Source organism: Alteromonas sp. ABM1_013 (assembly GCF_056160505.1).
Map to the genome: position 1 here is coordinate 461,371 of NZ_JBSWXH010000001.1, position 115,343 is coordinate 576,713.

General features: G+C 44.2%; 89 protein-coding genes, 1 tRNA gene, 1 other RNA gene and 1 pseudogene (2 of these 92 only partly in view). 62 read left to right on the top strand and 30 right to left on the bottom strand.

The window, feature by feature from the left end; all coding sequences use genetic code 11:
* On the bottom strand, positions 1-334 hold the 5' portion of the coding sequence (locus ACXAGK_RS02005) for a putative bifunctional diguanylate cyclase/phosphodiesterase (RefSeq protein WP_474853748.1). It extends 1,601 nt beyond the left edge of the window; the window shows 334 of its 1,935 coding nt (coding positions 1-334); it begins with the start codon at positions 332-334; its stop codon lies beyond the left edge, outside the window.
* Between the two features lie 337 nt (positions 335-671).
* Here ACXAGK_RS02005 and ACXAGK_RS02010 point away from each other — a divergent pair, with 337 nt between their 5' ends.
* The 5 genes from ACXAGK_RS02010 to rnpB all read left to right on the top strand — a co-directional run bounded on the left by ACXAGK_RS02010 (position 672) and on the right by rnpB (position 6,549).
* Positions 672-1,328: an NAD(P)H-dependent oxidoreductase gene (locus tag ACXAGK_RS02010; RefSeq protein ID WP_474853750.1), complete on the top strand. Its 657-nt coding sequence runs from the start codon at positions 672-674 to the stop codon at positions 1,326-1,328.
* A gap of 235 nt (positions 1,329-1,563) precedes the next feature.
* Positions 1,564-1,878 (top strand): hypothetical protein, encoded by a 315-nt coding sequence (locus ACXAGK_RS02015; RefSeq protein WP_474853751.1) that lies wholly within the window; start codon positions 1,564-1,566, stop codon positions 1,876-1,878.
* Positions 1,879-1,961: 83 nt separating this feature from the next.
* Positions 1,962-4,526 (top strand): protein translocase subunit SecD, encoded by a 2,565-nt coding sequence (gene secD / locus ACXAGK_RS02020; RefSeq protein ID WP_474853752.1) that lies wholly within the window; start codon positions 1,962-1,964, stop codon positions 4,524-4,526.
* Positions 4,527-4,697: 171 nt separating this feature from the next.
* Complete coding sequence (locus ACXAGK_RS02025) at positions 4,698-6,161, top strand: potassium/proton antiporter (RefSeq protein ID WP_474853754.1); 1,464 nt, start codon at positions 4,698-4,700, stop codon at positions 6,159-6,161.
* Between the two features lie 37 nt (positions 6,162-6,198).
* Positions 6,199-6,549, top strand: an RNA gene (gene rnpB, locus ACXAGK_RS02030) — RNase P RNA component class A.
* Between the two features lie 164 nt (positions 6,550-6,713).
* Here rnpB and ACXAGK_RS02035 read toward each other — a convergent pair.
* Positions 6,714-9,110, bottom strand: coding sequence for a TonB-dependent receptor (locus ACXAGK_RS02035; RefSeq protein WP_474853756.1), 2,397 nt, complete (start codon positions 9,108-9,110; stop codon positions 6,714-6,716).
* A 369-nt stretch (positions 9,111-9,479) separates the two neighbouring features.
* Here ACXAGK_RS02035 and ACXAGK_RS02040 point away from each other — a divergent pair, with 369 nt between their 5' ends.
* Positions 9,480-10,424, top strand: coding sequence for a DMT family transporter (locus ACXAGK_RS02040; protein WP_474853758.1), 945 nt, complete (start codon positions 9,480-9,482; stop codon positions 10,422-10,424).
* Positions 10,425-10,443: 19 nt separating this feature from the next.
* Here the strand turns inward: ACXAGK_RS02040 and ACXAGK_RS02045 are convergent, their stop codons facing one another.
* From ACXAGK_RS02045 to ACXAGK_RS02055, 3 genes are read right to left on the bottom strand one after another with little or no spacing between them, the layout of a single operon-like run.
* On the bottom strand, positions 10,444-11,208 hold the full coding sequence (locus tag ACXAGK_RS02045) for a substrate-binding periplasmic protein (protein WP_474853760.1): 765 nt from the start codon (positions 11,206-11,208) through the stop codon (positions 10,444-10,446).
* A gap of 23 nt (positions 11,209-11,231) precedes the next feature.
* Complete coding sequence (locus ACXAGK_RS02050; RefSeq protein WP_474853762.1) at positions 11,232-14,111, bottom strand: ATP-binding protein; 2,880 nt, start codon at positions 14,109-14,111, stop codon at positions 11,232-11,234.
* On the bottom strand, positions 14,111-15,286 hold the full coding sequence (locus ACXAGK_RS02055; RefSeq protein ID WP_474853764.1) for an ABC transporter substrate-binding protein: 1,176 nt from the start codon (positions 15,284-15,286) through the stop codon (positions 14,111-14,113). The genes ACXAGK_RS02050 and ACXAGK_RS02055 overlap by 1 nt, the downstream gene beginning before the upstream one ends.
* A gap of 317 nt (positions 15,287-15,603) precedes the next feature.
* On the opposite strand from ACXAGK_RS02055, the gene ACXAGK_RS02060 reads away from it, so the two are divergent.
* Positions 15,604-16,107, top strand: coding sequence for a 3'-5' exonuclease (locus tag ACXAGK_RS02060; RefSeq protein ID WP_474808547.1), 504 nt, complete (start codon positions 15,604-15,606; stop codon positions 16,105-16,107).
* 76 nt (positions 16,108-16,183) lie between these two features.
* Here ACXAGK_RS02060 and ACXAGK_RS02065 read toward each other — a convergent pair whose 3' ends face one another.
* The gene (locus tag ACXAGK_RS02065) at positions 16,184-16,654 is read right to left on the bottom strand and encodes a hypothetical protein (RefSeq protein WP_474853766.1); all 471 of its coding nucleotides are present in this window, start codon (positions 16,652-16,654) and stop codon (positions 16,184-16,186) included.
* Positions 16,655-16,897: 243 nt separating this feature from the next.
* A complete protein-coding gene (metK, locus tag ACXAGK_RS02070; RefSeq protein ID WP_014948382.1) occupies positions 16,898-18,043 on the bottom strand; it encodes a methionine adenosyltransferase in 1,146 nt (381 codons plus the stop codon).
* A gap of 396 nt (positions 18,044-18,439) precedes the next feature.
* Here metK and tkt point away from each other — a divergent pair, with 396 nt between their 5' ends.
* The 4 genes from tkt to ACXAGK_RS02090 all read left to right on the top strand — a co-directional run bounded on the left by tkt (position 18,440) and on the right by ACXAGK_RS02090 (position 23,974).
* Entirely contained in the window at positions 18,440-20,431 is a 1,992-nt protein-coding gene (tkt, locus tag ACXAGK_RS02075) for a transketolase (RefSeq protein ID WP_474853768.1), read from the top strand.
* An 18-nt stretch (positions 20,432-20,449) separates the two neighbouring features.
* Positions 20,450-21,460: an erythrose-4-phosphate dehydrogenase gene (epd, locus tag ACXAGK_RS02080; RefSeq protein ID WP_014948384.1), complete on the top strand. Its 1,011-nt coding sequence runs from the start codon at positions 20,450-20,452 to the stop codon at positions 21,458-21,460.
* Between the two features lie 117 nt (positions 21,461-21,577).
* Positions 21,578-22,753, top strand: coding sequence for a phosphoglycerate kinase (locus ACXAGK_RS02085; RefSeq protein WP_474853770.1), 1,176 nt, complete (start codon positions 21,578-21,580; stop codon positions 22,751-22,753).
* A 321-nt stretch (positions 22,754-23,074) separates the two neighbouring features.
* Entirely contained in the window at positions 23,075-23,974 is a 900-nt protein-coding gene (locus tag ACXAGK_RS02090; RefSeq protein ID WP_474808541.1) for a fructose bisphosphate aldolase, read from the top strand.
* An 85-nt stretch (positions 23,975-24,059) separates the two neighbouring features.
* Here the strand turns inward: ACXAGK_RS02090 and ACXAGK_RS02095 are convergent, their stop codons facing one another.
* A complete protein-coding gene (locus ACXAGK_RS02095; RefSeq protein ID WP_474808539.1) occupies positions 24,060-24,509 on the bottom strand; it encodes a hypothetical protein in 450 nt (149 codons plus the stop codon).
* A gap of 299 nt (positions 24,510-24,808) precedes the next feature.
* Here ACXAGK_RS02095 and ACXAGK_RS02100 point away from each other — a divergent pair, with 299 nt between their 5' ends.
* Entirely contained in the window at positions 24,809-26,950 is a 2,142-nt protein-coding gene (locus ACXAGK_RS02100; RefSeq protein ID WP_474853772.1) for a S9 family peptidase, read from the top strand.
* A 112-nt stretch (positions 26,951-27,062) separates the two neighbouring features.
* Here the strand turns inward: ACXAGK_RS02100 and ppx are convergent, their stop codons facing one another.
* The 3 genes from ppx to ACXAGK_RS02115 form a co-directional block, all read right to left on the bottom strand.
* Positions 27,063-28,625 carry an exopolyphosphatase gene (ppx, locus tag ACXAGK_RS02105; RefSeq protein ID WP_474853774.1) on the bottom strand — a complete coding sequence of 521 codons (1,563 nt, stop codon included), beginning with the start codon at positions 28,623-28,625 and terminating at the stop codon, positions 27,063-27,065.
* Positions 28,626-28,641: 16 nt separating this feature from the next.
* On the bottom strand, positions 28,642-30,714 hold the full coding sequence (gene ppk1, locus ACXAGK_RS02110) for a polyphosphate kinase 1 (RefSeq protein WP_474853776.1): 2,073 nt from the start codon (positions 30,712-30,714) through the stop codon (positions 28,642-28,644).
* 175 nt (positions 30,715-30,889) lie between these two features.
* Positions 30,890-31,396: a glycine cleavage system transcriptional repressor gene (locus ACXAGK_RS02115; protein WP_474808532.1), complete on the bottom strand. Its 507-nt coding sequence runs from the start codon at positions 31,394-31,396 to the stop codon at positions 30,890-30,892.
* A 209-nt stretch (positions 31,397-31,605) separates the two neighbouring features.
* On the opposite strand from ACXAGK_RS02115, the gene ACXAGK_RS02120 reads away from it, so the two are divergent.
* The 5 genes from ACXAGK_RS02120 (at position 31,606) to ACXAGK_RS02140 (ending at position 38,540) form a co-directional block, all read left to right on the top strand.
* Positions 31,606-33,783, top strand: a complete 2,178-nt coding sequence (locus tag ACXAGK_RS02120) for an ABC transporter permease subunit (RefSeq protein WP_474853779.1) — start codon at positions 31,606-31,608, stop codon at positions 33,781-33,783.
* On the top strand, positions 33,776-35,335 hold the full coding sequence (pstA, locus tag ACXAGK_RS02125) for a phosphate ABC transporter permease PstA (RefSeq protein ID WP_474808528.1): 1,560 nt from the start codon (positions 33,776-33,778) through the stop codon (positions 35,333-35,335). Before ACXAGK_RS02120 ends, pstA begins: the two co-directional genes overlap by 8 nt.
* A gap of 15 nt (positions 35,336-35,350) precedes the next feature.
* Entirely contained in the window at positions 35,351-36,157 is an 807-nt protein-coding gene (gene pstB, locus ACXAGK_RS02130; RefSeq protein WP_179982483.1) for a phosphate ABC transporter ATP-binding protein PstB, read from the top strand.
* 54 nt (positions 36,158-36,211) lie between these two features.
* Complete coding sequence (gene phoU, locus ACXAGK_RS02135) at positions 36,212-36,928, top strand: phosphate signaling complex protein PhoU (RefSeq protein ID WP_014948403.1); 717 nt, start codon at positions 36,212-36,214, stop codon at positions 36,926-36,928.
* A 340-nt stretch (positions 36,929-37,268) separates the two neighbouring features.
* Positions 37,269-38,540 carry an inorganic phosphate transporter gene (locus tag ACXAGK_RS02140; protein ID WP_474853781.1) on the top strand — a complete coding sequence of 424 codons (1,272 nt, stop codon included), beginning with the start codon at positions 37,269-37,271 and terminating at the stop codon, positions 38,538-38,540.
* A gap of 86 nt (positions 38,541-38,626) precedes the next feature.
* Here the strand turns inward: ACXAGK_RS02140 and ACXAGK_RS02145 are convergent, their stop codons facing one another.
* On the bottom strand, positions 38,627-39,604 hold the full coding sequence (locus ACXAGK_RS02145; protein ID WP_474853783.1) for a universal stress protein: 978 nt from the start codon (positions 39,602-39,604) through the stop codon (positions 38,627-38,629).
* A gap of 311 nt (positions 39,605-39,915) precedes the next feature.
* On the opposite strand from ACXAGK_RS02145, the gene ACXAGK_RS02150 reads away from it, so the two are divergent.
* Positions 39,916-40,824, top strand: a complete 909-nt coding sequence (locus tag ACXAGK_RS02150) for a LysR substrate-binding domain-containing protein (protein WP_474853785.1) — start codon at positions 39,916-39,918, stop codon at positions 40,822-40,824.
* Positions 40,825-40,882: 58 nt separating this feature from the next.
* On the opposite strand, the gene ACXAGK_RS02155 is transcribed toward ACXAGK_RS02150, so the two are convergent.
* The 3 genes from ACXAGK_RS02155 to ACXAGK_RS02165 form a co-directional block, all read right to left on the bottom strand.
* On the bottom strand, positions 40,883-41,398 hold the full coding sequence (locus tag ACXAGK_RS02155) for a protein-tyrosine phosphatase family protein (RefSeq protein WP_474853787.1): 516 nt from the start codon (positions 41,396-41,398) through the stop codon (positions 40,883-40,885).
* 24 nt (positions 41,399-41,422) lie between these two features.
* A complete protein-coding gene (gene trhA / locus ACXAGK_RS02160; RefSeq protein ID WP_474853789.1) occupies positions 41,423-42,079 on the bottom strand; it encodes a PAQR family membrane homeostasis protein TrhA in 657 nt (218 codons plus the stop codon).
* 153 nt (positions 42,080-42,232) lie between these two features.
* Complete coding sequence (locus ACXAGK_RS02165; RefSeq protein ID WP_474853791.1) at positions 42,233-42,673, bottom strand: MarR family winged helix-turn-helix transcriptional regulator; 441 nt, start codon at positions 42,671-42,673, stop codon at positions 42,233-42,235.
* A gap of 139 nt (positions 42,674-42,812) precedes the next feature.
* Between ACXAGK_RS02165 and ACXAGK_RS02170 the strand changes: the two genes are divergently transcribed.
* The 3 genes from ACXAGK_RS02170 (at position 42,813) to ACXAGK_RS02180 (ending at position 46,126) form a co-directional block, all read left to right on the top strand.
* Positions 42,813-43,241, top strand: coding sequence for an organic hydroperoxide resistance protein (locus ACXAGK_RS02170; RefSeq protein ID WP_474853793.1), 429 nt, complete (start codon positions 42,813-42,815; stop codon positions 43,239-43,241).
* Positions 43,242-43,396: 155 nt separating this feature from the next.
* Positions 43,397-45,343 (top strand): M1 family metallopeptidase, encoded by a 1,947-nt coding sequence (locus tag ACXAGK_RS02175; protein WP_474853795.1) that lies wholly within the window; start codon positions 43,397-43,399, stop codon positions 45,341-45,343.
* A 246-nt stretch (positions 45,344-45,589) separates the two neighbouring features.
* Complete coding sequence (locus ACXAGK_RS02180; RefSeq protein WP_474853797.1) at positions 45,590-46,126, top strand: peroxiredoxin-like family protein; 537 nt, start codon at positions 45,590-45,592, stop codon at positions 46,124-46,126.
* Positions 46,127-46,275: 149 nt separating this feature from the next.
* Here ACXAGK_RS02180 and ACXAGK_RS02185 read toward each other — a convergent pair whose 3' ends face one another.
* From ACXAGK_RS02185 to ACXAGK_RS02195, 3 genes and pseudogenes are all read right to left on the bottom strand, one after another.
* The gene (locus tag ACXAGK_RS02185) at positions 46,276-46,878 is read right to left on the bottom strand and encodes a YigZ family protein (protein ID WP_474853799.1); all 603 of its coding nucleotides are present in this window, start codon (positions 46,876-46,878) and stop codon (positions 46,276-46,278) included.
* Between the two features lie 105 nt (positions 46,879-46,983).
* Entirely contained in the window at positions 46,984-47,517 is a 534-nt protein-coding gene (locus ACXAGK_RS02190; RefSeq protein ID WP_474854467.1) for a methyl-accepting chemotaxis protein, read from the bottom strand.
* Positions 47,518-48,282, bottom strand: a pseudogene (locus ACXAGK_RS02195) (PAS domain-containing protein); the annotation flags it as partial. It abuts the gene before it with no gap.
* Between the two features lie 208 nt (positions 48,283-48,490).
* Here ACXAGK_RS02195 and ACXAGK_RS02200 point away from each other — a divergent pair.
* From ACXAGK_RS02200 to sstT, 5 genes are all read left to right on the top strand, one after another.
* On the top strand, positions 48,491-49,783 hold the full coding sequence (locus ACXAGK_RS02200; protein ID WP_474853801.1) for a TMEM143 family protein: 1,293 nt from the start codon (positions 48,491-48,493) through the stop codon (positions 49,781-49,783).
* A gap of 261 nt (positions 49,784-50,044) precedes the next feature.
* A complete protein-coding gene (sbcD, locus tag ACXAGK_RS02205) occupies positions 50,045-51,556 on the top strand; it encodes an exonuclease subunit SbcD (RefSeq protein WP_474853802.1) in 1,512 nt (503 codons plus the stop codon).
* A 4-nt stretch (positions 51,557-51,560) separates the two neighbouring features.
* Positions 51,561-55,298, top strand: coding sequence for an AAA family ATPase (locus ACXAGK_RS02210; RefSeq protein WP_474853804.1), 3,738 nt, complete (start codon positions 51,561-51,563; stop codon positions 55,296-55,298).
* A 124-nt stretch (positions 55,299-55,422) separates the two neighbouring features.
* Complete coding sequence (locus ACXAGK_RS02215; protein ID WP_474853806.1) at positions 55,423-56,844, top strand: S41 family peptidase; 1,422 nt, start codon at positions 55,423-55,425, stop codon at positions 56,842-56,844.
* A gap of 115 nt (positions 56,845-56,959) precedes the next feature.
* Positions 56,960-58,180, top strand: a complete 1,221-nt coding sequence (gene sstT / locus ACXAGK_RS02220) for a serine/threonine transporter SstT (protein WP_474853807.1) — start codon at positions 56,960-56,962, stop codon at positions 58,178-58,180.
* An 18-nt stretch (positions 58,181-58,198) separates the two neighbouring features.
* Here sstT and hutG read toward each other — a convergent pair whose 3' ends face one another.
* Complete coding sequence (hutG, locus tag ACXAGK_RS02225; protein ID WP_474853809.1) at positions 58,199-59,167, bottom strand: formimidoylglutamase; 969 nt, start codon at positions 59,165-59,167, stop codon at positions 58,199-58,201.
* Entirely contained in the window at positions 59,160-60,419 is a 1,260-nt protein-coding gene (gene hutI / locus ACXAGK_RS02230; protein WP_474853811.1) for an imidazolonepropionase, read from the bottom strand. Before hutI ends, hutG begins: the two co-directional genes overlap by 8 nt.
* A 166-nt stretch (positions 60,420-60,585) precedes the next feature.
* Here hutI and hutC point away from each other — a divergent pair, with 166 nt between their 5' ends.
* From hutC to ACXAGK_RS02250, 4 genes are all read left to right on the top strand, one after another.
* A complete protein-coding gene (hutC, locus tag ACXAGK_RS02235) occupies positions 60,586-61,308 on the top strand; it encodes a histidine utilization repressor (RefSeq protein WP_474853813.1) in 723 nt (240 codons plus the stop codon).
* A gap of 106 nt (positions 61,309-61,414) precedes the next feature.
* The gene (gene hutU, locus ACXAGK_RS02240; RefSeq protein WP_474853815.1) at positions 61,415-63,169 is read left to right on the top strand and encodes a urocanate hydratase; all 1,755 of its coding nucleotides are present in this window, start codon (positions 61,415-61,417) and stop codon (positions 63,167-63,169) included.
* A gap of 2 nt (positions 63,170-63,171) precedes the next feature.
* The gene (gene hutH, locus ACXAGK_RS02245; RefSeq protein WP_474853817.1) at positions 63,172-64,764 is read left to right on the top strand and encodes a histidine ammonia-lyase; all 1,593 of its coding nucleotides are present in this window, start codon (positions 63,172-63,174) and stop codon (positions 64,762-64,764) included.
* A gap of 90 nt (positions 64,765-64,854) precedes the next feature.
* Positions 64,855-65,376, top strand: coding sequence for a CreA family protein (locus ACXAGK_RS02250; protein WP_474854468.1), 522 nt, complete (start codon positions 64,855-64,857; stop codon positions 65,374-65,376).
* A 154-nt stretch (positions 65,377-65,530) separates the two neighbouring features.
* Here the strand turns inward: ACXAGK_RS02250 and ACXAGK_RS02255 are convergent, their stop codons facing one another.
* Complete coding sequence (locus tag ACXAGK_RS02255; protein ID WP_474853819.1) at positions 65,531-66,298, bottom strand: MipA/OmpV family protein; 768 nt, start codon at positions 66,296-66,298, stop codon at positions 65,531-65,533.
* Between the two features lie 410 nt (positions 66,299-66,708).
* Here ACXAGK_RS02255 and ACXAGK_RS02260 point away from each other — a divergent pair, with 410 nt between their 5' ends.
* Complete coding sequence (locus ACXAGK_RS02260) at positions 66,709-67,605, top strand: hypothetical protein (protein WP_474853821.1); 897 nt, start codon at positions 66,709-66,711, stop codon at positions 67,603-67,605.
* Positions 67,606-67,712: 107 nt separating this feature from the next.
* Here the strand turns inward: ACXAGK_RS02260 and ACXAGK_RS02265 are convergent, their stop codons facing one another.
* Positions 67,713-69,305: an ABC-F family ATPase gene (locus tag ACXAGK_RS02265; RefSeq protein ID WP_474853822.1), complete on the bottom strand. Its 1,593-nt coding sequence runs from the start codon at positions 69,303-69,305 to the stop codon at positions 67,713-67,715.
* 288 nt (positions 69,306-69,593) lie between these two features.
* On the opposite strand from ACXAGK_RS02265, the gene ACXAGK_RS02270 reads away from it, so the two are divergent.
* The 18 genes from ACXAGK_RS02270 to ACXAGK_RS02355 all read left to right on the top strand — a co-directional run bounded on the left by ACXAGK_RS02270 (position 69,594) and on the right by ACXAGK_RS02355 (position 92,866).
* Entirely contained in the window at positions 69,594-70,532 is a 939-nt protein-coding gene (locus ACXAGK_RS02270; protein ID WP_474853824.1) for a response regulator, read from the top strand.
* Between the two features lie 37 nt (positions 70,533-70,569).
* The gene (locus ACXAGK_RS02275) at positions 70,570-72,906 is read left to right on the top strand and encodes an ATP-binding protein (protein WP_474853826.1); all 2,337 of its coding nucleotides are present in this window, start codon (positions 70,570-70,572) and stop codon (positions 72,904-72,906) included.
* Positions 72,907-73,056: 150 nt separating this feature from the next.
* A complete protein-coding gene (locus tag ACXAGK_RS02280; RefSeq protein WP_474853828.1) occupies positions 73,057-74,976 on the top strand; it encodes a pilus assembly protein N-terminal domain-containing protein in 1,920 nt (639 codons plus the stop codon).
* On the top strand, positions 74,973-75,668 hold the full coding sequence (locus ACXAGK_RS02285; RefSeq protein ID WP_474853830.1) for a tetratricopeptide repeat protein: 696 nt from the start codon (positions 74,973-74,975) through the stop codon (positions 75,666-75,668). Before ACXAGK_RS02280 ends, ACXAGK_RS02285 begins: the two co-directional genes overlap by 4 nt.
* 221 nt (positions 75,669-75,889) lie before the next feature.
* A complete protein-coding gene (locus tag ACXAGK_RS02290) occupies positions 75,890-76,273 on the top strand; it encodes a hypothetical protein (RefSeq protein ID WP_474853832.1) in 384 nt (127 codons plus the stop codon).
* A gap of 68 nt (positions 76,274-76,341) precedes the next feature.
* A complete protein-coding gene (locus ACXAGK_RS02295) occupies positions 76,342-77,109 on the top strand; it encodes an SAF domain-containing protein (protein ID WP_474854470.1) in 768 nt (255 codons plus the stop codon).
* 5 nt (positions 77,110-77,114) lie between these two features.
* Positions 77,115-78,404, top strand: a complete 1,290-nt coding sequence (locus ACXAGK_RS02300; protein WP_474853834.1) for a CpaF family protein — start codon at positions 77,115-77,117, stop codon at positions 78,402-78,404.
* Positions 78,397-79,266, top strand: coding sequence for a type II secretion system F family protein (locus ACXAGK_RS02305; protein WP_474853836.1), 870 nt, complete (start codon positions 78,397-78,399; stop codon positions 79,264-79,266). Before ACXAGK_RS02300 ends, ACXAGK_RS02305 begins: the two co-directional genes overlap by 8 nt.
* The gene (locus ACXAGK_RS02310; protein ID WP_474853837.1) at positions 79,263-80,081 is read left to right on the top strand and encodes a type II secretion system F family protein; all 819 of its coding nucleotides are present in this window, start codon (positions 79,263-79,265) and stop codon (positions 80,079-80,081) included. Before ACXAGK_RS02305 ends, ACXAGK_RS02310 begins: the two co-directional genes overlap by 4 nt.
* Positions 80,082-80,090: 9 nt before the next feature.
* Positions 80,091-81,257: a hypothetical protein gene (locus ACXAGK_RS02315; RefSeq protein ID WP_474853839.1), complete on the top strand. Its 1,167-nt coding sequence runs from the start codon at positions 80,091-80,093 to the stop codon at positions 81,255-81,257.
* Positions 81,254-84,103 carry a response regulator gene (locus tag ACXAGK_RS02320; protein ID WP_474853841.1) on the top strand — a complete coding sequence of 950 codons (2,850 nt, stop codon included), beginning with the start codon at positions 81,254-81,256 and terminating at the stop codon, positions 84,101-84,103. Before ACXAGK_RS02315 ends, ACXAGK_RS02320 begins: the two co-directional genes overlap by 4 nt.
* A gap of 99 nt (positions 84,104-84,202) precedes the next feature.
* Positions 84,203-84,526: a hypothetical protein gene (locus ACXAGK_RS02325; RefSeq protein WP_474853843.1), complete on the top strand. Its 324-nt coding sequence runs from the start codon at positions 84,203-84,205 to the stop codon at positions 84,524-84,526.
* Entirely contained in the window at positions 84,523-85,944 is a 1,422-nt protein-coding gene (locus tag ACXAGK_RS02330; RefSeq protein WP_474853845.1) for a sigma-54-dependent transcriptional regulator, read from the top strand. Before ACXAGK_RS02325 ends, ACXAGK_RS02330 begins: the two co-directional genes overlap by 4 nt.
* A 93-nt stretch (positions 85,945-86,037) precedes the next feature.
* Positions 86,038-86,418, top strand: coding sequence for a PA2779 family protein (locus ACXAGK_RS02335; RefSeq protein ID WP_474853847.1), 381 nt, complete (start codon positions 86,038-86,040; stop codon positions 86,416-86,418).
* A gap of 4 nt (positions 86,419-86,422) precedes the next feature.
* On the top strand, positions 86,423-87,364 hold the full coding sequence (locus tag ACXAGK_RS02340; RefSeq protein WP_474853849.1) for a PA2778 family cysteine peptidase: 942 nt from the start codon (positions 86,423-86,425) through the stop codon (positions 87,362-87,364).
* A gap of 97 nt (positions 87,365-87,461) precedes the next feature.
* A complete protein-coding gene (locus ACXAGK_RS02345) occupies positions 87,462-87,866 on the top strand; it encodes a hypothetical protein (RefSeq protein WP_474853851.1) in 405 nt (134 codons plus the stop codon).
* A gap of 200 nt (positions 87,867-88,066) precedes the next feature.
* Positions 88,067-91,495, top strand: a complete 3,429-nt coding sequence (locus ACXAGK_RS02350; protein ID WP_474853853.1) for a M36 family metallopeptidase — start codon at positions 88,067-88,069, stop codon at positions 91,493-91,495.
* Between the two features lie 264 nt (positions 91,496-91,759).
* Positions 91,760-92,866, top strand: coding sequence for a mechanosensitive ion channel family protein (locus tag ACXAGK_RS02355; RefSeq protein ID WP_474853855.1), 1,107 nt, complete (start codon positions 91,760-91,762; stop codon positions 92,864-92,866).
* A 72-nt stretch (positions 92,867-92,938) separates the two neighbouring features.
* Here ACXAGK_RS02355 and ACXAGK_RS02360 read toward each other — a convergent pair whose 3' ends face one another.
* A complete protein-coding gene (locus tag ACXAGK_RS02360) occupies positions 92,939-94,126 on the bottom strand; it encodes an MFS transporter (protein ID WP_474853857.1) in 1,188 nt (395 codons plus the stop codon).
* A gap of 421 nt (positions 94,127-94,547) precedes the next feature.
* Here ACXAGK_RS02360 and ACXAGK_RS02365 point away from each other — a divergent pair, with 421 nt between their 5' ends.
* Positions 94,548-95,174: a hypothetical protein gene (locus tag ACXAGK_RS02365; protein ID WP_474853859.1), complete on the top strand. Its 627-nt coding sequence runs from the start codon at positions 94,548-94,550 to the stop codon at positions 95,172-95,174.
* A gap of 11 nt (positions 95,175-95,185) precedes the next feature.
* Positions 95,186-99,274, top strand: a complete 4,089-nt coding sequence (pulA, locus tag ACXAGK_RS02370) for a pullulanase-type alpha-1,6-glucosidase (RefSeq protein WP_474853861.1) — start codon at positions 95,186-95,188, stop codon at positions 99,272-99,274.
* A 216-nt stretch (positions 99,275-99,490) separates the two neighbouring features.
* Here pulA and ACXAGK_RS02375 read toward each other — a convergent pair.
* Positions 99,491-99,567: transfer RNA gene (locus tag ACXAGK_RS02375), tRNA-Ile, on the bottom strand.
* 464 nt (positions 99,568-100,031) lie between these two features.
* Here ACXAGK_RS02375 and ACXAGK_RS02380 point away from each other — a divergent pair.
* Positions 100,032-100,841 carry an MbnP family protein gene (locus tag ACXAGK_RS02380; RefSeq protein ID WP_474853863.1) on the top strand — a complete coding sequence of 270 codons (810 nt, stop codon included), beginning with the start codon at positions 100,032-100,034 and terminating at the stop codon, positions 100,839-100,841.
* 188 nt (positions 100,842-101,029) lie between these two features.
* A complete protein-coding gene (locus tag ACXAGK_RS02385; protein WP_334057245.1) occupies positions 101,030-101,359 on the top strand; it encodes a hypothetical protein in 330 nt (109 codons plus the stop codon).
* A gap of 47 nt (positions 101,360-101,406) precedes the next feature.
* On the opposite strand, the gene ACXAGK_RS02390 is transcribed toward ACXAGK_RS02385, so the two are convergent.
* On the bottom strand, positions 101,407-102,111 hold the full coding sequence (locus tag ACXAGK_RS02390) for a hypothetical protein (protein ID WP_474853865.1): 705 nt from the start codon (positions 102,109-102,111) through the stop codon (positions 101,407-101,409).
* Positions 102,112-102,426: 315 nt separating this feature from the next.
* Between ACXAGK_RS02390 and ACXAGK_RS02395 the strand changes: the two genes are divergently transcribed.
* The 9 genes from ACXAGK_RS02395 to ACXAGK_RS02435 all read left to right on the top strand — a co-directional run bounded on the left by ACXAGK_RS02395 (position 102,427) and on the right by ACXAGK_RS02435 (position 110,184).
* Entirely contained in the window at positions 102,427-102,753 is a 327-nt protein-coding gene (locus tag ACXAGK_RS02395) for a DUF3718 domain-containing protein (RefSeq protein ID WP_474827540.1), read from the top strand.
* A 137-nt stretch (positions 102,754-102,890) separates the two neighbouring features.
* A complete protein-coding gene (locus ACXAGK_RS02400; RefSeq protein ID WP_474853867.1) occupies positions 102,891-103,676 on the top strand; it encodes a LytR/AlgR family response regulator transcription factor in 786 nt (261 codons plus the stop codon).
* Positions 103,677-103,760: 84 nt separating this feature from the next.
* Positions 103,761-104,162: a CidA/LrgA family protein gene (locus tag ACXAGK_RS02405; protein ID WP_474853869.1), complete on the top strand. Its 402-nt coding sequence runs from the start codon at positions 103,761-103,763 to the stop codon at positions 104,160-104,162.
* On the top strand, positions 104,159-104,869 hold the full coding sequence (locus ACXAGK_RS02410; RefSeq protein ID WP_474853871.1) for an LrgB family protein: 711 nt from the start codon (positions 104,159-104,161) through the stop codon (positions 104,867-104,869). Before ACXAGK_RS02405 ends, ACXAGK_RS02410 begins: the two co-directional genes overlap by 4 nt.
* Before the next feature lie 278 nt (positions 104,870-105,147).
* Complete coding sequence (locus ACXAGK_RS02415; protein ID WP_474853873.1) at positions 105,148-106,143, top strand: response regulator; 996 nt, start codon at positions 105,148-105,150, stop codon at positions 106,141-106,143.
* A complete protein-coding gene (locus ACXAGK_RS02420; RefSeq protein ID WP_474808440.1) occupies positions 106,143-106,655 on the top strand; it encodes a PAS domain-containing protein in 513 nt (170 codons plus the stop codon). Before ACXAGK_RS02415 ends, ACXAGK_RS02420 begins: the two co-directional genes overlap by 1 nt.
* A 112-nt stretch (positions 106,656-106,767) precedes the next feature.
* Complete coding sequence (locus ACXAGK_RS02425; protein ID WP_474853875.1) at positions 106,768-108,546, top strand: Lcl C-terminal domain-containing protein; 1,779 nt, start codon at positions 106,768-106,770, stop codon at positions 108,544-108,546.
* Between the two features lie 2 nt (positions 108,547-108,548).
* Positions 108,549-109,121, top strand: coding sequence for an Lcl C-terminal domain-containing protein (locus tag ACXAGK_RS02430; RefSeq protein WP_474853877.1), 573 nt, complete (start codon positions 108,549-108,551; stop codon positions 109,119-109,121).
* A 268-nt stretch (positions 109,122-109,389) separates the two neighbouring features.
* The gene (locus tag ACXAGK_RS02435; RefSeq protein ID WP_474808437.1) at positions 109,390-110,184 is read left to right on the top strand and encodes a YggN family protein; all 795 of its coding nucleotides are present in this window, start codon (positions 109,390-109,392) and stop codon (positions 110,182-110,184) included.
* A 124-nt stretch (positions 110,185-110,308) separates the two neighbouring features.
* Here the strand turns inward: ACXAGK_RS02435 and hemW are convergent, their stop codons facing one another.
* From hemW to ACXAGK_RS02460, 5 genes are all read right to left on the bottom strand, one after another.
* Positions 110,309-111,448 carry a radical SAM family heme chaperone HemW gene (gene hemW / locus ACXAGK_RS02440; protein ID WP_474853879.1) on the bottom strand — a complete coding sequence of 380 codons (1,140 nt, stop codon included), beginning with the start codon at positions 111,446-111,448 and terminating at the stop codon, positions 110,309-110,311.
* Positions 111,441-112,043, bottom strand: a complete 603-nt coding sequence (locus ACXAGK_RS02445; protein WP_474808433.1) for an XTP/dITP diphosphatase — start codon at positions 112,041-112,043, stop codon at positions 111,441-111,443. Before ACXAGK_RS02445 ends, hemW begins: the two co-directional genes overlap by 8 nt.
* A 219-nt stretch (positions 112,044-112,262) precedes the next feature.
* Complete coding sequence (gene srmB / locus ACXAGK_RS02450; protein ID WP_474853881.1) at positions 112,263-113,489, bottom strand: ATP-dependent RNA helicase SrmB; 1,227 nt, start codon at positions 113,487-113,489, stop codon at positions 112,263-112,265.
* Positions 113,490-113,728: 239 nt separating this feature from the next.
* Positions 113,729-114,763 carry a WD40 repeat domain-containing protein gene (locus ACXAGK_RS02455; protein WP_474853883.1) on the bottom strand — a complete coding sequence of 345 codons (1,035 nt, stop codon included), beginning with the start codon at positions 114,761-114,763 and terminating at the stop codon, positions 113,729-113,731.
* 13 nt (positions 114,764-114,776) lie between these two features.
* Positions 114,777-115,343 carry the 3' portion of a tRNA nucleotidyltransferase/poly(A) polymerase-related protein gene (locus ACXAGK_RS02460; protein WP_474853885.1) on the bottom strand. The gene runs 564 nt beyond the window's last position, so 567 of the gene's 1,131 nt are visible here — the last part of the coding sequence; its start codon lies off the right edge, out of view; the stop codon is at positions 114,777-114,779.

Genomic DNA, 115,343 nt, shown 5'->3' on the forward strand with positions numbered 1-115,343 from the left:
TATTGTCTTTTCCCCCAGTGATAAGCAATGATATAGAAAGAAAACACAGAATACTGCTAAGTACCGTGGCAGCGCGCTCCACATTACCTGAGCGTTTTAAAAGGTACAGGTTTACCAAACCGACAAACGCACAGCTTAATAGTAAGATACCAAGAAAGCGTGCGTTATTAATTAGATTAATGCTGCCTAAGGCTAGAAGAAACAGCACTCCAATAATGGTTAAGACTTGGCATAATCGATAGCGCCTGCGAAATCGGACGGCGACCATTTCTTGCTGACCCGTCGTTGAGTCATGAGTTTGAATTTGGTTCTCCAAAATACTATTAATATCCATCCAGTAAAAGGTTTTTACTTTTTTGGCGTTTAACCTAGGTTAGCCTGCTACCAATATATTGCCGTTCTTCGTAAAAGATAGACTACCTCACTAACCTATTCAATTATTCTTACGGATTATCACCTTGTCGCTTAGTTATTGATTAATATTAGGTATTTCTAATTTTTGTGTGTTTGGATAATAAGCAGAAATAAGCCCTAACTTGTAAGGATTTATCACAGTTTCAAAAATATTTTGAAACTGATTCAGCTATTAGAGGGCTTATCATTGAAAAGGTGAATCAATACCATACGCACAACTTTTAGATTGTTCTTATTTACATATTGAGGAGTTAGTTGTGTCTCATCCAATTATCGAAGATTTAAACAAGCGTTATACGGTTAAGAAGTACGATGCAAACAAACGCATCTCAGCTGACGACCTTGCTACCATTCTTGAAGCTTTGCGTCTATCAGCTTCTTCTATCAACTCTCAGCCTTGGAAGTTTGTTGTAGTAGAAAGCGATGAAGCAAAGCAGCGTTTGCACGATAGCTTTGAAAATAAGCATCAGTTTAACCAACATCACGCTAAAGAAGCATCGCATACTATTTTGTTTGCCTACGACCCTAAATTCACCAAAGAAAAATTCGTTAAGCGTGTAGATGCGGAAGTATCTTCAGGTCATTTACCCGAAGACATGCGTGAAAACTTTATGGGCGCTTATGCGTTTGCTGAAGCGAATACCGATGAAAATGGTAACAACGCCGCGTGGACTAAAGCCCAAGTTTATTTGGCATTGGGTAATGTATTACACACTTTGGCCCGTTTAGGGATAGCTTCCACACCTATGGAGGGTGTCGATCCTGACTTACTTGGCGAACTATTCAAAGAAGAATTAGACGGTCACATTTGTGAAGTGGCACTGGCTATGGGCTACGCAGATACAGAGCAAGATTGGAATCACGGCCTTCCAAAAGCGCGTTTACCAAAAGAAGACGTGATTGCAGTGGTTTAACCCTCATAGAACAGTCAGTTGTTTTAAGTAAGTGTAAAATGCAAAAGAGCGCCTTTAACGGCGCTCTTTTTATTTGTAATGCTCGTAACAGATAGCGTTGAAAATAATCTGTTTGCCCCCATCACACTGGCTTGTCTGAAATTGTATCGTTAATTAAACCAGCCTAAATATCGTGCGCGCTTTTATAAAACGCTTTTACCCTTCTTCATTTACGCCGTTTTTTGTGGCGTGGGTATTGTCGTATCTAATTGTTAGCACGGGTTTTCAGACACCTGATGTAGCGAACAATGTTGAAGTTACGTCGCAGTCTCCGCTGGCCAAATTTGTTCACAGCACGCAAAGCTACTCTCTTAGGTTTAGCACAACCAAACTAACAGATGATAAAGGCGAAAAGCTTACCGGCGCAGAGCCGCCAGGTTTAATATCGGCATCGCTAAACTTTGCTTTTTACAACGTGTTATCCACCAAGGTGCCATCAGCAGGCCCTTTCTTTACTGATAAAACGTGGGTAAAAGCGAGCCCTCGAGGTCCACCTTCCATCCTGAGTTAACCCTTTTACACGCGCTAACGTGAAAGCAAAGCTTCTTTGTTTCTCATTTAAGCGTTTTAAAACTTTATTATTCAGGATTTAAAATGGCACGATTTTCATTTCGTGGCTTTGTGTATGTGCTCATCGTTATGCTCGGTTTACTGAGCGCTGCGCCCAACATATTGCCACAATCAGTTAAACAGCAGTTACCTTCGTGGTACACCACATCAACACTATCTCTAGGCTTAGATTTACAGGGCGGATCACATCTACTCTTAGCCGCAGACACCGACGCCTTGTTTGAGAAACAACTCAACAGTTTTTCCAGCGATGTACTTAGCGAATTACGTACCCAAAACGTACGCTATACCAGAACATCTCACTCGCTTTCTTCAAAGGCGAGTAGTGAAGATAATGCTGGAAGCGTTGTATTTACCTTGCGTAATGCAGGCGATGCTAGAAAAGTTAAGGATGTTGCCTATCAAATTTCAGCTCAACCGAACGGAGCAAGTGCACTTGATGTTGCAGTAAAGCAAAACACTGTCACCCTTACACTCAACGAACTCTATTCAGAGCAATTAGTTAAGGACACATTAAGCCGAAGTGTTGAGGTTGTAAGGAAGCGTTTAAACGAAACGGGGCTTACTGAGCCCAGTGTTACCTTACAGGGTAAAGATGCGATTTTAGTGCAGATGCCAGGTATGTCTGACCCAACCCAAGTTAAAAAGCTACTGGGTACTACGGCACAAATGACCTTTCACTGGGCGGCAAACAGCCAGTCAGAACAGGTAATGAGCAAGCAAGATGCAGCGGGTAATTCCTATCGCTTAGAACAAAAAGTGGCGCTAGAAGGCGAACATATCACTGACGCGGCCGGTGTTTTAAGTAGCGAAACCGGTCAGCCGGTAGTGACGTTTCGATTAGACAGCGCAGGTGCAAAGCAGTTTGCTACTATGACCCGTGACAACATTGGCCGCGTGCTTGCTATTGTTCTTGACGATAAAGTGGTGACCGCCCCGGTTATTAACAGCGTGATCCCAGGTGGTCGTGGAGAAATTACCGGTAACTTTACGCTGCCAGAGGCTGGTAATACCGCATTAATGCTTCGCACTGGTGCGTTACCTGTGCCCCTTAATATTATAGAAGAGCGTACGGTTGGGCCTGATTTAGGTAGCGACGCTATTCAAACCGGTGTAGAAAGTGGCATAGCAGGTGCGTTGCTAGTTTTAGCATTTATGGTAGCGATTTACGGCAGGTGGGGGGCTATTGCAAGCTTTGCTCTGTGTATAAACATGGCATTGGTGTTTGGCGCGTTAACCTTATTTGGTGCAACGCTGACTCTACCTGGCATTGCAGGCTTGATTCTGACCATGGGTATGGCGGTAGATGCGAACATTTTGATTAATGAACGTATTCGTGAGGAAAGTAAAAAAGGCCGCCCTGCAGCTAGTGCAATAGAAGTGGGCTTTGAAAAAGCATTTGCAACAATAGTAGATTCAAACTTCACCACATTAATTGCAGTAAGCTTGTTGTTAATGTTTGGTAGTGGGCCTATCAAAGGGTTTGCCATTACCATTGCCCTTGGGCTTGTATCTTCAGTATTTACTGCGGTCGCCTTAACTAAAATGTTGATGCTAAAAGCGGTTAAGTTGAAAAAAAGAAACACGAGAGATCGCACGCCCATGCGCTTCTCGTCGCCGCTACTGCGGTTGAGTGATAAGCTAAGCGGTATCAATTTTCTGGCTAAACGTAAGATTGCATTAGCTATTTCGGTAGTGCTAACAGTGCTCTCAATTGGTTTATTTGCCAAACCAGGTTTACATTATGGTGTCGATTTTACCGGCGGCACCATGATTGAATTGACCGCACCAAGCCTTTCTACCGACGAGCTGCGCAATGTCATTGAAAGTAATGGCTTTGATCAGATAGCAATTCAAGAATACGGCAGTGAGCATCACTATTTGTTGCGCGCTCCTGTTCTAGATAGCGGTGGTGAGCTTGAAAATAGTAATGCAAAGCAGACTGATGCCCTAAAACGTGCGATTTCACAGGCTGACGAGCAGGTAAGTTTTGATAAGATTGATATGGTTGGACCGAAAGTCAGCGGAGGCTTCGCAGAGCTATCAATTCTTGCGCTGCTTATCGCAGGAGGCGGCATGTTGGTGTACTTGTGGGCGCGTTTTGAAGCGCATTTCGCGACGGCAGCACTGCTTACCGTGTTACTGGATTTAACCAAAACCATAGGCTTTTTCGCGTTAACCGGTATCGAGTTTAACTTAACCGCAGTAGCAGCGTTATTAGCGCTTATTGGTTATTCAATTAACGATAAAGTGGTGGTACTTGATCGCATCCGTGAACTATTACGTTTAGACCCAACCAAACCTTTAGCAAGTACTATCAATGAAGCGGTAAACAGCACGTTAAGTCGCACGGTATTTACGTCCGTCACTACGCTGCTGGCCCTGTTGCCAATGGCTTTATTTGGTGGTGACGCAGTAGAAAGTTTTGCAGTGCCTATGGTTTTTGCTGTTGTAATTGGCACGTCTTCAACCTTGTTTATCACCTCTACATTATTGTATTTGTTGGGTAGTAGAAGAGAGAAACAGGGGAAAGCACAGTTAAAGCCCACTGCGAAAGAAATTAAGGCTTCGTTGTCGCATATCCCTTAGGCGACAAGAGTTCCTTAACTTTATTACCCTGCCGCGTTTTTGTATCTGAATACCCTTTGTACCTCAATACTTTGGCACAAAAACGCGGTAAGGTAGCAGTATTAACAGGAACCCTCGATGCGTACTTCCAGCTTTTCGTAAGCATGCATCAGTGGCAATAAGGAACGTATAATGTTTGCAGTTGATCACATTATTTTACTTAGCGCAGTGCTGGCCATCTTAGGTGTGCTGGCCAGTAAGCTATCTCCGCGCTTTGGCGTACCTGTTTTGGTGCTATTCCTCGGTGTAGGCATGCTGGCCGGTGAAGATGGGATTGGCCGAATTTTCTTTGATAATGCCGATGCCGCCCATGCTATAGGTACATTCGCGCTTATCCTTATTCTGTTTGATGGCGGACTGCAAACATCTAAAAAGTCTATAATTCAAGCATGGAAGCCAGCGGCTTTGCTCGCCACCTTGGGCGTGGTGGGCACGGCAGTTCTCACTGGTGTGGCCGCTATGGTTATTCTAGATTTACCGCTTTATAAAGGCTTATTGCTTGGCGCTATCGTGGGGTCAACTGATGCAGCTGCAGTATTTTCTGTTTTGCGAAATGCCGGTATACGCATTCCCGCTAAGATTAAGTCGACGCTGGAGCTGGAAAGTGCGTCGAACGACCCTATGGCCATATTCCTCACTATTGGTCTTATTACACTTATTCAAGACAGCACCACTAAGCCAGTGGACTTACTTGCCCTGTTTGCCAGTCAAATGGGGGTGGGAGCGATAGTGGGGCTTACCATTGGCGGGATCGCAGTGTGGCTTTTCAGGCGTGTGACATTAATGGCCATAGGTTTGTATCCCGTTTTTGTGATGTTATTTGGTGTATTGTCTTTTGGCCTTGCTGCGAATTTAAACGGCAGTGGCTTCCTCGCTACTTTCATCACTGGCGTAATAGTGGGCAACAGCCGCTTTGCGTATCAGCGTAATACCTTTGTGTTTCTCGACGGGCTGGCTTGGTTGGGGCAAATTGCCATGTTCGTTATTCTCGGCTTGCTCGTTACACCCACTGAGCTTTTCGTAAACTGGAAGGAAGGCTTACTCATTGCGTTTGTGCTTATTTTTATTGCCCGTCCGCTGGTGGTTATGCCTATTTTGTTGCTTTCAAAATTCTCTTTCAAGGCATCATTGCTCATATCATGGGTAGGGTTGCGCGGTTCGGTGCCAATTATCTTGGCTATTTTTCCGCTAATATTTGGTATGCCTTACGCTGAACTAATTTTCAATGTGGTGTTCTTTATTGTGCTTATTTCAGCCCTGCTACAGGGCTCAACCTTGCCCTATGCGGCGCGCAAGTTAGGTTTAGTATTAGAAGACCAAGTAAAGGAATCGAGCACGCTGGAAATTGTGAAAGTTGCCAAAAGTAAGCGCGAACTTATAGAGATAGAAGTATCCAAGTTATCGCCGGCGTTAAACAAAACTATCAGTGAAATATCGCTTCCTGACAATACAGTAGTGGCCATGATTGCCCGTGGTGAAGAAACTCTTATACCTAAGGGCAGCACCAAAATAGAAACGGGTGATCAGATTTTTATTATCACAAAACTGCTCGATAAAAATGCTGTTGAGCAATGCTTTTACAACGAGCAGGAATAGGGTGCTATTGTAGGGCACTTCATGTAGAATGCGCCGCGGAGTTGGCCAGGCAATCGCCGCTTTCGTAAGAAAGGGGAGGAAAGTCCGGGCTCCAAAGGGCAGGGTGCCAGATAACGTCTGGGCGGCGTGAGCCGACGACAAGTGCAGCAGAGAGAAGACCGCCTAAGCATGTTTACATGCCGGTAAGGCTGAAAGGGTGCGGTAAGAGCGCACCGCACCTCTGGTAACAGAGTGTGGCAAGGTAAACTCCACCCGGAGCAAGACCAAATAGGATCCCTCAACGTGTGGCCCGCATGGGGATCGGGTAGGTTGCTTGAATCAGTGAGCGATTGCTGATCTAGAGGAATGGTTGCCCACGACAGAACCCGGCTTACGGCCAACTCCACTCTTTTCTTAGATAACTTCTCAAAGCATGTTTATTGTGCCGCTTTTAGACGATACTTTTCCCAAAGTAGATGAAGGCTATTCCTTTAGCGGGTGAAGGTTATTTCTATAACGGGTGAAGCCTCTACCTGAAGGGACATTCCCTCAGGCAGAGACATTTATCGCTCGTTACTGGAAGAAGTAACGGAACGTCGCGCCTACTGTGCGAGGCTGGTTCACCGTAAATCCAAGTCGAGCACGTCCACCACGTTCTCTATCAAACGAAAGCTGTGCGTTTTCATCAAACAGGTTGTTGGCGTATAGCAAGATTTCGTAGTCATCGTAGGTAAGACCAAAGCTCATGTTCATTGTACCGTAGTCGTCTAGCAACAAATCTAACTCTGTTGTTTCTGCACCGGTGGCACCACCAAAGGCAAGTCCTGAAGTGAATATACCGGCACCTGCAACTTGGTCACTAGGTTGTGTAATTCGGTCACCAACATACTGGTAAGAGCCTTGGAAGTAGGTGCTGTTTGACGAGAATAAAGGCTGCGCTAAATCATAGGTAAATGCGATAGCGAAGCTTTCTTCTGGTACTGATGCCAAACGGTTGCCATCTTCAACGCCACCTAGCACCGCACCATCACCGTCAACAACGGTTGAATCGAACTCAGCTTCGATAATGCTTCCGGTTAATGAGAAAAATAGCTGGTCGGTAAACTGACGCGTAAGTTCAAATTCAATACCTTGAGTATGCGCTTCAGGTACGTTAAATGACACACGTGACGAGCAAGAACCGGCATCCAATGTAACCTGAAGATCCTCAATATCGTTATAGAAAGCTGAAACGTTTGCTGTCCAGCCCCGTCCTGACGATTTCATGCCTATCTCATAGTTTGTGAGCTTTTCATCGTCATAGTCTTGGAACGAACCAAAGATGGCTTCGTCTTGGTCGGTACACAAGCTTCTATTTAGCGGGTCATTTACACCACCAAGTCTAAAGCCTTGCGATACTTGGGCATTTAAATTCACGTTTTCGTTAAGGCTATACTGACCAATTACGCGTGATGTGAAGCCGTCTGACTCTGTCGAATCAGTTTGGTTGTCGCCGTTGGCGAATAAGCCGCCGGAAATAAACTGACGCTCTTCTTCATAATCGTAAAAGCGAGAGCCCACGGTCATTTTGAAGTCATCATTAACTTGATAGTTTACTTCACCAAACACAGCAAGCTGCTTTAAGTCGTAAGGCAAGTAGGCGTTGTATGGCGAATCGGCTTCAAAGCCATTGGCAACCGCTGCTGACGTGCCTTCACCTAACGTAGCATCTGTAAACGCATCATAACCGGGGGTAGGAAGTGATTGGTCGTAAACGCGTTCAGTTGATGAGTAGAAAGCGCCAACTAACCAGTCTAGTGCGCCATCGCCATTAGACGCGGCGCGAAGCTCAAAGGTATCTTGCTCTACTTCCGTTCTGTCTAATAAGTTCGACGGTAATAATACGGCTTCATCCGGAAAACCTAAGTCGATACTTACCGAACCGGAAAGTGCGCTGGCATCACGGCTAACCAGTATATCTCGGTCGGTATAGCTATAAACAAAGGTAAAGTCGGCAACATCAGCTTGATATTCAGCGGTTACATCAGCTATCAAGGTTTCATCAGTAAACCCTTCCTCAAGCAACAGATACTGTTCGCGCTCACCTAATTGAATAGCAGGACGTGACGTGGTGTAAGGGTTTGCAAACACGTTATAGACTTCTTCCCTATTAAACCCGTTCATCTCGAGTTCTTGGTAGATCAGTCGTGGCGTTATGGTGAGTTTATCATTAGGTGCGATAACAAACGCTACGCGTCCGCCAGTTCTGTCACCGTCATTAACGTCTTCGTTAAACGCGCCATTTTCACCTAACGCATCAATAAACCCCGCATAATCGGTACGATATACCACCGCGCGCATAGCAACTGTATCTGAAATTGGCACGTTTACCATGCCTTTTACGTGACCGCCCACGCCGCCGTCTGTCACACTATTAAGGTTAGCTTCAAACTTACCTTCAAATGTGTCTAATTCAGGCTGGTTGGTAATGTAACGAAGGGTCCCGCCGATTGAGCCAGATCCGAAAAGTGTACCCTGCGGTCCACGTAGAGTTTCTATGCGGTTAAGATCAAAAAGATCGAGATCTGGGGTAAACAGAGATAGTGAAATAACGCTTTCATCAAGATAGACGCCTACTTGCTCTTTAACGCCAGGTTGGTCACGCACTATTTGCCCTGCCGATACGCCACGCATTGAAACCTGGCTTTGGCCTGGCCCTAAATTTTGAATAGAGACGCTTGCCACATTTCTAGCTACATCTTCTAAGTTACCCGCGCCGCTGCGTTCAAAGTCTCGCTGCGTTTGCGCGTTAATTGAAAAAGGAATGTCTTCAATGGATTCAGCGCGCTTTGTAGCGGTTACTATAATCTGCTCAAAGTTATCGTCATCCGCTTGTTGTGTGTCCTGTGCAATTGCACCAGAGCTAAGCAGCCCCATTACCGCAATGCTAAGTGTGCTTCGTCTAAACGAAGGTTTTTTTATTTTAAACATAAGTCCATCCAAGGTGGTTGTTTCTATTTTGTTATTAGGCAAGGGTGTAATGTGGCAAAAAAAGTTGTCTTTTTCTATATCTGGAGAAACAAATATTTCTACTTTAGTAGTAAGGGGTGGTTTTGATTTTTTTATGTTGCTTTTTTGTTAACTGTTGTTATGACCTGAAAATGCGTCTAAAAGGTCAAAATAAGTGTCTATCAGGCTAATTACATCGTAAATAATCTAGGTATGATCCCGCTTAGATGAGGTTTAGCTTTTACATAAAAATATCTTAGTTCTAGCAAACGGCTGATGAAAAGATATTCAAAGTGCAAACCCCTTACCTAAGCAGAAGAGCGAAAACGAAAGTCATACGAGAGAGGTGCAATGGAAAAGCCAGTAAAAGCCAATGAACTACTAAAAGGTATGCTAGCAATTGTTGTTGCAAGTTTTCTGTGGGGGACAACAGGTACTGCAGCACAGTTTGCGCCCGAAATCAGCCCATTGGCCATCGGTGCATTTGCAATGGGAATAGGTGGCGTTCTGCTTTGCTTAAGTGCTAGAAAATCGCTAGTAGAAGATGCCCGAGTCCTATTGGCTAAACCACTTACCTTTCTGTTTGGTAGTGCTTGCGTAGCAATCTATCCGCTCGCTTTTTACAGCGCTATGCGCTTGTCAGGTGTAGCCATAGGTACTGTAGTATCTATCGCTAGCGCACCTTTATTCGCGGCGCTTTTAGAATATTTTCTAAGTAAAAAGCCTGTATCTTTAAAATGGTTTATAAGCTTTATATTCGGCGCATTGGGAATTGGCCTTCTAGCTATGGGCAAAGCAGAGGGGGCATTGGAACTATCAGCCTCTAAAAGTAATCAGGTATTCGGCGTTATTTTGGGGTTAATTGCTGGTTTAACTTATGCGGGATATTCGTGGGCTGCAAAACAACACATTGACACTGGCGCAAACTCAAAGTCTGCTATGGCCGGGCTGTTCGGCTGCGCTGCAATTGTCCTACTGCCCTCACTTTGGTTTACCGGTCAGAACCTCTTTGATACCGTAATTCACACTAGCGTGTCACTTTATATGGCCGTGGTGCCTATGTTTTTTGGATATTTATTATTTGGTTATGGTCTTCGCACTACTGAAGCCAGTAAAGCTACGCTTATTACACTAATAGAACCACTGGTTGCGACACTTTTCGCTATCTTCCTTATTGGTGAAGTCTTCAAGCCGGTGGGGTGGGTTGGCATGACGCTAGTGTGTCTTTGCCTTTTAATCCAGTCGATTAAATTTCCTTTTGCTCTAAAGCGCTATGGCAGAAAAGCAGCGGCGTAATGTCGAAATAGCGTGCAGCTTATAATGAGAAGTCAGAATACTTGTCAAGTATTCTATCAATTTGACCCGTTTGTTTTAGTTCAGCGATAGCATGGTTAATGGCAGAAAGCTTATCTTTATGACGATTGTGAACACGCAACGCCATTTTGCCCGCGGTATGGATGGGCCCCAAGGCAATTTTCATTTCGTGAATTGAAGACCAGTAACGGGCCGATGCCTCCTCCATTATGATGACATCTACCCTTTTTGCACCTAGGGCTAAGATAAGGTTGCTCTCGGCTTGAAAATCCATTCTGACGAACTTATCAGAATCAAAATACACATAGCCGGAGATCATCCCTACAGTTTCACCGTAGATAGAGGCGACGGTTTGGTATCGGCTATGGTTTTCAGGCAGAGTAATAAAGTGTTCTGTGATGTCTATAATGGGATCTGAGAAAGTGAAGTCGGCTGCGGGCTCATCTTTAGACAGCCAGCTTGGACTGAAGAAGTCGAAATCAAGATCGCCTGTTTTAAATGCAAGCATGGCGCGTTTGGTAGACAGCATGACTTTTTCCGTCTTAATACCTGCTTTATTCATAATAAGGGGGAGAATTTCAACTAGAATACCGGCCCTATCTTCGTCGACAGCATTTTCGTACGGGATAGAGCTGCCTGATGTTCCAAGATTATACCTCAACACTTCATCGGCAGTCGCGCCACCGCAAAAAAACGAAACGTTAACCAATAAACTTAACGAAACAACTATTTGGATAAGAGGTGTTAATACTGTTAATGCATACACTCAAGATGTCCTAATATAATAGGTTAATGAACTACGCTTTCTTTAGTCTTTCTTTCAATACTTGCCCAATGATCGACTTTATCGATAAGGTCTTCAGCATCGAAGGGCTTACTTAAATAATCGTCCATTCCCGCTTCAACACAGCGCTCTTTATCACCTTTCATTGCATTTGCGGTCAGGGCGATAATCGGAACGTTGAGGTAACGCTCTCCAGCTTCACCGTTTCTAATGCGCTTAGTTGCTTCAAAACCATCCATTTCCGGCATCTGACAATCCATCAAGATGACATCAAAGGTCACCTTCATTTTATTTAGAGCCTCTAGTGCTTCTAAACCAGATTTGGCGCTAAGGGTAGTATGGTTGCTGAGATGCTGTTTCACGATTATTTGATTGATATCGTTATCTTCAACAATAAGTACTTTACGTTTTTTACCTTTCTCTCGTTTTAACGAAGAGGCGTGGTGCACAGGGACCAGCAAAGTTTCATCCGCGGGCTCAAGAGAAATAGTAAAAGAGAACGTACTTCCGTGACCTTTTACACTTTCAAGTTTAATGTTGCCACCCATAAGTTCGCAAAGTTGTTTGCTAATTGATAAACCCAGACCGGTTCCGCCGAACTTGCGGGTGGTTGATAAGTCTTCTTGCGTGAAGACATCAAAAATAGTGCTTTGCTTGTCTTGCGCAATACCTATTCCCGTGTCTTTTACGCTACATAAAAGTGTAAGGCTGTCGTCTGCGTTTTGTTTAATGCTAGTGGTAACTTCAATGCATCCAGAGTCAGTAAACTTGACTGCGTTGCCCAGCAAGTTCGACAAAATTTGCCTGAAACGTACGTCATCACCTTGTACAACGTGGAACCCTTGTAGATCAAAGTGGAAGTGTAGCTCAAGACCTTTTTCCTGGCACATGATGGCGTACTGACTTTGAAGGTTCTCAAGGGACTCTAAAATGTCGAAAGGGTTCTCTTCAATCTGTAGCTGACCTGCTTCAATTTTAGAAAAGTCCAAAATGTCATTTACGATATGTAAAAGGCCTTGAATACTAAACTTAGCGAGTGAAAGGTAATGCTTCTGCTCTTCGGTAAGTTCAGAGTTTGCCATTAGCTGCAAAACACCAGATATACCGTGGATAGGCGTGCGTATTTCGTGGCTCATACTTGCTAAGAAGCTAGACTTCAGTCGAGCAGACTCTTCGGCTTTCTCTCTCGCTTCTTGAAGGTATTGCTCTGTTTGTCGTTGCTGCGTAACATCTTGCTGAAAACCGATGTAATGCGTCACTTCGCCATTGGTTTTAACTGGTGTTAAATTTAGTCGGTTATAAAAGGCGCTGCCGTCTTTTCTGTAGTTAAGTAGTGTAGTTTCAATAGGCTCACGTGTCGCAATGGCTTTACGAATTTGCTCAACAGTTTGCTTACTGGTTTCATCACCTTGCATAGAGCGACAGTTGTGCCCAATCATTTCACTTCGTTTGTAGCCAGTTAATTCTTCAAATGCACCATTTACATAAATAATTGGCTGTCCGACCCGTTTAACGTCAGAAATAATAATTGAAACAGTTGCTTCATCCATGGCATGGGTAAGCACATTTACGTGACTTTCTAATGCGCGCTGCTCGGTAACGTCATTTCCTACATATATATCACCACGAATATTGCCATTTGCATCGGCAAGGGAGGCTTTTGTCCAGCGAATATAACGTTCTTTGCCCGAATTCACTGAAAAGTGCGTCAGCTCATCGCTTAGTTGTGTCGCTAGCTTCCGTACTATCAGCTTTAATATTGCACTCTTTTCACCGTATTGGTCATCGCAAAAAATGTCGAAGCGTTTGTTTGAAATGAGAATTTCTTGATTCTGATCGACCACTACCAGCATGTCGCCCATCGATTCTAATACATTCGAAAACTGTTCGTTAGACATTGAGACCTCGGTCAAATCCCAAATAAGCTTATCGAAAGCGGCTCGAATGTCGGCTAACTCTTTTGCCTCAACTTGCGACTCATTGTTTAAAGATGTCTTATTGTCACTATTAAGGCGATTTTTAATATCGTCATAAAGCGTTGAAAGGGTTCGCTCGGCCAAGGTTCCGGTCATACTCACCATATGCAATATAATGAAAATGAACCCCACAACCATTGCTAATAAAACAATGCCTGTCCAGGCAACCTCTCTGTATGCAGTAATAGTTGGTTTAACGCTATATAACTGAAGGTTCTTCCAGCTTGTTTGCTTAATAGAATAGCCACTTTGGTTAAACGCTAAAAAGCTTGAGTTTGGCGCTATTAAAGAGGGCTCGCTACTAAATAGTACGTTTCCGTTTGAATCTGTGACTAACTGGTTAGTCAGTCTAGGGTAGGGCGCGAGTAATGATTGAAGGCTATCGACGTACATGACAAGGGCACCTTCAGAGACGCCATTGAGCAGAACGGGGACGCTGATGACTACTCCGTATTTAGATACGGACGAAAAGGTGTTTGATGAGCCAAGCGTTTGCTGACGCCAAGCACTGCTTAACGACTCAGGAAGCGTAGCACTCCAGTTTTTGTCGATAACTTTCTCACCTGCAAAATCAAACAGTGCAAATTCTACAGTTTCTGCTTGGGTAAGATTTAAAGAGCGAAAAAACATAGGTAGGTAATTATCTCGCTGCTGTAAATCAACCAGCGAATTAATAATAATGTCGTTTGCCGCTAGATCGGCTAACTGACGCGTTGTATCGCTAATAATGAAGCTAATATCTTGCTCGAGCCCTTCTACCGACTGCTGCTGAAGGGCATTACTTTGCTTAACAATGAAATGAAAGGAAAGGGCAACTAGCGTAATAGACAGCACTGCTATTAGTAGCGCTAGCCTTGGGATCATGCTTGAAAGCAATAAAGAACGCAGCCTCATAGGTTCATGCTGCATTATTTCTTGCCCGTTGTTACCAAATGGCCTTTATCATTAATCTTCGTCATAAAATAATCCTTTGACCAAAGTGCATCATGCCTTTCTTTAGTGAATGGAGCTTCATAGTATTTAACAGCGCCTTGAATATCTTTGAGAGATTCTAAAGCGTTGCGCAACTCGTTAACTTGTATGCTATTAGCTTTATCGGCAGCGATAGCAATTAAATGAATTAAATCATATGCATGGGCTAAACCTGTGACACCTTCAATAGCTGCTGCATCAATAAGCCCATATTTATTATAATAGGCTTCTAACAGTTGTTTTGCCTTGTTATTTTTCTGATGGTGGAAGTGAAACGTTTGAAGAACTGATATGTCGTGCTGATTGATAGGGTTGGCTAATTGAGATGCGAACTGACCTGACGCTATACCCCAGTGAGAAACAACAGGGAGCGAGCTTAGGCCTTGTTCAGCCAATGCATCTACAACAACCACACCTTCAGGCACGTTGGTAACTAATATTACACTGTCCGCCTTCGAATCTTTTATCGCCTCAGCATCTTCAGAAAAATCTTTCTGTTGCCAATTAATCCAATAGGTTGCGCTAATGTTCACCCCTTGTTCCTGTGCCGCTTTAGTTAAAGACTCAAGGTTGGAACGTCCCCATCCTGTTCGCTCCAAGATCAAAGCGACATTAGATAACTCTCTGGATTTTACAAAGTCTATCAGTACAGACGCTGCTTCAGCGTCACGTACTGAGATTCGATAAACATTATTGGGTGAGTGAGCATTGTCTACTATGGGCGTGCCGGCGGCCCAGGGAACCAGCATGAGAACATTTTTAGCATGTATAATATCAATTTCCGCAAGCACTACGGGAGTATGTACCCCACCAACGACGGCTAGCAAGTTTGGCATTTGCGCAAACTGTTCAATGTTGTAAATACCGCGAGCAGGATTTCCTCGGTGATCTTTCGCAATCACTTTGAGTGTACGGCCAAGTATCCCCCCATTTGCGTTAATTTCCTCAACGGCTAGCTCTACGCCTCTGGTAATAGCAACGCCTCCCTCTACAGCAACTGCTGAGAGATCTGCATCAATACCAATAATTAAAGGCTCTTGAGTACTGTCAGCTCGGCATGAATTAAAGGATATAAAGCAGAGGAGCGCTGATAGAAGAAGATATACACGCATGAATTAGCTACCTGATTGACTACTCTTAAAAGTGTATAGCAATGTGCAGGGCGTTTTATTATTTACGCATTATCCTTTAGTCTAAATTTGCTTGTTATGTAAGCAGTCTTTCTATGAGTTTGCGTTCACTCTTCTTTTTGGAATAACCAATGTGGCACGATTCTGCTATTAAACACAAGGAGTGAAGCTTAATGTTTGTTAGGTGAGCAGCTATGTGAGAGTGCAGAGCACGATGAAAAATAAAAATACCTGTGCCAGTGAGAAGGATATTCTCTTTTGCTAACACAAATTAAGGAGAACAGTAGTTTGGAGTATAAGTGCGAAATACAACATTGCCTACAATTATAGATGTGGAAGCAAGTGGATTTGGGGCGGCAAGTTACCCCATAGAAATAGGCATTGTGCGCTATGATGGTGCAAAGTGGTGCAAGCTACTAAGGCCATTTGACTCTTGGGTACACTGGGATACAAAAGCAGAATCGCTTCATGGCATCTCTCAACAAATGTTACAAGCACGAGGCGAGGAACCTCATAAGGTGTGCGTTGAGCTTAATAATTTTCTGGGAAATACAGTTGTATACAGTGACGGATGGGTGGTAGATAACCCTTGGCTGATAAAGCTGTTCTCGGCTGCGCAAATTGAAATGTCGTTCACCTGCCGCGCCCTTGAATATATATTGAGTGAGTCTCAAATGGATAACTGGCACGACGTAAAAAATAGTCTTTCCGCTGAACTAGACGTTAAGCGTCATCGGGCGAGTTCAGATGCAATGATAATTCAGCAAACCTATGCTAAAACAATGGCACTCACTCAGAAGTGATTCTGTACTGCATTTACAGTCAGAGTGCCTCAATTTTGGCATCGAGGCGTTCGAAAAGCTAAAGGTAGTGATATTTCTAGAACAGGTAATTAACACCTAATGAAAGCGCCATATTCTCTTCTTCTCCAACTTGTCTATGCTCAATCTCTACGGCCATGTTTAACCCTTCGCTTTGGCCAAGTAGCCAGCCTAATCGCGTAAAAGTACCTACATCGTGCGGTAAATAAAGCCACTCAGCATAATGTTGAAAAGCGGTATTGTTTGTTTTGTAGGTCGCATAAACCTTCTGCGGCACCCAAGTGTTAAAACGCCGGCTGGCGCTAAACATACCTTGTGAGCCCGCTGGATAGGTATAACTGTTGTCGTAAAGATAGGTTTCTGTCGTAGATTGAACGCGGTACATACTGTTTAGCTGCCACCGAGCTATCTTCTTGCTCTTAAATTGAATTGGGCTGTAGAGGGTATCATTTACATTCGCGAACACAGGTAAGGCTGTTGTTGAGACAGCCAGCGTGAACGCTATAAGAGTACCAGAAACTACATTCATGGAAGAGCCCAAGTTGTTGTTATCATGGCTTGTAAACAACCAGAAACTACAAGCGATAGTGTGTTCGTTATTTAAGCATAGCTGCAAAAACAAAGGATGGAAATAGGCTTTACCGTTTTTAATTTAGGGGGCTAGCTTGTCTCACCTGAAAGACTCAACAAAAAACGCCGCTAGGTTGCATAGCTTCAATGTAAAGCGTAACAAGCTAACGGCGTTTTCAAAGAGCGTTAATGGCTTATCGTATTAAATCGATGCTTTTAACGCTTCCGCTTTATCTGTTGCTTCCCATGGGAATTCGTCACGACCAAAGTGACCGTATGCAGCTGTTGGGCGATAAATTGGGCGCTCAAGATCTAGCATTTGGATAAGGCCGTAAGGGCGCAAATCAAAGTGTTCGCGCACTAATGCAACGAGTGTTTTCTCATCTACAACGCCAGTCCCAAAGGTATCGATGCTGATAGACGTTGGCTCTGCCACACCAATTGCATAAGACACTTGGATTTCACAGCGCTTAGCAAGGCCCGCGGCAACAATGTTCTTAGCAACGTAACGACCCGCGTATGCTGCACTGCGGTCTACTTTAGATGGATCTTTACCAGAAAACGCGCCACCACCGTGACGAGCCATACCACCGTAAGTGTCTACGATGATTTTACGACCTGTTAAGCCACAGTCGCCCATTGGACCACCGATAACGAATCGACCTGTTGGGTTGATATGAAAGCGCGTATTTCCATCAATCCATTCACTTGGTAGTACTGGCTTGATGATTTCTTCCATTACCGCTTCACGTACTGTTTCAGTGCTTACTGAATCACAGTGCTGAGTTGAAAGTACAACCGCGTCGATGCCTACAGGCTTGTCGTTTTCGTATTTAAAAGTAATTTGGCTTTTCGCATCTGGGCGCAACCAGTCTAGTTTGCCAGATTTACGTACTTCCGCTTGTTTTTGAACAAGGCGGTGAGAGTACGTGATAGGCGCCGGCATTAATACATCAGTTTCGTCGCTCGCGTAACCAAACATCAGGCCTTGGTCACCCGCACCTTGTTCTTCTAGGCTTGCGCGGTCAACACCTTGATTAATATCAGGAGACTGTTTACCAATAGCATTTAATACGGCACATGAGTCAGCGTCAAAGCCCATGTCTGAGTGCGTATAGCCAATTTCTTTTACTGTTTTGCGAGTAAGCTCTTCAATGTCTACCCATGCAGAAGTGGTAACTTCACCACCTACTAAAACCATACCGGTTTTTACATACGTTTCGCAGGCCACCCGAGCGCGAGGATCTTGTTCTAATATAGCGTCAAGAACCGCATCTGAGATCTGATCAGCAATTTTGTCCGGATGTCCTTCAGACACTGACTCGGATGTGAATAAATGCGTGGCCATAAATGCTCCGTAAGCGTTAAATTATCAAAATAGTCGTATATTGTACTAAAACAAGTTATAAATACCAGTCTTTACTTCTAGACGTCTAAAAGTCTCTTTGTTACGAATAGTTGACATAACCCGATCATTTTTGGGGTTATTTCGATGTATAACAAAGACAAAGACATATAAGTGTTATCGGTAATGCCGTGGGCTTTATAAGCTTCTTTGATGTTTTTGGATTTACTTTCGATAATGGCAATGAAAATCCATTGAACTGAAAGGTGGCATGGGTAAGAATAGCCTCACATTCAAAAGTGCCTAGAAGTAGAGCAAGAGCAGACAATTGATGTTCCCCAGTGCTCACATCAATTACTACCGTGGTACCAAAAGATACAAAATAAATCAGGAGACAACATGCCCTCTCGTCGTGAACTCGCCAATGCTATCCGTGCATTAAGCATGGACGCCGTTCAACAAGCTAAATCTGGTCACCCAGGCGCCCCAATGGGGATGGCTGATATCGCGCAGGTATTATGGGGTGATTTCTTATCACACAACCCTGCAAACCCATCTTGGGCTAACCGCGATCGCTTTGTGCTTTCAAATGGTCACGGCTCGATGCTGTTGTACTCTCTACTACACCTCTCAGGCTATGAATTGCCTATTGAAGAGCTGAAGAACTTCCGTCAGCTACATTCTAAAACGCCTGGTCACCCAGAGTACGGTTATGCGCCAGGTGTTGAAACCACCACCGGCCCATTGGGTCAGGGTATTAGCAATGCAGTGGGTATGGCACTTGCTGAGAAAGTGCTAGCGGCACAATTTAACAAAGACGGTCACACTATCGTTGACCACCACACCTACGCGTTCCTAGGTGATGGCTGCTTAATGGAAGGTATCTCTCACGAGACGTGTTCACTAGCCGGTACACTAGGCCTTGGTAAGTTAATCGCATTTTGGGATGACAACGGCATTTCAATTGATGGTGAAGTAGAAGGCTGGTTCACCGACGATACGCCAGCACGCTTTAAGAGCTACGGCTGGGAAGTGATTGAAGGCGTTGACGGTCACGATGCTGAACAAGTAAAAGCTGCCATTGAAAAGGCACAAGCGAACACCGCGCAGCCTACACTTATTTGTTGTAAAACCACCATTGGTTTCGGCTCGCCTAATAAAGAAGGTACTGAGTCTTGCCACGGTGCACCGTTAGGTGATGACGAAATTGTCGCTACACGTGAAAAACTTGGCTGGAGCCACGGCGCGTTCGAAATTCCAGACGATATCTACGCGGGCTGGGATGGCAAAGAGAAAGGCTCAAAAGCGGAAAGCGCGTGGAATGACGCTTTCGCAGCATACGAAGCCGCCTACCCAGAGCTTGCAGCAGAATTCAAACGCCGTGTAAATGGCGAGCTACCAGCAGATTTCAGTGACAAAGCAGATGCTATCATCGCTGAACTTCAAGCTAACCCACAAAACATTGCTTCACGTAAAGCGTCGCAAAATGCATTAAACGCGTTTGGTCCGTTACTTCCTGAGCTATTAGGCGGCTCTGCCGACCTTGCAGGTTCTAACCTAACTATTTGGGAAGGCAGTAAAGGGGTTGAAGCAAACGACGCATCAGGTAACTACATTTACTACGGTGTACGTGAGTTTGGTATGTCGGCCATGATGAATGGTATTGCTCTTCACGGTGGCTTTAAGGCATACGGTGCAACCTTCCTAATGTTTATGGAATATGCACGCAACGCGGTACGCATGGCCGCACTAATGAAGCAGCCTGCAATTTTCGTTTACACCCACGATTCAATTGGTCTAGGTGAAGACGGCCCAACTCACCAGCCAGTAGAGCAGGTGGTAGCGCTACGAGCAACGCCTAACCTTGATAACTGGCGTCCTTGTGATCAGGTTGAGTCTGCTGTGTCGTGGAAGTCTGCTATTGAGCGCACTGACGGCCCAACAACACTGATCTTCACACGTCAAGGCTTAGCGCAGCAAGAAAGAACGACTCAACAAGTGGCTGATATCGCGAAAGGCGGTTACGTACTTAAAGACTGCGAAGGTACGCCAGAGCTTATTCTTATTGGTACCGGTTCTGAGGTACAGCTAGCCGTTGAAGCTGCAGAAAAACTAACCGAGCAAGGCAAAGTGGTTCGCGTAGTGTCTATGCCATCAACTGACGTATTTGACCGTCAGTCTGCTGACTACCGTGAAAGCGTACTGCCTTCTAGCGTTGTTAAACGCGTAGCGGTTGAAGCGCTGTCTAAAGATAGCTGGTACAAGTACGTTGGCTTCAATGGCGCTATCGTGGGCATGGACACCTTTGGTGAGTCTGCGCCTGCTGGCGATTTGTTTAAGCACTTCAACATTACCACTGACGCTGTAGTAGAGGCTGCACTGTCTCTGTAAGAGGTAATAGATAAGCCTATGGTAAATATTGCCATAAATGGGTTTGGTCGTATTGGTCGTAATGTGTTGCGCGCGCTTTATGAAAGCGGGCGCAACAACGAATTTAACGTGGTGGCCATTAACGACATTGCTAAACCCGAAGGCATTGCACATTTACTTAAATACGATACCGCCCACGGGCGGTTCCGTTTTGATGTGGCCTTAGAAAACAATACGCTTAATGTCGCAGGCGACGATATTACACTGCTTGCGATAAGCGATATTAAAGACCTACCCTGGAAAGACTTGGGCGTTGATATTGTGCTTGAGTGTACGGGCAAGTTTGATGACAGAGCGTCGGGGCAAGCACATTTAGATGCGGGCGCTGGCAAAGTGCTTTTCTCGTCACCCGGTTCACCAGATTTAGACAATACGGTCATTTTTGGAACCAACGAAGACACGTTGACCAGTGAACAAAAATTAGTCTCTAACGGCTCTTGTACCACAAACTGTATTGTTCCGGTTATTCAAGCGCTAGATGCTGCGTTCGGTGTCGAAAGTGGTACGATCACAACCATTCACGCGTCTATGCACGATCAGCAAGTTATCGACGCTTATCACGAAGATTTGCGCAGAACCCGCGCCGCGAGTCAGTCGATTATTCCCGTTGATACCCGCCTCGCTGCCGGTATAGAGCGTATTCTGCCTAAGTTTGCGGGTAAGTTTGAAGCTATTGCGGTTCGAGTGCCTACTATCAATGTTACTGCCATGGATTTAAGCGTTACGCTTCAGTCTAAGGTAACTATTGAGCAAGTGAATCAAGCCCTTCGCAATGCAAAAGCGGGGCGTTTGCAGGGCATTTTGGACTACACCGAAGAGCCTTTGGTGTCAGTAGATTTCAATCACGACCCTCACTCGTGTATTGTAGATGGCACACAAACAAGAGTCAGTCACAAACAGCTGGTTAAAACACTGGTGTGGTGTGACAACGAATGGGGTTTTGCAAACCGTATGCTCGATACCGCTAAAGTGATGTTCGACGCAAAATAAAGCATTGATGCTGCCAAGGGTTGGTGGCACCAGCCCGCGCAGCTTTCACAGTTAATTTGAGCGTGTTTGACTTGTTAAAACACGCTCTACTGAATTTAAATTAACATAGGAAAGACGATGGCAATTCCAAGCATGAGCGATATGGCCCTAAATGGTCAACGCGTACTAATTAGACAAGACTTAAATGTGCCGGTAAAAGACGGCAAAGTAACTTCAGATGCGCGTATCAAAGCATCTATTCCTACGATTAAAGCAGCCCTAGACGCTGGTGCAGCAGTTATGGTGATGTCTCACCTTGGCCGTCCTACTGAAGGCGAGCCTGCCGATGAGTTTTCTCTTCAACCTGTTGTTGATTACCTTAATGATGCCCTAGACGTACCGGTTAAGCTTGTTAAAGACTACCTAGACGGTGTTGAGCTTAGCGAAGGCGAATTGGTTATCCTTGAAAACGTACGTTTTAATAACGGCGAAAAGAAGGACGACGAGACGTTAGCGAAACAGTATGCAGCACTTTGCGATATTTTCGTTATGGATGCCTTTGGCACCGCTCACCGTGCACAAGCGTCTACACATGGCGTTGCTAAATTCGCGCCAAAAGCCTGTGCTGGCCCATTACTTGCTGCCGAATTAGATGCACTGGGTAAAGCGCTGGACAACCCTAAGCGCCCAATGGTTGCTATTGTTGGTGGTTCAAAAGTATCGACCAAGCTAACCGTATTAAAAACACTAGCTGAAAAAGTTGACCAGTTAATTGTTGGCGGTGGTATTGCTAATACTTTTATTGCGGCGCAAGGACACAATGTAGGTAAGTCGCTGGTGGAAATGGACTTAACTGAGCAAGCTACGCAGCTTATGAATGAAGCACAAGCAAATGGCGGTAATATTCCAGTGCCGACTGACGTAGTAGTGGGCGAAGCGTTTGATGAAAACACAGAAGCGACGCTTAAAGTAGTCAGTGACGTTGCAGACGACGATATGATTTTTGATATCGGTCCAGACTCGTCAAAAGCGTTAGAAGATATTATTAAGAATGCGGGCACCATTGTTTGGAATGGCCCTGTAGGCGTTTTTGAATTTGAACAGTTCAGTGCAGGTACGAAAGCGCTTTCAGAAGCGATTGCAGCAAGCGACGCATTCTCAATCGCAGGTGGTGGTGATACACTGGCAGCGGTTGATAAATACGGAATTGCCGATAAGGTTTCTTATATTTCGACAGGTGGTGGCGCGTTCCTTGAATTCTTGGAAGGTAAAACACTACCAGCGGTAGCAGTACTAGAAGAAAAAAACAAATAAGCCAAAGCGCTGCACATGAAAGCAGCGTGCTATAGCGAATAAGAGTTCATAGAAGCTCATTAAAGCTAAGGCCTAGTGCAAAGTTGCCCCAACATGCGTCACGCTCAGTAACAGCATTTTTGAGCGTGACCCTATAATCGGAAACGATTACACCTGCGAAACAGTGAAGTACGCAGGCATAAATACCAATCTTATTACAGATGTGTTTACTTAAGGTGTCGGCGTGCCGAGTCTGAGACAAACAGATCTTTAATAGAATTGGTATAACAATAAACCCTACACCTGTCTATTAAGGCAGTAATATACAAAAGGAGTGTTGCAATGGCATCACAAGCTCAGCAGGCAATGTTGGATAAACTGAAAACACAAACCGGTTTTATTGCAGCGTTAGATCAAAGCGGCGGTAGTACACCGAAAGCGTTACGCTTATATGGCATTGAAGAGTCTGAATACAGCTCAGACGAAGAGATGTTTAATCTAGTTCACGAAATGCGTACGCGCATTATCACCAGCACCCCTTTTAGCGGCGAGCGCGTTATTGGCGCAATCTTATTTGAAAACACCCTTGATAGAGAAATTGAAGGCATGTCTACTGCGCACTTCTTGTGGCAGAAAAAGCGTGTTATTCCTTTCCTAAAAGTTGATAAAGGATTGGCTGAAGAGAGCAATGGCGTTCAAGTGATGAAGCCTATGCCTGGGCTTGATGCACTGCTTGCTAAAGCGGTAGCACAAGACGTATTTGGCACTAAGATGCGCAGTGTTGTAAAGCTTGCGAATCATCAAGGTATTAAAGATGTCGTTGCTCAGCAGTTTGAAATTGGTAAGCAAATTTTAGCTGCTGGCCTGGTTCCAATTATCGAGCCAGAGGTTGATATACACAGCCCGCAAAAAGCAGAAGCTGAAGCGCTACTTAAGTTAGAGATCCTAACCCAGCTTAATCTTCTTAGCGAAGGTGAAGAAGTGATGCTTAAGCTAACGCTACCAACCGAAGCCAACTTTTATAAAGAGCTTGTTGATCACCCTCGCGTACTTAAAGTGGTTGCACTTTCTGGCGGCTACAGCCGTGACGACGCAAACGCGAAACTGGCAGAAAACCAAGGAATGATCGCGAGCTTCTCTCGAGCATTGACCGAAGGCGTATCTGCACAGCAATCTCAAGAAGAGTTTGAAGCAACACTAGATAAAGCGATTGAAGGTATTTACCAAGCTTCTAAAGCGTAACAAAAAGCATTGGTACAATCTTCATTATAAAGTTGTAAGAGCGCCACTGGCGCTCTTTCTATTTATTCACTGTTTTGCTGATTTTTTAGCGGGTAAAGTCAAACTTGGTAAAAAAGCGTTCAGCGTCTTTATTACCAAAGTCATAGCCCATTTTCGTTAGCGCTTGTAAAGCATCTTCCACAGAATCATAAAAGCAATAAGGAACCTCAGCAGCGTCATAACACTGAGAGATCTGTTGCTTAGTTGTCAGCATAATATCGGTATCTAATATCACCACAGCAAGAAATGACAGGCCGCGGGCTTTCCTTACGCGTGTTTGCTTTACAAAAATATCAAAGGTGGAGGGAGGCATCAGGCTTTCACCATAAAGACAACTTAACTGTATCCATGGTCTACCTTGTTCGAATGTAGAGATATCGGACGACATCTTAATCACGCCATTTCTCATGGTTTCATCATTCCATGGACCGCGCGCCGCGAACATCAGTAACTGACCGTTCGCTTTACTTTTAAATTCACCGTGTGGATTATTCATGGTTAATACCTTTTTGCCATGTATAAACGTTAGCATTCTGACGTTTATCTGCAACTAACCATAAGGCTAACAAATGTACTAACATGTAATATTTGTGGTGTTAGGTCTATTAGTTTGCGCTTAGTCGTCTTGTTGAGGGCGTTCAGCGTTTACTCTTTATTGAGAATATTTATTCAGTAATACTGGAATAACACTAACATCACGCAAAAGTGATTACGCCAGAAAGCAAAAAGAGAGGACCTGATTTAAAGTGTTCCGCAAAGGTTTACGGGTCCATATAACGAAAAATAAGGTGAGGTATGTTTAGAAATAGCAGTCTCAGATGCTCGTCTGTAATGATGCGTAAGGCAGTATTAACTGCACTTTTTTACGGGGGCGCCTTTGCTTTATCAAATACGGTGTTACCCAGTACAGTCTTTGCCAATACTGAAGCTGAAATTACCGATACAGACGATAGCCAGTATTTTAAATCGGAAGATATCTTTAATTTGGAATACGTGAGTGATGTTCAGATATCTCCAGACGGTAAAAATATCGCCTATGTGCGTCGTTCAAACGACATTATGTCAGACAGTAGCCGGGCAAATGTGTGGCTAGCGTCGGTTGATGGCAAGTCAAACCGCCCCTTACTTTCATCAAAAAAGAATTACTACTCTGTTCGCTGGTCACCTGATGGAAGCCGATTGGCTTATCTATCCAATGAAGAGGGCAAACCTCAGCTTTATGTGCGCTGGATGGACACAGGGCAAACGGCGTTAGTTACCAACGTTACTTCAAGTCCCAGTAACATTACGTGGTCGCCTGACGGTAAATACATTGCTTTCACCATGAGCGTTGATGCAAAGGAAAAGCCTCTTGACGTTAAAATGCCGAAGAAGCCGGAAGGCGCAAAGTGGTCGCCTAAATTCCAATACATCACTAAGGCGCGCTATCAAGCCGATGGGCGCGGTGTTCTTGAGCCAGCTTATACCCATATTTTTATCGTTCCTGCCGATGGAGGCACAGCACGCCAGCTGACTTCAGGTAACTACCACCACAATGGGCGATTAAGCTTCTCCCTCGATGGTGACAAAATCTATTTCTCTGCTAACCGCAGTGATAACTGGGAGTATGAACCAGTTGAGGCCGATATATTTTCTGTTGATATGACGGGGAATATTGAACAATTGACGCAGGATAAAGGGCGAGAATCGTCACCTGTTGTATCGCCGGACGGAAAGCATATTGCTTATGCGTACCGTGACGACGAAAAAGTGATGTACAAAAATAGCTATCTGTATGTAATGAATAGCGACGGCTCTGACCAAAGAAACATAACGAAAGACATTGATAACTCGGTGTCTAATTTTTACTGGAAAGATAATAAGCACGTTTATTTTCAGCAGTCGGTTCGCGGTTTAGCGCAGGTGGATGTGGTATCGCTTTCTGGCAGTGTAAAAGCCGTAGCTAGAGGGCTTGGCGGCACCACGTTAGGGCGTCCTTACGTATTTGGTACTTATCACGCTGTTAACGAAGTTGTGGCTTATACTAAAGGGCGTACAGACAGACCCGCCGATTTATATGTCACCACCCGAAGCGAGCGACAGCTTACTTCGCTTAATGAAGATGTTTTAGGCCACAAAAAATTAGGTGAAGTTAAGGAAATAGTCTATCAATCTTCTATCGACGGCGAAGAAATTCAAGGTTGGTATATTCTTCCGCCTAACTATGACAGCTCGAAAACCTATCCGCTAATTTTAGAAATTCACGGTGGACCCAACCTCGCTTATGGCCCTGTCTTCACCGCCGAACTACAGCGCATGGCAGCCGAGGGATACGTGGTGTTTTATGATAATCACAGGGGCAGTACGGGTTATGGTGAGCGCTTTGCACTGCTACTTCAGGGGAAATATAGCTCTGAGTACGACTTTGCCGACCATATATCTGGAGTAGACGCGCTGATTGAAAAAGGCATTGCCGATCCAGAACGTTTATTTATAACGGGTGGCTCAGCAGGTGGTATTGCATCAGCCTATGCCATTGGACTTACAAACCGTTTTAAAGCCGCCGTGGTTGCTAAACCTGTTATTAACTGGCTGTCGAAGGTATTAACCGCCGATTCGGGCCTGTACCAGATACCTTTTCAATTCCCGGGTAAACCTTGGGATAATGTAGAGCATTACTGGAAGCGCTCGCCATTATCGCTCGTGGGCAATGTAACTACCCCCACCATGTTGATTACTGGAGTGGAAGATAAACGCACGCCAATGTCTGAAACTGAGCAGTTCTATCAAGCGTTAAAACTTCAAAAGGTTGATAGTGTACTCGTGAAAGTACCCGGCTCACCTCATGGTATTGCCTCTAAACCTTCTAGAATGATTGGTAAAGTGGAAAACATTTTGGCGTGGTTCAAAAAATACGACAGCGCGCACTTTGATGATACCAAAGCGAAAGCCGAGTAATTGAATCAACGTTTAGATACGTTAGTTTCGCAAGGCTAGAGATAAATGGGGCTATTGTTCCGATCCAATCGGTTCAAGGCCCCATTTTTATAATTCGAGCCTGACGTTTTTCTTATTCTATTGTGGGATGAAGTTGCTCGATATCAGGAAAAACAGAAAGCTTCAAATCAAGGGATTTCCAGTAGTGACTTTCACGTAGTAGGTCAGCAGAGATTATAGGTTTTTCATCTAACCAGCCATCGGGGAAGGTAATGGTCAGTTCGTTCTTTTCTACCTTAACAACGAGGTCAGGTACAAAACCCTCTTGGCGTTTAATATTAAGCAGCACACCCAAACGCAGTAGTGCAATTAAATGCTTTACCGACTGCTCATCAAAAAGGTTGAACGTGGGGAGTTCATTGGTTCGAATTTTCTTTCTGTGAAAACGCACGAGTGTAGCTAGCAGTAACTGTTGTTCCTGCGTAAATCCAGGCATGTCCACGTTGCCAAGAATATAGGCGCTGTGTTTTTGAATACCCCGAGAGTTAATTTGCATGCCTACTTCATGAAGTAAAGCAGCCCAACCCAGCATACTTTTAAAGTCACGCCCTTTAAGTTTCCATTCTTTTTCAACATCATTGAAAAGTGACAGCGTTGTATTAAGCACCAGGGTTGCTTGTGACGTATCTACATCGTAGCGGGTGGCCAAACTGCTCGCCGTTCTGCCGCGAATGTCTGCGTGATGTAATTCATCTTCCATTTGATAAAGTACGCCTTCACGCAAGGCGGCAGGCGAGTAAACCAAGCCTTCAATTTCTAGCGCTCTGAAAACAGCAATAAGAATAGCGAGACCGCCTGCAATAACAACACGACGGTCTTCACTTAAATCTGCATAACTTAATTTGTCGATATGGCCTGCGCTTATGAACTGCTTCATCAAATTGCGTAAACTTTTAAGCGTTACCGGAATATCGTGGCCATTAGGTCTGTCTTGCTGACAAAGAGTGAACAGCGAACGAATGGTACCTGACGTACCGATACATTGGACCCAGCCAAGTCTGCGGTACTTATTGTCAATTAACTCAAGCTCTTGCTGCGCAGCAGTTATGGCGCGATTGAACGCTTTGGACTTTAGCTCACCGTCAGGGAAAAACCGTTTGGTATAGCTAACACACCCCATTTGAAGGCTGCGGCAAAGCAAAGGGGTAAACCCTTCGCCAATAACAAATTCTGTTGAACCACCGCCTATATCAACGACCAGTTGTTGACCGTCTGCGTGATTAGTATGGGCAACGCCAGAGTAAATAAGACGCGCTTCTTCTACGCCTGAAATCACTTCTATAGGGTAGGGAAGGATGTCTCTTGCTGCGCTGATAAAGTCTCGTGCGTTACGGGCCTTGCGCAGCGTATGAGTGGCAACGATTCTGACTGAATCAGGCTCAAACCCTTTAAGGCTTTCTGCTACTACCTTAAGCATAGATAGCCCGCGCTCCATTGCCTCATCAGACAATACGTCGTCTTCGTTGAGCCCTTCGGCCAAGCGAACTTTTTGTTTAACTCTATGCAGAATTTGCACAGACCCAGCAACAATACGTGCTACTACTAAGTGAAAACTATTCGAGCCAATATCGAGTGCTGCGACTTTACTGACTTCGCGGGTTTCCACGTCATTAAAAACTGATTCGTGCTGGGTCATGTACTAATCTTATATCCTACATAGTGTCTTCTTGCTTCTTCAAATAGTCGTATATTTCTATTTGCGAGCGAAGTTTTTTACGATTTCCCCTCGCAACGTACTTGTTGCTCTGATCCTTGTCAATCACTCGAGCTTTCAGGGTATCTTTAAATTGTAGTTCCATTATATCAACAATGCGCTGTTGAAGACCTTTATCGTAAACCGGACAGCCTACTTCTATGCGGTTGTCCATGTTTCGGGTCATCCAATCAGCAGATGAAATATACACTTTTCTCTCGCCGCCGCCTTCAAAAATCATTACGCGAGGATGTTCAAGGAATCTATCAACGATAGAGATGATTTCGATGTTTTCACTTATTCCTTTTATTCCGGGGTTAAGCGAACACATACCGCGCACTATGCCGCGGATCTTAACTCCAGCTTGGCTCGCGCGATATAAATCGTCAATAAGTTCTTTATCAACAAGGTTGTTAATCTTAAAGGTGATTTGAGCCTTTTGACCTTGGTTTAGGTGCTGAATTTCTTGGCGAATTAGCGACTGAATTTTGGTTCTCGCGTTTAACGGCGATATTTGTAGGTGCTGGAATTTATAACGTCGATAAGGGTATTGAATAAGATCGAATACCGCCACGCCTTCATTAGCCAATTCTTGATTGCGGGTGAATAAGCTGTAATCGGTATAAATTTTCGCGGTTTTCTCGTTGAAGTTACCTGTACCGAAATGGGCATAGTTCACCAAACTGCCCCGTTCTTCGCGAGTCACAATACAAAGCTTAGAGTGAATTTTTAGGGTAGGCACACCAAGCACTACACGAATGCCCGCATCTGTCATGCGCTTAGACCATTCTATGTTTGCTTCTTCGTCAAAACGTGCGCGAAGCTCTACCACTACGGTTACTTTCTTGCCGTTATCTACCGCGTCAATTAACGAGTTTATTATGCGGGAGTTACTCGCCACCCGATAAATATTGATGCGTATAGTTTTTACATTTGGGTCGAAAGCCGCCTGTCGAACGAATTCGGTGAAGTGCAGGAAGCGGTGATATGGGTAGTATAGTAGTATGTCACGTGCGGTTATCGCATCGAATACCGTGTTGTGTTTAGAAAATGCCTTGCTGTCGATAGCGGGGAGCGGTGCGTGTTCAAGATAATCCCGCCCCACATTTGGAAAACCTATGAAGTCTTTAAAGTTGCGATAGTGCCCAGCAGCGTGCATGGTATCGAGCTTGGTAATTTTAAGGCGCTTGCGAAGGTCTGACTGCATATCTTCTGGCATGTCAGTGTCGTAGATAACACGCACCGGTTCAGCAATGAGACGCTGCTTCATGCTTTCTGACATTTTCTCTACGAAACTTTCGTCAATTTCTTCGTTAATCGAATATTCTGCGTCACGGGTCATTTTGAATGAAAAGGCTTCAATTTCGTCAAATTTCACAAAACCGCGGAAAATATCCTCAATGCACAGCTGAATCATGTCATCGAGCATAACAATGCTCTTTTTCTTACGGCTCTTTTGCGGAGGGATCAGCATAAAGCGCGACATTTCAGAAGTGGGAACTTGAATAACGGCGAATTTAGGGTTGCGTTCTTTTCTTCGTAACGCAACATACAAATAGACAGAGTTTCCGTTTAAGCGGCTTAGCAGATCTGTTTTCTTATCAATAAGAATAGGCGCAATATGGCGCAATGCTTTGTTGATAAAATAATTGCGTACCCACTGTTTCTGATAATCGTCTAAATCATCTTTGCGTAAGATATGGATGTTGTATCGAGCAAGGGTTTTGACTACGTCTTTGTGGATTTGGTCAAATTTTTCAGAAAGCTGTACTACTTTCTTTTGTATCTGCGCCATAAGTTCGGTGAGGCGCTCTGCTTCTTCTTCGTTTCCGTCATTTTGGGCGATAGTGATAAGGCGTTTAACATCTGCCGCGCGTACCCGATAAAATTCATCAAGGTTATTAGAGTAAATACCAAGAAAGCGAATGCGTTCTATTGCAGGGTTATTTTTATCCGCGGCTTCTTGCAATACGCGTTCGTTAAACGATAGCCAGCTTAGCTCTTTGGGATAATATAAAACGTCGTTATCCATAATGTCTCAATTCACGTTCATAAAAATGGTCAAAGACTGCCACCAGTCAGTGACACTACTGTGACAACACGTATTTTGGCACTAAAGCCTACGTAATACGTTGCGGTGATTCCGTTACCTATGGGCATGACTATGAGACACTGCGATAGTCCCTCGCGCACTCATGCCCCTATATTTATCGCGTTGCAGTAATATCTACGACTAAGTCATTAGCTAACGACTCTAGTGCATCTTGTAATGCTCCGTCGTCGAAGTCTTCCGTTACCGCAATTTCAGCTTTTGCTTTGAAAATTAGGCTACCCCAGTTAGGCGCGCTTTCACAATGAGAAGCAAAGGTGAGAATATTCAAGTTGAATTGGTTGAGAACAGATGTGAGTTCTTGGACGATGCCAGTTTTGTCATTGCCCATTACATCAACCGTTAATTTGGTATTGTTGTTATTTTCATTGTTGGCAACCGCTACTGATTGCACCGACAAATCTTTAATGGCGTCTAGTGCATCGATTAAGCCTTGTTTATTCTCGTCGGCAACATGTACTTCTACAAAGCCAGTAAACATACCCGCCATATGCGCAAAGCTTGACCCTTGCCAGTTGCCTTCATGCTTGTATACACACTTCGCGAGTGCGTCTACCAAACCAGGCTTGTCTTTACCCATAATGCTGATAACCAATGATTGCATGTAATGCTCCTTATTGGGCGTGTAGAGAAAAACTTTGATCGTCTTCCTGTAGGGTAATACCATAGGCGCAGAATAGGTTGCGCGAAGGTAATGCCATAAACTTTCACTTGCTATTAGCATAACAAAACTTACACTGCTCACCAGTGCAATTTAGGGTTATTCTTCTTAAAAATGAAGAATTTCGAAAATAAGAATTATTAAACAGCCCCATGACTTTCGACAGCAAAAGCATAAACAAGAAACGCCAGCGCAGAGATAGTTGGTCACGCTATGTAGTGACGGGCTTTGGCGGCCTTGTTTTGTTGACCTTGGTTATTCTTATTACCCATCTCATTAGCCAAGCGCTTCCCCTAGCTTACACTCCTACCTTACATCATCAGTTAAGTGTTGAAACACCAGACAATGAAAAGGTGATAAGTGCAGGTGACATTATCAATAGCCAGCCTATGCTGGTTAGAAAATCAGACTGTCGATTAGGTCTTAAATTGCTCCAAGGCAAAGATCTGGTAAGTAACCACGAATATATTCGTCCATGCGAGCATAGATTGTCGGCTCACAGCGTGATGGGGGAGAACTATATTGTCGACGTTTCGCCCAATGCGCAGGTACGGGTCTTACCGGTAAGGTCTTTTAATCTGACAGGCAGTAGCGAAGTGAATATCGCCGCTAACGCTCCACAAACAGCCCTGTCGAACAGCATTACGTTCGCGCTTCCCAAAGATGAGTGGGATAAACGCAGTAGCTGGAACATAGCACTGTCTTCTAAGTGGGCTGTAGCCTCTATCGCTCAAGACGACGGCTTTTTCATCCGTTGGGTAAATCGGCATCGCCCTACGCAGGTGGTAGATAAACGATTTCATAATATAGACAGGCTAGTGTTGCTACCGGGCAGCGAGAGTGTGTTGCTTCAAGTAGATGACGCCCTTTACCTTAACAGACTTGATGATAAAGGCACTTTACTACTTCCCATAGCCGGTGGCATCTCTGCGTCATTAGATGAAAAGATTATTTTTCCTCTAGCCAAAGACCGCACCTTCTTTCTAATGAACTCAGAAAATCAAACACTGACACGTTGGGTGCTCAGTAAAAGTGAAAAAGGTCTCACCTTTGAGCAGACTTATCAGATAGCGGTTCCAGGTGAAAAAGTGAAAGCGGTGACAGAACATGCCAGTATGAACTTAGTGGCCGTGCTAACTGACAAAGCACGTGTATTGCTAGTAAATCGGGTATCTGGCGATGTGGTGGCTTCTCAAAAAATAGAACGGGCCGCTAATAATATCATTTGGTATGGGAATAAGCTTTACAGCTACTCTGACAACACCTTGTCGGTGTGGGAGGGCAAGCATTTAAGTGGTATTACTACGTGGGCATCGCTTTTTGAACCTCAGCACTATGAGGGATATGAAACGGAAGAAACTGTATGGCAAACTACCAGTGCCTCTGACTTTCAAGAGGCAAAATTCAGCTTAACCCCGCTTTTAATCGGCAGTATCAAAGCTTCCCTCTTAGCGCTGCTTATTGCGATACCTGTTGCTATCGGCGCTGCAATTTACACCGCGTTTTTCGCTAAAAGCCGATTGCGCAACATTGTTAAACCTGCCATCGAATTGCTTGAAGCTATCCCCAGTGTTCTTATTGGTTTCATTGCGGCCATTTGGTTATCGCCAAAGGCTGAACAGTTTTTGTTTTCTTTTGCTTTTTTTCTGATTGTTATTCCCTTTGTGCTTATCGCAGTTGCTTTGGTGCAGCGCCCCGTAGCGGAGTATTTACCTAAGAAGTTAAGGCATGGTGCGGAGCTATTCTTTGCAGTTGGTGGCGTGTTTCTTTTAGGTTATGTCAGTGTGGAATATGCGCCATCGCTCATCTTCTCGCTGATGGGGATTGATGGGTTTACGTTGCTAGCGGCGGAATCAAATAGTCCTATTGGAAAAACGACCATAGTGGTAGCCCTAGCGTTGGGGGTAGCTATTTCACCCAGTATTTACTCGCTAGCTGAAGATGCCATCAATGGTGTGCCTAACGACTTAAAACATGCTTCATTCGCATTGGGAGCGACCCGGCTACAAACTTTGCTGTATGTTGTGCTACATGTTGCCCTACCAGGTATTGTTGCCGCAATAATGTTAGGCTTCGGGCGCGCGTTTGGCGAAACTATGATAGTACTTATGGTAACGGGAAATACACCAATCTCCAGCTGGGGACTTATAGAAGGTTTGCGAGCACTCACTGCTAACTTGGCAATTGAACTTCCTGAGGCTGATGTTTTATCAGCGCATTACCAAATTTTATTCTTCACTGCATGCATTTTGTTTGTGTTTACCTTCATAGTAAACACAGTAGCAGAGCTTTTGCGACAGCGTATAAGAAGAAGGGCGTACTATGGCTAATCAAGCATCTTTTGGATTTAATCCGGTCCAACGCCAATCGCTAGTCATCAGCTTAACCGCTTTTTTCACTAGTCTATTGCTGATCGCTCTCGTGAGTGTACTTATACTGATTAGTTTTCGCGGTACCGCTTATTTTTGGCCAGAGCCTATCTACACTGTGAAGGGCAAGTATCAAGACGGCTCCACGTTCTCAGTACTCGCGAACCTCTTTGAAGAGCAATCAAATAACAACGTTACTCTTAAGTATTCGGATGCTCAGCATCCTTATGGTTTTCAAGTTCAGTTATCCCGCAGTCAGGTGAATGATACGCGACTTGCGAAAGAGAGCGCGGAAATTAAGCTGATAGATGGTAGGCGTGTTTTGGCGGTACCTGAATATATCGTTGTACCGTCCAAGCCGCCTCAAGCCCTAGATAATATTGATACAGTAATCGAAGAAGTAGCACAGATTAGTGCACAAATTGAAGCGCTCAATACCCGTCATCTTGCGCCTATACACGAAGCGCTGTCTCAGTTTGATAAACGTAACGTGGTGGAAGACGCGCCGGCAAGAGAGCGCTTAGTTGCTTCATTTAACGAGTACCAAAAACGAGTAGAAGCGCTCGAAGACACTCGAGCTGAATATACCTTGCTGGTGAGTTTCGCAGATGGTGCGCCCTTTGTTATCCCTATTTCAAGCATTCAAGATGTGGATTTCGTAAGCCGTTTGAGTACATTCGAAAAATGGCAGGTAGTGTTTTCAGAAATTGGCGTGTTTCTTACCGATTCCCCTAAGCAAGCTAATACTTCTGGCGGCGTATTCCCCGCCTTGTTTGGCACTGTCCTCATGGTTTTTTTAATGACCATAATTGTAACGCCTTTTGGGGTGCTAGCCGCTATTTACCTAAGTGAGTATGCGCCCAATACCGCGCTAACTACCATTATTCGTGTGAGCGTAAGTAATATGGCGGGGGTACCTTCGATAGTATACGGGGTATTCGGACTTGGTTTCTTCGTTTATACCCTAGGTGGCAGTATTGATGAGCTATTGTTTAGCGAAACACTACCCGCGCCAACCATGGGCAGTCCAGGTGTGTTTTGGGCGGCGTTGACCATGGCAATTTTGACTTTGCCTGTGGTTATTGTTGCTACAGAAGAAGGCTTGCGCCGTGTACCAGAAGGGTTGAAAGCAGGCAGCTACGCATTAGGTGCAACTAAAATTGAAACCATAGTGCGTACCGTTTTGCCTATTGCGTCTCCTGGCATTATGACTGGCGTAATTTTAGCTATTGCAAGGGCGGCAGGAGAAGTTGCTCCTTTAATGCTTGTAGGGGCGGTTAAGTTTGCGCCAACGCTGCCCATAGACGGTGAATTCCCTTATCTTCACCTTGATAGACAGTTTATGCATTTGGGCGTGCTTATTTATGACGGTGCTTTCCACAGCCAAACCGATGGGAAAAGTGCAAGTATGATGTTTGCTGCCTGCTTGCTTTTACTCGTCGTGGTCTTTGTATTAAACATACTGGCAGTGGTACTTAGAGCGCGCCTGCGCAAACGCTATATCAAAGGATAATACAGGTTTTATAACATGTTGAAGTTGTTTGAACACAATACGCTAAACGTTAATGACATTAGTGAAGCACAAACTGCAGTTGAGGTGAAAAACCTCAATTTATGGTTTGGTAATAAGCATGTGTTAAATGACATCAGCATGCGAATACCCAAAAACAAAATTACGGCGTTAATTGGTCAAAGTGGTTGCGGCAAATCAACCCTAATAAGTTGTTTTAATCGCCTTAACGACTTGTATGACGGTTGTAAATATGAGGGTGAGATTATAATAGACGGTCGAAATATCAATAGCCGTAAAGTAAACGTATCACGCCTTAGATCTAATGTAGGTATGGTATTTCAGCGCCCCAACCCATTTCCCATGAGCATTTATGAAAACGTGTGTTACGGGCTCAAGCTTCAAGGGGTGAAGGTTCGCCGACACTTAGACGATGCCGTTGAAGGCGCATTAAAACAAGCTGCATTGTGGGATGAAGTAAAAGATCGCTTATTTGAATCTGCCCATGTTCTATCGGGCGGACAGCAGCAGCGTTTAGTGATTGCCAGAGCGTTGGCGTTAAAACCTGACATACTTTTGTTAGATGAACCCACGTCAGCGCTTGACCCCTTAACCACACTCTTTATCGAAGAGCTGATGGACTCGCTAAAAAAGCAGTGCACCATTATTATTGTGACGCATAACATGCAACAAGCAGCGCGGGTAAGCGACTATACTGCCTTTTTCCATCAGGGGAGGCTGATAGAGTATGCCGACAGTGACACTCTGTTTACTATGCCGGTTAAAAAGCAAACCGAAGATTATATAACGGGGCGATATGGATAAAGTATCAGTGAACGGGTGTCCTAATTTCGAATTATGCCGCGAGGAGAATTCACCATGCGTCAAGTAGCCTTAAATACGCACATCTCAGGTACGTTTAATATTGAGTTAGAAAACTTGCGTAACTCGGTATTAACCATGGGCGGTGAAGTTGAACAGCAGCTGGTGGATACGTTAAAAGCGGTAAAGCACAACCATGCCGCACTGGCTGAAAAAGTGGTGTTAAATGATTTAAAAATTAACTCCATGGAAATTCAAATTGACGAAGAATGCCTGCGTATTATTGCAAAACGTCATCCTACCGCCAGCGACCTACGTTTAATTATGACCATTTCAAAAGCCATTACCGATATAGAAAGAATGGGTGATGAGATTGAACGTATTGCCAAATTAGTAACGCGCAATAAGCTGCCAAGCTCAGATACTATTAAAAGCAGTATGTTGCTTATTGGTGAAAGGGTAGCGGCTATGATGCGTGGCACATTCGACGCCTTTGCCCGTCAGGATGAAGCTGCTGCATTAGAAGTGTACGACCAAGACAATCGCATTGACAGTGAGTACAAGCGGCTACTGTCGTATACCACTTCAGAAATGCAGAAAAGCACCGACGATATGCAGGATTGGCTAGATGTGTTGTGGGCAATGCGCTCGTTGGAACGCATTGGTGATAGATGTAAAAACGTGTGCGAATATGTGGTTTATCTTACTCGCGGTACAGACGTAAGGCATACGCCGCTGGAAAACATGCAGCAAAAACTGGAAGATTTGACGTAATCCTGTCCAAATGGTCAGTGTTATTTTGCGTATCAGTGTATAAATATGAATATTTGTGAAATTTATTTGTCATAAAAATGCAATATTTGGTGGATTTATCATCGCATTCAAATAATTCCGTATACTTTTATCGTTTTTCAGTGATTTTCGCTATGGCTTCTATGACGATTACGTTATCATGCGCCGCAGCCAAGAACAGATCGTGCAAAATTTAATCGAACCTTATGATAAAACACAATTTGTCTTTAACTTCTTTCTCTAACCCTTGGGGTGAAGAGATCATGCTACTTACTCAAGTAGCGTCCAGCCTAAATCGCGTTTAGATCGGGAGCGATTATCCGTGGAATTTTTTGAAAGTTATGGCCTAATTCTTATAATCCTTGCCGCCGGCGTCGGTTTCGTCATGGCATGGGGTATTGGAGCGAATGACGTTGCCAACGCAATGGGTACGTCAGTGGGTTCTAAAGCTTTAACCATAAAACAAGCCATTATCATTGCAATGATATTTGAGTTTGCTGGCGCCTACCTAGCAGGTGGCGAAGTAACGTCTACCATTCGAAAAGGGATTATCGACTCAACCTTTTTTATAGACATACCTGAATACCTAGTATTAGGCATGATCTCGTCACTACTTGCGGCTGGAATATGGCTAGCGGTAGCGTCTTGGTTGGGATGGCCTGTATCTACAACGCACTCTATTATTGGTGCAATCATCGGCTTTACGGCAACTGGCGTCAGTATGGACGCAGTAGCGTGGGATAAAGTGGGTGGTATTGTAGGTAGTTGGGTAGTAACACCGGCTATATCGGGCATCATTGCTTACCTTATCTTTATGAGCGCTCATAAGCTCATCTTCCAAACTGCTTCTCCGTTTGCCAATGCCAAGCGTTATGTGCCGTTTTATATGGCATTAGCGGGCTTTGTGATGTCCCTTGTCACTATTAAGAAGGGGCTTAAGCACGTAGGATTGGAACTTAGCGCTCTTAACGGTTATCTGCTAGCAATTGGGATAGCTGTAGCACTGGGTTTCTTGGGTAAATGGTTCATAGGCCGTATGAAATTCAGCGGTTCTGAAGATGCAGACTTACAGGCAGCAAACGTTGAAAAAGTATTTGCTTTGCTTATGGTAGTAACTGCGTGCTGTATGGCATTCGCTCACGGCTCTAATGACGTAGCTAACGCAATTGGTCCTCTTGCGGCTGTAGTAAGTGTTGTTACTAGTGGCGGTGAGATTAACGCAAGCGCCACACTGGCTTGGTGGATTTTACCACTAGGCGGTTTAGGTATTGTTGCAGGTCTCGCTTTATTTGGTCATCGCGTTATTAAAACCATCGGTCAAGGCATTACACATTTAACGCCAAGCCGTGGCTTCGCCGCAGAACTAGCCGCAGCGTGTACGGTAGTTATTGCATCAGGTACTGGTTTGCCTATTTCAACTACACAAACGTTAGTGGGTGCAGTTTTAGGTGTAGGTTTGGCACGTGGTGTTTCAGCGCTTAACTTAGGTATTGTTAGAAATATCGTTGTGTCTTGGATTGTGACCTTGCCAGCAGGTGCACTGCTTTCAATTATTTTCTTCTTTATTTTGAAGGCAGCATTTGGCGTAGCTTAGTAAGCTTACCTTATTGTTATATGCAAAAAGGCCGCGCTTTAACCAAGCGCGGCCTTTTAGTATAAGTCGATAGCCGATTAACCTTATCAATCTCGTGAGATTGGCGATTCAAATCCTCTTGGTTTAACGCCTACCACAGCACACTTCAATTGGTGAATAGTTTCTTCGGCAGTATCACCCATGATGTAGCCAGGCACGCCAAGACGAGATACTGTGCCCATAACGATTACATCGGTATCTAACGATGTGGTTGTAGCTGCAATTTCTCGACGTGGGTAACCATGTACAATATGATTCTTAGGCTGTAAGTATTCCCAGACATTGTCATCGAGTTCACCAGAAAGTTCAGAAAGTAGCTTCTCTAATTCTTTTTCACGCTCTGCGTGAATTTTCGCTAGATCAGTTTCCATTCTGTCGTTATCGACGGTAATAAAGCCATCTCTGGCTATATTTTCCGGTACCGCATCAAACACGTGAACAATATGCAGCTGGGCAAATTCTAATAAGGCTATTTGGCTAGCGTGTCGCAGTATATCGCGGTTAAGGTCGCGTCTTATTGAAACCTCGTGGTTCGGGTAATGATAGTTAAGATCTAGTGCGGCTACTACGTTCTTGTATTGGCTGCGAGGTTTGTGGTTTATAACCCACAAAGGGCAGGGGCATTTGCGAAACAGCTGCATATCCAAACTGCCAAACAGTTTATCCAAAAAGCTCTCTTCTGCTCGCTTTATAACTAAGTCGATATCGTTATTCATTACATAGCGAACGATATCAATTAACGGGTGCCCCACCGTTACGGCTGTCGACACTTCATATTGTTTACTCCAGCTTTCAGCCTGCTGCTTCAACCAAAGCTGGGCTTGCGTTTCCATGGTTTGTTGAGAGTCCACATAAGAGAATGACTCCATGACCATACTCGCATTAGGCGGGAGTGATTCGAGAGAAAGCATAATGGTAAGCGAGGCTTGGTGAGCTTTGGCGATATGCAGTGCTTGAGCAACTGTGTCATCTTGACGATGTGAGTCGCTCAACACACATAAAATGTTTTTATAATGTCCTTTCATACTGCCCTCAATAGTGGTTCGCTTAATTGATTGAATGATACAAGAGCGGGCCTTACTTTGCTGTAAAAACATGTGGTAATTGATGCATTTCTTTAATCCTAACGCTACTTATAAAGGCTTTCCAGTTGGGAATGGCAAATTCTTAAAAGCTTCTTATAAAACGAAGTAAACGGACGAATAAATAAACGCAACCCTAGATAATAGGTTGTGAGTGTGGTTAAGCATAAGCAACAGCCCTAGGCTGTATTTAATCTTTATGTTAGATTAATCCAATATTTTTTAATCCCTTTTTGAATCATTGTGAGATATCCATGAAATGGCCTAATCTTAAGCACCTGCACTATTTGGTGACGCTACATCAAGAGCAACATTTTCATCGTGCTGCCCAGCGCTGTAATGTAAGTCAGTCAACACTGAGTACGGCCATTCAGAACTTAGAAGAACATTTTGGAAGTCAGCTTCTAGAACGTGAACACAAAACGTTTGTGTTTACTTCACTAGGTTTAGATATTGTTGAGCGCAGTAAGGTGCTGCTACAAGAAGCCGGTGAGCTAGTTGAATACGCGCAAAACGCGGGCAACTGGCAACGAGGGACCTTAAAGTTAGGCGTTATTCCTACCATCGCACCGTTTTTGTTTGAAGGCATGATGGGTGCGTTTTCTACGTTTCTACCTGAGATCAATTTAGAGATGCAGGAAGACACCACCGAAAAACTGCTACAGCAATTGACTGACGGCCGATTAGACTTACTGATCTTAGCGCTTCCAATGGAAACCCCAGGGTGTAAACAAATGGTTTTGGGGCACGACCCGTTCCACCTCATCGCTCACGAAGATATGGCCGAGCAACTGCCTAAGCCAGTGGATATTTCGACCTTGCCTAAAAAGAGTATTTTCTTATTACAGCAAGAACATTGTATGACAGGACACGCCGTAAGCGCGTGTAACCTTCAGCATAGCGACCAAATTAGCAGTGTGGCGGCAAGCAGCCTGTATACCTTGGTGCAACTAGCGAACAGCAAAATGGGCTACACCTTTTTACCTGAGCTCGCGATCAATCAATCCATTCTTGAGCACACTGGACTTAAAAGCTTCCCAGCCGAAGAACAGGGCTTTAGAGAGATTGGGTTAGTATGGCGTTCAGGCACAACGCGTATGCAGTTGTTTCGTCGTATTGGTGAAATCATCTCGCCTCTGCTGCCAAAGCCTACGTTGAAATAAATTTAGCGTATGCAAAACGCGCGGGTCAGTTTTCGTATTGCCGCGCGTTTTTTATAGCCTACATTTTAGGTGCGATATGCCCTAATTCTGCAGCCCAGGTGAGTTCGGATCTTTTAAGATTATTTGCCGCACTAGCGCCAAAGCTGTGCAGCGCATTGTAAGCACTATTAGATGGAACGCGGCAATAGTGGCAAAGCGCATAGAACAAAAGACTACAGCGATGCTGTGAACCGTCGCAGTGTAGATATATCTTGGCTCCCTCAGCCAACATTTGAGACAACTCATGAAGATATTGATGAAGGTGTACATCTTCGGTGGGAGACTCTGACGACGGGTGTAAAAAGGGAACCCATAACCATTCTAACCCAGCCGCGTTTGAGCTATCGCGAATAACCGGAGCTTTTTCTTCACTGGTTTGCACCGTTGCAATATGGGTAACACCCAGTGACTTAAGCCGTTTAAAATCGCTTTCTACGGGCTTTTTCCCCAAGCATATTTGACCTGCGCGTAGTGAAAACCACGCGATATTCGGGTTTGCTGTTGTGCTGTCTTCTTTTTTCTCAGCGTCTTGCATAGCTGCGTTATCTAAAACCTTTTGTTAAACGACGAAATAATAAATAGAAAAGTAATGGCAACTGCATCCGCCAATTACGAATAAATGCCAAATTGCATGGGTGTACTTTACCTTTTTTGCCACGTAAAAGCACACGCCTACGCTGAAACACAGCCCACCTGATACCAGTAACCAGAGTCCAGCGCCTGGCAGGGCGACGTAGAGTGGGTAAATAAGACCTAGAGCAATCCATCCCATTAATAGGTAGGTCATTACCGACACTTTTGGAAACCTGTGCTGAGCGATAAGTTTAAACGCGACGCCACCTAGCGCTAAGGTCCAAATAATAGCGGTCATGGTAATACCTAAGACGCCACCAATTGAAACCAATAGTAAAGGTGTGTAAGTACCTGCTATCAATAAATAAATCGCACTGTGGTCGAATAACTTAAGCCACCCCTTAGCTTTTTGGTGCGAAATGGCATGGTAAAGCGTGGAGCTTAAAAAAACGAGAATGAGGGTAGAGCCGTAAATGGCGGCTGTGGTTAGCGCTAATGTATCTTCAGCGCGGTACAGCATAAATATTAAACCCACGATAGCCGCTATAAAGCCAATACCGTGAGTAATACTATTCAACCACTCTTCTAAAACGGAGTAAGCTTTGGCAGAAATAGCTTTCGTTTGTTCCTTTACGTCTGTCATCACGTCTCCTGTTTTGTAATCAGTAGAAATATGCACACCTCTTATTTATCTATCTGCATATGTACGACAATTATAGCGCACACTTGTTCGCTCAATATGAAAATATTAACAGAAAACGTTGATAGTCTGATGACGATAAGATTACAAAGGAATTTATATATCGGTGTTTTCGAAGCAGCCGCCCAATTTATCCAGAAGGTGTTTTAATGTGCGACTTTCTTCTGTAGTCATACCATTGAACTTGCAAAGCATTTGCGCGGGCACTTCTTCTGCTACGGCTTTCTGCTCCTTACCCATTTTGGTCAGTTGTACACGCTTAACGCGTTTGTCGACCTCATCTTTATTCACGACTAAAAAGCCTTTTTCTTCAAGCTTTTTTAAGATCAAAGACATGGCACCACCGTCAATCACTGTTTTTTCAAGAAGCTCAGCAATAGTGATGTCATCGGTTTCCCAAAGGGCCATTAAAGTTACGTATTGAGGGTAGGTAATATCTAACGCTTTAAGAAGTGGACGATAAGCGCGAGTGAATGCATTCGACAGCGTATAAAAACGATGACAAAGCTGATTTTCCAACTTTAATAATTCTGACATGACACTTAACCCTTATTGTTACTAGTCTCTGAACGTCATTTATATTTTGCATACAAAATACTTGATCTGCAACTGAGTTCAGTGCTAATTTATTTTGCATGCAAAGTAAATTAGCAGTTCATTATTGAGGAGAGCAACTATGCATAAGCTTCAACAAGTCGTTTATACCGGAACCGCAACAGCAACCGGCGGTCGCGAAGGTACAGCAAAATCTAGCGATGGTAATTTAAACCTTAAATTGTCTACCCCTAAGGCGCTAGGTGGCGCTGGCGGTGAAGGTACTAACCCTGAGCAAATGTTTGCGGCAGGCTATTCAGCGTGCTTTATTGGGGCGTTAAAGCATGTAGCAGCATCGCAAAAGGTAAAGCTAGCTGATGACATTAGCGTAACGGGCGACGTTTCAATTGGCCCTATCGAGCAAGGTTTCGCTATAGCGGTTAAACTAACGGTAGATTTAGGTGATATGGACAAAGCACAAGCACAAAGCTTAGTCGATACTGCCCATCAAGTATGCCCATATTCAAATGCGACTCGTGGCAATATTGAAATAGATATTAGCTTAGCCTAATTTCACTTCAATTGGTTTAGCTGTTAACGCCAATAAACGCCAATAAACACAGATAATAACGCCCGCCGTAGCGGGCGTGCTTATTGAATTAGATTCGCCAGTCATATAACAGATTGATACACTGAGTTTGTATCAATCATCCTTTAGGAAGTTATATGAAAAAATACGGATTACTGGCTACGTTCGTATGTGCGCCTGTATTGTTTGCGTGCAGCGATAACAGCAATGTAGACGCAGCCAAGACAGACAATGATCAAGCCGTCAGCGTAAGCTCAGATTCAAACACTGAAGCAAAAACAGCTTCGGTAGAAAATCACGCCGATGCAGCCATTGCCTCTGGGGTAGATTATCACTCCTTCGCGAACCCTAATGAGGTTCGGGTTACCCATCTCAGCCTAAACTTAACTGCAAATTTTGAGACCAAGCAGCTTGTTGGCGACGTAACGCTTGATGTAAAGCGTGAAAAGCCCGACAACAATACCTTGGTGTTAGATACGCGCGCTTTAAATATTCAAAGCGTTACGGTTGATGGTGAAAGCGTGCCCTTTGAAATGGGGGAGACGGACGCTGATTTAGGTACGCCTCTTACAATTACACTACCTAGCGCGGCAGACTCGGTGACGGTAGCGTATTCAACCTCGCCTGACGCGTCTGGCGTACAATGGCTAACGCCAGCGCAAACTGCGGGTAAAAAGCACCCGTTCCTTTTCACTCAAGCACAAGCAGTGCATGCGCGAAGCTTTATTCCGCTTCAAGATTCTCCACAAGTACGGGTAACTTATGACGCAACCTTTAAAACACCTGAAGCGCTATTGGCGGTGATGAGTGCGTCGAACGACCCTACCACTGCGCGCGATGGAGAATATGAGTTCACCATGCCGCAACCTATCCCTTCGTATCTTATTGCGTTGGCCATAGGTGATTTAGAATTTAAAGCCATGGGCGAGCGAACCGGCGTGTATGCTGAGCCTGCGCTACTTGAAAGTGCAGCGAAAGAATTTGAAGACACTGAGGCGATGTTAGAAGTGACAGAAGAAACCTATGGACCTTACCAGTGGGACCGTTACGACCTTCTTATTCTCCCGCCGTCGTTCCCGTTTGGCGGTATGGAAAACCCTCGTTTGTCGTTCATCACGCCAACGGTTATCGCAGGGGATAAAAGCTTGGTGTCGTTAATAGCTCACGAACTGGCACATAGCTGGTCTGGTAACACCGTCACCAATGCTACATGGCGCGACCTTTGGTTAAACGAAGGCTTCACGACTTATCTAACTTACCGGATTATGGAAATGATCTACGGCCACGATCGCTTCAAGAAAGAAGCCGTGCTGGGTTATCAAGATTTAGAGAACGATATTGCAGCCCTAGATGAGAATGATGAAATCCTTGCCATCGACCTTCGAGGCCGTAACCCAGACGACGTTTTCTCTAATATTCCCTACGAAAAAGGCGCACTGTTCTTACGTGAAATTGAACAAAAGATTGGTCGAGAGAACTTCGACGCGTTCTTGATGCAATACTTCAAAGACTTTGCCTTTAAGAGTATTACCACCGATACATTTATTTCCTACTTAGACGATACGTTATTGAAGCAGTACCCAGATAAGCTAGACGCAGAGCGAATTCATACTTGGATCTTTGAACCTGGTATTCCAAAAGATGCACCGCAGCCAGAATCTGATGCTTTTACTAAAATCGATGATACGCGAAGCGCTTGGCTTTCAGGCGATGTGAAAGCGGCGGATATTGAAACAGCACAGTGGACTGTACATGAGTGGTTATATTTCTTAAACAACATGCCTGAAACGTTAAGCAAAGCCCAGCTCGCTGAACTTGATTCAGCGTTTTCATTGACCTCGACGAAAAACAACGAAATTGCGCATAGCTGGTTAATGATCGCAGTAGAGAATAACTATCAGCCTGCGTTTGAACGTTTATATAGTTATCTGGTTTCGATAGGTCGAAATAAACTGGTTAAGCCGCTTTATCGTGAGCTTTCAAAAACGCCAGAAGGCAAAGCCTTTGCAAAACGCGCATTTGAAGAAGCCAAGTCGGGCTATCACCCACTAACTGTGAAAGCGAATGAAGGCTATGTGAATTGATCATCAGTCTTTCTGTTAAGTGAGTAACAGGTAAAGCAGCGCATTAGGCGCTGCTTTTTTATTTCTACCACGAGTAATACTTATACAAAAAGAATTGAACGATTGTTCAAAAGGGCGATCTTAAAGTTAGGACAAGCGTATTAACGTTTACCTAGTGTCGTTTACCTAGTGTAATTCAAGTGCAGCTAAGTAACTTATTTGCTAGGCGCACGCTGAAGGATTTGAATTAATCGTTAAGGAGTTTTTATGTATACACAAAAGATGCACCCAGCTACTACTTTTCCTGAAGTAAAAGTGACGCTATCAACTGGTGAAACTATATCACTGGCAGACAAGGGCGACGGATGTGACTGGAAAATGGTGGTGGTATACCGTGGTAAGCACTGCCCGATTTGTACTAAATACCTAAACAAACTTGAAGATTTCACAGGTCGACTACGTGAGCTTAATATTGATGTTGTTGCAGTAAGTGGCGACAGTAAAGACCAGCTAGAAGCGCATCTGGATGACTTGTCGATAAACTTTCCCATTGCGTACGGATTGTCGCAAAGTGATATGGATAAGCTAGGTTTGTATATTTCCGAGCCTCGCTCAGAAAAAGAAACGGATCATAACTTTGCAGAACCAGCCTTGTTTGTGCTTAACGGTGATAACGAGATTCATATTGCTGAAATTGCTAACGCGCCTTTTGTTCGTCCGGACTTAGAGCAGCTAGTATCTGGCCTAGAGTTTATTCGCAACCCAGAGAATAACTATCCTATTCGCGGTACGTTTAAAGGCTAAGATTACGAGTCAGTAATAGTGATATGTCGTTCAAAAGTAAGGCTCTAGTGTTTATGAAATGACCCCCACAGTTGGATTCATTTTTTAAACGGCGACCAAGGCCTGATTTCGATATTGTATCGGACTCAGGCCTTTTAATATTTTTGAGCTTACTCGTTTTTAGCAGATACTGAAAAAGCAATGGGCGCCATCTGCTTTCTAAAGTCACCCAGTGCATCTAAAGGTAGCTCAACATCTATTTGTACACTGCTTCCATAGTTGCAATTGGCAATTTTACCTTTGGCTTGTTCTACCAAGTGACGTACGAACTGTTCATGTTTAAAGTCGATAGCCACGCTAAGTGCTTCTAGCTTAATTTCTTGTCTTATTTCAAGAGCGTCAATGGCTTGCTGAGCAGCTGCGGAGTACGCGCGAACCAAGCCTCCTGCACCTAATTTAATCCCGCCAAAATACCGCGTAACAATAACCATAATATCGCCAATATCTTTGTGCTGAAGCACATTCAATATGGGCTTTCCTGCTGTGCCGCTAGGTTCGCCGTCATCGGCCATAGCCGCGCTACTTGGCGAGTTAGGGTTGCCAAAAACATAAGCCCAGCAGTGGTGTCTTGCGTCGGGATACTGCTGTTTAACGCTTTCCAAAAGCGCCATTGCACTTTCGCGAGAGTTGGCAAAGCCAGCGCAAGCAATGAATTTACTTTTTTTGATTTCGTACAGGGTTTCAACCTGTTTAGCGGGAACGGGATAAGTCATCGGCACATTGTAAGCTAAGACAATAGCAAGGTACAACGCACTCGGCTTCTCAAAAAAAGGGAGCCGCCAATAATCGACAGCACCATTTGGTTTGTGTGATTGTTCTTAACGCAATATACCCGAAACCGTTTCAGATACATTTAATGCGCCTTTTTGAATTTCATCAATGATGCTTTGCACTTGCGCAATTTGCTGACTGTTTTGGTCTACGCTATCTTTTACGCCTGCCATTTTTTTAGTGGACTTGTCGGCAAGCTTTCTGTTTTCTGCAACCACGCTCTCTATTTCTACCGTCGAGTCGCTAGTGCGTTGTGCAAGCTGTCTCACTTCATCTGCAACCACGGCAAACCCCCTGCCTTGATCGCCAGCTCGTGCTGCTTCAATCGCAGCATTTAACGCTAACAAGTTGGTTTGCTCAGCAATACCACTAATGGTCGTAACGATGGTTTCAATCTTAAGCGACTGTTCACTGAGCTCGTGCATGAGTAGATTGGTCTCTTCAACCTCTGAAAGAGCAACGTCGAAAGTTTCTACGCTGCGCTGTAAGGAAGAGGCGCCATCAGCAGCAATTTGTGAAGTCTCTTCGGCGGTTGATACTGCTAATTCAGCTGCTTGTGCAATGGCATCTTTCTCATTCACTGCATCGGTGATATTAGATGCGAATTTAATCACTTTCACTACTCGACCTGAAGCGTCGAACACGGGATTGTAGGTTGCTTCTAACCACAATGCATTACCGTGTGCATCTACTCGTTCAAACTGGCCTGAAGAGAAATTTCCGCGAGCAAGGTTATCCCAAAAAGTAGGGTTTTCTTGATAGAACTTATCGCGGCAAAACATGCGGTGGTGTTTGCCCTGAATATCAGACAAACTGTATTTGACTGTAGCAGTGAAGTTGTCATTTGCTGTAATAATAGTGCCGTCAGGCTCGAATTCGATAACCGCCATCGATTTGTTTAGCGCATCAGTGACTGCTTTACCTTCGAAGTACGCTTGTTCGTGCTCAGTAACATCATGATAAATAGCGTGTATTTCCACACTACCATTTCTATTCACAGTAACATAGCTTGCTTTAAGCCATTTGGTTTCACCAAGTGCTGACTTTCTAGCAACAGTGTCGCTAAAACTGCCACCATTGACGAGCTGTTGCCAAAACGTCTTGTATTGAGATTCGGTTTCAATACCTTCCACGCGCATCGCAGCATGGGAAAAAGATGCTACTGTGGAGTTTGGATAATTTAAAATGGAAAGTAATGTTGGAGAGGCAAAGGTGCACTGTCCATCGGTACTGTAGATGGCGTAAGCCATATTATTTTTAAACGCATCCAGCGTACCAAGCAAACCTTGACTCTCATCCCTAAGAGCCGATATGTCATTATTGTATCGAGAGCTTGATACGAACATAACGTCTCCTGAAGTTATATGCACAGTTTTGAATAGGTGTAGTATAGATTATCTATGTTGAAGAAATATTTCGTTTAGACATTAGACGGATTTCACGCTTTACGTATTATACATTGGGCTTAATTCCGCCAAGAATGGTTGTGTTTTTATTACAGTGAAGTAACTATCCGCATTGAGCAAGAATTAATAAAACTGATAAGACCACCCGATGCCATTAGAACGATTTATTCCTTTTCGTAAACGCGATGTCGCTAATTTATGTGAGGGGTTACTCTCTTACGATTCTGCGGGTTTTCGCACTTTCTCTACGTTGTTGGTCAGCCGTATACACTACCAGTACCATGAACAATTAGAGGCGTTGAAAAACAGTTATAGCCATTTCGATCCAAATAAAGACACACGTGAATTGCAGCCTTCAGATGAAAGGGTACGCAAACAGAACCAAAAAGCGTTTGCCAAAGGGTTTGCCAGCCTCTTAAACGCAGCTAATTTTGAGAAAGTCACAGATGATGATTTGGAAGCTGCGCTGAATGAGGAATCCTTGTTCAAGGTGCGTCTCGCGGTAAGTTTCAATGACTTTGAAAATGTGGTGTTTTATCGCCGGGGGGAGTCTATAAAAACGGAAACTGTACGTACCTTTTTCGGGTTGCTAAGAAAGCAGGTGTCATTTACCAACTACGACAAAGTGGCCGTTTATATCACTTTTAAAGATGAAGCCTACTTCAAAGAGAAAGGGCAAACGCCAGTCACCTTTAAACCTGGCTCCACCATAGTAAAGCTTTTCCAAAACGTACCTAAAGCAGACTTGGAGATGCTGTTTCCCAATAGCGAAGTCAAAATGCGTCCGCTCGATAAGTTAATTATAAGTGCATCGGCTGCAATAGGCGGCACCGTCGTCTTGGTAACTAAGTTAGGCGCGTCGCTACTTCTTATGGCGTCCTTTTTGGCGTTTTGGCTGGGCTTTAAAAACGAAGAAGTGGAATTGACTAAGCAAAGCCTAATCACTTTTGGTATTGGCATGGGTGTATTCGGCAGCTTTATCTTTAAGGAATGGACAAAGTTTAAAAACCGAAAAATACGTTTTATGAAAGCTTTGTCTGACAATCTTTATTTTAAGAATTTAGATAACAATTCAGGTGTATTTCATACGTTAATTGACGCTGCAGAGGAAGAAGACTGCAAAGAAGCTTTGTTGGCTTATACGTTCTTGCTTAAATGTAGTGAAGTGTCCGTAGAAGGTGATGCTGCATTTTGCGCGGTGCGTGCAGAGCGGGAGATTGCCGTTGGTGGAATGACATTAGCAACGCTTGATAACATTATAGAAAATTACTTTTCAGAAGAGCTTGATTGTGCGCTCGACTTCGACGTTACCGATGCTATTACTAAGCTGGTGGACATGGAACTAGTCGAACAAAACGGCGATGTTTTTGTTGCGCGTGCGCTTAATGATGCCGTGAAAATACTTGATGAGTATTGGGATAATATTTATCAGCCTGTTTGATTGTTTCTTTTACCGTCTAGCAGATTGCCCAAGCTAGGTTATTTCATCTGGTATCCTTTGCGACGCCTTTGGTTTTAAATAAACGAGGCCAAGGAAAAAAATAAGACCGGCAATCGAAGTTCCAAACCATTGTCATAAAAACACAAAATCTCTATAGTTGATGTACGGTGCGTTGATTAACATCGACACTCCATAGCAGCAGCGCCATTGCGCCAAATGCGTTTCTCTATCTCCAATGCAACAAGTCTGGTTCACTTCTACATGAAAATATTGCATACATCTGACTGGCACTTAGGTCAGAGTTTTTTTACGAAAAGTCGCAAAAACGAACATGCCGCTTTCCTTAAATGGCTTCTTCAACAAGTAGAAGTGCATCAAATAGATGCGATTATTGTTGCGGGTGATGTGTTTGACACGGGTACGCCGCCTAGCTATGCCAGAGAGCTCTACCATGCATTTATCGGTGAATTACAGGGCATGCAGTGTACATTGGTGGTGCTGGGGGGAAATCACGATTCGGTATCGGTGTTGAACGAAAGTAAGGCGCTACTGAAATACTTAAATAGCCACGTAATTGCCAGTACATACGGCGAATTAAGTGAACAAGTCATTACGCTGAATGATCGCAAGGGGCTGCCCGGTGCCGTATTGTGTGCCGTACCCTTTATTCGCCCACGTGATGTGCTGGTCAGTGAAGCAGGGCAAAGCGCCACTGACAAGCGTCAAGCGCTGGGCGATGCGATAAAGCAGCATTATGGAGCGCTTTATAATGAAGCCCTGTCACTGCGCGCCTCAATAGAAGAAAAGCGGGTAGAGGAACAGCATGTAGAAGAGGGCAGCGAAAATAGCGCAGCCATTCCTATTATCGCTACAGGGCACTTAACCGCTTTAGGCGTGAGTCAGTCAGAGAGTGTACGCGATATCTACATTGGCACCCTTGAAGGCTTTGACGCCAAAGGATTTCCGCCCGCCGATTACATTGCACTTGGGCATATTCACAGGCCACAAAAAGTGGCTAAAACCGAACACATTCGCTACTCAGGCTCGCCAATACCGCTAAGCTTTGATGAACTAAACACACAAAAGCAAGTAGTGTTGATAACGTTTGAATCTAAAAGCACAACGCCAACTATCTCAACGCTTCCGGTACCGCGCTTTCAAGCGATGGAAGTCTTAAAAGGCGATTTACAAGCGATTGAGGCGGCCATTAATGAAAGCGAAGCCATCGCGCTAGCTTCTTCTCAAACAGGTGATGCCGTTAGCGAAGTGGATAAAGCCCTTAGCGAGGTAAATAAACCCCTTAGCGTAACGGATAACGCCATTAGTCCTCAAGACCCTGTGTGGTTATGCATTGAAGTTGAAACAGAGGACTACCTAACCGATTTGCAGCAGCGTATACAAGCCTTGTTAGAGGGTAAAAACGCTGAAATTCTTCAGCTAAAACGCAAACGTAAGCCCACGGTAAATAGCTTAACGGAAAAGCAAAACGTCCAGCTTAGCGAACTATCGGTAAACGATGTGTTTGAAGCGCGTTTGGCACTGGAGAGCATAGAAGATAATCCAACGGGTGAGTCGGCACAAGAAGCTTTGCTAGATGATGATCAAAGCGCCGAAGAAACGAAAGAAGCCGGTTCAGAGAAAAACGCTCCACGCATAAACCGGATAAGGCAGCTGTTCAATGAAGCAGTAGAGCGGGTGCATACCAATGATGAAGATGCTGAAGCGCCAATAGAGGCATCATTGGCAAACACGACAGACAACAAAGGCGAGTAATACAATGAGAATATTGACCTTACGCCTTAAAAACCTAAACGCCCTAAAAGGGGAGTGGAAAATAGATTTCACCCAGTCGCCGTTTATCGACAATGGCCTGTTTGCTATCACAGGCCCAACCGGGGCGGGTAAAACCACGCTGCTTGATGCCATTTGTTTAGCGCTTTATCACCAAACCCCTCGCTTGGGGCCAATTTCAACATCTAACAACGACATCATGACCCGCGGCACGGCGGAGTGTTTGGCGGAGGTTGAGTTTGATATTAAGGGGAAAGCATACCGTGCGTTTTGGAGTATGCGCCGTGCCAGAGGAAAAGTAGACGGTAACCTGCAAAGTGCCGATGTTGAGCTTGCCGAAGTTGAAAGCGGCAAGGTATTGGCCACCCAAGTTAGGCCGAAAAGCGAAGAGATCGAAAAGCTGACTGGCCTTAATTTTGCCCGTTTCACAAAGTCTATGATGTTGTCGCAAGGGGATTTTGCTGCGTTTTTAAATGCTAACGAGGCCGACCGAGCTGAGCTGCTTGAAGAGTTAACTGGCACCGAAATTTACGGGCAGATATCACAGGCAGTACATCAGCAATTCAGTGACGCTAAACAAAAGAAAAAAGAGTTTGCGATAAAGCTAGAAGGCGTAACCTTGCTTAGCGACGAGCAAATCACCCAGCTTGAAGAAGAGCACGCACAAACCAAGATCCAAGTCGCAGCGTCTAACCAAACACTTGTTCAGTTACAAAAGCAACAGCAGTGGCAACATGCGTTTAACACAAACGAGCTAACCATAAAAGAAGCCAGTGAAGCGCAGCAGAGCGCGAATAACGCCATCAATGAGGCGAAGCATGAGCTTGAACTCCTCACCCAAAGCGAGCCAGCTGAAAAGCTTCGCCTGCCATTCTTGCAAAGAAATGGGCTTCAGCAAGATGTAACCCGCTATAAAGAAAAACTTGAAGAGAAAGCAGCCCAGCTGCCCGACTTAAAAACGCAAAAGGCACAGCTCAGTTTGGAAGTGACCAATGCTGAACAAGCGTTAGTTCTTACAAAGCAACAAAGCAGTGAGCTTGAAAAGCGCGTAAATGAGCAGGTAGTTCCGCTAGATAACCAAATAGCGCAGCTCACTACTGAACAGCAAAAAGCAAACGAAAACGCGGCACTTTTAAGGCAGTCAATAAACGCGTTAACGCTAAAGCGCACAGAAATTGAAAACGCTTCGGCAGATAACAAGACCAAGCTTGGTGAACTGGAAGCTTACTTGAGTGAACATCATTCACTTAGCGGCATGGCAGAATTTATAAGTGGTTGGAGTGAAACGGCGCGTCATATTGAACATGATAAAAAGCAGTTAGAAACACTGACACAAAGCGTAAAGAATCATCGTCAGGCGCTTTCATCCCTAGATGAAGCTATCGTAAAAACAAATGCGTCGTTGAGCGCGTTAACGCAGACCTTCGATGACAAAAACGCGCAAGTAGCCAATTGCGAAAAGGCACTTCAGGCCGCGCTATCTGACAAACCAAGTGATACTAATAGTGCTAATGCAACCAGCAAAGCAAGCCTTCAGAAAGAGCGGGATACCAAACTTCAACATTGGGATAACGTGTTACAGATAGGGCATATTCAACAGCAATATTTGGCACTAGAGCAAGACAAAGTAGCGCTTAGCTCGCAGAAAGAAGACTTGGCGAAGCAACTAGCGCAGCAGCAATCTGACCGCCAAGCCTTGGTTGATGCTTACAGGCAAATTCGTAGTAATTTAAAAGATATAGAATCGCTTATCGCCCTGGATACTGAAGTGGCGCACCTGCGCGCACAGTTAAAAAGTGGCGAGCCATGCCCTGTTTGTGGGGCTAACGAACACACCACGTCTAGCGTGGCGATTGATGTACCTGAAACTATTCAAAAGCGAGATAGCTTAAAGCAGCAGTTAGATGATATTGAGCAGCAAGGGGCGCGGGCAAAAGAAAGCGTTACACACACTGAATTCACTCTTGCTCAGGTTAATAAGCAGCTAGAACAGGCAAGCGGGCAACGAGATACGCTGCTAGAAAAGTGGCAGCAGATTTCAAGCGTACTTAGCGCTGATATATCGAGTTTTGAAAAGGTCGACATTAATACATCGCAAAGCGTCGCTCAATTTACCCAGCAGTTTAAAACTCGTCTTGATGATATTAGTGCCCAATTAACGCGTTTAGAAGAGTACGAGCAAGCTCTAAATGCTGCATTGCAGGCTAAAAATGAAGCGCAACAGTTGCTACAAGCCAAACAGTCAGAACTTGCAGTTTCTCTGCAGCAGCGCGAAACCTTGGAAAAGCAATTTACCGAACATAGTGCAGAGTTAGAGAATAAAACAAAAGGGGTTAACGATGGTATTTTAGCGCTCAGCGAGACTATGACGGCGCACGGTGCTGACATTCACAACCTGTCTATTGATGGAATTACCACGTGGTTAAATGAAAAAGCCGAAGCGCTTAAAACCTATAAACACAATTATCAGCTACACGCCAAACTTAAAGATGAGTTGCAAGAGGTAAGTAGCACCTTGCTTGTGGTCAATCGTGATGTCGAAAGCGCTGAGAACCAGCTTAAGGGCGTATCCGAAGAGCTTGTGCAGCTAGATAATAGTTTAAAGACGCTGCGAAACTCACGCACAACTGTATTCCCTGAAGGCAATATTGCTGAAACAAGGAATAAGGCAAGCGCTGCCCAAGAAAAGGCTGAGCAAAACGTAAGTGAATGCAAATCTCGCTTGCAACAAACAGACACTATTTTGTCTCGTTTAGAAGCCGAAATTGCCCAGCTTAATGAGCAAATGCGCGAAAAAGAGCAAGCACTTACGGAGGCAACAGAGCACTTTAGCCGTCAGTTGGCGAGCAGCCCATTTGTCGACGAGCACGCGTTTAGCAATGCCCTGTTAGACGAAGAAACCCGTAACACCCTGCTTGAACTACAACAGCGACTAACGCAGCAAAAACAACAAGCAGACTTAAAGCTGGAGAATGCGCTAGCAACCGAACAATCGCTAAAAGCCCATGCTGATGCAGGGCAGTGGCAGAGCGAGTTAGAAGAGCACGGTGCACAGTGGCTCGATACGAAAATTACCCAGCAAGCTCAGCAGCGTGACACCCTGTTATCTTCTTTAGGGCAAATTGAGCAGCAACTAAGTGCTAACAATCAAGCCCGCGAAAGGCAGCAGCAGCTTGTGGATGAGATGGCCGCGTTTGAGGCGTATTATGATGATATTACTTACCTGCACTCGTTAATTGGTTCGGCCAGCGGCGACAAATTCAGACGTTTTGCTCAAGGGCTTACTTTAGATAACCTAGTGCAGCTTGCTAATCAGCAGCTTGATAAATTACACGGTCGCTACCAGCTAATGCGAAAAGAAAAAGAAGGGTTGGGTTTAAGTGTATTAGACACCTGGCAAGGTGACGTAGTGCGAGATACCAAAACCCTATCTGGCGGAGAAAGCTTTTTGGTAAGCCTTGCACTAGCCTTGGCGTTATCTGACCTAGTCAGCCACAAAACCAGTATCGATTCACTGTTTTTGGATGAAGGCTTTGGCACCCTTGATGCAGAAACGTTAGATGTTGCCCTTGATGCACTAGACAACCTAAATGCCAGTGGAAAAATGATTGGCGTGATAAGCCATATTGAAGCCATGAAAGAGCGTATTCCTACGCAGCTTAAAGTGATTAAACGCAACGGTGTGGGGTTAAGTGCACTAGAAAAACCTTATGCGGTGGGATGAACTCACCGCTTAGGAATTAGTAGCTAAAACGTTTGCTTACAAGTATGTGCTTGGTAAATGCTCGCAAGATCATGGTTTTATGATACTTTATTCTTCCTAAATGTAGATATGGACATCATAAATAGTGAAACGATTTGCAATATTTCCTCTTGTCGCCTCTTTCTGTTCGTTTGGTAGTACCTTTCAGTGTGAAAGTGAGTTTGAATGGCTAAAAGAGACGTTCGAAAATAACGATGCCGGCTTTCAATATTCTGTTGAGCAAAAAGGTCAGGACCTTTATTCCGCCCACAATAGTGCCATCTTGGCTCGGGTACAAAGCGCGAAGAACGAAGCGCAATGCCAAAGTGTGCTTAGCGACTGGCTTACGTTTTTTCGCAAGGGGCATGTTGGTCTTGTACTAAATACGAATGGTTCAGAGGAAACGGTACGCGAATCGGCAGTGCATGATTTCGATTTATCGGCATTTAAGCAGCATTTAGAAACTAAAAGTGATGAGTCTCTTGAGGGTATTTGGCAATTTTCCAGCTATACGGTTGCCTTAAAAAAAGAAGGCAATGTCCATAAAGGCTATATCGTTGAAAGTACCAATCCGTCATGGAAGGCAGGGCAAGTAAAGTTCATCGTTAACGACCCTGAAGACAACAATGCCGCAAAAGTAACGTTTTTGATGGGGGATCACTCCGCCCGACAAATAGAGACCATGACGTTCTTAGGTAACAATCATGTGGTACTGGGAAATAGCTTTATCGTTATGTCGCGTCAGGAACCGCGACAAGAATCATCGCCTGAAGTAACGCGTTATGTGCGCCTACTTAGTGCAAAAGCCCCGCTATTCAAGAGAATTTCTGAGAACACAGTGCTTGTTCGCATACCGTCTTTCAACCATGCCTTCAAAAAAGATATCGACGCGCTAATTGCTAAGCACCTAGACAAGATTTTAAAAACCGAAAACCTCATTATCGACATCCGAGGAAACGGTGGTGGTAGTGATGCAAGCTATGCTTCTTTGCTACCAATTTTATACACCAACCCTATTCGCACTGTAGGCGTGGAATACTTATCAACCGAGCTTAACAACTCTAGAATGCTCGGCTTTTTGCAAAACCCTCATTTCAGTGAAGAAGAAAAGCAGTGGGCTAAAGACGGATATGACATTCTTCAGCAACACATTGGTAGCTACATCAATATTGGTGAAGATGTAACGGTAGAGAAATTTGATAAAATTGAACCTCTGCCAAAAAGTATAGGCGTACTTGTTGATTCAAGTAATGGTAGCACCGCTGAGCAGTTCTTGCTGGCGGCTAAACAAAGCAAAAAAGTAAAGCTATTTGGGCAGACCACTGCGGGTGTGCTCGATATCTCAAACATGTATCAAACTGATTCACCGAGCGGTGCTTTTACTTTGCATTACAGTTTAACCAAAAGTTTGCGCATCCCCCACATGGCCATTGATGGAGTAGGCATTCAGCCAGACTACTATATTGACGAAGAGATCCCTATTTACGAGTGGACGTCTTATACGCAAAAGATACTTGAAGGCATGTAAACCCTCATAAACGGCAAGCATACGGTAATTTGCAAGTAACTAAGACTAAACAGGTTCATTTGTTGCGCGTAATACATTATGGTGCGTCGTCAAAAATAATAATGGACCAGCATTTATGGATTCAACGTCACGCTCTAGCCTGTTTCAGCGCTACATGAATGGCAGTTTGGTACTGCAAATTATCATCGGTATTGTATGTGGTATTGCGATCGCGAGTTTTTCACCGTCTGCCGCCCAATCAGCAGGGCTGTTGGGGAGCTTATTCGTAAAGGCCCTAAAAGCGATTGCTCCTCTATTAGTGTTTGTTTTGGTCATGGCGTCAATTGCCAATCACAAGCAAAACGAGCAAACCTTTATCAAACCTGTACTTGTGCTGTATTTATTAGGCACGTTACTGGCCGCGCTTACTGCCGTATTGGCAAGCTTCGCTTTTCCCACAAGTTTAAGTTTAGTGACCTCTGACATTAGCCAAGCTGCACCAAAAGGGGTGTCGGAAGTGCTTACCACCTTGCTTTATAACATGGTGGATAACCCGGTGAATGCGCTAGTAAATGGAAACTACATCGGTATTCTTACTTGGGCTGTAGGTCTAGGTTTAGGCCTTCGACACGCTAGCGAGGCAACGAAAGCACTGCTGCAAAATATGGCAGATAGCGTAACAACCGTAGTGAGTTTTGTTATCAGGCTTGCGCCATTTGGTATTTTCGGTTTGGTAGCCAACACTATTGCTACAACAGGCTTTGAAGCTTTGCTTGGATATTCCCATTTATTAACGGTACTCATTGGCGCAATGTTATTTATTGCACTTGTAACCAACCCGCTGTTAGTCTTTTTGGCAACGAAAAAGAATCCGTACCCTCTGGTGTTTAAATGCTTAAAAGAAAGCGGTATCACGGCATTTTTCACCCGTAGCTCTGCCGCCAATATTCCGGTTAACATGGCGTTGTGCAAACGTTTAAAGCTAGATGAGGACACCTACTCGGTATCCATTCCGTTAGGCGCTACTATAAATATGGCTGGGGCTGCGATCACCATCACGGTGCTTACACTAGCTGCGGTTAATACTTTAGGTATTTCTGTAGATTTTCCTACTGCTGTACTGTTAAGCGTTATTGCTGCGGTATCAGCATGCGGAAGTTCAGGTGTTGCTGGCGGTTCGCTATTGCTGATTCCGCTTGCCTGTAGCCTGTTTAATATACCCAATGAAGTCGCTATGCAGGTGGTTGCGGTGGGCTTTATTGTTGGCGTACTGCAAGACTCTGCCGAAACAGCACTAAATAGCTCCACCGATGTCTTGTTTACCGCCGCTGCGTGTGAAAGGGCGGTTGGCAAGTAAACGCAAATGTTCAACGCATCAAGTGTGCGAGCTTATTGCATCTACTGCTTCAAAAATTAGCCGTGCAGCCAGCTTTGCTGTGCGGCTATCAATATCATAATTCGGGTTCATTTCCGCAATGTCACACAGTCTCCATTGATACCCGTAAGTAAGCTGGTGCTGTGCTAAATAGTGTAGTGTGTTAATAACAAGAGCCGGCGAAATCCCCAATGCACTGGGCGCACTAACGCCAGGTGCCTGTGCTGCTGGGAATGTATCTAGACATATGGTGACGTAAAGCTCATTGATGTCTTTTAGCATGGGAGATAGCAGCTCATCTATGCGCTGCATACAAAGTGATTCATCACTTAATGCCACGTCGGTTAAATAATGCGTGTTAGACGTGTTGGCAAAGTTAAACAGCGCTGGTGTATTGGCTGCTTTCGATACGCCCAAACAAGCGTAATGAAACGGTGTGTCGTGTAGCTGGCAGTGCTCATAAACTTGCCTGAACGGCGTACCTGAACTGGTGTTTGGTGAAGGCTTTCTTAAATCAAAATGGGCGTCGAAATTAATAATACCAATGCGGGCACTTTTCGACTTAGCATTGAAAACCCCTTGATAGCTACCCCATGCAATTTCATGTCCCCCTCCCAGCCCAACGACCAAACCATCATGTTGCTTGAGCGCATAACAAATGGCGTCGGCATATTGGGTTTGTGCCTGGGCTAAGTTCTCTTTAGCGGTAACATTCCCTAGATCAGCCAATCCTGCGCTTGGCCAGTGCCAGGGCAAGTTTGCAAGTGCTTGGCGAATAGCGTTTGGACCCGCGGCTGCACCTACGCGGCCTTTGTTAAATGCCACACCCAAATCACTTTCAAAACCAACAAGAGTAATAGTGTTGGTCAAGGCGCTATCTTCAGCATCCTTAATTTCGTTAACTTTTTGATGCCAGCGCAAGCCTTCAGCACCATCTTCGCTGTCTATTCTGCCTTGCCACTTAAACATGTTTACCTTCCTTAAACACCGCAACGGGGCGGTGGCCATTAATACAATAGGCGAGCTCTGCCGGCGTTTCGATATCCCACAGTGTTAAGTCTGCAAGCTTACCTGTTTCAATAACACCTCGGTCGTGCAGCCCAAGTGCGCTCGCCGCGTGTGCAGTGGCGCCGCGTAGCGCTTCTTCTGGCGTAAGTTGAAACAGCACACACCCCATATTTATCGCGGTAAGGATTGAGGCTAATGGCGAACTGCCAGGGTTGAAGTCTGTCGCTATCGCCATAGGAATATTGTGGGCCCGAAGTGCATTTACCGGCGGCTTTTGCACTTCACTTAGATAATAAAACGCGCCCGGAAGCAATACTGCAACGGTACCACTTTGGGCAAGTAAGGGGATGTCGCTGTCAGCTAAGTGTTCGATGTGATCTACCGATAGTGCGCCGTACTTAGCTGCTAGAACTGCACCTTTGCTGTCGCTAAGCTGCTCTACATGAGCTTTAATGGGGAAACCGTGCTGCTGCGCGCAGCTAAACACCCGTTCTGTTTGTGAAGTTGAAAAGCCGATAGTTTCACAGAATACATCAACGGCGTCAGCCAAGTTATGCGAAGCAATATGAGGCAGTGCCTCGTCGCAAATAAAATCAATATACCCGTCTGGGTCCTCAGTAAATTCATTTGGCAGGGCGTGAGCGCCTAAATAGGTAGTTTTAATACTCACAGGAAGGTGCTGCTCAAGGGATTTAGCCACGTGTAGCATGCGCGCTTCAGTGTCTAAGTCTAATCCGTATCCTGATTTTACTTCAATGGTGGTAACACCTTCTTCGCATAGTCGCTTTGCTCGCTTTATCGCGGTATTACGCAAAGTGCGCTCATCAGCACATCGCGTTTTTTCCACTGTACCTTTAATGCCGCCGCCTTGCTGGGCTATGTCAACGTAACTTGCTCCCTGCAAACGCATCTCAAACTCTTCAGCGCGGTTACCGCCGTACACTAGATGAGTATGACAATCGATGAATCCAGGCAATAACCATGGGTGCTTGGCGTTTGCTCCTTCATCTTGAGAAATAAGCGTAGTGGCATCAAGTACGTTTTTGGCTTGCTTAAGCACTTCGCTCAGTGAATTATCGCAGGGAATTAGTGCAGCAATTTTGCCGTCTTTTATGGCAATGGCGTGTGGCGGTAATTCGCCATAAGGCTGCTCACTTTCCTGCATAGATGCAATGCGAACGTTGTAAATAAGCGTGTCGTACTGATAACCCATAATGTGCTCCACTCAATGCCATCTTTTATCTAACTTTTTACCTAGCTCTGTTCAGAGCTTTCACTTATAGGTGGTGAAGATTTTTAAAATCAGTGTACTTGTGCATACTTGTATATACAAGTATGCTGTTATCATATTATTAACAATTTAGTTGTGAACTCACGATATGCAACCTCGATACAGGATTATCAAAACGGCAATTTTGGATGCCATTGAAAGCGGTGAAATGAAGCCGGGTAGTCAGGTGCCTTCAGAAAACCAACTTGCCCAGCAACATGGTGTTAGCCGAATGACAGCGCGGCGTGCGTTAAGTGAAATGGTGGATGAGGGTATTTTGATGCGCAGTCAGGGAATAGGCACTTTTGTGTCAGACAGCCGCCCTATGAGTTCAATGTTAGAAATCAAAAGTATTCGCGATGAAATAGAGCGGCGGGGGCATAGATACACTAACGAGATATTGGTGCTTGAAACTGCACCTGCCAGTGATGCTATTTCACAGCGCCTAGCCGTTGATGTAGGAGAGCCTGTATTTCACAGCATTATCGTTCATTGTGAGAACAATTTGCCCGTTCAGTATGAAGACAGGTGGGTCAACCCAGCTTGGATTAACGACTACTTAGATAAGGATTTTAAAGCGCAAACCGCAAACTTCTATCTGAACCAAGTCGCGCCGCTTTCTCAGGCGGACCACAGCGTTGAAGCTGTAATTGTTGAAAAAGATATTGCACAAGCGTTACTGATAAAGCCTAAAGAACCTTGCCTAAAGATTACTCGAAGGACATTTTCCCGTGGGACGGGGAATGGAAAAGGGTCAGCCGCTGTGGTTAGCCACGCCGTGCTGTTCCACCCTGGCAGTAGATACCGACTGGGAGGGCACTTGGATTTTTAAGTGTAAACGCGCCTAAGACGCTAATTCTAAAGGCGCTTTTTATAAAGATACTGATTCTTATAACACTAATATTTCAGTAAAAGAAAAAGATGCCTAGGAGAAGTTTATGAAACGCCTCGACCCTACAAGAGAAATTCGTGCCCCAAGAGGAAATACGTTAAACGCAAAGAGTTGGCAAACCGAAGCGCCGCTTCGCATGTTAATGAATAACCTGGATCCAGAAGTGGCGGAACATCCACAAAACTTGGTAGTTTACGGCGGCATTGGGCGAGCGGCCCGAGATTGGGCGTCATACGACAAAATTGTTGAAGTGCTTAAGCGCTTAAATACTGACGAAACATTGCTTATCCAGTCAGGCAAGCCGGTCGGCGTATTTCCAACCCATGAAAACGCACCTCGAGTATTAATTGCAAACTCTAACCTTGTTCCGCACTGGGCTAACTGGGAGCACTTTAACGCGCTGGATAAAGAAGGCTTGATGATGTACGGGCAAATGACGGCAGGGTCGTGGATATACATAGGCTCGCAAGGTATTGTGCAAGGCACGTATGAAACCTTTGTGAGCGTGGCCAAAACCCATTTTGACGGCAACGCTAATGGGCGCTGGATTTTAACGGGCGGCTTAGGCGGTATGGGTGGAGCACAGCCACTTGCGGCTACCATGGCTGGCTTTTCAATGGTGGCAGTGGAAGTTGATGAAACCCGCATAGATTTCAGAATTCGAACGGGCTATCTGGACAAAAAAGCGCATTCGTTAGAAGAAGCTATGGGCTTGCTAGATGAGGCTAAGCAAGACGGGAAACCAGTTTCAATAGGCTTACTCGGCAATGCTGCTGAGGTATTTCCCGATATGCTAGAAAACGGGATCATTCCAGATGTCGTAACCGATCAAACCAGTGCTCACGACCCGCTGAATGGTTATCTACCTGTGGGGTGGACGCTAGATCAAGCCGAGGCGCAGCGTATAAAAGACGAAGCTTGCGTGATTAAAAAAGCGAAAGAGTCGATGGCATTACAGGTTAAAGCCATGCTGGGCTTTCAACAGGCGGGCGCGGCAGTGCTCGATTATGGCAACAACATTAGACAAATGGCGCTGGAAGAAGGCGTTGAGCATGCTTTTGATTTCCCAGGTTTCGTACCCGCTTATATTCGCCCGCTGTTTTGTCAGGGTATTGGCCCCTTTAGATGGGCTGCTTTATCTGGCGACCCAGAAGATATCTATAAAACGGACGCTAAAGTTAAAGAGCTTATACCCGATAACCCGCATCTACATAACTGGCTAGATATGGCCAAGGAACGCATTCAGTTTCAGGGCCTGCCTGCGCGTATTTGCTGGGTTGGACTAGGTGAAAGACAAAAGCTTGGGCTTGCCTTTAACGAAATGGTGCGCAGTGGTGAGCTAAGCGCACCAGTAGTGATTGGTCGAGATCATCTCGACTCTGGTTCGGTAGCGTCACCAAATAGAGAAACTGAAGCCATGCTCGATGGTTCAGATGCGGTTTCGGACTGGCCTTTATTAAACGCGCTATTAAACACAGCGGGTGGTGCAACTTGGGTAAGCCTTCATCATGGCGGTGGTGTAGGAATGGGCTTCAGCCAACACTCAGGCGTGGTTATCGTTTGTGACGGTACAGATGCAGCGGCCGAACGTATTGCTCGAGTGCTTCATAACGACCCCGCCACAGGCGTAATGCGTCATGCCGATGCAGGCTATGACATTGCGAAAGATTGTGCGGACAAACATAACCTTGACCTTCCTATGGTAAATTCCGTGGCTAATAATCGAGGGGCTGGCAATGAAGGTTCAAATTATAGTTCACTCCAAAATAGCTCACACCAAAGCTTAGACGGGGAGGCGTAATCATGTCCCAGATGTCTTTTTTCACTGAGCAAGACGGTATTAAAAAGTTAGTGCTGGTGCCTGGCACACTGACCCTAGAACAGTTAAGAGAAGTGCATCGAAACCATATTCACTTGTCGCTGGTGGAAAGTGCGATACCTGCCGTAAACGCCGCCGAGCAAGTAGTGCTTAACGTCATAGAAGAAAATCGAACCGTGTACGGTATCAATACCGGCTTTGGGTTATTGGCTAATACCCGTATTAATGTTGACGAGTTAGAGTTATTACAGCGCAGTATTGTGCTATCGCATGCGGCCGGCACGGGCGACTTTATGCAAGAAGATACTGTGCGCCTGCTCATGCTGTTAAAAATAAACTCGCTGGCCCGCGGTTATTCGGGAATCCGTTTAAGCGTAATAGAAGCGCTCATTACCTTGTTTAACGCACAGGTTTACCCTGCCATTCCTGAAAAAGGGTCGGTAGGGGCTAGTGGAGACTTAGCGCCTTTAGCACATATGAGTGTAGTGCTTTTAGGAGAAGGGGAAGCTTTCTACAAAGGTGAACGTATAAGTGCGGCTAAAGCATTGGAAATAGCGGGCATGGAGCCAATTGCGTTGGCACCTAAAGAAGGCTTAGCACTATTAAACGGTACACAGGCATCAACAGCGTTTGCACTTCAGGGGCTATTTTACACTGAAAATGCGCTTCACAGTGCTATCGGTATTGGCGCGCTCACGGTTGAAGCCGCGTTAGGTTCTCGCGTGCCCTTCGACGCGCGCATTCACGAGGTGCGCGGCCATAAAAGCCAATGCGATGTAGCCTCGGCTTTTAGAGCATTGCTAGATACTTCAGAGATTGGCAATTCACATCAAAGGTGTGAAAAAGTACAAGATCCGTATTCGCTGCGCTGCCAGCCACAGGTAATGGGCGCTTGTTTACAGCAAATGCGCTACGCTCAAGACATTTTAGTGACGGAAGCTAATGGCGTTAGCGATAACCCGTTAGTTTTTGTAGAAAGCGGCGATAGTTCAAGTGTTGGAGAAGCGACCGATGGCGATATTTTATCTGGCGGAAATTTCCATGCAGAAACGGTGGCGATGGCCTCAGACATGTTGGCTATCGCGCTGTCTGAGATTGGTGCGTTGTCAGAGCGCAGAATGTCGCTAATGATAGATACTCACTTAAGCGGTCTACCGCCATTTCTAGTTGAAAACGGTGGGGTAAACTCAGGGTTTATGATCGCACAGGTTACCTGTGCGGCACTTGCTAGTGAAAATAAAACCTTGGCGCACCCAGCATCCATCGATTCTTTGCCTACGTCTGCTAACCAAGAAGATCACGTGTCTATGGCTACATTTGCGGCAAGGCGATTAAGAGACATTTTTGACAACGTAGCGGGCATTTTAGCCATTGAATGGTTAGCGGCCTGCCAAGGTTTAGATTTTAGAAAACCGTTAACAACGAGTGAAAAGCTGCAGGAATTAATGCAGTTGCTAAGAAAGCAAGTGCCTTTTTACGACAAAGATCGCTATTTCGCGCCGGACATTGAAAAAGCCAAGCAACTTATAAAACAGCATGCGCTTATGGATAAAATACAGCTAAACCTGTTAGGCTAAAATGATCACAGACTCGGTAATTCGAGTAGGTACATAAAAGGTTATAATTAGCATAGAGGCGATAAAGGTATGAAAACAAGCGGACGTTGGATGAAGCTCAAAAAACACCGTGCTTTTTTAAATAGGCTTTCAATAAAAAGCAGCGCTTTCAAAGGTTCTGTACTTGGGCTACTCACTGCTTCGCTTTTTACGCTAGCAGGCTGTAGCGACAGCGAAGTGGGCGATGTGTCTCTTGGTCTTTTCACCACAAAAGACATTAAAATTGATGCGCTTCAAGACCCTGTTGTCACTGGCGTTACCTGTCATATTTCAAGTATTGAAGCGAATTTAGATTTGTCTGATCCATCAGACAGTTCTATTGCGTGCAGACAAACCGGCCCAATCACAGCAGAGATGCTAGAGGCTATTGATAAGTCAGATTCCGGTGAAGTGATATTCAAAAAATCTAAAAGCGTGTTTTTCAAAAATATGAAGCTTCGACGGATTTATGATGCAGACTCGAAAACGCTGATTTACTTGTCTTACAGCACTAAAGAAACATCAGGAAGTTACAAACATAGCTTGTCTACCGTTCCCCTGTGGGAGACGCTTGCCTTCAAAAAATCGACGTAGATACTAACGTGTAAATAACGCGAATGCCCTCGAAAGTGAGGGCATTTTTAATGGTGTTCATAGCTTTCAAGGCTAAGCGTGATAGCGTTTATAAACTAGTACAGGAAGCTCAGCTATGAAACTTTACACGACTGTAGTGAAAGGTGGCAATCGCTTAGAAAAAGCGCGTGTAAACCAGCATGGCACTTAATGCGGTGTCATCGTCGGTTAGCGGGCTATCACTAATGCTATCGTCAAAGAAAGTTGCGCCAACCTCTAAACGGGTCATTCCGCCTAGAAACTGGCGGGTAGAAACAGCGACACGTATTTCTGTATTAAGCGCGCTATCGCCGTTATATGTGTTTCGAAACGCAGTAGCTTCCTCGGGGCGCACACCGTAATAATAATCGACATAGTTGCTATCTTGGTAAGTAACGCCGACCGATGGCTCTATCACAAAGTTATCTACTCTAAACTGTTTGCCTATTCGAGCTGACGCTTGGTAGCCGTCGAACTTACCCAGAATATCCGCATTGGTTGATAATGAATATACCCAGCTGCCCGCATTATAGTTGAGGCCAACGCCAGCCGCGTAACTAAAGTCTCTATCTTCCATACCGGTAAACACGGCGCTGTCATCTTCTTCATAACCTGCAAATACCGGCACAAGTTGGGCATCAAGAGTGAAGCCCTTTTCTCTAAACAACTCGTAACCTATGAATGGTCCGTACACCCTAAGCTTTTCACCTGTATAGCCAATAATAGGTATAGGCACAATGCGGTTATCAAAGTCGGTATAAACGTCTTGAGATGCGGCAACACCAAAACCCCACATCCAGCCTTGAGGCTGTTGTGGTCTTGCTGACTGCTGTGCAGAAACGGTGGAGGAGAACGCGAGTAATGTTGACAGGCTTACTGAGCCTAAACACTTTAATAGAGTCATTAATTAATTTCCTTTTTAATCACAATACAGCCTAAACTTCAGGTTCGATCAATTCTTTGCCCGCTCTTCACATACGGTGTTTATTCAAAGGTGTAACCCAAAAGGGCTATATCTTTTTCAAAGCGGGTAGTTAGTAGGCCAACTAACCCCGTTTACAAATCGCAGCGGTAATCATCTCTATTGTTAGCTTTTCTTTTATGAAAAATGAAATCACTGGAAGCAGTGTGAAGGTTGTTTGTTACAGGTAAATTTAAAGCGATTTGGAAAATTAAACTGTGCGTGAGAATGCTTAAAGTAACTTTCTATCGATAGAGAAGATTGCTTGTAATAAACTGAGAAGAGGTTTAGTGCAAAACCAGAATAGTCTAAATTCAGTATTAAGCTCATTAGCTTTGAAATAGGGAAGTGTTATGAAGTTTGTGACAAAGTTTAGTGTGCTGGTTGCCATATCAATGCTGGCAACAGGATGTGTAACGCAAAGAGGTGTGGATCCAGGTGAAAGTGTTCCTACCGAGATTAATGTCGATAAATCAAGTTCAGGTGATCAAACAAACAATGATGCGGTAGATAAGAAGGTTGATGATTCAGAGCAAGAAAGCGAGGCCGAAGCCGGTGAAGCTAAAGAGCCGACAGAAGTACCGAAGCAAAAGATAGGGGTTTTCATCAATGCTAATGAATTCCCATCGCACACCCATGTTGGTACGACTAAGTTTAATAACTTCACGAAAGAGTATGCATACGACTGGCAGGTAGCATCTACGCTTTTTACTAAACTTAAAACAGCAATAGAGCAGTCAAGCCGATTTGAAGTAGTTGATGTGTCACCCAAAGTTAAAGGAGCATGGCAACTAGATTTCGTGGTGAAGCAAGATAGCAATTGGTCTTTTAATGAAAACCAAAATGCACTTAGAAAATCGCTGTTAGCTGACGGTGTTACAAAAATTATTATTGTTCAAGAGGCACCAACAGTAGCCATCACAGAATGCGGTACTTATGGTTGCTCAGAACATCAAAGTGAAGGGTTCGGCCTATTTACTCGGAGCTTTTTGGGAACCGATTATTACATCGCCTCCGCAAGTTTTGATATAACTATCGAAAGCTTGGACAAGCCCGTAGACATTGCTTCGAAACCTTTGTTTAAAGAGTTACAAGATGACGCCATGAAGAACGTGCGCATTGAAGAATTTGTCCCACCTGAAGACTTTGATGAAGTTACAGAAAAAGAACTAGCGCCTATTAAAAATTCAATAATGAGCTATTTTGAACGTTTAGCTGAAACGGCGGCTAAGTATTTTTCCAATCAATAAGTTTCAAAAAAACAAAAAACGGGCACTTAATTAAGTGCCCGTTTTTTTAGGTTTACCATCAAAACCTTAAAGGTGTGTAGGTGACGTTAGTGGCGCGTACGCGTTTTTTATGCGTTTTCTTTATGCGCCAAAAACTCTTCATAGTTGCCATCGAAGTGATTCAGCTGTTTGTCTTTTATCTCTATAATTTGTGTCGCCAGCGATGAAACAAACTCGCGATCGTGACTAACGAAAATAACCGTACCGTCAAACTTGTAGAGTGCATTGTTCAGCGCTTCAATCGATTCCATGTCCATGTGGTTGGTAGGCTCGTCCATTACCAATACGTTGATGTCTTCAAGCATAAGCTTTCCGAACAATAAACGGTTTTTCTCACCACCAGAACATACCTGAACACGTTTATTGAAATCATCAGAAGTAAACAATAAACGGCCTAACATGCCCTTAATTTGCAGGTCGTCATGTTTCGGACTGCGCCATTGGCTCATCCACTCAAACATAGTGATATCTTCAGCAAAGTATTTGGCGTTGTCCTGTGGAATGTAGCCAATTGCGGCATTTTCTGCCCACTTATAGCTACCAGCGGTAGGCTCAATGTCATTCACTAGGCATTTTAAAAGCGTAGTTTTACCTGCGCCGTTTTCACCGATGATGGCTAGGCGCTGCCCCGCTTCCAACAATAAGTTAGCATTGTCGAATAACGGAAGGTCTGGATAGCTATGGCCTAAATCTTCAAGGGTAATTGCAAGGCGGTGAAGTTTTTTATGCTGCTTAAATACAATATAAGGCTTACGACGGCTAGACGCTTTTACTTCAGCTAGCTCAATCTTCTCAAGGCGACGTGCGCGCGAAGTAGCTTGTTTAGCTTTCGATGCGTTGGCAGAGAATCGCGCTACAAAGCTCTGCAACTCTTCAATTTCGGCTGACTTTTTAGCATTTTCTGCATGAAGCTGCTCTTGAACTAGCATGGCTGCCTGAATGTAATCATCGTAGTTACCTGGGTAAACACGCAGTTCACCATAATCGATATCGGCCATATGTGTGCACACAGAATTTAGGAAGTGTCTGTCGTGCGAAATAATAAGCATGGTCGACTTACGCTTATTAAGTTCTTCTGCAAGCCAACTGATGGTGTAAATATCCAAGTTGTTAGTTGGTTCGTCTAGAAGCAGAATATCAGGCTCGGCAAATAGGGCTTGGGCTAAAAGTACACGTACTTTTTTACCTGGGGCCACTTCCTTCATCAAACCGAAGTGATAGTCTTCGTCGATACCGGCAGATGTAAGTATTTCACCAGCGCGGGCTTCAGCTGTATAGCCATCCATTTCGGCAAACTGAGTTTCTAAGTCTGCCACGCGCATACCATCTTCTTCACTCATTTCAGCCTTGCTGTAAATGGCGTCACGCTCTTGTTTAACCTCCCATAATTCACGGTCACCCATGATCACGGTGTCAACCACACTGTATTCTTCGAACGCAAATTGGTCCTGACTTAATATACCTAGTTTCGTACCCGGTGCCATTGAGACGTTGCCCGAGGTTGGCGTAAGTTTACCGCTTAAAATTTTCATAAAGGTAGACTTACCACAACCGTTAGCGCCTATCAGGCCGTATCGGTTGCCGTTGCCGAATTTTGCGGAAATATTTTCAAATAATGGCTTAGAGCCAAACTGCATTGTGATATTTGCGGTGGTAATCAAAACAGGTATCCAAAGGGTGGTGAAAGAGTCTAGCGTCTGTGAGTACAAAACTCATACAAATGACGATGGCCGCGCACTATAAGGAAAAGGGCGTGGGATGTCGAGCCTTATTGGTGTTGCTTTCTGTTAATGCTTAGCATTTTGCAAAGCGAAATTATAAAAGTGGTAGACGTTGAAGCTGAATGAGTTTTTGTTGCTCATATTAAATCTCGGAATATCAACGAATTAAGCCGATTTGCTGTAAGTGGCATCATTATTGATAACAATTAAAAACTGGAGGCGCCTATTATGTTAAATCTTATCGATATTATTCGATGTTTTATTCATCATCGAGGTTACAGTAGTCATGGCATTTCTTTTATTGATAATCAAACTGGCTTTTTAGAATGCATGATAGCCGAAAATAGACTTCTAAATGCTTTGCCTCAAATCGATGTCGCGTTGAATAACCTTAGCAAAAAAGTAGGGGGAGGAGCGCTAGTTATCAGTAGAAGCCGTTCTTCTTTGCGTGTTTCGTTTAACGGTAAAGTTATATCGCGTTTTGACAGAGAAATCGTATATCGCGTGCCGTTCCCTGCTAAGACAGAGCTGTCTCAAATAGAATTAGGTCTTAGAACTATTGATGATGTTCAGCGTTATAGCGACTTTCGTATGGGAAATAGCCGATGGAAATGGCGCTGGTCCAACGAATCTAATTGCAGTGCGTCGACAATACAGGTCTATCCCATCAGTAGTATTTCTCAAGCGCTAAAAGAAAACCCCACAGCCCCAAAAGCTTACTTTCCTTTTCTAAATTGCGAAATTGAACTCATTTTGCAGACCTTGAAGCGCAAACAACTTTCTGTACTGGTAGCAGATGATAGTCCAGCGAGCCTCGGTGCGACCGCAGCGATGTTAAAAAGCCTTGGCGTGGACGTGTTTACTGCCAAAGATGGAAAAGAGGCGCTATCTCTTGCCATGTCTCATCATTTTGACGTCCTACTTTTGGACGAAAAAATGCCGGAATTGTACGGCAGTGATGTTATCAGCAAAGTACAAAAGACGGGACCAAATGTGGCTGCCGCCAAAGTTATCTTATCTGGAATTGCAAATTCAAAAGAAATCGCACATGTCGTCAAAAAAGGCGCTGACAAAATGATATCTAAGCCGGTATCAAAATTAGTTTTAAAGCGATTGGTACAAGAGTTTATTGAAGAGCGTCGTTTAGTAAAACTTACCCCACTATAGTTACTTGTGAAATTATCTCGGGCTTAGGAGCATGCTAATGCCTAAAATGACAGACAGAATTCTTCTTCATATGTTGGCGTTGTCGGGTCAGCAAATGGTTATTTGTAGTGCCAACGGGGATGTTGTCGATTGCAGTTTACTCATTGCGCGAAAAGTCGGGCTCTCAACGTCAAAGCTAATAGGCCGGTCGTTTTTCAGTTTTGCTAAAGTTGAAGGTGCTTACCTTCCAGAATTGTGTGAACTAGTTCCTGATAACACACCACAAGAGGTTATATTACAGTTATCGTCTAAAGGCGCCACGCCTGATATTTATGAGTGCAAGATAGTAAAGAGTAATGGCTTTTTAGGCTTTTTTCTTGCCGTACAAAGCGATATCCATGAAAGTGCTGAGAAAGGGGCTCATCAGTGTGTGATAGAAAGTGGCTATCGCTTTTTCTCTGACATTGTTAGTGAAGTTATCTTGCGCGTAACGCGAAAGGGAGAGATTCTATTTTCCAGCAAGGAATGGGTGCGTAACATTAATTATAACGGCGCAACCAATATCTTTAGTGTAATCGCCGAGCCCTTTAAAGCAGATGTCGCATCCGCGTTAATTGCTGGTAAGCCCCACAAATTAGATATCCAAGTGCTGACCAAAGAAAATGAACTGTGTTGGTTTGAGTTATCAGTAGAAGATATGTCAACTCAAAGTCAAATAAACAAAGCTCGTGCGTCAATCCCATATGAGCAAGATTACTGCGTTATAAAACTCCATAACATCAATCAACGTATTTTAAATACTATGGCGCTAGAGGAGGAAAAAAAGCGCGCTGAGGCATTGGCGCAAACTAAAACGCGATTTATGGCGAGTATTAGCCATGAAATTAGAACACCACTAAATGCAATACTTGGAGCATCAGAGCTACTTAGTGATTCAGGGCTAACACCTGACCAAGCGGAATTTTCTCACCTCATACAGGTAAGCGGAAAATCATTACTCAACATCGTAGATGATGTTTTATTTTACTCCCGCAGTGAAGAGCGAGGCATAGAGTTGAGTAACGAGCGCTTTTCTCTGATAGACAGCATAGAGCATGTATTCTCAGTAGTAGAATCTCTTGCTTTTAAAAAGCAACTTTCACTTGTTTGTGACATCACCTCGACATGTCCCCTTTACTTCTTAGGTGACGAAAATAGGTTTAAACAAATTATTCTAAACTTAGTCACTAACGCCATTAAATTTACCGACAAGGGATGGGTACTTGTGAGGTGCAGTATCAATGAGAACTTAATTGTAGAAATTGAAGATACTGGACTGGGTATAGACAGCAATTATATCAACACACTCTTTAAGCCCTTTGTACAAGGTGATAATTCAATTAAGCGACGTGTGGGAGGAAGTGGGTTGGGACTGGCGATTTGCCATCAAATTGTTACCGCTATGAAAGGGAGCATAACTGTCCGCTCCAAAGTTAATGAAGGTAGTTGCTTTAGCTTGTCTTTACCGTTTGAGAAAGTTTGCGAAGCAAAGCCTAAAAAAGAGACAACTGAAATAAGCTTTGTCATATGCTGTGAAATTAAACCTATAGCCGATGCCCTCTTTAATTTTATAACTCGTGCGGGTCACACTGTTGAGTTCGAACATAGTTCCGATCTAAATATAAACACCGACTATAAAAACACACACTTTATTTTTCACTGTGGAGGGAGCCAAGCCCTGGCATTTGCTCAGCAGCTTTCACAGGATAACCTAGTGCTTTTTATTAATAGCAAACGTGATACTTCTTTCGAAAAAGATTTAAGGGAAAATGTTCACTTTGTAGAAGGACCAATTACACCCTTTTTATTGGGAAAAGCTCACCAAAAATTTGAAGAAGAACTGCGTGATTTTGGCTTACAAGCATACGCTAACTATAAACTGCATGACGTAAAAAACACAGTAAGCCGCGACTATAATGGAGTAGCAATACTTCTTGTTGAAGATAATGTAAATAACCAGTTCGTTGCTTGCCAGTTTCTAGAAAAATATAACTGTAAGGTGACAATCGCCGAGAATGGCCTAGAAGCGTTAGAGCATATGCGACAAGCTGTATTTGAGTTAGTACTAATGGATATTCATATGCCAATTATGGATGGAATTGAAGCAACGAGGGTTATACGCGGGCAGGCAAAATATGCCGCACTGCCAATTGTTGCTGTTACTGCCAATGCGTTAGAAGGCGATAAAGAGATGTTTCTTCAAATTGGAATGAACGACTATCTCCCCAAACCAATAAAGATAGAATCGTTAGTTGCTGTGCTAGATAAATATGTGGGCACACGCAATCAAGCAAGAATGAAAAGCGAGCATATTGAAAACGCTAACCTTTGGGTTTCAAGTCTTCTAAATCGCTAAATGCTTTGCATTTTGCAAATCATTTATCTCCCAATATCCACTCTTCTCGGAAATAGAGTTATTTACCTGAATAATTTCAATTGGTTAGCGTTTTGTTCGGGCTTGGTCAGTTCTTTGCAACCTTCCTTTCGACAACCTGGGGAGGTTAATATGAGATTTATTCTTTTGACTATATTATGTGTTTTAAGTGTTTCAACACTTGCTAACAGTAATTTAGATTACATCGAAATGGCAGATGGTGAGAAGGTGTCCAGTGTCGACCACCTTGTTAAATGGACGCATACTCGTTTTGTGTTTAACAAAGACATAAAACGTGTTGCGGTGGGTCATGAAACGACCCTTGATGTGCAAGTTGTAGACGGTCGAGAAATCCTGATTTTGGCTAAAAAATTAGGTCGAACATCTATGATGGTTTGGTATCAGGATAATCGTTCTGAAACGTTTTTACTCAGCGTTACAGAAGATTACAGTGTGTTAGAGAACGCGCTTAAAGACATTCATCCTGCTGTACAACTCACGATAGCACCAGACAGGCACGCCATCGTGTTACGCGGCACGGTACCCACAGCAACATACCGTCAATCAGCCTACACTGCTGCTCGCAATTACTTGTATGCCAGTAGTTCACAACAGTCGCAGCCTGTGCTTAACCCTCAAGCTGACCAAAACATTCTGCAAACACTTCAGCAAAGGCTTCAAGGAACGGGTGGGCTTCCATCTAGAATGGCTCAGTCAAACAAAGTCGCTATTATTAACTTAATTAAAGTTACTCAAAAGCCTAAGAAAAAAGAGGAAAGAATAACTGAGCTTCTAACAGAGCTTGGCGCAGATAACGTAGAAGTCGAGCGCATACGCGTAGGGGAAATAGATGCCGATGAGCAAGATGTATTCATGCTTACAGGCAACGTAGAAAACCAAATTGAACTTGTTCGCGTGTTAAGTGCCGTTAGTAAACTTTTTGTGCCCGTGGGGCTAGGCGCCGCGCAGCCAGCTTCACTAGCTATACCAGGAGCAGGTCAGCAACCACTTGGCTCTGGCGACCAGTCAATGATTGAAGTGGTCGCAAATGAATCTGGCGCGTTAACCGCAGCAGATGCCAGCGCTCTGCAATTAAGTAATGTTAAGTCGAACATTGGTAGAGCGACACTGTTGTCGCTAGCAGGTGGCCGAGTATTGTCGAGTATCGAAGTAAAGGATTTACCTCAAATTCGCGTATCAGTTCAACTTTACGAAGTAAATCAACGTCAGCTTCAGCAGTGGCGTCCCGATATCAGTATATTGACCAATGGATATAACCAGGAAGAAGGGATATTCGGGTTAGGAGGAATTACCGAGCGCCAAAGTGGGTCAGCGAGTATTGAAAATGCATTACAACTCGTAAGCGGGCAATTTGCTAATAACCTTCAATTGAGTACTTCTCAGTTCGCGATTGATATGCTTTTTTCACTATTAGAGCAAGAAGGGATATCGCGTACATTATCACGTCCAACCCTGACCGTTTTGGCAGGTGAAAGTGCTGTATTTAAAGTGGGCGGTGAAATTCCAGTACCTACCACTTACAGTCCCTCAGGATTACAAGGTACAGACCAAGGGGCAGCCGGCTCTGTTTTTAGTGGAACTGAATTTAAGTCTTTTGGTGTTGAGCTAAGCGTTAGGGCGCTGGTTGATGATAAAGATAGAATCACCCTTGATCTTAATCCGGTTATTTCGTTGCCAGACACCACACTAACTGCACAAATAGCGCAAAGCAGCGGTAGCGACCTCAACAGCAGTGCGTTTAATACTCGTAGTATGCAAACATCAGCGCGTCTTCGCGATGGTCAGCCTCTCGTAGTGGGAGGGCTATTGAGTACAGACAGTAATTCTAGTCACGATTTTGTTCCTAATACCAAAGGCGAAAGTCTTTTCGGAAAGCTTAGCGAAGCGACCAGCAACAGTAGTAACAATCGAGAGCTTATTATTGTGGTTACACCTACGTTAGTCAGAGAGTCTGTAAACGATACGTCTCTATGGATGCAGCTTTCTCATTCTAAAGAAGCGTTGGTCTATTTTGAGGAGAATGCACAATGAAGCTGCTTATATTTGTTCGAAACACTTTATCCTTTTTAGTAGTACTTTTTATAACAAGCTGTGCATCGGTTGATTTTCTTCCAATTCTTAACCCTGATGCCGCTCTAAATGAGCTTGTTGAAAGGTACGAGATCAAACAAAACGGGATTAATTGCTACGGCGAAAAGAAAATTGATTGCGCAGGGGCCGCGTCAGAACTTCAGCAACTACTGCTTGCAAATCCCAACCACACCAACACACAAGTTATTGCATCTTCAGTCTTCTTGTATTCAGGTCGTCAAATTCAAGCTCAGGTCGTGCTGGATGAATTAGTAAACCAATATCTCCCACCGCTTGTTGCCTTAATAATGCGTACTGATATGGCACTAAATGAGGGGAATATAAAGTTAGCTAAACGTTTGAATGAACAAGCGATTACGCTTTATGCCAGCAATCCGAAGCCATACCTGCAAAAAGCCTCAATTTATTATATTGAAGGTAGCTACAATCAAGCATTGAGTTACTTAAGTACTTCGCTTCGTTTCGGGTTAGAAGATAGTATTTATTATTATCATCTGGGGCTTATTAACCAAGTAGGAAACCAGTTAGATCAAGCGTGTAATTATTATAAGCAGTCTCTCTCTCTGTCACCGCCGAATCGCGCTTTGGTGGTGTCCCGTTTAGCATCACTAGAGTACCTCCCCAATTGTTAATGTGATGCTGTGAAAAGGCCTTCGGGCCTTTTTTTTTGCATTTTGAAATGTGGGTTTTCTTTTGATTTGCAAAATGCAAAGCGTATTGCAGTAATATGATTTTTGTAAAGCGGGTTTCTTTTATCTTTATGAAATTTATGGTTTTTTGTGTTTGGCATGCTAATCGCAAAATAACTTATGGGAATACCCCAAAATTTATAGATGCACAAAAGGTGATCAAAATGAAAACTGTAAAAGCTACTAGAAATGCCAAAAATCAAAAAGGGTTTGTTCTTACCTCAGAACTAATCATCTTATCTACTTCAATGGTTGCTGCACTCGTGATTGGGCTAGCAACGCTACGCGATTCGGTAACGGCAGAGCTTGAAGATGTGGCTGAAGCCATTGGCTCTCTTGACCAAAGCTATGCCTTCGACGGCATTGTAAATGGCGAGGCTTCAGCGGAAATCAGTGGCTCTGGCTTTGTTGATGCAGTAGACACGAATGCGGGTGACCAGGTTGCCTTTAGTTTCGTTGATTCAGACTTCAGCGAGACAGCTGCGTCTATAAGCGCTACAGCAAGTACCGCGGCTGATGGCCCTGCAGCGAACGGTTCTTTCGACTAAGTGTTGCTTTGATGTGGCTGCTACTTGAGTTGCAGCCACACCTACAAGCGAACGGGGGAGGGTAAGTGATGAAACAGACAAAGAATAAAGGCGCCACAACAGTAGGAGTTACGCTACTGATGACGTCGGGGTTAATGGCTTCTGCACTGGGTGTACGCCAAATAAACGACGACGAATCGAAAGATATTTGGGTGCTTAATAAAAACGTTCCAGCCGGTCAAGTCATTACGATTAAGGATATTTCGCAACAAGAGCTTTCCGGAGACCTTCTAAAAACGGCAGCACTTAGCGTCCAAAACCCACGTGCGATTATAGGTAAAAAGCTGGCGAACACTAAGTACAAAGATGAGATGTTATTCAGTTCAGACTTTGTAAGAGTGAAAGCGAAGGCCTTATCAGAGGCAATACCGGCAGGTCGAGTACTATACACTTTAAAACTACCTAACCTTGATATTCCTATCTCAAGGCTTCACAAAGGAGACCGATTAGACATCGTTGCTAAATCAGGCAGAAGTGTTCGAACTGTCGCTCGCGATGTTCAGCTCATCGGTGTGTCTAAGCAGCCTGGAAGCCAATCTAAAAATAGCGGTGTAATAGATGCGTTGTCGAGCCAATCTGGCGGGGCGCAATCTGTAACTTCGTTAGTATTAGCGGTGATGCCAAAAAATGTATATTCCCTTGCTGGTATAGACAGCTCCGATCGCGTCTCTGTTATCGTCCATAGTGCTTTTGATATAGAGCAAGGTAAATTACAAGACTTCACGCGCTTACAAACTACAAGAACGGTAGAAGTGGTTAAGGGCGTTAAAAAAGAGTCTGTTTTTGTTGCGAGGTAACGCATATGTTCGGGCGCAACTTTCTAAATGAACCTACAATTGAAACGTCAGTGGCTGAGCTCAAAAAGCTTCTACATCAAGCGGTGTTGGACGAGTTTGAAAACGAGCCAGAACGTTTATTTTCGACGAACCTTAATTCGACGCTTGATTCGTTATGTTCTGATATACCGGAAATAGAGAGTGGTCTTCTTTCCGAGTATCAAAAAACACACCTTATTCAGTCGGTATGTGATGAAGTTCAGGGGCTAGGACCCATCGCTGAGCTCATGATTGATAACGACGTATCCGATATTCTTATTAATGACTTTGACGAGATTTGGGTTGAGAAGAAGGGGAGTTTAGTACGTTCTTCTTCTCGTTTTGATGATCCTGTCCACCTCAGACGCTTTGTGGATAGATTACTAGAAAATTGCGGTCGTCAAGCTAGCACTATTAAGCCGATTGTCGATGGGAAGTTGCCAGATGGTAGTCGTCTTCACGTTGTTGTTCCCCCTGCTTGCACTCAAGCTGCACTTGTTTCTATTAGAAAGTTTAGCCACAAAGAGGTAGATGAGCGCTACTTAATTGAAAGTGGTTACGTAGATGCTGCGGTAATGAATTTTTTAAAGACGGCGGTAACGGCCGGCGTAAATATGGTTATCTGTGGAAATGCCGGCGCAGGCAAAACGACACTGCTAAATGTACTTGCAAACAGTATCAGTGCTCACGAGCGGGTTATCACGATAGAAGAAAATATTGAACTTCAATTGCATCATGAGCATGTCGTTCAACTCGAAACCCATATGGCGAACAGTGAAGGTCAGGGTAGTTTATCACTTCGTGACTTGGTTAAAGCAGCGCTAAGAATGCGGGCGGATCGCATCATTGTGGGTGAAGTGAGAGGTGGAGAAGTTGTAGATATGCTTCAGGCGATGAGTTGTGGGCACCAAGGCTCGATAACCACATTGCACGCGAACAGCGGTGTTGATGCACTAACCCGACTGGGAACACTGGTTCAACTCAACAACCAACAGCTAACCGACGCGCACGTTAATACATTGATAGGAAGTAGTGTGCAATTGATTGTTCATGTAACGCGAGACGTTAATGGACGGCGCCAGCTACGAAGCGTAGGTGAGATAGTTTCTATCGGGCAACGTTATTCGTACCAAACAATCTTCTCAAGCGATGGCGTTGCTTCAATGGATAGTTTTGAACCGCAATCGTCACCTACTTTTGACTTCATCTCCCAGCAGGGCTTTAGCTTAAAAGATTTTATTCACTTTTTAGAGATAGAAGGTGAATGCTATGGGTAGTTTTGACTTGCTATTAACAGGCGGTGCTCTGCTGGCTGCAGGCGGGTCTTATTTTATATTCTCTCGCATTCAGCCCGCGCAAAGTATCAAAAAGCCAAAGCTGGATTCACTGCGAGAACGCGACACCTTAAGCACATCGTTAAGTGTGTTGGGCATTAAAATTCATCCCTTTTTAGTAATCATAGCTTTCGCTGGTATCAGTGCAATCAACTGGGCGATTGTTAGTTTTCTATATCCCTCGGCTACTACCAGCGCATTAATCATCGCAATGGTCAGCTTTTTGGGCTTATTTATTTTTACAGTAGATATAGCTCGCTTGTTACTTGTTAAGTTTGAACAGGAATTTTTAGCGTTTATCGAATCGACACAAGCCTGTCTCAGCACTGGGATGTCTTTGCAGGGCGCTATCAAGTTTGCCCACGAGCACAGTGAAGGCGCCATTAAAAGAGAAAGTGGCGCACTAATAAACCGGTTAAGTCTTTCATCTGATGTTGAAGCGTGTTTAACGCCCTTAGTTGAACGCTATAACTGCGAAACCGTTCGGCTTTTTAGCCACAGTATTATTACCTACAGCGAAAGCCACTGCGATCTAAACGATATGCTCAAAGGTGTGTGCGCCATGATGTCATCGCGCGAACTAGACAGACAACAACTAAAGGCTAAGCTGTCAGGAACAAAATACGCAGCGCTTTTCAGCGGAATTTTGCCCTACGCTCTGATACCACTTTTCCAATACAAAGATCCAACATGGTTTGAACCTTTACTGAATCACGAAAGCGGTAGTGCGTTTTTAACCGCCGCTATTCTATGCCAATTATTTGGACTTCTGTGGCTTCGCTTATCAGTGAGGGTAACAGCATGATAGATATCTTCTTACTCTTAGGTGTAGTGGTAACGACAGCACTGCTTATTCGCGTAGAAAAAAGTGGTGAGAATAAGCTTTTCGAACGTAAATCACCGTTAAAGAAAACGTCGTGGCTTCCCATGATGTTGATTTCCAATAAGCATCTACGGCAAGCAGGGGTTTTTATTAACAGTGACATTATTGCTGTTTTTTGCCTAAAAGGTGCGTCCACATTCACGATGTTCATCGCCTTACAATTGGTTCCTTATGACTTAAACAACACCTGGGTACTAATAAGTTGTTCTGCCGCTTTCTTTCTTCCAGACCTCTGGTTTTATATCAAACGCAGCAACAGGCAAGCAGCAATAGACAATAGCCTAGAATTCTTTTTGCGAGTGTTACTAGTATATATGCGCGCAGGATTTAACTTTGAAAGAGCGTTCATTTTGGCGGTTAATCACGGCCTAAGTAAGAAACACCCCCTTTCTATGGAGCTAAGGTTATTCGTTTACGAACTCGAAGCGGGGCTACCGCGAGAAGATGCGTTTAAAGCGCTATATTTAAGAACCGGCGTTAAGGGAATAAAGCGTCTTGCAAGCTTAATGTCGATAGGTGTTGAGCTTGGTACTTCGCTAACGCAAGCAGTAGAAGCGCAGCTTCAAACTTTTAAGCTGCAACGGGCTGCTATCTTGGCTAAAAAAGTGAATAAAAAAGCTCTGCACACCACATTTCCCATCATCCTGATTAGCTTTCCTATGTTTCTTGTGCTTGTTTTTTTTCCCGCAGCATTGCAAGTGCTAACTGTGCTTAAGCTACTAGTGTCAAACCTTTAAGGAGCGAATATGAAGCGATATCAGCAGGGGTTTGTCCTTACCATTGAACTAATTTTGATTATAACAATTCTTGTCATCGGTACTTTTGGCGGCATTGTTATGGTGCGCGATGCACTTTTTAAAAGACATATGGCTAAAGTGGATACCCAAGTCACCGTGGTAGATAGCGTTAATACGCCGCTAGGTTTGGCCGTTGGTTTTGATGAGCATCAAGCGCCCCTTATCTTTTATTTTGATCGAGAAGCCGAGCAGGCATACCGCACACTAATAGGTATTCGCGACGACCGATTTACAAGTCGAGAAGCGGTATATTACAACTCTCCTAACTGTAGTGGTGACCCGTGTATCAAAGGATTAAGCGATGAGTTTACCGACGCGGGAGGCATTGGCCAGCTGCCGTATACAGGTAATGTAAGTTATTTAAATGCGCTACAGGGAGGGCCTAATTACGCTATAGGTTTTGATGGTAGTGGCGTGACAGGGAAATTGCTAAGAAGTACAGCACTGGCATGTCCTGCACTTGATGAGGATATTCAGTCGCGATATGTGTCTCAAAAAGTGGTAACCGGGATCCCTTGCGAGCCCTTTTCTCAGGCATTAGAACAAGCTGATAGTAGTTGCTTAGTGGGAGCAACGGCATTGGGCTCTGTGCTATTGGGTACAAGCGATGTTGAACTAAGCGTTGCCTGCGATACTTGTCCAGCTGGATTCGAGTCACAAGGCGATATTCTAGATAAATATTTGCCAGAAGTTGAATTGCTCCTTTCAACATCTTTAGATGCATTAGCGTTAACAGGAGTTATTGGACCGATAGATGTCACGCTAGGAACAGTATGTTGCCCTGAAGGCACGGTTTTAGAAGAAGATGAGGATATTGTTCAAACGCTGGTCTTTACCATTTTAGAAACAATATTCGATTTGATTGGTATCGATTTACTTTCTAATCAACTTATTCGGGACACACTCTCTCTACTGGGTATTGAAGAAGGTGTAACTAACTGCAAAACCCCTTTAAATTTAGTCAGTGCAGAACAAGTCAACACGCAGGGAACTACAGTGCCTGCGTTATCAAATTTAACTCCACCTTTTAGAATTACGTTGCCGCAACGCGCTGTATCAAGCAGTAGCGATAGTTGGCAATCTGTCTCACCTGATGGTGAAGGAGTACAGCCATGATACCTATACAACAGAGTCATGTAGAGAATGCTATCCGTCACACCCAAACACGCTCAAATGATTTAGAAGCTGCCCTGCGGCTAGTGCAACAGTATTTTGGCGTTGCAGTTGTAGACTTTTATTGTGCTGAGCGAAATTTATCTAAACGCATTTCACTTGTTGATATGTCACATGATATTGACGATGAACTAGCGCAACTGAGAGAGAAGTTTCAGGATAACAACCTTCATGTTATAGAGGACGTAGATGAGCTACAGGGACGAAAGAATAGTGCACATGCATCGCTTAAGTTTTACGCTCAGTACCCAGTATTTGGCAAATTTAATGAACCCGTAGGAATTCTTTCTATCGCCGATGTGAAAGTGCGCTCATTTTCACGGGGTCAAGCGAATCAACTTATGGGATTCGCTTCTATGGTTTCACACCAAGTAAAGTTTACGCCAACAAATGATGGCACAAGTCCAAAGGAAAGCAGTAAAAGCAGTAGTCAGGTTAGCCTTGGACTCTCTCAGTTAACGCAAATATTCAGTCATAAAATAGTTGCCGCTTTATGCGCTATTTTTATTAGCTGGGCAGTCACAACTATAGTATTTAACTTGGATAAGGCTCGTCATAAAGCTCAACTGGAACGACAGTCATCTAGCTTGGCGAGTGCGCTTATTGAATCGCTAGAGCGTCTTGATAGAGAAGGAGAACGCTTAGCGTCAAGCAGTTTGCTCATTCAGGGCTATTTAGCAAGCCAAGAGGGTATTAGCGATATTGGGCTTACTCGGCTAATGTCTCTTCAATATACAAGAACGCGTTACCTAAAAGGGTACAGTGTATTTAGCTCAACTTATGAACAATTGGCTATCTGGTCTAAGCCCTCATTTGATATGCAGGCTTACGGACTTGGGAATTGGCTGCGCCAAAGCTCCTTTGGCAACAGGGATGGTGTGAATATTAGAATGGTTGCAGACACGGCTTTTCTGCTTACTAAGCTTCAATCTCAAGACAACCGAACCTATTTCATTGTGAAAGCACTCAATCTAACACAGCTCGTTTCATCAATAGCTTCACAACTTAATACGCCGAATTATCAGGTCTATTTAGATACACCTAACTTGTTTCTTTCTCAGTCAGGCCCTACTGCAAGGCGAACCTTCCAACATGGGGCGAGCGCTTCTAGTGACGTATTTCCTTCTTCCTGGAAAGTAATAGTGACACCTTATGTAACCCCTGTAGGAAAAGAGATCCCTCAGTCGGTACTAGTTAAAAATGTGTTTATATTAGTAAGCGTGTTTGTCTTTGTTTATTACTTTCTTCGTCTGCCGCGTCGCCTACACAGAGGTATAAGACAAGCACACCAAACTATATTAAGTAGAGAAGCCTTATACAACGAAGCACTAGACACGCTTCCCGACGCTTTTGCTGTTTTCAATAGCTCTGGCACGTTATTAGTATGCAACAGAGCGTTCAATGACGTATTTCGTTACGACGATGGTGCGCCAATTAATAACCGAACCTACGATGCAATGTTCGACGAAGCAAAGCGCAATAAAATCATAACGCACTTTGAAGAGAGCGACAGTAACATTGGGGACTTAGATAAAGTTATCGATATCGGCCTGAATGACGGACGATGGATCACAGTATTGCAAAGAGGGATGGGACAAGGGGCGTTTGTCTGCTATTTCCATGACATTACAGATATTCATCGCAGAGAGGAAGAGCTGGCAAAAATGTCAGATATTGCTAAGCATGAGGCTGTGGTTAAAGGACGTTTTGTTGCACAATTCAACGAGCAAATAAAAGCGCCTTTATTACTATTACACGAACTAGTTGAGCAATTACAAAACCCTAAAACCAATGCGTCAGTATGTTTGAACCAGCTTAACGAAGTCGATAGTCAAATACGTTGTGTTGCTGAGCAGCTTGCCAGTTTAGAAAAAGAGAAAACCAGCAAAGTGAAGCTCAAACTGTCTGATTTTGATGTTAACAGCGTAATAGACCGAGGCGTAGATATTCTTTCTACAAAAGCGCAAAGCAAGAGGGTTGAGCTTGGTGTGGAAACCAATAGTAATTTGCTCGTTAATTCTGATGAGAAGTTACTATCTCAGCTTCACCTGTATATGTTGACGAACCTTATCGAAACTATTGAACACGGGAGAGTAGTGACAGAGGCTAGGCTTAAAAGAAAAGACAACAATGTTGCTCTGGAACTCATTTATAAAATTCATGGCGCACTACAACAAAGTGACTTCAGTTTCGAGCTAAAAACCATGTCTGAAAAAGGGATGAGGGAAAAGGCGAACTACGATAAAAGTGTTGAACTTCGTTACTTTGACTCTCTTTTAAAAGCGTTGAGCGCTTCGAACGTTCTTATCAGAGAAAAGAAAGGTTTTGTACGCGTAGTTTTGTCTTTACCTGTCAGCAAGCCATATATTAGCCAAGCGAGTCAGGCTTCAAAACGCATAGCTCAAGCTGAATCTGGCGACAAGGTTAAAGGGCTAAATGTTCTATTAGTTGATGATGACCCTATCAACGAAGTTCTCACAAAGAGTATGTTGGAAAACAGTGGTTATGAAATCGACTGTGCGGGCACAGCTGTAGAGGCGCTAGTGAAAGCGTCTCAACAGGAATACGACATCATACTTATGGACATCAATCTACCCGATATATCTGGTGTTCAAGTGATGAGAAAAATCCGAAGAAGTAATAACAACACGCACACGCGAATTATCGCCTATACCGCTAATGAAGATACTGATCAGCAGTATGAGAAGTTGGGGTTCGATGACTATGTTTCTAAACCAGTGAACAAAGAGAAGCTTCAAGAAAAACTTGAAATGTGTTATCTGCAATAAGCGTCAAATGGGCTTTTATACTAAATGATGACGCAGGGCGATTTGCAAATTGCTAATGTACTTCCATACTTGTAATTGAAGTAGTTTAAGGGGAAGTACATGTTTAATCGAGATGTATTAGAGCTTCTCAAAAACGATGTTGGTGTGGATGTATTAGCGCATTTACTTAATTTATTTCGAAAAGAGCTTGAAGCTCAACAAAACCAGCTTGCAAAGTACCCCTTTCAAACAAGCCCTAAAGAAGTGAGAGACCTTCTCCATATACTCAAAAACACATCAAAATTATACGGCGTTACCACATTGAGCAAAGTCGCTGAAGAGTTGTATCAGTACGATGTTATAGAGCCTACTGATGTTGTAGCGCTACGCAGGATTATCTTAGATACGGTAGCGGCTCTCCCCACTTATCAGGAAGTTGAATGAACCACAGTAAAGTTTATGTTGTCGAAGACAGTGTTGCCGCAGGAAACCTATACAAAGCGGTGATCGAAAAAGCAGGTTTCGATGTTTCTTTATTCAGTGACGGTTATTCAGCTATGGCCGCTATTAAAACCAGTCCACCGGATATTATTATCCAAGACGTTTGCCTTCCTGATATCTCTGGTATAGAAGTACTAAAATTTGCACAGAAAAAAAGCCCACTCACGCAGGTTATTGCTGTTACATCAAACAGTTCAATTGAAGTTGCCGTGAGCGCCATACGCGAGGGGGCTTTCGACTTTTTAGAGAAACCCTTCGATAACGCGTCATTGTTACAAGCAATAAACAATGCTCAAGCCGAAGTTAATGTTGATGGTTCAATAAAAAAGCGTGAAGCTGCAAAGCTTGAGGGCAATGCTGGGTTTATCGGCTCCTGTGAAAAGATGATGAGGGTTAAGCAAACACTCACTAGTGCGGCGCGCTCAAAGGCCAGTGTTCTTGTTACGGGCGAGAGCGGTACAGGTAAAGAGGTGTGTGCAGAGTTTTTGCATAAATCAAGCAGTCGCGCGCTAGGTCCATTAATTGCGGTTAATTGCGCGGCCATTCCTGCCGATCTATTTGAGTCTGAATTTTTTGGGCATGTTAAAGGGGCGTTCAGCGGCGCTCTAACCAATAGAGAAGGGGCGGTAGAGGCTGCAAATGGAGGCACCCTTTTTCTAGATGAGCTATGTGAAATGGCTCTACCGCTGCAGGCTAAGCTATTGAGATTTATACAAACCGGTACATATAACCGGGTGGGCAGCTCAGAGCTTAGAAAGAGCGATGTCCGCATCGTTTGTGCCACCAACCGCCAGCCGGAAACGGAAGTAAGCGAGGGGCGCTTCAGGGAGGATTTATTCTATAGGCTAAGCGTTATCCCTGTGACCATTCCACCACTTAGAGAGCGAAAAAGTGATATTCTTGACCTTGCGAACTACTTTTTAAATTTAAGAGCTGCTGAAGAAGGGAAAGAGTTTTTAGGTTTTACTGATGAAGTCATCGCGCAGTTTAATAGTTACGAATGGCCGGGCAACGTTAGAGAGTTACAGAATGTTGTAGAAAAATGCGTTGTGATGAACGATGGTGGCTGGATAGATATTCCAGAAATAGGCGATTTACATCGCGTTTCAATAGAAAAAGAGCCCACACGAATTTCAATACCTCAAGAGCCGAAAGCTGTTAGCCCGCAAAGTGTGACCCAGGACTCCGCATCATCATCGGATGGAATAGAACCTTTATGGATTGTGGAAAAGCGTGCTATAGAAAGTGCCATAGATATATGTGATGGAAATATACCGGTAGCCGCTGTTCATTTAGGCGTAAGTGCTTCCACGCTTTACAGAAAAATCAAAGGCTGGGAAAAAGGCGATCTCACTAGGTGAATTAAGGCGTGGTTTTGCCTGTCGCTAATGCGTGAACTTATATTTCATAAAAACGTATTACATATAGTTAATGCTAAAAATAATGGAGTAGAAATGAGAAACGTTAAATATTTAGCTATCGCTGCAAGTTCAGTTTTTTTGCTAGGCACCTCAAATGTGAATGCAGAGGCAATTAGCTCAGACTCTGTGATGCAAACTCAAGCCGCTCACTACAATAAGCAGCAGCTTATTGACATGGTTAACCGTTCAGATGTGCAGAGTAAACTAGTAAGCTTAGGTGTAGATAGCAACCAAGCTATTGCTAGAATCAACGGCATGACCGACAGCGAGATTGCGCAACTAAATGATGAAATCAATCAAGCGCCAGCGGGTGGTGTTGTAGGCGCAGTGCTTACTGTACTTGCTATTGTCGCAATTTTGGACCTCATTGGTGTAACCGACGTTTACCCATTTATTCGCCCAGTAAACAGCTAATTGGATGGTCAATTCAGTTAACAAGGCCTGCGTGTTGGCAGGCCTTGTGCTTCTATTTTTGCTTTCAGGCTGTCAGTCCACTCCTCAAGCTGACAAGTTAAGGCAAGAGGGTCTGGCCTCTTTGCCGGAATCACACACTATTCAATCTGTACCATTTTTTCCCCAAGAACAGTTTTATTGCGGGCCAACTACACTGTCTGAAGTGTTTGGTTACTATGGTGAAAGTACCTCTCCAGAGGACATTGCGCCTAAGTTGTTCATTCCGAACAAAGAAGGAAGTCTGCAGCTCGAAATGATCAGCGCTACCCGACAATTTGGTTTCTTGCCATATACTGAGCGAGGAACATTATCGTCTATTATGTCGTTAGTTAATGACGATATCCCAGTGATTGTTTTTCAAAATTTATCCATTCAATTAATGCCCCAATGGCACTACGCTGTTGTAATCGGATTTGATAGTGATAAGGGTACGGTTACCTTACATACTGGCCTTACGCCTAATCACGAAATGTCGCTTGAGCTTTTTGAAAGAACGTGGGGAAGGGGAAATTACTGGTATTTAGCTCCGGTCCCTCCTAATGTAACGTCGTCTGAAATGACGCCTTTTACTTATGTAAGTGCAGCCTACGATATGCTTAAAGTGGGAGACAAAGCGCAGTCGCTAGCGTTTTTAAAAACTGCATCTCATACCTGGCCTTCTTATTGGTTAAGCTACTTTCTAATTGCCAATTATTTTCTCGAACAGCCTGATATGGAAGGCAACAACAAACTGGCGATAACCTGGTTTGAAAAAGGTTATGACGTAGGCCAACATCAACAAGCGTTTGTGCACAACTATGTTATTGCATTGCGTAAAGGCAATAGGCTTGAGTCAGCAAACGAGGTGCTTAAACAAGCACTTGCACGCTTCCCAGATAACGAAAGGTTGCTAGCACTAAGAGAGTAGCAACTTTCAGTGAATCTTAGTGAGAACTTTGCGAATTCAATGCTAACGTTATTTTTTTAGCTATACTTTAGTAGGATTAAGAAGACTAACGTTGGATATGTTAAAGAATTTAAGTAACGCTTCGGTATCCCACGCAAATGGGATTATTACAACTAAGCTCTATGGCATTTTTAATGAAAGTAGCGCCGAAAGCTATCGAGAAGAGCTTTTCGAATTAGTTATGAGGTTGAAGGGCAAGCCTTTTGCCTTACTTGCCGACATTAGCCAAGTAGAAGGCGCTACGCCTGAAGCGTTTGATATGGTTAAACACATTATCAATCGTCTCCCCGAAATGGGCCTCATTGCAAAAGCCTATGTATACAAAGGGCCTGTGATCCGCGGGATCATGTATCAACGCATTCCTGAGCTTTCATCAATGGATTACTTGTTTTTTACGGATAGTGAAAAAGCTTATCAATGGCTTGAACAAGAATATAAAAGCAAATTACAGTCTCTTTCCTAATTATAACCTATTAATAAATAATGCATTTAAACGAAGAGTGAGCTTAATTCTCTTTATCTGGTTGGTGCAGTTCGCTCTAGTGGTTAACCCCTATGGTGAATGCTCTCTTTTTGCTCGATCCTAATTTGGTTAACGCTATCAAGTGAAAGCTCAGTATTAACGCTGAGCGCATGGTAGCTCCAATTTTTAAGGATTGAATAATGAAAAAAAGAACCCTTATTTATGCTGCGATAGCAGCTGCTTTACCTTTTGTAGCAAGCGCCTCTGCGGTACACGCTCCTTTAGATACCTCATCGCACCGTATTGCTGAAATAAATCTCACTGATAATGTTGTTAACCCGCCGGCAAATAATTTGTTTCAAATGGCGTTAGACCAACTGCAAACCTCGTTCCCATCATCTACGTTAAGAACGGCTAATGGCCATCTAGACAGTGTTTTTGGTATTGCCATTGACGTTTCGGGTGCCTCGCCTGAACAAATGGGGTATGACTTTATAAGTCGTCATTCAGCTCTTCTAAGCGGTCTTAGTGATGAAGATTTCGTTTTTAACCCTCACCGCAGTAAAGCAGCATTGGGTGGTCATTTAGTAAGATTTGACCAAGTTATAGATGGTGTAAAAATCAAAGACAGAGGCGTTGGGCTCTTAGTTGACGAGTCTCAGGTGGTGAGAGCGCTGTTCGCCGATACAGCTATAAATACGCCTATTGCAAATACACAGGTACTTTCTGCTAATAGCGCGATCAGCGTGGCAACCGCCGATTTAGCGTCTTACAAGCGAACACTTCCGGTAGAAGCTCTTGATGTATTGGATCCTGCTTTTTCTCAAATAGAGAAAAGCCTCGGCGTATTCGCCAAGCCAGTTCCACAGAAAGTAGTTGTACAAGATAACAATAAACTTAAACTGGCATGGAAGTTTTTCTATTACTCTACGAACCCGTTTGGTGTCTTTGAATATGTTATCGATGCGCAGTCTGGAGAGGTTCTGGCGCGCAATGACAGAGTTAAAACCATTCTTCCTACAGGTGAAAACGAAGCTACGCAAACGGAGCAAATTGGCTTAGTTCAGCAGACTGCGGATTATTTTCCAACCTTCCCGCCGATTACGCCATCGATGCAAAGCGAATGTTTGATAGAGGATGATGCAGGTGGCTACACGGGGAAACCAAAAGGAATGGAACGCATCAACTTACGGAAGTTTGATGAATCAAACTTAGTAACGGGCGTTGAAGGTTTACTTACCGGTAAGCACGCACTTATTGAAAGCGCGATGCTGACAAAAGGGCCGTTTCCACAAGCGGCAACGGGAACATATCACTTCAGTGAAGATGCTGCCATTGAGGCAAGACCTGTTGAAAATGATCATGTAACACCTTCAACGGCACACCACATTGATGGCATAAGCCAGTTTATTTATATCACCACATTGCTTGAGTATTTAGATTACCTTCACAAAGACGGCGATGATGTACATAGCCGTGGCGTGGGCGATGGCTCATTTCCAAATAGCTATCCTAATGAAGCGGTACCGTTAACCGGTGTGGTACACATACCTAATGTGCTGGATCCACCAGATAATCCAGCAGACCCTGAATTTATGGCGAAGCTTTTGGGGTTAGACAACGCATTTGCAGTGCCTTTATCACAGGAAATTGCGGGTGAAGAGGTAGTGGTTAATCCAACAGCTTATGGTCATGGCTACTTATTTAATAATTTAGCAATGGACTTTTCTGTTCCCATTCATGAGGGGACCCATGCGACTATAACGCCTATCGCAGGCTTTGAAGGCGAGCCAGAAGGCGGCGCGCTTAACGAAGGGCAAGCCGATCTTTGGGCGTATACAGTAGGGGAAACGCCGGATTTAGGTACTTATCCCGTTAACTCGTGCGATCTACGGAAATTCTTAAGAGAGCAGGGTGTTAATCCCGACTCATTTGAGTTTATTCGTTCTGCACAGAGCCAAATTCGTTATTCGCAGTTAGGTACAAGAGATAACGCGTTTGAAGTGCATCGCGATGGGGAAATTTACGCGGGAGCTATGTGGGATCTACGCGAACTTATGGTGGCAGTGCAGCCTAGCCAAGAATTCGTTCGCCCAGATCCGGTTACAGGTGATCCTACCCAAAAAACTAGCTTGGGCAAAGAAACCTGGGAACGTATCTTCTTGGGCTCAATGTATGTGTTAGGTGTGTCTGCGCCAGACACCTTTGTACGCGCAAGGGACGCAGTGCTTATAGCAGATGCCGCCCTGTATCCGACCGATTCTCTAGATTTAACTTCACCGGGTCGCCACCATGCGCTCATTGAGCGTGTCTTTGCTGCCAGAGAGCTAGGAGCAAACGCGAAGGCTCCAATAGGCGGTCGACAGACTATATCAACCGCAGTGAGCGAGTTTACGGCTACCCAAGCTAAGCCATCGACACCAGGCGCTATTGATGCGCATATTATTTCAGATGATGCGATTGAAATTACGTGGGAAACCGTACCTGATGCTTTTGCTTATCAAGTACTGAAACGCAGAAAAGGGTCGAATGCGCGTTTGTTTACCGGTGTACCAACCCGAGAGTATTTTGACGGCGACCTCACATTTTCTGGTTTTACCCATGTTGAATTTATAGTGGGCGACAATTACTACATCGACAAAGGGCAAGGTTTAGGACGTGGAGCTGGTCAAGGCATAGATTCGTTTGACTATGAATACGTAGTACGCGCAATTAGCCTTAACCCAAATCAGCAGGTTGGCTTTTCTAATATGTCAGGGATAGCTTCAACCGGTTTAAACACGGTTGATGTGAGTGACCAAGTTGACTACAAGGTGGGTAATGTTAACTATAATAACGGCATTTTTGCCTTCGATATTGCTTTGATAAACAATGGCGATGAGAGAATTTACGGCCCAGTTGATTTCGATATTACCTACATTAGCAATAGCAGTATTACCGTGTTGAATGCAGATAATGGTGGCACTGGTAAAAACGGCGACATAGCAAGGTTCCGTTTCGACCAATCGCTGGATGTAGATAGAACATCTGCGCTGCGTTACGTAAAGTTTGATAACCCAAACGGAAAACTCTTTACGTTTCAAGCACGGATCAGCGGTTACGAAGCTGGGGCTTCATCAACGGGAAGGGGCGAAACGCCTACGCTAGATACGTCTGAGCCAAAAGAACAGTCAGTGGTCTACCATAATATTGAAGAGCACACAGGCGTTATTCTAGTCGGTGCTGCAGATGAAGCATTGGTTGATGGCGTAGACTATGTTGATATCCCATTTACCGCGCTGCCTAGTGCATCAAGTGTAGTTGCAACACTGAGCGCTGATGTTGAAGTAGTAGCAGTCCCAGACCTTGACTTTGAATTGCTAGACGCTGAAGGCAATATTATGGCGAGCTCAGGTAACTTGGGCTCTAACGAGCAAGTTGGCGGCGGTATTGTTCCTGGTGAAACTTATCGTGTTCGCGTAAATGGTTGGGCTAATGGCCCGACTTCATACCGAGTTGTTATTGACCAGTTTGTAAGTGATATCAGCGACGCAAACGTTGATGAAAACGGTAATGCGACCACGGGTACAGTAACGTTCGAGTTTAACCCTGTAACAGGAAAAGTATTGCCTTTGAACTTACTTAAATAGTCGTCAGCAAAAGCGTCTAGAAACTAGGCCAAATAGGCGAAATGTAATCCACACATAAGCGCCTTGCTAAAGGCTTATGAAACAAATTAAAGCCCTATGTTGTGAAAACGGTATGGGGCTTTTTTATTATGTTAGGTAAACGACCTGCATATTGAACTTTACATAGAAACAAAACAATTGGTGCACCTTTTGCGTCCCCTTTTACGTATTAACCTATAGCTAATACCAAAAGCGCTATACCTTTACGCAGGAGCACCGTCAGCCGTGGATAGCACCCAACTTCTTGAAAATAAGCAGGTACTTGCAATAGCCGGATTAATCGGTGTCGTTATTGTGCTTTTCATCATTAAGCGCCTTATATTAGTGCGCTTAAAAGCCAAGGCGCGTTCTGAAAGCAGCAGCATGTCTGATATTTATCGCGTGCTAGTTCTATCGCTAAATGCCCCGCTTAATTTGCTTATTTGGGTTATCTTTCTGTTGTTAGTGAAAAGTATTGTTTCAGTATTTCAGATAGAAGATGAAAGGGCTATTGAGGCGTTAACTATTGTTATTGAAGCCGGTCTTATAATTACTCTGTTTCTTTTTTTCGAGCGCTTTGTTACCTATTCCTTAAATCGTTATCGCGACCAATCAACCATTGTGAAAAACACCAGCGCTATTGCTGGTGGTGCAGTAAGAGCAGTGTTTGCCGTACTCGCCATTTTAATCATTTTAAGCACAATGGGAGTATCGATAACGCCCATCGTTGCTTCATTGGGTATTACGTCACTTGCAGTAGCTCTAGCCCTACAGCCCACGCTTGAAAACTTCTTTTCAGGCATTCAACTAGTGATGGATAAGCCCATTCGTATAGGCGATTTCATTGAACTGGATTCAGGGGAACAAGGGTTTGTCGAGAAAATAGGGTGGCGCTCTACGTGGGTAAGAATGCTGCCGAACAACATTGTTATTATGCCGAACAGCAAGCTCTCTAATTCCAAACTGATTAACTACTACTATCCTGAACGCGAACTATCAGTACCCGTTGAAGTGGGCGTGCACTATAGCTCTGATTTAGACCATGTTGAAAAGGTCTGTTTAGAGGTGGCCAATACTATTTTAGAGCAGCATGAGTTTGGTGTTGAAACCTACCAACCTTTTGTGTTGTTTCATACCTTCGACAATTCGAGTATTAACTTAACCATAATGCTGAGAACCCGCGAATATTTTAACCGCTTCTTTATTAAAAGTGCGTTTATTAAAATGCTGAAAAAACGTTTTGATGAAGAAGGGATTGTCATACCGTTCCCAATTACTGCGCTTAATATAGAGCAAGAAGGCGCGGCTAATGGGGTGTCGACAGCACATGAGCAAGGAATGCCGCAAGGCTGAGCAGAGGTAATGACGTCAACGTAGCGCTTTTAAAACGTATGATTGCACTGACATCACCAGAAAGATGATCAATTAGGGCTTTTTCAATGTGAAGCAAATCGCGATACTGGCAATACTTAGCGCACAAGTTGCTAAACTAAAAGCCTCGGTAGGCTCTAGCGTGAGCAGTGTGATTGCGTAAGCGCCAATGGCGGCTCCTGTCAGATGAAAAAAGCCAGTGAGTGCAGCTAAAAAACCAGCAGATGTTTCAGAATAGCCAAGCATAATAGTTACGCTACAAGGCATAGCGATACCTATGAAAAAGAACGTGATATAGCAGTAAGCCAAAATACTGACTAACCCACTCTCTATGCTCAAGAATACGGTCAAAGCAAAAAGCACGGAAAGTGCAGCTAAACAGAAACTAGATACCCTGAACTTTTGCAAAGGTGACAAAGACTTCAGCCAAATATTAAATACGCTGCCTACAACGAAAGATAAGGTGGCTAGCAGTGAGTATACTGAGAACAGGGTTTTGGAAAGCCCGAACTGCTGCATTACCATAGAGGGCGCGATGGTAATGAAGCAAAACACAATGCCATACAAAAGCCCGCTAGCCATGCCTACCGAGACAAGCTTTAATATTGTACTTTTTATAAGTACTAACGTGCGACTAAATACATTGTTAGATACCGGCGGCGTAAAATGACTAAGAATGCTAGATACTGAGAATAACAAAAGTAGGGCGATCAGCCCCATTACCAACACGAAATAAAAAATAGCGGAAATACCCAAAGACTCGCCAATTATTGTACCTATTAGCGGTGCTATTGCTGGGGCAATAGCAAAAGCAATATTGATAAGTGAAAGTGAAGTATTTAGCTGCTTTTCGCTAAATATTTGACGTGACAACCCTCGCGATACTGATACGCCGACGCCACCACCTAAGCCTTGCACGACACGACCTATAAGAAAAGTAGACTCTTCACTGGCAAGCGCCACCATAAGTGTACCTGCAATAAATACTATGATTCCGTAGAACAAAAGTTTTTGCTTGTTTATGTAGTCGCACACTATGCCAGACGCTAACTGTGAAACTGAGAAGGCGACTAAAAACACAGCTACGCTTTGCTCAATCAGGCTCACCTGACTGTCATACATTGTCGCTAAGTCAAAAAAGAAGGGGCTATAAATGCTGGTAGAGACTTGGCCAAGAACAGACAAAATAGTGAAGGTAACCGTTAGCGAGTAAAACGCATGGCGCGACATGGTGTGCTTCATCTAATAAGAAACCAGTAAAAAGTAGGCTAATAGTAAGGATAGGCTACAGATGAGGTATTACAGTTTAAATAAAGGCTTTTCACTTTTGAATAGCCAATGCAATGATACTTGCACTATCAGATTGGTGGTGTAGGTCGCTGCGATAGAAAATCGGTGGTCAACACAGACATGAACAGGGAGGAGGTAATTAGCTCTCTTGATTGTCTTTCATTACTCAGCCTGAAGTTAGCTAGAGGGGATAGCTTGGCAAACTCCATGACTGCGCCTAACGAAAAAGTACTAAGCCGCTTTTTCTTGCATACGTATTCAATGCCCATTGCCCTCTTTTGTCCTAGTAAGCGAGATGTCGTTTAAATAGTATTCGTCCGAAGTAAACATATTATTTACAAATGATGAAAACATTTAACAAAAGGGCGAAACCATGAAACTCAGAGCTTTACTCGTTGCATGCTCACTTTTACTAAGTGCGCAAGCTAACGCAAACTTTATAGCGAACGGCGATTTTCAAACGTGTAATTTTAACGGGTGGAGCCTAGATACAGACGGCAATGGCGAACCTGTCGTCACAAGTGATTTTTCTATTATAAACAGCGCTGGGCAATGTTCGGCGCAGATAAGTACCGACAATTTGTTTCCTGACGGCTTTTCAAATACGTTATTCACTCAACTTGATCTGTCGTCGGTTTCTGATGGCGTAACAGTAGAGTTAAGCTTCGACTGGATTTTTGATGGCGATGATTTACAAACCGATGTGTTATCTGATGCTTTCTCGGTAGTACTGAACGACGGTTTCAACATCGAGTCAATTCTTTTTGGTTTTCAGTCTGGTAGCGGTACTTTTGTTACGCAGTTAGACAACAGCTACGATGGCTATTTTCTAGACTTTGCACTAGAGCCAGGCTTTAACGCTCAGTCGTTTTCTTCAACGTTTACTATCGATAACGTTTCGCTAGTAGAAAGTACAGCTGTATCTGCACCGCACACTCAGTTTCTATTAGCTATTGGGCTTGGCGTTATTGCATTTCGCCGCTCTAAACATGTGAAGTAGAGGGCCTAGCCATGAAAAAGAATACCTTTATTTGTTTACCCGCTTTGCCTTTATTGGCGTTGGCAAGTATGCCAACGATCGCAGGCTGGCAAGCGATTGAAATGACGGAAACCCGTTACCCTAGCCGCCCTGCATTTGACCGAGTTAATCGACACTACGTTAGTACTATTACGGTTCAAAATACCAGCGAAATGAACTTGACTGGGCCCATTCGCGTTGTGCTTAATGCGAGTAGCCACGCTTTGGTGAACGCAAATGGAGAAGTAGATGGGACGCCTTATTTAACAATAGATGTAGAAACGTTAGCGCCTGGACAAAGTGCGTCGGTAGTGGGGCGGTTCGAACTAAAACGAGCCCGTTTTTCGTTAGACCTTAGCGTGCAGTCATTCGTTGAAGATAGTAGTGGAACCGGTCTTGCGCTGGAACAAAATCAAATAGCAGTATTTTACAGCCGAGAAGACGGCCAATACGACGGGTGGGGACTACATCTTTGGAATGGTCAAGCATGTGGTAACTATGCAGAGCCGACGACCCAAAGCTCGCATTTCAGCAATTGGCCCGACCCATATCCAGCAGACGGTATTCACCCAGAGTACGGTGCCTATTACGTGCTAACCGTCGAGCCTGGCGCCGATTGTTATAACTTTATCGTTCACAAAGGCAATGACAAGCCGCTAGGCAGTGTTGACAGCCGGTTTGAGCCAGAGTTTGGTAATCAAGTTTTCACATTTAACGGTTTTCCAGAGCTTTGGTATACACCTATTACGAGTCGCCCTCAATTTTTAGACGGTGCTCGCGCGCATTGGATGGATGACAACACTTTGTTGTGGTTAACTAATGATGGCGACGCAGCAGATATTGCGCTTTATTACTCAAGCGATGCAAGCCTTGACGCCGAGAGCGCAGGTGTGTCGCTACTAAATGTTGGTGCATTAGGTTCGGCAACTCGAGTACCAATGATGCTAGACATTCCTGAGCAGAGTCATTACGACGCAAACCCTCATCTAAACGGATTCACTGGTTTTACTTTCGATGTGAGTGAAGCGCAAGCTAAGCGAATGCTTACCGGTCAGCTTGTTGCTGTTGCGAAAGACGCAGACGGCAACATTTTAGACTCAACGCGCGTACAAACGCCAAGAGCATTAGACTACCTTTACACTCGCACGGCTAATGACGCCGACGAGGCTAAACTAGGCGTAAGCTACAGCGGTAACGACGTAATTACTTCAGTATGGGCGCCTACAGCGCAATCTGTAAATTTGAAGGTGTATAACAAGGCTAAGGTACTGCAAAATACCTACCCTATGGTGTTAGATGCTGCAACGGGTGTTTGGAACCACACAGGGCAGAAGTCTGATTTAGATAGACAGTTCTATCGCTATGAACTTACGGTCTTCCATCCGCTAACTCAGAATATTGAAGTGTTGGAAACCACCGACCCGTACTCTGTTTCACTTTCTACAAATGGTCGATTTACGCAATTTGTGAATCTAAATGATGCTGATTTAAAGCCCACAGGTTGGGATAATCACGTAGTGCCTGCTTCAGGCGACCCAGAAGACATTATTATTTATGAAAGTCATATTCGCGATTTCAGCATTCTTGATGAAAGCACAAGCCCTGAAAATCGCGGTAAATACATGGCGTTTACTGAGTCTAACTCAGTGCCTGTACAACATCTACAGTCATTGCAAAATGCTGGATTAACCCACTTTCATATGCTTCCTGCAAATGACATTGCCACTATTCGTGAAGACGCAGAAAGCCGTGTGGACGTTACCGATACAGTAGCTAGGCTGTGCAGCTTAAATGCTGAAGCGCCTGTTTGTGACGTTGAAAATGATAATTCAATTTTACTAGACGTACTTAAAAGCTACTCGCCTGACACTACGCAAGCCCAAGCGTTAGTTGAAAGTATGCGTGGATTCGATGGTTTTAACTGGGGCTACGATCCGCATCATTTTGCTGCGCCAGAGGGCAGCTATGCGACTGACCCCGATGGTGAAGCTCGTATTGTAGAAATGCGCGCCATGAACCAAGCGCTGCATGAAATGGGACTTCGGGTAGTACTCGATGTTGTTTACAACCATACTGCGTCGTCAGGACTGTTTGATAACTCTGTGTTAGATAAAGTGGTGCCTGGCTACTATCAGCGTTTAAACGAAACAACAGGGCGTATCGAAAATTCAACCTGTTGTGAAAACACTGCAACTGAACACACCATGATGGCAAAGTTAATGAACGATTCATTGGTAAGCTTTGCTGAGCACTTTGGGTTTGATTCGTTCCGTTTCGACCTAATGGGGCACATACCGAAACAAGCTATTTTAGACGCGCGAGAAGCCGTGCGCGCCGTAGATCCAGACACCTATTTCTATGGAGAAGGCTGGAACTTTGGTGAGGTAGTGAATAATCGTCGATTCGAACAAGCGGCACAGCTAAATATGGCAGGCTCTGAAATTGGTACATTCTCTGATAGGCAACGTGAAGCCGTGCGCAGTGCTACATTGTTTAATGCAGGTGGTAGCCTGCACGACCAAGACACCATTAGGATTGGGTTGGTGGGGAATGTAGGCAGTTATCAGTTTGTTGCTGCTGACGGCACTTATCTTTTAGCATATGACTACGACTGGAATGGTCAGCCAGCTGGCTACAGTGAAGACCCTGCTGACACCGTAAACTACATTTCTAAACATGATAACGAAGCGTTGTGGGATCAGTTGCAATACGGGTTGCCAAGTGATATGACAGTGCAAGACCGTGTGCGCGTACAGAATGTGGCCTTGTCTATTCCGTTATTAAGCCAAGGCATACCTTTCATGCACATGGGATCTGAGCTTATTCGTTCGAAGTCAATGGACCGCAACACTTACGATGCTGGTGACTGGTTTAACCGCGTTGACTTCACGAAAACTGAGAGCAATTGGAATATCGGCATACCGCTAGCGCAAGACAATCAAGCGCGATGGGACGAGATTCGTACTGTTTCTGCAAACCCCAATTCACAGTTTAGTTCGCAAGATATTCAGCTAACTTCTTCGCTATTCAATGAGTTCTTAAATGTACGTGCAACCAGCAAATTATTTAGGTTAAACAGTGCTGAAGACATCGCACAGCGTATTCGTTTTCACAATACCGGAGAAGGACAAATACAAGGGCTTATTGTAATGAGCCTTGACGACGGTATTGGTCTTGAAGATTTAGACGAGAATAACGACGCTATTGTAGTGTTGTTTAATGGAACCCAAAGCACACAAAGCTTCACTATTGGTGATGCGACAAACTTTGAACTTCACGCCAACCAGCAAACGTCTGCTGACCAGCGCGTTCAAGGTGCAACGTTTAATAACGGCACATTCAGCGTGCCAGCGCTTACCACTGCCATATTTGTGAAACCGCAAAATAGTGAACAAGGCTATGGTTTGTCTGCGTTGCCACCTTACGGTGATAGAACTGTTTATTTACGCGGCGGCATGAATAATTGGGATACATCGTTGCCATTAGAGTATGTGGGCAATGATAAGTATCGCATCGAAGTTAGCTTGCTTGAGGGAAGCTATGAAATCAAATTAGCCGACGAGAACTTTGGTGTAGCGAACATTGGTGGCGGAGTCACCGTAGGCGCAGGGCAGTCTGCTACACTTACTAACGGCGGCAATAACCTTACGCTTAATATTATCAGTGACGGCGACTATAACTTCGAGCTAGACGCTGCGAATGATGCAAACCCAACCCTTGCTATTACAACGCAAGACCCGAACGCAGTACCTGCGCCTTATGGTGAAAACACCATTTATGTGCGCGGCGTTATGGGAGACTGGGGTACGTCTCGCCCAATGGTGTACGAAGGTGCTGGCATTTATTCAATTAGCTTTAACGTGAATGCTGGTACTCATGAATTTAAAGTGGCAGAAGCCAATTGGTCGTCACCGAACTTAGGAAGCAATGGTGGGACGATTAATGTTGGTGAGTCGCTTACGCTTCAGCAGGGGGCAAGTAACATTAAATTAACGGTAAGCCAATCGCAAACGCTTAGGTTTGTAGTTGATGCCACAGATACGGGAGCACCTGTTATTTCAGTAGAAATGTCGGCCCAGTAAACAGCGTTTTAAAATTGCAATGTAATGGAAAAGGATAGGCCCTGCGGAAAGTGGGGCCTAGCTATATTCGGAGCCAACGCAAATAAGGTAAACCATGATAAGTTATGATACGTTTTCGGTGAAACGATGTTTTAAAAGCAAAACTGAAATTAAAACGCTATTACTAAGAGCGTTCAATGACAAGAAGTAGGTTTTTGGGATGCAAGCCAAGAAAAATGGTGGCCCCACCCTGACTTGAACAGGGGACCTGCCGATTATGAGTCGGATGCTCTAACCAACTGAGCTATGGGGCCATTTTGAGATGTGCTGTGTAATTATGTCCGCAAATTGTTTTGCATAACAACCACAAGCGAGCGCAAGTATAAGCAGTTTTATTTACCTTGTCACGCCTAGCTGATGGCTTTGTGAATTGTTTGCTTTATTTTTGTTCATTTTGTCGCTGTTTTGCTTGTTTTATGAATAGCGTTATCAAACATTATTCGAAATCCAATACTTCCCACCCCCTAATTACTAGAAGAAAGCACTAGAAAAAAGCACTAGAAAAAAGCATTACGGAAAAGTACTGGAAGAAAAGCTAACACTTTCTTTGCCCAATAACGCTTATTTACTCTTTTTGTATGTTAGTCCGCCTTGACTCGCAAACGCTAAAAGCAGCACTATTGCGTTTAATAGTCATGCACTCATTCTATCGATTATGTGGTGGGTGAAAGTGCAGCAGCTTCTGGCTGCGGAATATTTAAAGGAATTATTGAAGTAAATGAAAATACCTTTTCGCATGAAAGCTATATATACGTTGCTTTTCGCTGCATTGCTTACACTGGTAGGGTGCGACGTGATTAACCTAAAAGGGCGCGAAGCGGGAGAAATACCCTTTAAACTTGTGGGTGTAGACACAGGCGCGTGCCCAATGATCATGAGCATTGGTCAGCAGCGTTGGAATATCGATTATTTCGGATTCTATCTTAGCAAACCCGAAGTGCGCATAGATGGAAAATGGCAACGAGTGAAGTTCAAGCAGACTCAGTGGCAAACGCCTAATGAAGCATTGTTGAAATTTCACAACAAATGTAGCAACCCAGATGATGCTAACAGCAAAATAGTGTTAGATGTGTCAGAGGAACTCTTAAAACTAGCAACTAACCTCCGTTTTACTATGGGGTTACCTTTTGATATTAACCACGGTGATCCCCTTACTCAACAGACGCCCTTAAACGATAAGACGATGTTTTCGAGTCGTCAAAATGGGCACCAGTTTTTAAGGCTGGATGTTTCAAAAAGTGGTAAAGAAACACGTAAATGGTCTTATCATTTGGGAAGCGTAGGGTGTTCATCTGAGTCAGCATCAGCGCCCCCTGAAAAGTCATGTGCATTTACTAATCGCGTAGAGTTTATTTTGCCAATGACTCAGTTAGATACTGACTTAGACTTGGAGGTTTCTGTTTCAAACATAGTGGCACAAGTTGATATAAACGAAGCTGAAAGCTGTGTTTTTAAGTCTCCTGAAACTAAGCCATGTGAGAAGCTAATCCATAATCTCGTTTATAGACCGTGGATAAAATGGCAGTAAAATTGAAACAAACATAATTAAACACTAAAAATTAGCGATTTATTGCTCACATTTCGCAATTTATGTTTATACTTTGCACACATATATCAACCAAATGCTTATGTGCTGATTATTAACATCGTGATAAACTCGACGTTCACAATCTATGTTAATTATAAAAAAGCAGGTAAGCGGTCGCGGAGATGAGAATGACTGAAAAACCCTTCATTACAAGTGGTCGAAACACCATCATTCATAAAATTAGAAAGTTAGATTTATTGGTTATTAATGGCGATGACAACCCGCCAATCCTTGTGACCTACAAAGGCATTAAGCAATACGAAGGTAAAGTACCTGAGAATAAGCGTGATGCAAAAATGATGGATATGGAATTAGTCGATGTAACGACTAGCGATGTTTTCGGCGACGAAAAAACTTTAGTATTCATTCAAACGCTAAACGGAAAAGAATATAAAATTGACTACTCGAAAATTGGTACGGGTATGTTTATTAAAATTCACCAAGACAGCATTTTCTAAAAGCAGAACTACCTTTTGCAGGTAAACTAGCTTTTAGCTATGTGGGGTTAGGCAATCTGACCCCAATTGTCTGGCACTAAAGAATTAAAGCCTGCGATAACTCGGCCTTCCCCTTTAAGCTGCACATAACGTTTTTTAAAGATATTGAACCGACAGATGTCAACTGGGGTTACCTCGGATGAGTTTACACCTGTAACCACACCCGCGGTCTTTAGCCCTTCAGAAATAAGCTCTGAACAAAACCAACTGCTAAAATCCTCGTTATTATAGCTAATACTACTAAATAGAGGGTGCTCGTCGAGTGCGTCTACAGCCGAACCGAATAGCTGAAGTATGTCGTAGGGTTTTCCTTCTTGCTCGCACATAAAGTCAAAGAACTTGCGTTTGTTTTGTTCGAAAATACTGCGCGATGCGTTTGATAAGGGCAGCCACCAAATATCGCCGTCGTACGATGCAACACGCTCGCTTAGACGGTTTGTCATAACGCCCCGCTTGCCCTTGAACGACGTAGCTTCCATGACGTGATTGTAATATCGGCTTCTTTCCTGGTCGTGCGGCATAGTATCTGTAGCTTTGGTATGCGTAGCTTTCGTGTGTGTAATTTTGGTTTGTGTAACTATGGCAACATGGGTAACGGCTGAGCGCGTAGTAAGTTTTGTCCATCGGGAAAACAAGCTGTTTCCGCCAAACGCAATGATGTCGCCTGGCTGCATATGCTCTCTTATATGGTGATAGTGCTGCTGCTCTAACATTTCTCTTCCTTGAATTAATGCTATTGGCTTACGACATGCCTACTTTAAATTCTATTTTTATAATATCTTAGCGCTTCTTAACTATAGCTAGCAATTTTAAAATTTTTAGGTTGTTTCAAAATATGTTTTAAGCACGACTAATAACAGTTTAGGCAGATAGTTAAACCTTATCTTTTGTGCGCTTATCGCTACAACTCAGGTAACCGTATTTTAACGCTTCTGTAGCGTAAACATCATAAAACTTAACTAGGTTATGGGTGCGGCGACAAGTAGAGGTCGTCACCGCGTTGCCTAATACTATCAGAGGAAATTGTTATGTTTACGTTACGCCGTGTTACCCAAATCGCTTTACTAGGAACCACACTTTCTTTAACTGCTACTGCTGCTAATGCTGGCTCTTACCCAGCTGAGATAGAAGATAAGCTAATTGCTGTATGTGAAGCCGTAAAGAGCGACAGCCGCTTTAAACTACATCGCGCGGTAAAAGCAACAGGCTTAAATATGAGAGACCTGCACGAAGGTTTGGTTTGTAATGGCCAAGATATGTTGACCTTTGCAGCTACTCATAACGCTTCTAAGAATGCTCAGCATATCGCGCGCCGAGTAAATGCAAGCCCAAGCGTATTGACCGCTAAACGCTAATTTGAGTTTTTTGCCCTGGACTTAGGGCTATGTGATGCATAGCCCCTTTTTTCCATCTTTCTTCAGCTAGTTCTTTAAAAAGCTGCGGTATAAAGCCTAAAAAGTCATAGCATCAATTAAATTGCAAGGGAGCGCAGATGATCTCATTAGTATTCTTACAATCTGCATCTAAGCAAGCCGCTCTTTGCAAAATCTTGAAGCAACTAAATCTGTTTAGCCATGTTTTTGGAGCTGAGTCGGTGGGTCACTGTTTAGCTTTGGCTGAAAAGTACCCTCAATCAATCGGTTTCTATTCGGTTTCAAAGTCATGCCGTAATCTTGCTTCAAAGTATTGGTTGGCGGTGGGAGACAAGGATGAAGAGGCACTTCTGGCGTTCTCGTACAACGCATCTGGTTTTATTACAGCGCCTTTTGAAGAGGACCAGCTAATACATGCTATCGGATACGTTAAAAGCAAATTTGACTGTTTCGAACGTGATTTTCAATTTAACACAATGGTAAAAGGGCTGTGCAAACAGTACGGGGTATCTAAGCCCGCGTTGTTAGCGACATTACGCCAGCAGCTAAGCAAGAGTATCAAACCTAATGTGGTCGGTATTAGAACTGAGAATGGGTGGTGTTGCTTAAATCCCGCTGATATTAAATGGATAGAAGCGGCAGGGGACTACATGTGTGTACAAACACTGTCTGAATGTTATGTAGTTCGCACAACTTTGTGTGAATTACTGAAGCGTCTTGGCGAGCAGTACTTTAAGCGCTGTAATCGCTCAGTAGCAGTAAATGCCAAGCACGTCGCGCATTTAGATCAAAGGCTAAATCAGCAAAGAGTGGTTATGCAAGATGGCGAGATCTTTAAAATAACCCACAAGTACTACTATCAGTTTTGGCATGTCGAGGGCCAAGAAAATCAAGAAAGAACATAAGGCCCATAAGACCATAGTCCCGCTGGTGGTGGAACTCGCTAATCGTTACACTTAGTGCTTTATACTTGAAAGCAAGGACAGAAAGTGCGAAATGTAAGTAACGCAGTAGTGGGGGCCATAGTGGTTTTCGCTGCGTATTATGCTGGGCTTTTCGCCGTTACCATGTTGGCGTTACCTATTCCAGGGCCGTTGGTTGGGCTTTGTCTGCTACTTAGTATGCTCTTCACTTTTCCGAATCTGGAAGTCGCTACAGCTAAATTTGTTACCTTTCCCTTAAAACATATGTCATTGTTTTTCGTCCCAGCAGTACTAGGTGTGTCTATCTATTGGGATGATATTCAGGCCAATGCGCTGGCAATCGCCATAGCTATTATCCTTACTACAGCATTGAGCTTAGGTATCACGGCTTGGTTCGCGCAAAAGCTGTTTTGCAGCAAATTGAATAAACCTTCAAGTACTTCACAAACGGAAGGGAAGCTTGAATGATTGATGCGTCAAATCAAGCGTTTACCGCAAATGGTTTGTTGTGGCTCTGCATTTCGGTTGTCGGTTACGTTATCGCACTGTGGGTTAGTAAGAAATGTAACGGTCACCCAATCGCGCATCCCATTATTTTTACGGCTGTCTTTGTTTCTGTACTCCTTTATTTGACCAATACTGAAGTTGTTGAGTATCAGAACTCGGCATCATTACTTCATTGGCTATTGGGGCCTGTTACTGTTGCGCTAGCACTACCAATTTATCGGCAATGGCAGTATTTAAAGCACTACGGATGGAGGTTAATAGTCAGTATTGGCTTTGGTGGAATAATTGCGCCTGTTACCGCATGGCTCACGCTTTTTGCGTTAGATGCACCATCGGCGCTAAAAATGACCATGTTAGCTAAATCAATCACTACGCCTCTTGCGATGGAAGCCAGTGCTCACATCGGCGGAATTCCCGCGCTAGCAGCCGTTTTTGTTATCACTACAGGTATTGTGGGCGCTATTGTAGCGACCGGGGTGTTCTCTGTATTTGACGTGCATGACCGACAGGCACAGGGCATTGCTTTAGGTACTGTTGCGCATGCTATCGGCACTGCCAAATCAATACAAATGGGGGAGGACGTCGCCGCTATGGCTACCCTTGGGCTTTGTGTAAACGGGATATTTACGGCTTTGATACTCCCCCTAATCTTTGGCGTTTTTGTTTAAACTTTCAGCCCGAGACTTCAAACTTATAGCTATGTTGTAAGCTTATAGTTAAATGTAAAACACGCTGGCAATATTCCCCAAAAGTGCTATTTCTTAGTGAGGTGTTTCGTATCACCATATACAGGTTATCTGTTTATAACATCGATAGGGCACTACCGCTTACTGTACCTGAAGCAGAAATCATTACTTCAGTTCACAGTAGTTGTGCCGATACAGTTGAAATTACTAGAAAATATCAGCGGCAGCTGGTTGTAAAAGCTAGGTGGTAAAAGAACTTAATGTTTTCAGTACTCGTATGTGACGACTCGTTAGTTGCGCGCAAGCAAGTGGCTAAGTGCCTCCCCCAAGATTGGGACGTAGCCGTGCACTTTGCAAAAAATGGCCAAGATGCTTTGACTGCGCTCGCCGATGGTAAAGGCGATCTTTTACTCTTAGATTTGAACATGCCTGTTCTTGATGGATACGGTACGTTAGAGGCAATTAAACAGCGTGGTCTTAAAACCAAAGTTATTGTGGTATCTGGCGATATTCAGCCGGAAGCGCACGAAAGAGTGACGTCGTTAGGGGCGCTAGACTTTATCCGCAAGCCAGTGGACCCCAAGAAGCTTGCTGTGGTTCTTGATAAATATAATATTCTTCACGCCGAGGAAGAAGAGCGAGAAGAAATTACGCCGCTTGACCCTGATATTCGCGATTGTTACCAAGAGATAACGAATATCGCAATGGGCCAAGCAGGCGACCACCTCGCGCGCACCATGAATGTCTTCGTAGAACTTCCCATACCTAACGTTAATCTCATTGAAGTTTCAGAGCTTCACATGATGCTTTCTGATATTGAAAGCCACGAGCAGGTTACCGCTGTTTGCCAAGGATTTTTGGGACCCGGAGTAAGTGGCGAAGCACTGTGTATTTTAAGCGATTCAAGCTTTGACGATGTTGCAAAGATTCTAAACGTTGAAGGTGAAGTAGATGACCAGCTTCAATTAGAGCTGCTTATGGATGCAGCGAGTATTCTAATTGGAACCTGTTTGAGTGGGTTAGCAACTCAGATGGATATTAACTTCAGCCAAGGTCATCCTATTGTGCTTGGTCAGCACCGTGCCATCACTGAAATTATTAGTATGAATCAAATTAAGTGGAAGCGAACATTGGCGATAGAGCTTAGCTATGGGCTTGAAGGCTATAACGTTCAATGCGATTTGATTTTGTTGTTCACTGAAGAATCCATGAAAATGATGAATTCAAAGCTTGCCCACTTGTTGGAGGATTTCTAATGAGCCAGCATTTAGATGAGTTACAAGAATTCCATTGGATGATGGACATGCTACAAACGGTAGATGTGGGGATCGTTGTACTTGATCGTAATTTTACCGTACAGGTATGGAATGGCTTTATGGAAAGTCACAGTGGACTTTTGCCGAGTGAGGTAAGAGACAAAACGTTATTCTCGCTTTTCCCTTCAATTAAGCAAGACTGGTTTATGAAAAAAGCTAAGCCTGTCTTCGACTTAAAAACTCGCGCTTTCATGACCTGGGAGCAGCGCCCGTATTTGTTCAAGTTTCCTAACTACCGGCCGATTACAGGTAGTGAGTCATTTATGTATCAAAACATCACGCTATCTCCACTTACCTCCACAACAGGAACGGTGGACTTCATTAGCATGATGATCTACGACATGACTGATGTGGCGGTAGGTAAAAAGCAGCTCGAGGCTCTGCAAGTTACGATGTCCGAAGAGCAAGAAGCGAGATTAGTCGCGAATAAATTGAAACACACCTTACCTTAACCGCTATTTGTAACGCAACAGAGGCCATAAGCCGCTTAGCGAATCCATCTATATCGAGTTTTTTCACGCGCTGCGTCTGGGCTTTTCAGCACTAAGTGCGATGGGAGTATGTATGCAATTAATTAAGTCTTCATTTTCAGGCTATTTACCACGTACAGTGGCGCGTGGACTAGCCATTTTGGGCGGCGCATTTATTTTAGCTGCCTGCGGTGGCGGCGGAGGCGGTGATGGTGACTCAAGCGATGGGGGATCGGGTAACGGTAATTTAGTGATAAATGCTGGCCCTGATGCCACAGTGACAGAAGGCGTAACTTACTCACTTAGTGCAGAGGTAAGCGGAGGTGATGGCACTTACACGTATAATTGGAGCGCATCTCCGTCACTAACCATCACCCATGAAGACACGAGTTCTTCTGCCGCTAGCTTCGAAGCGCCGCTGGTGGATAGTGCCACTGAATATACATTGACCGTATCGGTTAATGATCAGAGCGGTAATACAGCCAGTGACTTTACAGTAATTACGGTTGCGCCTGTAAATATCGCCCCTGAAGCCAGTATAGAGGTTCCTGAATGGGACGACTTAGCAGAGAACACTTTCCCCGGTGGTGTTGAAGTTGTTTTTGATGGTACTGGTAGTAGTGACTCAGATTCGACTGCCACAGAGGGCGAAATAGCCGATTACACGTGGACTCAAACCAGCGGGACCAATGTGATAACCGGTGTAGAAACTAACCTTTCTACTTTGACTATCGTAACGCCCATCGCCAACGATGCACAGCAGCTTACCTTTCAGCTAGAAGTGACCGATAGTGAAGGGGCTACTGATACCGATACCGTCACCATTTCTGTTCAATCTGAAACTGAAACCTTACCAGTTGTTGATGCGGGTTATTCTCAAGGCGTATTTAGTGGAGAAGTGGTTATTTTAGATGGCGAGGCCAGCACTAGTATTCCTAGTGCTTTGCCGCTTACTTATTCATGGGAGCGCAGTAATAACGTTTCCTCAAGCACTACGCTAGCTTCAAATGCTGAAATTAGCGCAGTAGATGACAATGATGCACTATCCACATTTGCTATAGCACCTTCTGTATCGTCCTCTACTGTTGTGGCCTATACCCTTACTGTCACCGACGCCAACGGCAATAGCGTTGAAGACACGATTAACGTAAATATACGCCCGATGCCAACGCCGCTTTTAAACGATACAGGTTTTTTACAGCAAGCGACCAATAATGCATTAACCGAAGCGCAGCAAAACGACTTTCCTGGGCAGGACGGGCAACGAGGCGCTGATATTATTGAGCAAAACGGTTTAATAGAAAAAGCAGGGCGGGGTAAAGCTGGGTTTGACTTCACGCGCTTAAACGCTAACGGTGATGAGCAGGATGCCAGTGCTGATACATGGTCGTGCGTTCGAGATAACGTAACCGGACTAGTATGGGAAGTGAAAACCGACGACGGTGCATTTCAAGACAAAGACTATACATACTCTTGGTATAGCGACGAGGTAAATGGTGGATTTGAAGGTGATGAAACAGGTTCGAATGCAACGTGCTTATTAACTAACTGCAACACATCTGCGTATGTTGAAGCTGTAAATGCGCAAGGCTTGTGTGGTTTTTACGACTGGCGTTTACCTACTCATCATGAACTATTTTCTTTAATGCACTTAGGCATTGCCGACGATGTTGCTATTGATGAAGATTATTTCCCTAATACAGGCGCAGTCTCTACCGAACCGCTATGGTATTGGACATCCGTGCCTAGTGCAGACGGGGTGAATAGCGACGATGCGCAAAATGCCTGGGCTTTAGATTTTGACTCGGGCGTAGATAACTTTCTTAACAAGTCGTCAGCCGCACGTGTTCGTTTAGTTAGAGCAGGGAGATAGTCATGAGTAAGCTAGTTAATACGACCACCAAAAAAGTGATGAAAAAATCAATGACTACTTCAATTAACCTGTTCGCTGCATCTGCACTACTTATAGGTACGTCTGTGTCGGTTCATGCCCAAGAATGTCTATCAGATGGGCTTGAAACAACACCAAATGATAATTTCGAAGCGGTTACTACTAGTACCTTGCTAGATACCACAACAGATTTGGTGTGGATGCGTTGTTCGGAAGGGCAAACGTGGGATGGCTCTACGTGTAATGGTGAAGCGGTAAAATATACGTGGCAGCAGGCCTTACAGCTTGCGCAGCAGGCGAGCAACGATGATTTATTGGGGTGGCGCTTGCCTAACGTTAAAGAGTTGGCAACGTTAACAGAACGAGACTGCGTGCGACCTGCCATTAATAGTTCACTTTTTCCTGCAACGCCGCCGGATGACTTTTGGACTTCTACCCCTTCAGCGGACGATCCAGACCGAGCATGGGTTGTTGCGTTCTTTAACGCTAGCCATTCCATAAAAGAAAAAGACCGATTCATATATGTACGTTTGGTACGCACCTACACCGACGAATAGGTGTAGGTAAAGATCTACATCCTTTCTTATTAGTCTTTCGTCTAGTATCTGATACTGAGACTTTTTATCAACAAAGCACGCTCTATAATGCGTGCTTTGTTGTTTTAGGTCTGAACGTTAAAGATATAGATGTTTATCGTTCTCATTAATGACCCATTTACGATTTGCGTAAAATGATCATCTCGACATGTTCAACCTGATTTTTAGCACGTTAGACTCATGATGGCTTTTTATTTCTTAGTAAGCTAGCCACAATGATGGTATGAAAATGATATCGCGCCTTAAGGCTTTTCTCTTCACAATTTGTTTATTCGCTGGACTCAGTACATCGGCGCAAGCTGAATATACGTGCAACATCGATTTTGCCTACGGTATTGCCGTAAACAATGCGCAGCTTCGTGTAATGGATAAAACCCGCACCGTAGTTCAGATTAATGACCAAAACCAACTGTTCATAGGCGGGCGTTGGCAAACCTTAAGCGAACAAGAAAAGCAGTGGCTTAACGAGTATTCTTCAGGTTTGCACTATGTGGTTCCCAAAATGATTATTTTGGCTACCGAAGGTGTGGACTTGGCGATTGACACCATTGAACACGTGTATTTAGGTTTAGTTGGTAGCGACCACGATAGCTATGAACGATTAAACGCTGCTATGAAGCGCGTGCAAAATCGCGTGAAAGATAAATTCAGGCACGCCAGTAATCATTATTTTATCGGCCCCGGGTCACTGGAAAGCGTTGACGAATTTGTTGATAGTGAAATAGAAGCACAGCTTGAGGAAGCAATTTCTACCTCAGTAGGCGGTATATTATCGGCAATTAGCGGCATTAATACGGGAAGCGGCGAGGTTAACCAAGAGAAAGTAGCGGAAATTACTCGTCAGCTAAATAACGTAGGCGAGCACCTGGATGTAGGCGACAAAGCCACCACCTTGCGTAAAAAAGCAGAGTGGTTTTGTGAAAAGCTCAAACGCTTAGACGTTGCAGAAGAAAACCTTCGCGCTAGCGTACCTGCCTTTAAACCTTACAATATCATTACTCGTCACGACGAAAGCGAAAACTAGACGCAGTTAGAAGAGTAATACTATCTATTAAAAGATCATTAGAATAATAAAGCCTGCGCGAGCAGGCTTTTTCGTTCTAAGTCCTTATAGAAACCAGGAAAGCAAAGAGCTTAAAAGAGCGGGTTTAAACGAAGCACGACAGTAGGGAGTTGAGATATCTACGTCCTTTAGCAGTTACCTGCCAGTGACTATCTGAAATAGAAAGTAGCCCTTGGTGATGAGCATCAGACAATGCGCGCTTAACGTCATCCGTTAACTCAGTACCTGTGAAGTCATTAAAATCACTCATCGGGCAAGGCTCAACTAAACGAAACCTGTTCATAAAGAATTCAAACGGCAGATCGTCTGCACTAACCAGCGTTTGCGTATCTAAATACGGGCGGCTCATTTCCATATAGCCTCTTGGATGCTTCACTTTGACGGTCCGATGAATAGTGCCGTTAGCGGCATCGGTAATCTTCCCATGTGCACCGCATCCAATACCTAAGTAATCGCCAAAGCGCCAGTAATTAAGGTTATGGCGGCATTGATGCCCTGCTTTAGCGTAGCCTGAAATCTCGTACTGGTGATAGCCCGCACGCTCTAGAAGGCTGTGGCCTTTTTCCTGTATTTCCCACAGAATGTCGTCGTCAGGTAGCTCCGGCGGCTTGGAATAGAAAGGCGTATTTGGCTCGATAGTAAGCTGGTACCACGACAGGTGATAAGGATCGAGCTCAATACCTTGCTTTAAATCTGCCATAGCATTCTCTACGCTTTGTTCCGGCAATCCATGCATAAGATCTAAATTAAACGTAGGTAGCCCGGCGCTGTGTGCTTGTTTTACCGCATTTTCAGCTTGGCTTTCATTATGAATGCGACCTAGCACCTTTAAATGCTTTGGCTGAAAACTTTGAATGCCTACCGATATTCGGTTTACGCCTGCCTGATAAAAGCCTGCAAACTTACCGGCTTCAACGGTACCTGGGTTGGCTTCCATGGTTATTTCAGCGGTGTCACTCAAATTAACCCGCTGTTTAACGCCGTTTAAGATGTCAGCCATGGCTTCGCTTGAAAACAAACTGGGCGTGCCACCGCCTATAAAGATAGTCTCCACAGGGCGGTCGTCAATGCGTTTTGCATCAATGGCTAAATCGTCCAGCAGATGCGCCACATATTCTTTTTCGGGCAAGTCAGACTTAAGCCCGTGAGAGTTAAAATCACAGTACGGACACTTTTGAACACACCAAGGAATATGGATATAGAGGCTAAGCGGAGGATTACGCAAAAGTCGCTCTCATACTATCAAGCAAAATCGCTAGGGCGTTGCCGCGATGGCTAATGCGGTTCTTTTCGGCTTTTTCTAGTTCTGCCGCAGTGCATCCATGAGTTGGCACGTGAAAAACAGGGTCGTAACCAAAACCGTCGTTACCCGAGCGAGCAGTTAAGATTTCGCCTTGCCATTTACCTTGGCTAACTAATGGTACTGGGTCGTCAGCATGGCGCATAAACACTAATGTACAGAAGAAATGCGCTTTACGCTGGCTCTCGCCATCAAGGGCAGTTAATAGCTTGTCGATATTGGTATCGTCAGTTGCATCAGCGCCAGCATAGCGGGCTGAATAAATACCAGGTGCACCGCCAAGAGCGTCGACTACTAAACCTGAGTCGTCGGCAATAGCAGGAAGGCCAGTTACTTTTGCCGCATGACGCGCTTTAATAATGGCATTTTCAACGAACGTTGTGCCTGTTTCAGGCACATCAGATACACCTAATTCTTTTTGCGCCACAACGTCTACACCGTAATCTGCAAACAAGGATGCAAACTCACGCACCTTACCTTGATTACCTGTGGCTAAAACAATTTTTTCTGGGAACTTCATTGTGCCAGACTCCTCGTTCTTTCTTTATTCCTGAAATAAGCTCGAATACATTAAACGAGTGCTTGAGACTATTCAGGACGAAGGTTGGGAGTGGTTTGAGCAAACCCTCTGCCGCAGGGATGCGGCAGTGGAGCGCACATGGATGTGTTTACCGCGTGTTTGCGAAAGCCACTCCCAACCTTCGGCCATCGCATCACTCACCCTTAACGTGCTCAAGTTTTACTTTTTCTTTTTAGGCTTAGCTTTTGCCTTGGCTTTGTCTTTGGCCTTCACTTTCTTCTTTTTGGGGCCAATCTTAGGCGTTTTGTTTTTGGGGCGTAGCTCGTCAATAACGCGAGCTTTAAGCGGTTCGTCCATGTAACGTGCGGTTTTGGCTACCATGTCAAAATCGTGGGCTTCTACCAACGATATTGCAGTACCTTTGGCACCAGCACGACCGGTTCTGCCAATACGGTGTACGTATATGTCAGCTTTGCGCGGCATGTCGAAGTTAATAACGTGGCTTACATTGGGTACGTCGATACCACGAGCTGCAACGTCAGTTGCCAATAAGATTGGTACCTCACCACTTTTAAAGCGAGCCATGGCTGCATTACGCTTGTCTTGTGGCATTTCGCCTTGTAGCCAACACACTGGAATGTCTTTAGACGCTAAGAAATCTTTTAGCATCTGTAAGCGGTCACGAGTTTTTACAAAAACAACAGCAGATGTAGTCGTCTCTTGCTTTAATATATTTACCAGCAGGGCTTGCTTGTGATTCATGTCATCAGCAAGGTGATACCACTGATGAATTTTGTTCTTCTCTTTGCGTGACGGGTTCGCTTCCACAACTTCAGGGTTGTTAAGAATGTCGTGGGCGAAGGTTTTAACCCCTTTACCTTCTAACGTGGCTGAGAACAGTAGGTTTTGCTTGCGCCAGCGCGCTTCGGCAGCAATTTGGTTAACTACCGTTGAGAAACCCATATCCAACATGCGGTCAGCTTCATCAAGAATTAAACACTCGATATCTCGGCAATCTGCGGCTTCTTTTTCGATATGCTCAAGCAAGCGACCTGGTGTAGCCACAAGAATATCAAGATTCTTGCTTAAGGTTTCTTTATCGGTACCGTAGTTAATACCGCCGGTTATCACGCCGCACACAATTTGCGTGTGCTTTGTTATGGCTAGGGCTTGTTCGTAAACCTGTAACGCTAACTCGCGGGTAGGTGTTAGGATCAAAATGCGTGTAGCACCAGGCTGTCTGCGCGGGTAATCAAGTAAAAATTGGCACGCAGGCAATAAGAATGCGGCTGTTTTACCTGTACCTGTAGGAGCAGAGGCTAAGATATCTCGTCCATCCAACGCATGCGGGATAACCAGTTCTTGAATGCTAGTTGGAGTTTCAAACCCCATATCGGCAGCTGCGTGACACAGTGCTTCGTCTAATTCGAGTTCTTCGAAAGTCATAGTATAAAAAACGCTCTAAATGAATGGGGCGTATTGTAGCATTGCTATACCAAAACATTGAGAAAAACTGGCGTTAAATTCGCACACCGTAGGTAAATACATATTCTGACGCTAACGGGTTGGCACTGTTGGCGTTAAGTAAATGCAAGTGGGTTAAATCGAGCTTACTCACTTTATCCTCACTTTCAACCCGTGAAATTTCGAAGTAGTAGTCAGTTTACAGTTCTGGACCAATGGAATTAAAGAGGGTTGGCTATTGCGCGGTAATCCCAGCTTTGAAGCACGCCATCAGAGGAGAGGGTAACAACATCACCATTCTCGTTAAGTGTAATAGCGTGAGTTGTGGCTTCGCTTGAGTAGCGTTTAATTTCCCATGAGGCTATCTCTTCGCCAGAGTTAGCATGCCATAGCGTCACCACTGATTTGGGTGATGTTGTCATTAGGTAGTCACCGTTTTCTAAAAATAACCCTTTTCGGAAAAAGCGGAAACGTTCCATAAATTGTAGTTCAGACATCACTTCATGGGTGGCGAGATCAATAATTTCGTGGCTGTTCAGCGCATCGGATATAAAAGCTCGCTGAGCTCTATTGTCTAGCACTGAAGCGGTAACTCGACTGCGATATTGCCTTTCCAGCAGCACATCGTTTTTGTCTAAATCCCATAGAAACCAGCGCTTATCTATCCCTCCAGAAAACGCATAGCCATCAGAAAGATAGCCTACATGAAGCACTTTCATTGTATTGTGCTGGTATTGCAATGCTGTGCTGTTATCAAAATTTAGTAGCAATACGGTACCGTCAGTCATACCAACTAGTGCGCTGTCACCATGGTGGGATAGGGAAGTTGATGACGCTGTGGCGCCGGGATCTTTACCACTAAAATGCCAACTTCCTACGACATCACCTGAGTGCAAGTTAATCAGTGTAGTGCTCCAATAGCCTGTGAGCGCTAACCATGCCTTGTCTTTGGAAAACGTAATTAGGTGCAGTGACTCTTCATCAAGCACGTCACTATGCCATTTGTAGCGCTCTCGTTTTTCATCAACATCCCAAACAGACACCGAGGAGTCGTCAAAAATGAATGCCGCAAGACGGGCATCGTCTGAAAGCGCAGCTTTCCTCACTGGCTCCGGGGTAAAGCGAAACTCGTGAACAGGTAATACGCGCGTCTCTTCAGTGCAACCAGAAAGCGCAAGGAGAACGGTGAAAAGTAAATAAAAAAGTGGTGACGCTAAGGGTGAGAGAAAGCGTCCGTTCGTTTTTCTTTCGATCATTGCTTTAGCACAATTATGTATTAATACAGGCAATAGCGGATAGCTTTGCCCGGTTAATCGCGTCTTTTATTTCAGGGCCTTTAACGCCCGTGGCAATGATATCTTGCACGTTCACTTGGTTGGCGGCGGCTAATGCACTTTCAATGCGCTTTAGTTGGCGTTGCCAAGCTACGCCCTTGTTATGAGCATAAGGCGCAAAAGCGCTAAGTAATAATGTGAAACGTTCCTCTCTACGCCACGCATCACAGCCATTGAACAAGGCAAGTAAATCGGCGGGCGAGTTCTGCGCGTTCAAAAGAAAGCCTTTGAATTTGCAGGCAAGGCTGACGACTTCACTAACTTGGTTTTGCACTTTGAGCCGACTGCATAACTGTTTCGCTTCTTCCTCACTAAGGTGAGTGAGCAGGGCAGTAAACCTTGTTATCAGCCTATCGGTTTCTGAATCGCTGCTTTCAGCCTTTTCTAGCGCTACCGCCGTTTTTAATGTTGCCAAAGCAGAATCTAAGTGACTTTCAAGTTCAGCAAACCAGTCATTAAGGCCATGGGCTTGGTTTAATACAGTGAAAAAAACATGGGGTGT

Coding starts and splice junctions, on each gene's coding strand:
- secD (WP_474853752.1), top strand. CDS start 1,962: ATGGCACGATTTTCATTTCGTGGCTTTGTGTATGTGCTCATCGTTATG.
- ACXAGK_RS02025 (WP_474853754.1), top strand. CDS start 4,698: ATGTTTGCAGTTGATCACATTATTTTACTTAGCGCAGTGCTGGCCATC.
- ACXAGK_RS02035 (WP_474853756.1), bottom strand. CDS start 9,110: ATGTTTAAAATAAAAAAACCTTCGTTTAGACGAAGCACACTTAGCATT.
- ACXAGK_RS02040 (WP_474853758.1), top strand. CDS start 9,480: ATGGAAAAGCCAGTAAAAGCCAATGAACTACTAAAAGGTATGCTAGCA.
- ACXAGK_RS02050 (WP_474853762.1), bottom strand. CDS start 14,111: ATGCAGCATGAACCTATGAGGCTGCGTTCTTTATTGCTTTCAAGCATG.
- ACXAGK_RS02055 (WP_474853764.1), bottom strand. CDS start 15,286: ATGCGTGTATATCTTCTTCTATCAGCGCTCCTCTGCTTTATATCCTTT.
- ACXAGK_RS02065 (WP_474853766.1), bottom strand. CDS start 16,654: ATGAATGTAGTTTCTGGTACTCTTATAGCGTTCACGCTGGCTGTCTCA.
- metK (WP_014948382.1), bottom strand. CDS start 18,043: ATGGCCACGCATTTATTCACATCCGAGTCAGTGTCTGAAGGACATCCG.
- tkt (WP_474853768.1), top strand. CDS start 18,440: ATGCCCTCTCGTCGTGAACTCGCCAATGCTATCCGTGCATTAAGCATG.
- epd (WP_014948384.1), top strand. CDS start 20,450: ATGGTAAATATTGCCATAAATGGGTTTGGTCGTATTGGTCGTAATGTG.
- ACXAGK_RS02085 (WP_474853770.1), top strand. CDS start 21,578: ATGGCAATTCCAAGCATGAGCGATATGGCCCTAAATGGTCAACGCGTA.
- ACXAGK_RS02090 (WP_474808541.1), top strand. CDS start 23,075: ATGGCATCACAAGCTCAGCAGGCAATGTTGGATAAACTGAAAACACAA.
- ACXAGK_RS02095 (WP_474808539.1), bottom strand. CDS start 24,509: ATGAATAATCCACACGGTGAATTTAAAAGTAAAGCGAACGGTCAGTTA.
- ACXAGK_RS02100 (WP_474853772.1), top strand. CDS start 24,809: ATGTTTAGAAATAGCAGTCTCAGATGCTCGTCTGTAATGATGCGTAAG.
- ppx (WP_474853774.1), bottom strand. CDS start 28,625: ATGACCCAGCACGAATCAGTTTTTAATGACGTGGAAACCCGCGAAGTC.
- ppk1 (WP_474853776.1), bottom strand. CDS start 30,714: ATGGATAACGACGTTTTATATTATCCCAAAGAGCTAAGCTGGCTATCG.
- ACXAGK_RS02115 (WP_474808532.1), bottom strand. CDS start 31,396: ATGCAATCATTGGTTATCAGCATTATGGGTAAAGACAAGCCTGGTTTG.
- ACXAGK_RS02120 (WP_474853779.1), top strand. CDS start 31,606: ATGACTTTCGACAGCAAAAGCATAAACAAGAAACGCCAGCGCAGAGAT.
- pstA (WP_474808528.1), top strand. CDS start 33,776: ATGGCTAATCAAGCATCTTTTGGATTTAATCCGGTCCAACGCCAATCG.
- pstB (WP_179982483.1), top strand. CDS start 35,351: ATGTTGAAGTTGTTTGAACACAATACGCTAAACGTTAATGACATTAGT.
- phoU (WP_014948403.1), top strand. CDS start 36,212: ATGCGTCAAGTAGCCTTAAATACGCACATCTCAGGTACGTTTAATATT.
- ACXAGK_RS02145 (WP_474853783.1), bottom strand. CDS start 39,604: ATGAAAGGACATTATAAAAACATTTTATGTGTGTTGAGCGACTCACAT.
- ACXAGK_RS02150 (WP_474853785.1), top strand. CDS start 39,916: ATGAAATGGCCTAATCTTAAGCACCTGCACTATTTGGTGACGCTACAT.
- ACXAGK_RS02155 (WP_474853787.1), bottom strand. CDS start 41,398: ATGCAAGACGCTGAGAAAAAAGAAGACAGCACAACAGCAAACCCGAAT.
- trhA (WP_474853789.1), bottom strand. CDS start 42,079: ATGACAGACGTAAAGGAACAAACGAAAGCTATTTCTGCCAAAGCTTAC.
- ACXAGK_RS02165 (WP_474853791.1), bottom strand. CDS start 42,673: ATGTCAGAATTATTAAAGTTGGAAAATCAGCTTTGTCATCGTTTTTAT.
- ACXAGK_RS02170 (WP_474853793.1), top strand. CDS start 42,813: ATGCATAAGCTTCAACAAGTCGTTTATACCGGAACCGCAACAGCAACC.
- ACXAGK_RS02175 (WP_474853795.1), top strand. CDS start 43,397: ATGAAAAAATACGGATTACTGGCTACGTTCGTATGTGCGCCTGTATTG.
- ACXAGK_RS02180 (WP_474853797.1), top strand. CDS start 45,590: ATGTATACACAAAAGATGCACCCAGCTACTACTTTTCCTGAAGTAAAA.
- ACXAGK_RS02185 (WP_474853799.1), bottom strand. CDS start 46,878: ATGACTTATCCCGTTCCCGCTAAACAGGTTGAAACCCTGTACGAAATC.
- ACXAGK_RS02200 (WP_474853801.1), top strand. CDS start 48,491: ATGCCATTAGAACGATTTATTCCTTTTCGTAAACGCGATGTCGCTAAT.
- sbcD (WP_474853802.1), top strand. CDS start 50,045: ATGAAAATATTGCATACATCTGACTGGCACTTAGGTCAGAGTTTTTTT.
- ACXAGK_RS02210 (WP_474853804.1), top strand. CDS start 51,561: ATGAGAATATTGACCTTACGCCTTAAAAACCTAAACGCCCTAAAAGGG.
- sstT (WP_474853807.1), top strand. CDS start 56,960: ATGGATTCAACGTCACGCTCTAGCCTGTTTCAGCGCTACATGAATGGC.
- hutG (WP_474853809.1), bottom strand. CDS start 59,167: ATGTTTAAGTGGCAAGGCAGAATAGACAGCGAAGATGGTGCTGAAGGC.
- hutI (WP_474853811.1), bottom strand. CDS start 60,419: ATGGGTTATCAGTACGACACGCTTATTTACAACGTTCGCATTGCATCT.
- hutC (WP_474853813.1), top strand. CDS start 60,586: ATGCAACCTCGATACAGGATTATCAAAACGGCAATTTTGGATGCCATT.
- hutU (WP_474853815.1), top strand. CDS start 61,415: ATGAAACGCCTCGACCCTACAAGAGAAATTCGTGCCCCAAGAGGAAAT.
- hutH (WP_474853817.1), top strand. CDS start 63,172: ATGTCCCAGATGTCTTTTTTCACTGAGCAAGACGGTATTAAAAAGTTA.
- ACXAGK_RS02250 (WP_474854468.1), top strand. CDS start 64,855: ATGAAGCTCAAAAAACACCGTGCTTTTTTAAATAGGCTTTCAATAAAA.
- ACXAGK_RS02255 (WP_474853819.1), bottom strand. CDS start 66,298: ATGACTCTATTAAAGTGTTTAGGCTCAGTAAGCCTGTCAACATTACTC.
- ACXAGK_RS02260 (WP_474853821.1), top strand. CDS start 66,709: ATGAAGTTTGTGACAAAGTTTAGTGTGCTGGTTGCCATATCAATGCTG.
- ACXAGK_RS02270 (WP_474853824.1), top strand. CDS start 69,594: ATGTTAAATCTTATCGATATTATTCGATGTTTTATTCATCATCGAGGT.
- ACXAGK_RS02275 (WP_474853826.1), top strand. CDS start 70,570: ATGCCTAAAATGACAGACAGAATTCTTCTTCATATGTTGGCGTTGTCG.
- ACXAGK_RS02280 (WP_474853828.1), top strand. CDS start 73,057: ATGAGATTTATTCTTTTGACTATATTATGTGTTTTAAGTGTTTCAACA.
- ACXAGK_RS02285 (WP_474853830.1), top strand. CDS start 74,973: ATGAAGCTGCTTATATTTGTTCGAAACACTTTATCCTTTTTAGTAGTA.
- ACXAGK_RS02290 (WP_474853832.1), top strand. CDS start 75,890: ATGAAAACTGTAAAAGCTACTAGAAATGCCAAAAATCAAAAAGGGTTT.
- ACXAGK_RS02295 (WP_474854470.1), top strand. CDS start 76,342: ATGAAACAGACAAAGAATAAAGGCGCCACAACAGTAGGAGTTACGCTA.
- ACXAGK_RS02300 (WP_474853834.1), top strand. CDS start 77,115: ATGTTCGGGCGCAACTTTCTAAATGAACCTACAATTGAAACGTCAGTG.
- ACXAGK_RS02305 (WP_474853836.1), top strand. CDS start 78,397: ATGGGTAGTTTTGACTTGCTATTAACAGGCGGTGCTCTGCTGGCTGCA.
- ACXAGK_RS02310 (WP_474853837.1), top strand. CDS start 79,263: ATGATAGATATCTTCTTACTCTTAGGTGTAGTGGTAACGACAGCACTG.
- ACXAGK_RS02315 (WP_474853839.1), top strand. CDS start 80,091: ATGAAGCGATATCAGCAGGGGTTTGTCCTTACCATTGAACTAATTTTG.
- ACXAGK_RS02320 (WP_474853841.1), top strand. CDS start 81,254: ATGATACCTATACAACAGAGTCATGTAGAGAATGCTATCCGTCACACC.
- ACXAGK_RS02325 (WP_474853843.1), top strand. CDS start 84,203: ATGTTTAATCGAGATGTATTAGAGCTTCTCAAAAACGATGTTGGTGTG.
- ACXAGK_RS02330 (WP_474853845.1), top strand. CDS start 84,523: ATGAACCACAGTAAAGTTTATGTTGTCGAAGACAGTGTTGCCGCAGGA.
- ACXAGK_RS02335 (WP_474853847.1), top strand. CDS start 86,038: ATGAGAAACGTTAAATATTTAGCTATCGCTGCAAGTTCAGTTTTTTTG.
- ACXAGK_RS02340 (WP_474853849.1), top strand. CDS start 86,423: ATGGTCAATTCAGTTAACAAGGCCTGCGTGTTGGCAGGCCTTGTGCTT.
- ACXAGK_RS02345 (WP_474853851.1), top strand. CDS start 87,462: ATGTTAAAGAATTTAAGTAACGCTTCGGTATCCCACGCAAATGGGATT.
- ACXAGK_RS02350 (WP_474853853.1), top strand. CDS start 88,067: ATGAAAAAAAGAACCCTTATTTATGCTGCGATAGCAGCTGCTTTACCT.
- ACXAGK_RS02360 (WP_474853857.1), bottom strand. CDS start 94,126: ATGAAGCACACCATGTCGCGCCATGCGTTTTACTCGCTAACGGTTACC.
- ACXAGK_RS02365 (WP_474853859.1), top strand. CDS start 94,548: ATGAAACTCAGAGCTTTACTCGTTGCATGCTCACTTTTACTAAGTGCG.
- pulA (WP_474853861.1), top strand. CDS start 95,186: ATGAAAAAGAATACCTTTATTTGTTTACCCGCTTTGCCTTTATTGGCG.
- ACXAGK_RS02380 (WP_474853863.1), top strand. CDS start 100,032: ATGAAAATACCTTTTCGCATGAAAGCTATATATACGTTGCTTTTCGCT.
- ACXAGK_RS02385 (WP_334057245.1), top strand. CDS start 101,030: ATGACTGAAAAACCCTTCATTACAAGTGGTCGAAACACCATCATTCAT.
- ACXAGK_RS02390 (WP_474853865.1), bottom strand. CDS start 102,111: ATGTTAGAGCAGCAGCACTATCACCATATAAGAGAGCATATGCAGCCA.
- ACXAGK_RS02395 (WP_474827540.1), top strand. CDS start 102,427: ATGTTTACGTTACGCCGTGTTACCCAAATCGCTTTACTAGGAACCACA.
- ACXAGK_RS02400 (WP_474853867.1), top strand. CDS start 102,891: ATGATCTCATTAGTATTCTTACAATCTGCATCTAAGCAAGCCGCTCTT.
- ACXAGK_RS02410 (WP_474853871.1), top strand. CDS start 104,159: ATGATTGATGCGTCAAATCAAGCGTTTACCGCAAATGGTTTGTTGTGG.
- ACXAGK_RS02415 (WP_474853873.1), top strand. CDS start 105,148: ATGTTTTCAGTACTCGTATGTGACGACTCGTTAGTTGCGCGCAAGCAA.
- ACXAGK_RS02420 (WP_474808440.1), top strand. CDS start 106,143: ATGAGCCAGCATTTAGATGAGTTACAAGAATTCCATTGGATGATGGAC.
- ACXAGK_RS02425 (WP_474853875.1), top strand. CDS start 106,768: ATGCAATTAATTAAGTCTTCATTTTCAGGCTATTTACCACGTACAGTG.
- ACXAGK_RS02430 (WP_474853877.1), top strand. CDS start 108,549: ATGAGTAAGCTAGTTAATACGACCACCAAAAAAGTGATGAAAAAATCA.
- ACXAGK_RS02435 (WP_474808437.1), top strand. CDS start 109,390: ATGATATCGCGCCTTAAGGCTTTTCTCTTCACAATTTGTTTATTCGCT.
- ACXAGK_RS02445 (WP_474808433.1), bottom strand. CDS start 112,043: ATGAAGTTCCCAGAAAAAATTGTTTTAGCCACAGGTAATCAAGGTAAG.
- srmB (WP_474853881.1), bottom strand. CDS start 113,489: ATGACTTTCGAAGAACTCGAATTAGACGAAGCACTGTGTCACGCAGCT.
- ACXAGK_RS02455 (WP_474853883.1), bottom strand. CDS start 114,763: ATGATCGAAAGAAAAACGAACGGACGCTTTCTCTCACCCTTAGCGTCA.